Source organism: Curtobacterium sp. USHLN213 (assembly GCF_037144815.1).
Taxonomy (GTDB): Bacteria; Actinomycetota; Actinomycetes; order Actinomycetales; family Microbacteriaceae; genus Curtobacterium.
The window spans coordinates 171,267-286,609 of record NZ_JBBCYQ010000003.1 but is presented as its reverse complement, the minus strand read 5'-3'; the positions used below and the strand labels follow the sequence as shown (position 1 = coordinate 286,609).

Sequence of the window (115,343 nt, the reverse complement as noted above, 5' to 3'; positions counted from 1 at the left end):
GGCCCAGCCCGGGCTGTCGAGCGTCATCGCGGGGGCGACGAAGCCGGAGCAGATCCGGCAGAACGCCGAGGCCGGGACGGCGTGGGAGCCGTCCGAGGACGACCTCGCCGAGATGACGCTGGTCTTCGACGGCGCCTGAGCGGGCGCGCCGCCGGCGCACCGCGGACGCCGAGTCTCGGCTCGGCGGACAGTTTCGTGGCCGATCGGCCGCGGAACTGTCCGCGGGGCCGAGTCTCGCCTCGCAGCGGCGGGCGGACGGGCGGGCGGGCGGGTGCGGGGCGGGGGGCCCCCCCCCCCCCCGCCCCCCCCGGCCCCGCTGGGGGTCGCGACCTACATGTCGCGGTACCGCTCCGCGGACGCGAGCGCCTCGCGCAGCTCCGCCGCGGTCAGCCGCGGGCCGTACCCGGGGGTGTCGCGCTGGATGCGCCAGCCCTCGGCGAGGGGCCCGGCGTCCACGACGTCGAACCCGAACTGGTCGATGAGGTCCGACACGACCCGCTTGGCCTCGGCGTCGTCCCCGGCCACCACGAGCGCGCGACGGTCCGGGGTGCCCGCAGCGGAGGCGTGGCCGGTGAGGTCCGCGGCGCCGATGTGGTTGAACGCCTTCACGACCCGGGCGCCGGGGAGGTGGTCCTGCAGGAGCTCCGCGGTCGTGGTGGTCTCGGAGTCGAGCGCCTCGATGCGGCCGTCGCGCTGCGGGTAGTAGTTGTTCGTGTCGATCACGACCTTGCCCCCGAGGGGGCCGGCCGGGATGGTCTCGATCGCGGCGAGCGGGGTCGTGACGACGACGATCTCGCCAGCGGCCGCCGCCTCGTCGCGGGTCGCGGCACGGGCACCCGCGCCGAGCTCCGCGACCAGGTCCGTGAGGGTCTCGGGGCCGCGGGAGTTCGCGATCACCACCTCGTGTCCGTTCCGCACCGCCAGCCGTGCGAGCTGGGATCCGATGTTGCCTGCGCCGATGATGCCGATTGTCGTCATGGTGTCCGACCAACGCCCGACCCCGACCTGCCCATTCCCGACGGCCTGACCGCCTGCCGCCCGCACCGCCGCCGAGGGTGCATGATGGCGGCATGGACCACGAGTTCCGCGACGAAGCCGACCAGGACCGCTACGCGATGTACGTCGGCGGCGAACTCGTGAGCGTCCTCGACTACCGCGAGAACGGCGACGCGATCGCGTTCCCGCACACGTACACGGTGCCGAAGCACCGCGGGCACGGGTACGCCGCCGAGCTCGTCGACTTCGCGGTCGCCGACGTCGAGGCGAACTCCACCAGGCGCATCGTCCCGATGTGCTGGTTCGTCGGCAAGTGGTTCGACGAGCACCCCGAGAAGGCAGACCTGCTCAGCCGCGGCGCTGCGGACTGAGCCGAACCGGAAGGCCCCGCCCATGCCGACGATCACCCCGTTCCTCTGGTACGACGACCAGGCCGAGCAGGCGGCGGAGCACTACGTGTCGCTCTTCCCCGACAGCAGCATCGACAGCGTGAGCAAGACCCCGGACGGGCAGACCCTCGTCGTCGAGTTCACGCTCCTCGGCAAGCCCTACCGTGCGATGAACGGCGGTCCGGGGCACGAACACACCGACGCGGTCTCGTTCCAGGTCGACGTCGACGACCAGGAGGAGCTCGACCGCATCTGGGACGCCCTGCTCGCCGACGGTGGCCGTCCGAGCCGGTGCGGGTGGCTCTTCGACCGCTGGGGTGTGGCGTGGCAGGTCACCCCGTCGATGATGGGCGACCTGATGACCGGCTCGGGCGACCCCGAGGCCAACGCCCGCGTCTTCGAGGCCATGATGCAGATGGTCAAGCTCGACATCCCCGCCCTGCGGGCCGCCGCGGCGGGTCACTGAGCCGACGCGATCCGTACCCGCCGGTATGGTGGCGGGACCGAACACCGCCGGCAGGTCCCGGCGCAGACAGGCTGGAGTCCGTCCGATGAGCGAACCGAGGCCCGATGTCCGCAACAGCGACATCGGACGCGCGTACACGGAACTCGCCCGCATCACCCGCCGCGCGAGCATCCGGGCACGCGGCTCGGAGGCGATCCTCAGCGTCGTCGACCAGTCCCTCGTCGACTTCGTCGTCCAGCACGAGGGCTGCATGGCGATCGACATCGCCCGGTACCTGCGGCTGAACCGCTCCACGATCTCGCGGCAGCTGTCCGGGCTGCTGGCGGCCGGGCTCATCCGGACGGTCGACGGCGGGACCGGCAACGCCAAGCCCCTCGTGGCCACCGACGCCGGCCGTGCTGCACTCGAACGCTCCGTGCAGCTGCACCGCGACGCGCTCGACGAACGGCTCGCGAGCTGGTCGGACGACGACATCGCGCTCCTCGCTGGGCTCCTCGAACGGCTCGGCGCCGCGGACGAGGCGGGGCTGCCGATGCCCGGACGCACCACGCCGTGACGACCTCGTTCGTCCTGCTCTCGGACACCCACCTGCCGAAGCGGGCGAAGGACCTGCCGGCCGGGCTCTGGGCGGACATCGACGCCGCGGACCTCGTGGTGCACGCCGGCGACTGGGTGGACCTCGCGACGCTCGACGCCGTCCAGGCCCGGTCGGCGCGGTTCGAGGGCGTCCGTGGCAACAACGACGGCCCCGAGTTCGACGACCGCCTGCCGCTCGAGGCCCGCTTCGCCGTCGAGGACCTGCGCGTCGCCCTGGTGCACGAGACGGGTGCCGCGGCGGGCCGTGAGCGTCGCATGACGGCCGCGTACCCGGACGTCGACGTGCTCGTCTTCGGCCACTCGCACATCCCGTGGGACACGGTCGCGCCGTCGGGGCTGCGGCTGCTCAACCCGGGTTCGCCGACGGACCGGCGCCGCCAGCCGGACCACACGTGGATGCGCGGTGCGGTCGACGGCCGCGACCTGTCGGTCGAGCTGGTGCGGCTGCCTCCCGCGACCCGCTGACGGCCTGGAGGCGCGGGTCGGCCCCGCACCGCGCCTCCCGTCCGCGACGCCCCGCGTCCCTGGCCGCGCTGCTGCCCGCCCCGCGCGACGCGTCCGGCCCGGCCGCGCGGCCTGCCCGCCCCCGCCCGCGAAAGCGACAGGGTGCCGTCGAATCGTGACGGCACCCTGTCGCTTCCGCGCCAGGGACCGCGGCGCTCAGCGAGAGCGTGTCGCTTCGGCGGCACGCTCCGGGGTCGCCTCCGGGCCCATGACGACGTCGGAGACCGTGGTCGGCATCCGGAAGAACGCGAGCTCCCACGCGGTCGACGCGCGGAACGCGCGCGTCATCGCTCCGCGCTCGGCCGGTGCCGCCGCCGCGGCGAGCCGCTCGACCCGGGCGGTCGCGTCCGCGGAGGCCTCGGCGAACCCCGGGTCGCCGTACGCGCCGATCCAGTCCGCGAACGGGTGGTCCGACCCGACCGCGCCGATCTGCGTCCCGACCCACGCGTACACGCGGAAGCACGGCAGCACCGCCGCGGCGAGGACCCCGACGGACCCGGAGTCGGCAGCGGCCTGCAGGTGGGCGAGGTAGCCGGCGCAGACGGGGTGGACGGGGTCCTCGGCGTGCGTGCCGGCGAGGCGTCGGTGGTGCAGGTCGCGGGCCTCGTCGGCACAGCCCTGGGCCGACGCCTGCCAGAACGCGGCCTCGGCCCCGGTCGTCCACGAGCCGAGCAGCGCCAGGTGCCGCTCGTACGCGCGGAGGTAGTGGACGTCCTGCGCCAGGTACGCGGCGAACACCTCGGGGTCGAGCGTCCCGGCGCGCATCCCGGCGAGGAAGTCGCTCGCGATCGTCTCGTGCAGGACCTCGGCGACGTCGTCCCACCAGCGGTCGGTCCACCTCGGCTCCGGCCGCTCCGCACGCACGAGCGCGCCGTGGTCGACCGGACCGTTCCCGGTGCCGACGTGCAGGGCGTCGGCGCCGCGGAGGGCCGCGGTCAGCCAGCGCTTCGCCGTGCCGACGGCCAGTTCCCAGTCGCCGTCGCGGGCCGCGAGCGTCGCGATCGCACTCGACAGCGAGCACCCGGTGCCGTGCGTGTTCGTCGTCCGGACGCGTGGCGCGCTGAACGTCCGGAGCACCCCGGCGGGCCCGACGAGCACGTCGTCCGAGGTGTCGCCGTCGTCGTGGCCGCCCTTCGCGAGCACGAGCACGTCCCAGGTGCGGGCGATCGTGAGCGCCCGGTCCTCCGCGCTGTCCGGGGCCCGTCCGTCCAGGGTGGCCAGCTCGGCGAGCACCGCGAGTTCCGCCCGGTTCGGCGTCACGAGGTCGGCGAGGCCGAGCAGCGTCGTCATCGCCCGCGAGGCGTCCTCGTCGAGCAACCGGTCCCCGCTCGTCGCGACCATCACGGGGTCGACCACCACGACCGGCGGGCGGTGCTCGCGGAGCCACCCGGTCACGACCCGCACGACCTCGGCGGTGCCGAGCATCCCGACCTTCACGGCGTCGACCACGACGTCGTCCGAGACCGCGTCGAGCTGCTCGCGCAGGAAGGCGGCGTCCGGCACGTGCACCGAGCGCACCCCGTGCGTGTTCTGCGCGACGAGCGCGGTCACCACGCCCATGCCGTAGCCGTCGTGCGCGGCGATGGCCTTGAGATCCGCCTGCATCCCCGCCCCACCCGTCGGGTCGGTCCCGGCGATGCTCAGGACGCGCGGGATGCTCATGCGTCCGCCCCGTGGTGCGTCGCGTCGGCCAGGAGGAACGGATCGCCACCACCCGACGGCCCCGCCTCCGCCCCGTGGTCGGGTCCAGGGCCCCACGCGGACACGAACGCCGCCGCGGCGGACCCGGGGTCGGCCGCCGCGCAGATGCCCGAGACGACCGCCACGCCCGCGGCACCGGCTGCCCGGAGCGGCAGGACGTCGTCGAGCGTCACCCCACCGATCGCCACGCACGGCACGTCCGTCGCGCGTGCGAGCCGGCCGAACCCGTCGTGGCCCAGGGCCGGCGGGTGGTCCGCCTTCGTCGCGGTCGGGTGCACCACGCCGACCCCGAGCAGGTCGACCGTGCCGCGGGGGAGTGCGGCGACGGTGGCGAGGTGCTCCGGGGTGTTCGCGGTCAGCCCGACGTGCGCGTCCGGTCCGAGCAGGGCGCGGGCAGCGGTGACGGGGACGTCGGACTGGCCGAGGTGCACGCCCGCGACCCGGTGTCCGGCGTGCCGAGCGGCCAGGGCGACGTCCAACCGGTCGTCGACCACCACGGTCGCCCGGTCACCCACGGCGTCGGCCACCGCGGCGGTCAGCGCCAGCAGGTCACGGGCCGAGGCGTCCTTGTCGCGCACCTGCACGATCCGCACCCCGCCGTGCACCGCGGCACGGACGACCCCGAGCACGCCGATGCCGTGCCGGTCCGACAGTGCCGGGTCGGTCACGAGGTACACGCCGAACCCACCGGCGCTCACGCGGCCACCGCCGGGGACTCCACGGTGATGCGCGCCGTGCGCACGACGTCGTCCGGCGAGAGCGACGCCAGGCGGTCGAGGAACAGCGGCTGGAACGTGCCCGGTCCGCCGGCTTCGCGCGCGGCGAGCTCGGCCGCGATCGTGTGCACCGCGGTCGCGGCGACGGCGGCCGCCCCCGGGTCCTCGGGGGAGACGGCGGTGAACGCGGCGACGACGGCACCGAGCGCGCAGCCGCCGCCGGTGATCCGCGTGAGCAGCTCCGTGCCGTTCGCGACCCGCACCGCGCCGATGCCGGGCGCGACCAGCAGGTCGACCGGACCCGACACGGCCACCGCGGCCACGCGCCTGGCGGCCACCGCGTCGACCGCGGCCGCTCGCGCGTCGTCGGTGCCGACCGTGCTGTCGACGCCACGACCACCGGCCGAGGCGCCGAGCACCGCGAGCACCTCGGAGGCGTTGCCCCGCAGCACCGTCGGACCGAGTGCCAGCAGGTCCCGGGCGAGGGCCGTCCGCACCGGCAGGGAGCCGACGGCGACCGGGTCGAGCACCCAGGGCGTGCCGGCGTCGACCGCTGCCGAGGCGGCTTCGAGCGACGCGGCCCGGGGTTCGGCGTGCGGCGTGCCGGTGTTCACCAGCAGGGCGTCGGCGACCCGGGCGAACGGCCCGGCCTCGGTCACGACGTCGACCATCGCGGCCGAGGCGCCGAGCGCGAGCAGCACGTTCGCGGTGACGTTCTGCACCACGGTGTTCGTGATGCAGTGCACCAGGGGACTCCGGGCGCGGACGGCCTCGAGGAGTTCGGCGGTCCGACGGGCCCAGTCGGGGGCGGGCGCAGCAGTGTGCATGGACGATCCCTTCGCGAGTACGAGCTCGAGCAGGTTCGACGGGTGTGATCTCAGCCGCTGGTTGCGGCACCCCGTGTCTCGACCGACACCGTACACGAGCGGCTCCGACGTCTCCGGTCACATGACGGGTCCCGTGTGACAGGGTTGACGGGTGCCAGACACCACGCCTCCCGGGCCGCCTCCCGGCCCCCGCGACCCCGGCGACGCCTGGGCGGTCGGCCCCGACGGCACCAAGGCCTGGGGTCGGTTCGGCGCGGCCGGACTCCTCGTCGACGACGGCTCCGGGCGCGTGCTCCTGCAGCACCGCGTCGAGTGGAGCCACCACGGCGGCACCTGGGGGATCCCGGGCGGAGCCCGCCACCTCGGCGAGGACGCCGTGACCGGGGCGCTCCGCGAGTCGGCGGAGGAAGCCGGCGTGCCCGAGGACGGCGTGGACCTCCGGCACACCGCCGTGCTGGACCTCGGGTTCTGGACGTACACGACGGTGGTGGGGCGCGCCTCCAGGGCCTTCGAACCGGTGATCGCGGACCGCGAGAGCCTCGAACTGGCCTGGGTGCCCGTCGGTGACGTCGAGGACCTGCCCCTGCACCCCGGGTTCGGGGCGTCGTGGCCGGCGCTGCGGGCACGGATCGAGACGACACCGCACGTCGTGGTGGACGCGGCGAACGTGGTCGGCAGTGTGCCGGACGGGTGGTGGAAGGACCGGGCGGGGGCTGCGTCGCGGCTGCTCGGGTCGGTGGGGGCGCTCGCCGCGGCGGGTGTGTCGGCAGAGGTGCTCGCGCTGCCGTTCGACCGGTGGTGGCCGCGGTGGACCGTGGTGCTCGAGGGTGCCGCGCGGGACGCTGTGGGCGCGGACGAGCCGGTGTCCGTCGTGCGTGCGCCGGGGTCGGGTGACGACGCGATCGTCGAGGCTGCCCGGGCCGCGGTGGACGCCGGGCACACGCCGGTCGTCGTGGTGACCGCCGACCGCGAGCTCCGGGCCCGCGTCGAGGAGCTCGGCGCCGCGGTGCACGGGCCGGCCTGGCTGCGCGACCAGTTCTGACCGCGCGGTCCCAGCTACGCGGGGATGTGCTTCCGCGACGACACCAGGATCGCCACCCACGACAGCACGCCGAGCCCGACGACCACCCACAGGATCGTCGGCACCGCCACGACGTTCGCCACCGCGGCGATGACCGCCGGCGCCAGGAACCCGGCGTACGCCGCCGCGTAGAACACCCCGGTGAGTCCGGCCAGGTCGCGTGTCCCCGCGATCCGCTGGACCTCGAGCAGGCTCGACACGAGCGCCAGCCCGATGCCGAGGCCGATCACGACGTTCGCCACGAGCCCGATCGCCACGGACTGCAGCTGGACCGCCACGACGACCACGGCGATGCCCGCGGTCATGAGCGCCACGGCGGTCAGCAGTCCGCGTGCCGACAGGAGCGAGGTGACCCGCCCGGCGAGGGGCTGCACGGCACTCGACACCCCGAGGGCGACGACGGTGGCGGCGGTGGCGAACACGAGCCCCCACGTGCCGGTCGCCCCGGCGAGCTTGGTCGGCAGGTACCCGTACCCGATCGCTGCGGACCCGAAGATCCACGGCGCGGCGACGAGCACGACCCGGGTGAACCGGCGGTGCCCGGCGCTCGGTACGGCGAGCTGCTTCCACCAGGGTCCGGGCAGACCGCCGGAGCGACTCGTCTCCGGCGTGCGCCAGACGATCACGGCGAAGGGGACGGCGACGCAGATGTGCACGAGGAAGGGCAGGACCTCGGGGATCGGCCCCCACTGGGCGATGAGCCCGGCGACGAGGGCACCCGACGCCGACCCGAGGGTGAACGCCAGTGACGCCCGGCGTGCACCGGACCCGGCGTCGGCCGACGGGTCGAAGCGTCCCTGCGAGAGCTCCTTCACCCAGCTGTTGCCGACCGCCATCGCGATCCCGACGGTGACCCCGGAGAACAGGCGTCCGGCCATGAGGAACCCCGCGCCGAGCGGGCCGAACGCCAGCAGTCCGCTGCCGACGACGGCCGAGACGATCCCGGCGAGCATGAGCGGGCGGCGGCCGTGCCGGTCGGACAGGGACCCGGCGACGAGGAGTGCCGGCGCGAGCCCGAGCACGTACACGCCGAGGAAGACGTTCACGAGCAGCGACGAGTAGTGCGCGCGCTCCTCGTACATGAGCAGCAGGGGCGAGAATTGGTTCCCGCCCCACGAGCACACGAACACCGCACCCCAGACGGCGACCCACGGCAGGACGCGGGCGTTCGGGACCGCGAGCGAGCCGGTGGTCGGGACGCTGCCGGTGGTGGCGCTCACAGGGCGCCCCGGTGCGACGCGACGTGGGCGCGGAGGACCTCGGCGTAGCGGAGGGCGTCGCCGGCCTCGAGCGCGGCGGCCAGTGCCCGGTGGTCCTCGAGGGACGCCTGCAACTGGGACGGCTGCAGCCGCATCAGGTGGTGCCGCAGCCGCTGCTGCCGGTCGCGGAGGGTCCGGGCGAACATGACGGCGATCGCGTTCCGCGACGCGCCGATGACGGCACCGTGGAACTCCGCGTCGACCTCGATGAACCGGTCGACGTCGCCGGTCGCGACCGCCTGCTCCTGTTCCGCGAGCATCGCCTGGAGGAACGGGGTGACGTCCGCCACGCGCCCGTCGGTGACGACGCGGGTCGCCGCGGTCGACTCGATCGCCTCCCGCATCTCGAGCACGTCGGCCGCCTCGCTCGGGGACATCGGCCGGACGACGGCACCCTTCCGGGACTCGAGGGTGAGCAGGTCCTCGGCGGCGAGACGCAGGAACGCCTCGTGCACGGGCGTCCGCGACACGCCGATCTCCTGGCAGAGCGCGTTCTCGCTGACCGCCGTGCCGCCGGGCAGGTCGCCGCGGATGATCGCGCGCTTCACGTGGTCGTAGGCCCGGTCGGACGCTGCCTGGGCGGTGGTGTTCGTGCTCGGGGTGCTCACGGTCGACGATCCTACCCCTTGCATGCAACGGTGCATGCGGTCGTGTCACGCGCTGTTCACACGTGGACCGCGACACCGGGGCGCACGGGCGGATACGCTGGGCCACCACGTCAACGGAGACGTACAACAGGAGGTTCCGATGGAGCGGATCACCAGGGCCGACGATCGCGTGCACCGCCCGGCAGGGCCGTGGACGCCGACCGTGCACCGGCTGCTCGCCCACCTGCACGAACAGGGGTTCGTCGCAGCACCGGAACCGATCGAGCTCGGGCACACGCTCGAGACCGTCTCGTTCGTCCCCGGCGAAGCGGGGGAGTACCCGTGGACGGCCGACGTCGCGAGCGAGGCCGCCCTCGTCACGACCGCCCGGCTGCTGCGGCACTACCACGACGCCGCCGCCACCTTCACGCGCGACGACGACCGCGACGTCTGGTCCCAGGCGGAGCGGTACCCCGCCGAGACGATCGTGCACGGCGACTTCGCGCCGTACAACTGCGTCTACGACGGCATCGCCGCGGTCGGGCTCATCGACTTCGACACCGCGCACCCCGGGCCGCGGGTCTGGGACGTGGCCAGTGCCGTGTACCGGTTCGCGCCGTTCACCACCGGCGTCGTCGAGGGGTCGACCGCGCCGTCGCTCGACGAACGGCTCGACCGCGCCGCCGAGTTCTGCCGCGCCTACGAGCTGGACGCCCGGTCGCGCGAGGTCCTCGCCGAGACGATCCTCGGCTCCCTCGTCGCGTTGGTCACGACCATGGAGACCGAGGCGGCGGCCGGGAACCCGAAGTTCGTCAGCGACCTGCAGCACGGGCACGCCGACCTCTACCGGGCCGACGTGGCGTACATCGAGCAGCACGCCGACGAGATCACCGCGGCCGTCGCCTGACCGCGACGGCGATGCTGGTGCCATGACGACCACACCGGCCCAGCTGCGCGCGATGCGCCTCGCCGCCCAGGGGATCGCCGTGCCCGGGCTCGGGCCGAGCGCGGTGGTGGAACGCATGCTCGCCGTCCAGGGGCAGGACCTCGGGCAGGTCACCTGGGCCATCGGCGTCCGCGCTCCCGGGTCCACGCGCGACGACGTCCGCGCCGCGTTCGACCGCGGCGAGGTCGTCCGTTCGTGGCCGATGCGCGGCACCCTGCACGCGATGCGCCCCGACGACCTCCGACTGCTGCTCTCCCTCACCGCCGATCGGACGATCCGCTCCATCGCCCGGCGTGCGACCGAGCTCGGCATCGACGACGACGTCCTCCGCACCGCCCGGGACGCCACGGCCGACGCACTGTCCGGCGGCCGGTCACTCGTGCGCGACGACCTGTTCGACGTCTACCGAGCCGCCGGCATCGACCCGACGCGAGGGTTGGGGTACCACGTGCTGCTCCGCCTCGCGCTCGAGGGGATGGTCGCCTGGGGGCCCACCGCCCGCGTCGGCCAGGGGCTCGTGCTCCTCGACGAGTGGGCACCGGCGACGGCCGACCTGCCCGACCGCGACGAGGCCCTGCGGCGGGTGCTGATCGGTCACCTGCGCGGGAGGGGCCCGGTGACCGAGGCCGACACCGCCTCGTGGACGAAGTTGCCGCTCGGCGACGTCCGGCGTGCCCGATCAGTGGCCGGCGACGCCGTGGAGGACCTCGGCGACGGACTCCTCGCCCTCGCCGACCGACCCGACCCCGGGGGCGTGCCGACCGGGCACCTCCTGCCCGGGTTCGACGAGTACCTCCTCGGGTACGCCGACCGCTCCGTCCAGCTCGACCCCGTGCACGCCGACCGGGTCGTCCCCGGTGCCAACGGCATGTTCCTGCCGATGGCCGTCGTGCGGGGTCGGGTCGTCGGGACCTGGAGCCGCACCGAGCGCACCCGCGACGTCCGGGTCACCGTCACGCCCTTCGAGCCGCTCGACGCCGGTGCGGTCCGCGCCCTCGAGGCCGCCGCCGACCGGTACGGATCGTTCCTCGCGGCCCCCGTCTCCTTCGCCGTCGCCTGACCATCCCGGTCCCGCACGCCGTCCGCGACACCGCACCGGTCGATCGACAGGTGCCTCGTCGCAGACCCGGCGCCGACGTACCGGACCCGACCCGCGCCTCCAGGCAGCACCCAGCAGCCACGCGGCGGACTCCGACGCTCCCTCGGGTAATGTCGCAGGGCCATGACCGACAGCCCGGCCGACGCCACCCCGTACGAAGTCCTCGGCGTCCGAGCGACCGCCGACGACGACGAACTCCGCCGCGCCTACCGCCGCGCCGCCCGCGAGTCCCACCCCGACCTCGGCGGCGACGCCCGCCGCTTCCGCCAGGTCCAGATCGCCTGGGAACGCATCGGCACCCCCGCCGCACGCCGCGCCTACGACGCGGGATCCCAGCGCGGCAGCCAGCAGAGCGCGTCCGGCCCGTCCGGTTCCTCCGCCTGGAGGAGCGACACCGGCCGCGACGCCTACGCACCCCCGGCAGCGCGTCGCGATGCACGTCCGCGGGCCCGGTCCCACGGACATCCCGGCGGGCGATCGCGCGAGGTCTTCCTGCAGGCCGAGCGCGAGTGGGTCGGCCTCGGGGACCCCATCGAGGACCCCTACGACCCCACGCTCATCCGCTCCGCTCCCCGGCACATCCGACGGCTGCTGGCCGAGGCGCTCGCCGAGGAGGCGACCGCGTCGATCGTCTCCGAGATGGGCATCGGCGTGACGGTCTGGCACGACCTCGACGCGGGGGCCGAGGGCAAGCTCGACCACGCGGTCCTCACCCCGAGCGGCCTGTGGGCCGTCGAGTCGATCGACTGGGGCGCCCCGGTCCGCGTCGAGCACGGCGAGATCACGGGGGAGACCCTGGCACCGGGGGAGCGCCCCGTGAAGGAACTCGTCCGGGCCGCCCGCGCCGTGCAGAAGCAGACCCGGGTGCGCTTCACCGGCCGGCTGCTCGTGGTGCCGGACTCCGCGGTGGACGAGGACGTGCAGGTCGTCGGCTCCCCCCGGAAACCCACGGCGCTCGTCGTCCGCCGCAGTGCGCTCGGGCAGGTACTGGGTGGCGTGTGGTCGCCCGAGGGGAGCGTCGACGTGTTCGAGGTCCGCGACCGTCTGCAGCAGACCGTCCGCTTCGTCTGATGGCGTTGGCGGGACGGCGGGGTCAGTAGCCGCGGAGCTTCTCGAGGTCGCGGCGCTCCCGCTTGCTCGGGCGTCCGGCGCCGCGGTCGCGCATCGGGACGAAGCCGGCCTCCTCCTTGGGGAGCCGCGGCGGGGTCTTGTCCTCGAAGTGCTTCGCGGCCTCGGGTGCGCTCGTCCGCTTGAGGATGATCCCCGTGACGACGACGATCCGGTCGAACCCGTTCTGCCGGACCCGGACCTCGTCCCCGGGGCCGATCGGCTGCGCGGGCTTCGCACGCTCCCCGTTCACCCGGACGTGGCCGGCCTTGCACGCGGCGGTCGCGGCGGAGCGGGTCTTCGTGATCCGCACCGCCCAGATCCAGCTGTCCACGCGTGCCTTGGCCATCCCCACACTCTAGGCGCGCCCTACGCTGGGGGCGTGGAGGGCACCGGTCAGGACGCGATCGCCCGGGCTCTGGCGCTCGGGGTCCTCCGGGACGCTGCGGTCGGGGACCGCGTGGTCGTGCGGGCGCACCACGGCGGGGGAGCGCAGGACGCGCTCGGGGTCATCGTCGCCCGGACCGCGTCGTCCGTGACGATCGACACCCGCCGGGGCCCGGTCGAGGTGGCGCTCGCCGACGTCGTCGCCGCGAAGCCGGTCCCGCCGCCGCCCGCGCCACGCCCGCGCCGCCCCTGAGTCCGCCGGTCCGACCCCGCGCGCACCGGAAGCGCGCGCCCCCGGCGAGCCGCCACCGCCCCCGCACCGGCCCCGACGTAGCCTCGTGCCATGGCCGTCCCCGTCCCACTCGGCACCGAGGACCGCACCGCCCGCCTGACCCTCCGCCGCCCCGACGCGTGGCGCCGTGAGGACTCGGCACAGGCGGACCTGCGCGTCACCGGCGACGACGTCGTGCTCACCGTCCGATCCCGTCCGAGCGACCGGACCGTCGCGGAGGAGCACACGAGTCTGCTCGAACGCCTCCCCGGTTCGGTCGAGGGGCTCCGACTCATCGGCTCCGACCCGTGGACGACCGCGGGAGCGCCGGCGCGCCTCGTCGAGTACGTCCGGCCCGACGAGGGCGGCGACGTCGCGGGAGCGCACCTGCTCTTCGTCACCGGGCGGCACCGCGTCGACCTCACCATCGAGCGGCCCCTCGCCCGGATGCTCGCCACCGACGACCTCGTGTTCGCCGTGCTCGACAGCGTCCGCGCCACCGAACCGGCGCCGTCGCGGGTGCAGCGCGACCTCGAGGCACTGCCCGAGCCCGCACCGGCCGCCGACCTCGAGGGCACCCACCTCGGCTCCGAGGCCCTCGCCACCCTGCGCTCGCTCGCCGGCCGTCGCTGGAACCCCACGCTCCTCCGCACGCCCGCCGGCCGCGAGCTCATCGAGTCCGGCCTGGTCGGCCGGCTCGGCACCCTGCCCGAGTCGACGCAGGCGCTCCTCGCACCGTGGGAGGGCGATGCCCAGCCCGTCACCCTGGAACAGCGGCTGCCCGACGGGCGCGCCACGCGCCTCCAGGCCTGGTCGGAGACCATCGTGGACGGGACGGACGAGGCGGGCGCGGTGATCGCGCAGCTGCCGGTCGAGCGCGTGGTCGCGCTCGTTGCCGGGAGGCTCGGCATCGGTCCGGCGTGGACCTTCCCGTTCCGCACGGGGTCGCTCCGGGCGGACCTGCTCGGGCGTCGGACCTCCGGGGCGGACGCCGCCCCCGACCTGCCGACGGCGATCGCCGAGGCGGCCCCGCGGCTCGCGCGCTTCTGGGCGGCTCCGTGGACGGTGTCGTCGCTGCGGCGGCCCGGCAAGCCGAAGCCGATCGTCGTCGTGCACGCGGCGGGGCAGGGCTTCGCGCGTGTCGGACGCACGGACGCCGGGGAGACCGTCTTCACGACGGACTCCCCGGCGAACGTGTACCGGTCGGTGGTGCGGGCGCTGCTCGGCTGAGCCGTTCTCTGCTAGGCCGCGGGGCCGGCGGTCAGGGTGACCGTGACGGTCTTCGCGGCACCGGTGCTGTCGGTGTACCCGACCGTCACCTTGTCCCCGACCGAGTGCGACTGGATCGCCGAGGTGAGCGCGTCCGAGCTCGCCACGGCCGTGCCGTCGATGCTCGTGATCGTGTCGCCGGCGGCGAGACCGGCCGACGCGGCGCCGGAGCCCTCGACCGTGCCGGCGACCGCGACGCCGCCCGTCGAAGCCGTCCCGCTGACCTCGACCCCGAGGAACGCCGGCAGTCCGATGGTGATCGTCGACGACGACTCGCCCGCGAGGATCTTGTCCGCGATCGACTTCGCCGTGGTGATCGGGATCGCGTACCCGGTGACGTCCGCCGTGCCCGAGGACGCCGCGGTGGCCATGCCGACGACCTCGCCCTCGCTGTCGAGCACCGGACCGCCCGAGTCGCCCGAGACGATGTCCGCCGCGACCTCGATGAGTCCCTGCAGCGACTCGGTGCCCGTGCCCGACTCGCTCTGCACCTGGATGTCCTGGTCGGTCGCGGTCACGGTGCCCTCGGCGGCGACGAGGTTGCCGGTGCCCTCGGCGTTGCCGACGTCGGTCACGGTGTCGCCGGTGCTCGGCTCGCCGTCGTCGTCGAGCGTCACCGTGGACAGGCCCGACGCGCCCTCGAGCTTGAGGACCGCGACGTCGTGGGTGGCATCCGTCCCGACGACGTCGGCCTTGTACTCCTTGCCGGTCGTCTCGTCGGTGACCGTGATGCTCGTCGCGCCCTGGATGACGTGGTTGTTCGTGAGGATCGTGCCGTTCGAGGTGAGGATCATGCCCGTGCCGGCCGCCTGCGACGACTCGTCGTAGTTGAGGACGGTGTTGATCGTCACGACGCCCTTCTTCTGGGCGCTCGTCGCCGCGGTCGCCGCGGACTCGGTGCTCGTGCCGCTGCCGCCGTCGCTCGACCCGCTGCCGGTGCCGTCGCCCGGCACCGTGAAGCCGTTCGTGCCGCTGCCGTCGGAGCCGGTGCCGGAACCCGATCCGGTGTCCGGCAGCGTCGTGCCCTGCGACTGGCTCGAGGTGGTGGTCGTGTGCTGCGAGGACAGGCCGAGCGCGGTCCCGCCCGCCGCACCGACGATCGCCAGGGCCGCGATGCCGGAGCCGATCATCAAGCCCAGTCGCCGGGGCCGCTTCGTGCCGTGGTTCGCTGCGGCGGCGCCGTGCACCCAGCCGTGCTGGAACCCGGGGAGCGACGGGCTGCCGATGAGGAACGGGCCGCGGCCGTCCGGGGTGTAGCCGTAGGGGCCGGAGCCGTCGGGCCCGTAGAGGAACGGGCCGCTGCCGTCGAACGCGTAGGCCGAGCGGAGGGTCGACGGGTCGGCGTGCGGTGCCTCCCACGTCGCCCCGGCCTGCGGCTGCGCGGCGTCGGTGCGGGCGGTGCCGTTCTCGTCGGCGGCGGGGTTCGGGGTCTCGTTCATCAGTGCTCTCCGGTCGTCCCTCGGCTGCCCGGTCGGGCGTCGATGGGTACGAGTACAGGCCCGGTTCCCATGACGAGCCTATGAACGGACCCTGCGGCTGCTCACGGCTTGCTCGGGGGTCGCCGTACGACGTCGTCCGTTAGGGTTGCCTTACTTCCCATGCGTTCGCCGTCGCCCACCCCTCCTGCGCCCAGCTCCGTGTCCCGCCTCGTCGGCGCCACCGTGCTGGCGGTGGTCGTCCTCGTCGTGGCGGTGGCGCTCTCGGTGGCCTTCGGCTCCCGTCCGATCCCGCTCGGCACCGTGCTCGACACCGTCCTGCACCCCGGACGGAACGACGAGATCGGCCTGATCGTGCTCGGCAACCGCGTGCCCCGCACCGTCGTCGGACTCCTCGCCGGGTCCGCGCTCGGGGTCGCCGGCGCCGTCATGCAGGGCGTCACCCGGAACCCGCTCGCCGATCCGAGCGTCCTCGGCATCAACTCCGGGGCCGCGCTCGCGGTCGTCGCCGGGATCGCGCTGTTCGGCGTCAGCGGCACCGCCGCGTACCTGCCGTTCGCCTTCCTCGGGGCCGCCCTCGCCGCGCTCCTCGTGTACGGCATCGCCGCCGTCGCCCGTCGGGGGCTGTCGCCCGTCGGACTCGCCCTGTCCGGGGCCGTCGTCGCCGCTGCACTGTCCTCGATCACCACGGCGGTGCTCGTGACGAGCCAGAGCCTCCTCGACCAGCTGCGCTTCTGGCAGGTCGGAGCGCTGGCCGGCAAGGACCTCGGCACCGCCGGCGTGATCACGGTCCCGGTGCTCGTCGGACTCGTCATCGCCTTCGCCCTCGGCCGGTCGCTCAACACGCTCGCGCTCGGTGACGAGCTCGCCGCGTCGCTCGGGCAGCGCGTCGTGCTCGTGCGCGCCGTCGGGGGAGTCGTCACCGTGCTCCTCGCCGGGTCGGCCGTCGCGGCGGCCGGACCGATCGCGTTCATCGGGCTCGCCGTGCCGCACGCCGTCCGTCGGTTGAGCGGGCCGGACCACCGGTGGACGATCCTGCTGTCGGCCATCGTCGCGCCGGCGCTGCTGCTCGTCGCCGACGTGATCGGCCGCGTCGTGGCGTACCCGGGGGAGCTGCAGGTCGGGATCGTCACGGCACTCATCGGCGCGCCGGTGTTCATCTGGCTCGTGCGGTCGCGGGCGGTGAAGGGCCTGTGACCGCCGTGCGCCGCGAGTGGCTCGTGCTCGGTGCCGTCCTCGTCCTGCTCGTCGCCCTCGTGCTCGTCGGGCTCGGCGTCGGCGAGATCCCGCTCTCGCCCGTGCAGGTCGCGAGCGCGCTCGTCGGGCACGGCGACACCGTCTCGGACTTCGTGATCGGGCAGCTCCGTGGCCCACGGGTCGCCGGCGCGATCCTCGTGGGGGCGTCGCTCGGCGTGGCCGGGGGCATCGTGCAGAGCGTCGTCCGGAACCCCATCGCGAGTCCGGACGTCATCGGCATCACCTCGGGCGCGAGCGCCTCGGGCCTGACCGCCATCGTCCTGTTCGGCGCGAGCGGCGGGACCCTGTTCTCGGTGGTGCTCGTCGGTGCGGTCCTCGTCTCCCTCGTCATCGCCGGACTCGCGTGGCGTCGGGGGATCACCGGCAACCGGGTCGTCCTCGTGGGCATCGGCGTCGCGGCGATCTGCCTGAGCATCACCGGGTGGATGCTCACGAGCGGCACGGTCACCCAGGCCGGCACCGCGCTGCTCTGGCTCTCCGGCAGCCTGAACGCCGTCGACCGGAACCTCGTCGGGGTCCTCGCCGTCGTCTTCGTCGTGTTCACGGCACTCGCCCTCCTGCAGTCCTCGCGGCTCACCGTGCTGACCCTCGGCGACGAGGTGGCCTCGGCGCTCGGGCTCCGGCCGAACCGCGCGAAGGTGCTGCTCTTGCTGACCGCCGTGTGCCTGACCGCCGCCGCCGTGGCCACCGCGGGACCGGTGTCCTTCGTCGCGCTGATGGCGGCCCCCATCGCCCGGAGGCTCGTCGGGGGCGGACGGGTCGCCCTCGGGTCGACCGCCGCCGTCGGTGCCGCGATCACGCTGGCGAGCGACCTCATCGCGCAGTTCGCGATCCCGGGGAACGCGCTGCCCGTCGGTGTGGTGACCGGGGTCATCGGGGCGCCCTACCTGCTGTGGCTGCTCGCGCGCGGGCGCTGACGCATCCGTGTTCCCGGTACGTTCGCTGTACGCGTTCTGCCGAGTTGTCCCCAGCCCCGTTCGGGGCTCCCGTTCGGCCGCTCGTTTCCGATACGCTGGTGCGCCAAGAGGAGGAGGTCCACGATGCCAGAACCAGTGGTCCCGCAGCCGGACGGTCAGAAGACCCCTGAGCAGCGGCTGGTCGACACCACACTGACCTTCAGCATGGACATGGGGGCGGCGCTCACTGCCGAGTCCGGTGTGTCCGCCGAAGAACGTGAAGCGATCAACGCGCTGCCCTCCGGGTCGGCGCTGCTCGTGGTCCGTCGCGGGCCGAACGTCGGTGCGCGGTTCCTCCTCGACTCGGACGTCACCACGGCGGGGCGCCACCCCGACGCCGACATCTTCCTCGACGACGTCACCGTGTCGCGCAAGCACGCGCAGTTCCTCCGCCACGGCACGAGCTTCAGCGTGAAGGACAACGGGTCGCTCAACGGCACGTACTTCGACGGCGTCCGCATCGACGAAGCACTCCTCACCGACGGGTCCGAAGTGCAGGTCGGCAAGTTCCGCCTGACCTTCTACGCCTCCCGGGTCGACCTGGCGCGCCTGGCGACCGCGTAGTGGCCGCACGGTCCGCCGCGGCCCGGGCGGGGTCCGCGGTCCCGGACCTGCTCACGATCGGGCAGGTCCTCGCACGCCTCAAGCCGGAGTTCCCGGACCTGTCGAGCTCGAAGCTCCGGTTCCTCGAAGAGCGCGAGCTCGTCACCCCGATCCGTACCGCGAGCGGCTACCGGAAGTTCTCGGCGGCCGACGTCGAGCGGCTCCGGATCGTGCTCGGGCTGCAGCGCGACCACTACCTCCCGCTCAAGGTCATCAAGGACTACCTGGCCGACCTCGACGCCGGGCGTGAACCGGTCCTCCCCGGGGGCGGCGACGCGCCGAAGCCGTCCATCCTCGGGCGTGAGCGGCGCTACACCCGCGACGAGACGGTCCGGGCTGCCGGTGCCTCGCCGATGCTCCTCGCCGACGCGGTCTCGGCGTCGCTGCTGCCCGCTGCCGACACGTACGGCGACGACGGGGTCTCGGTGCTCAAGGCCCTCGTCGAACTCCAGCGCACCGGGATCGAACCGCGGCACCTCCGCACGATGCGCAGCGTCGCCGAGCGCGAGGTCGGGCTCATCGAGTCCGCGCTCATGCCGGTGTCCCGCCGCGGTGACGCCACGTCCCGGGCGAAGGCGACCGAGCTCGCGCGCGAGATCGCCGGCCACCTCGAGGTGATCCGGTCGAACCTCATCCGCACGGCGATCGGGCGTCTCGACGCATGACGCGCGTCGTGGCTCGTCCCTCGTCGACCGCTGGTGCGCGTCGGTGGGTGGGGCGTATCCTCGACACGCCGGACGCGCCGAGTCGGATGTCCCGCGCCGGAGCGGTCCGAGTCGCTACCGTGGACCTCGGAACAACTCTCAACCCGTCATTGAACGTTCAGTTGGGAGCTCGATCGTCGTGGAAGGCAGCCTGATGAGTGGGAACGACACCCCCGGCACCGAGTCGGAGATGACCCGGTACGACCTCGGGCTGCTCTTCACCGACGGTCTGCCCGAGCACGACGAGCAGAACGGGTACCGCGGTACCGTCGCTGCTCGTGCTGCCGGCATCTCCTACCGCCAGCTCGACTACTGGGCCCGCACCGAGCTCGTCGAGCCGACGATCCGCGGGGCCGCGGGCTCCGGGTCGCAGCGGCTGTACGGCTTCCGCGACATCCTCGTGCTCAAGCTCGTGAAGCGCCTGCTCGACACGGGCATCTCCCTCCAGCAGATCCGCACCGCCGTGAACCAGCTGCGCGAGTCCGGCGTCTCGGACCTGGCGCAGACGACGCTCATGTCGGACGGTGCCTCGGTGTACCTCTGCACCTCCGACGACGAGGTCATCGACCTGGTCTCGCGGGGTCAGGGCGTGTTCGGCATCGCGGTGGGCAAGGTCCTGCGCGAGGTCGAGTCCTCGCTGGTCGAACTCGACGCGACGCCGGCGGCCGACCCCGACGACGAGCTCGCCGCCCGCCGGGCTTCCCGCGCGTCCTAGTCCCGCGCGGCGCCGAGCGGGCGAAATACGTCACGCTCGGCGACGCACAGCGGCCGTTCGTGCCCACTCGGCGAGCGGTCCACGGCGTGTTCTGCCCGTTCGGCGGACGGCTGGCCCCATGTCCGTCCGCACGAGGCCTGCCGGGGAACGTCACTCGGCGGACGGCCCGCAGCGTGTTCCGCCCGTTCGGCGGAGGTCCGGCGGCGTGTTCCGCCCGTTCGATGGACGTGCCCGCGGCGTGTTCCGCCCGTGCGGCGGACGGCCCGCGGCGTGTTCCGCCCACGCGGTGCGTGCCGGAGGTGTGCGGCGGGGCGGAGGCGAGCCGTGCCTCCTGGCAGTCGACGGAGGGATGAATCGACGCGCCGTGCGCGACCCACCGGAGCCGAGCTGCGGGTTCGCCGGCGAGCGGTCGGGACACGCCGCGTGCCCGACGCCGAGCGGTCGAGAACGGCCGGTCCGGCCGCCCGAGCATGACGGAAAAGGCCCGCTCGGCGAAGCCGAACGGGCCCACGCCCCACGCCCCACGCCAGCGGGCGCGACGCGCCCTAGGCCGCGCCGCCCTCGGCGTACGGGCCGATCTTGCCCGTGCGCATGATGCGCTCGAGCAGCTGATCGAAGTTCTTCGCCATCTCCTGCGCCGACTCACCCGGCCACACGTGCAGGGGCTTCGCCGCACCCTGCGCCTGCTGCAGCGAGGTCCGCTCGGGCAGCTGCGGCGAGAGCACGAGCGGGCCGAACATGTCGCGGAGCTCCTTGATGCGGAACTGGTGCTCGAGCGACTGCACGCGGGCCCGGTTCACGATGATGCCGAGCGGCTGCAGGCGGGGGGAGAGCCCGCGACGGATCTCCTCGATCGCGCGGAGGGCACGGTCGGCAGCGGCCACCGAGAAGAGTCCGGGCTCGGTGACGACGGTCACGCGGTCGGACGCTGCCCAGGCGGTGCGGGTGAGGGCGTTCAGCGACGGCGCGCAGTCGATGAGGACGAGGTCGTAGTCCTGCTCGACGTTGGCGAGTGCCTCTTCGAGCTTCCAGATGTCACGGATGGACGGGTGCGGCCCGTCGAAGTTGATGGCCGAGGGCGATCCGACCATGACGTCGATCTTGCCCTGGGAGCCCTTCGTCCACCCCGAGGGGGCGATCGCCTGACGGACGATCTTCTCCTTCGGGTTCTCGAGGACGTCCGCCACGTTGAGGTGGCCGGAGATGTTGATGTCGAGGCCGGTCGAGACGTCCGACTGCGGGTCGAGATCCACCACCAGCGTGCGCAGTCCCTTGGCGAACGCGGCCGAAGTCAGGCCGAGCGTCACCGTCGTCTTGCCGACACCACCCTTGAGGGAGCTCACGCTGAGTACATGCACGGTGAGCAACGTTACCGCCAGTAGGGTTGTCTCACCTCAACCCGGGCTGAAAGGGACCTCGTGTTCAGCAAGATCCTGGTCGCCAATCGTGGCGAGATCGCCATCCGTGCCTTCCGGGCCGCGTACGAGCTGGGGGCGAAGACCGTCGCCGTCTACCCGTACGAGGACCGCAACTCCCTGCACCGCCTCAAGGCGGACGAGGCCTACCTGATCGGGGAGCGCGGACATCCCGTCCGTGCCTACCTGGACGTCTCCGAGATCGTGCGTGTCGCACGTGAGTCGGGTGCCGACGCGATCTACCCGGGCTACGGCTTCCTGTCCGAGAACCCGGAGCTCGCCGCCGCTGCCGCCGCCGCGGGCATCACGTTCATCGGCCCGGGCGAGCACGTGCTCGAGATGGCGGGCAACAAGGTCACCGCGAAGGAACACGCGGTCGCGGCCGGTGTCCCGGTCCTCGCGAGCACCCCGGCGAGCCGCGACATCGAGGAACTCCTCGCCGGCGCGGACGCCATCGGGTTCCCGGTGTTCGCGAAGGCCGTCGCCGGTGGCGGCGGCCGTGGCATGCGCCGGGTGGAGACGAAGCCCGAGCTGCGTGCGGCCCTCGAAGAGGCGATGCGCGAGGCCGACAGCGCCTTCGGCGACCCGACGATGTTCCTCGAGCAGGCCGTCATCCGTCCGCGCCACATCGAGGTGCAGATCCTCGCCGACGCCACCGGCACGGACGCGGGCACGATCCACCTCTTCGAGCGCGACTGCTCGGTCCAGCGCCGGAACCAGAAGGTCGTCGAGATCGCGCCGGCGCCGAACCTCGACCCGGCGATCGCGCAGGCGCTGCACCGCGACGCCGTCGCCTTCGCCCGGTCGATCGGGTACGTGAACGCCGGCACGGTGGAGTTCCTGCTCGACACCGAGGGCGAGCGTGCGGGCCAGCACGTCTTCATCGAGATGAACCCGCGCATCCAGGTCGAGCACACCGTCACCGAAGAGGTCACGGACGTCGACCTCGTCCAGTCGCAGATGCGCATCGCCGCCGGACAGACCCTCGGCGACCTCGGCCTGTCGCAGGACAGCGTCCGCGTGCACGGCGCCGCCCTGCAGACACGCATCACCACCGAGGACCCGACGCAGGGCTTCCGCCCGGACACGGGTCGCATCACGACCTACCGCAGCCCGGGTGGCGCGGGCGTGCGCCTCGACGGCGGCACGGTCGCCACCGGCGCGCAGATCAGCCCGCACTTCGACTCGATGCTCGCGAAGATGACCTGCCGCGGGCGGGACTTCCCGGCGGCGGTGGCCCGGGCGAAGCGCGCCCTCGCGGAGTTCCGCATCCGCGGCGTCTCCACGAACATCCCGTTCCTGCAGGCCGTGCTCGAGGACCCCGACTTCGACCGCGGCGACATCTCGACGAAGTTCATCGAGGAGCGCCCGCAGCTGTTCGGCGGCCACGTCTCGAAGGACCGCGGCACGAAGGTGCTGAACTGGCTCGCCGACGTGACGGTGAACAAGCCGAACGGCGAGCGTCGCCCGCAGACCGTCGAGCCGAGCGAGAAGCTGCCGACGATCGACCTCGGCGCCCCGGTCCCCGAGGGGCAGCGCGACCGCCTCCGCCTGCTGGGTCCGGCCGAGTGGGCGAAGGCGCTCCGCGGCCAGACCGAGCTCGCCGTCACCGAGACGACGATGCGCGACGCCCACCAGTCGCTCCTCGCGACCCGTGTGCGCACGAAGGACCTCGTCGCGGTCGCTCCGTACGTCGCCCGACTCACGCCGCAGCTGCTCAGCGTCGAGGCCTGGGGCGGTGCCACCTACGACGTGGCGCTCCGCTTCCTCGGCGAGGACCCGTGGGAGCGGCTCGCCTCGCTGCGCGAGGCGATGCCGAACATCCCGATCCAGATGCTGCTCCGCGGACGCAACACCGTCGGCTACACGCCGTACCCGACCGAGGTGACGGACGCGTTCGTGGCCGAGGCGGCCGCGACGGGTGTCGACGTGTTCCGCGTGTTCGACGCGCTCAACGACGTCAGCCAGTTGCGTCCGGCCCTGGAGGCGGTGCTCGCCACCGACACGGCCGTCGCCGAAGCGGCGCTCTGCTACACCGCCGACCTCCTCGACCCGTCCGAGGACCTCTACACGCTCGACTACTACCTCCGCCTCGCGGAGCAGATGGTCGAGGCCGGTGCGCACGTCATCGGCATCAAGGACATGGCCGGCCTGCTCCGCGCCGGCGCGGCCGAGCGGCTCGTCACCGCCCTGCGTGCGCGCTTCGACCAGCCGGTGCACGTGCACACGCACGACACCGCGGGCGGTCAGCTCGCGACGCTCCTCGCCGCGGCCCGTGCCGGTGCCGACGCGGTGGACGTCGCCGCCGCGCCGATGGCCGGCACGACCAGCCAGCCGAGCATGTCCGCGCTCGTCGCCGCCCTGGCGCACACCGAGCGCGACACGGGGCTCTCCCTCGACGCCGTCGGCGACCTCGAGCCGTACTGGGAAGCCGTGCGTCGTGCGTACGCGCCGTTCGAGTCGGGCCTGCCGGGTCCGACGGGCCGCGTGTACAAGCACGAGATCCCCGGCGGTCAGCTGTCGAACCTCCGCCAGCAGGCGATCGCGCTCGGGCTCGGCGACCGCTTCGAGCAGGTCGAGGACTGGTACGCCGAGGCGAACCGGATCCTCGGCCGCCCCACGAAGGTCACGCCGTCGTCGAAGGTCGTCGGGGACCTCGCGCTGCAGCTGGCCGCGGTGGACGCCGACCCGGTCGACTTCGAGCAGAACCCGCAGAAGTACGACATCCCGGACTCCGTCGTCGGCTTCATGGCCGGCGAACTCGGCGACCTCCCCGGTGGCTGGCCCGAGCCCTTCCGGTCGAAGGTCCTCGCGGGCCGCGACGTCCGGCTCGAGATCACGCCGGTGCCGGACGCCGAGCGCGCACACCTGGACACCCCCGGTCCCGAACGGCGACAGGCCCTCAACCGCCTGCTCTTCCCGCAGCCGACGCAGCAGTTCGAGCGCGTCCGCGAGCAGTACGGCGACCTGTCCGTCGTCCCGACCGTCGACTACCTGTACGGCCTGCGCCCCGAGCAGGAGCACGTCGTGCCGCTCGGCAAGGGCGTCGACCTGTTCGTCGGGCTCGAGGCGATCGGCGAGGCCGACGCGCGCGGCGTCCGCACGGTCATGGCGACGATGAACGGGCAGCTCCGCCCGGTGTACGTCCGCGACCGCTCGATCGAGGTCGAGACCAAGGCCGCCGAGCAGGCGGACAAGACCGACCCGAAGCACGTCGCGGCACCGTTCTCCGGTGTCGTGACGCTCAAGGTCGCCGTCGGTGACGTCGTCGAGGCCGGACAGGCCGTGGCGAGCATCGAGGCGATGAAGATGGAAGCGGCCATCACGGCACCCGTCGCGGGGACCGTCGGCCGACTCGCGATCCCGGTGACCCAGCAGGTGGACGCCGGCGACCTCCTGGTGGTGCTGCAGTAAATTGACCGTCCGTCCCATCCGCCTGTTCGGCGACCCCGTCCTCCGGTCCCCGGCCGACCCGATCCGTCCAGACGCGCTCGGCAGCGCGGGCATCCGCGACCTCGTGCAGGACCTGGTCGACACCGTCAAGGAGCCCGGCCGCGCCGGCGTCGCCGCTCCCCAGATCGGTGTCGGTCTGCGCGCCTTCTCGTACAACGTCGACGGCGAGGTCGGCTACGTGCTCAACCCCGAGATCGTCGAGGTGTCGGGGGAGCCGGAGCTCATGGACGAGGGCTGTCTCTCCGTCCCCGGCCTGTCGTACCCCACGCGCCGGTACCCGTACGCGAAGGTCCGCGGGGTCGACGTCGACGGGGCCGAGGTCGTGCTCGAGGGCACCGGGCTCATGGCCGAGGCGCTCCAGCACGAGGTGGACCACCTCGACGGCACCGTGTACGTGATGACGCTCGACCCGGAGATCCGCCGCCAGGCGCTCCGCGACATCCGCGCGCAGGACTGGTTCCACTAGTCCTCCGAAGTGCCCACCCTCGGTCGGGCGGCACCCTGACTCGGGGGTGAGGTGCGTGCGCACTCCTGGGTACGGTGACCGCGTCGACCAGGGGAGCACCATGACACAGGGACCAGCCCGCCGCGCCGTCGTCGCCGTCCTCGGCGTCCTCGGCGTCGCCGCGGCCACCGCCGTCGGCCCGGCCACCACCGCGCCGGCCGAAGCCGCCACCGCCGCGAGCGTGCCGACCTACACCGAGTCGCCCGACTACGCCACCGAGACCTTCGGCGACCCCTGGGACTACAGCAACACCGCCGACCAGAACACCGACCGCGTCGGCTACGGCCGCTACTCGATCAGCAAGGGCCACCTGATCGGCACCCTCGAGCGCTCCACCTACTTCTCCCCGGTCGAGACCATGCCCGGCACGCTGCCCTACGGCCGCGACGGCGCCCTCCACCCGATCGACACGAAGCGCTACACGCACCTCTCCGTCTCGATGGACCAGCCGTACGCTGGCCGGCAGATCGCGATCAGCTGGTTCACCTGCGCAGCACGATCGCTCAGCTGCATGGGCGGCGTGACGGCGAAGGTCGAGAAGGGGAACCACGTCGTCGACGTCGACCTCACCGGCAAGTCCGTCATGGGCGGGCACGTCCCCTGGACCGGTTCGAAGCCGACGCTGCTCCGCGTGCAGCCGATCGTCGTCCACACCGGCGAGAGCCCGAGCGGGAAGGTCAGCATCGACTGGACCCGGCTCCACGGCGGGTCCGCCCCGCAGGACGCCCTGCCGGCGGGCGACTACGGCACCTTCCGGGTCGTCGCCCGACCGATCGCGGTCGTGGACAGCCCGAACCCCGACCAGGGCAAGGACCTCGCCGCCGTCCAGCGCGGGCGCTCCTGGGTCCTGACGAACGGCGTCGCCGGGCGCGGCGTCACGCTGAAGAACGCCCGGTTCCGCAGCTGGAGCTCCGTCGGCCTCACCGCGCAGAACGCCGGCCCGATCGTGCGCGACCCCGAGGTCGTCTTCCCGGTGTCGGCCTTCGACGGCAAGCAGTACCACTGGCTGTCCTGGTCGATGTCGTACGACGGCGCCTACGACCTCCGCAACGCCCCCGGCGGCGGGAAGATGGCGCGCCTGGTGTGGTCGGTGCGCGGCGCGAAGGGCCTGCAGGTCAGCAACGACGTCCTGACCTTCTCCGGCGCCAACGCCACCCCGGTCGGCCCGAACGAGTCGGGCGAGAACCGCATCGACCTCGCGGCGACGAACCCCCTCGACGAGACGATGCCGAAGGGCAGCCCCGGGTGGAAGCAGGTCGTCGCGAGCCTCCGCTGGGACCCGAACGAGGACCGCGGTGCCGCCGTCTGGCACCTCAAGTCGTTCCACCTCCGCGCGGACCCGGCAGCCAACGGGTGGACGCGCATCGGCTTCCACGACGCCGCCTGGACCGCCGGGACGACCGCGAAGGTCACCGTGACGCGCGACGGCACGACGACGAAGCGCGTGCTGGTGGACGGCGTGGCCGTGGCGAAGGGTGCGAACAGCGTGCCGTTCGTGCTCGGCACGCTGCCGGCGGGGAGCTACCACGCGACCGTCACGCTCCGGCACCCGGACGGCTCGACCGCGACGAGCACCTCCGCGGCGCCCGTCCGGATGTCGGCGGCCCCGGTGGGCGCCCACGACCCGCGCGGGCACGACCAGGCACCGGCGGCCACCGCGACGGGGGTCACGGTCGCGGGCTGGGCCTACGACCCGGACACGACCCGGCCGCTGACGATCCGCGTCGCCGAGGCCGGGCGGGTCCTCGCGACCGGCACGACCGGCCTCACCCGGAACGACGTCCGGAAGGTGCACCCGGACGCGCCGATCGGCTCCGGCTACCGCTTCGCGGTCCCGCTGGCGAGCGGGTCGCACACCCTCTGCACGACCGCCGTCGGCGCCGGCTCGGGCATGCCCGAGACCGACCTCGGATGCCGGACCGTCCGCGTTCCGTGAACGCCGTGGTGACACCCCAACGTGGGATTGTCGCTTTGTCCTGACGAAGAGGTACCGTATCGCCGTCGGCTTCCCACCGACACCGTTTCCCACACCCCCAGGACATCCCCATGACCGCACAGAACGACGAGCTCAGCTCGCACCGCACCCGCACCAACCGTCGCCCCACCGAGGTCCAGGTCACGACCTCCTCGACGGCCGTCCTCGACGCCCCGGAGACGCAGCAACCGCAGGAGCGCTGAGCGCGCGGGCGGACGCGACCACGGGTCGCGCCCCGCGCGCAGGGTGACGCACAGGAGGCGGGGGGGGGGGGGGGGGGGCGCGGCCCCCCCCCCCCCCCCCCCCCCCCCGCCTCCTGGCACGCGTCGCGGACCTAGCCCCGGCGGCGGCGACCCTCGACGACGGGCGTCGCGATGGTCTGCACCTTCGACCCCGAGTAGATGTGCTCGACGTCGGCGGCGAAGTCCTTCAGGACGACCGCGCGCTTGATCGTCAGCTTCGGCGTGAGGTGCCCCGATGCCTCGGTGAGGTCGGTGTCGAGCACCGTGAACGACCGGACCGACTCGGCACGTGAGACGCGCTGGTTGGCGGCGTCGATCGCCTCCTGCACGGCCTGGTGGACCCGCTCGTCGTAGGCGGCCTCGTGCGCGGTGAGCGCCGGGGTGATCCCGCGCGTCTCGCACCAGCCGGCGAGCATGTCCCGGTCGAGCGTGACGAGGGCGGCGACGAAGGGCTTGCCCTCGCCGACGACGACGACCTGTCCGATGAGCGGGTGCTCGCGGATGCCGTCCTCGAGCGGTGCCGGTGCGACGTTCTTGCCGCTGGCGGTGACGATGAGCTCCTTGGCGCGGCCGGTCACGGTGAGGACGCCGTCGGTGTCGAGCCGGCCGAGGTCGCCGGTCCGGAACCAGCCGTCGACGAGCGCCTTCGCGGTGGCCTCGTCGTTCCGCCAGTAGCGGTCGAAGACGTCGACGCCGCGGATGAGGATCTCGTCGTCCTCGGCGATCCGGATCTCGACGCCCGGGAGCGCGCGGCCGACACTGCCGATCCGGAGCTCCCCGGCGCGGTTCACGGTCGCGGGAGCGGTCGTCTCGGTGAGGCCGTACCCCTCGAGGATGAGCACCCCGATCGACCGGAAGAAGTGCGACAGCCGCGGGGAGAGCGGTGCCGAGCCGCTCACGGCGTAGCGGACGCGGCCGCCCATCGCGTCGCGGAGCTTGGCGTAGACGAGCCGGTCGAAGAGCTTGAACCGGAGGGCGAGCCCGAGCGGGACCTTCCCGCTCGCGAGGGCCTCGGAGTGCGCGACCGCGGTCTTCGCTGCGGCGCGGAAGATCCGACCCTTGCCCCCGAGGTCGGCCTTCTGCTCGGCGGAGTTGTAGATCTTCTCGAACACGCGCGGGACGGCGAGCAGGAACGACGGCTTGAACGTCGACACCGCGTGCATGAGGTCCTTCGTGTCCGGCTCGTGGCCGACGAGGACGCCCGCGGAGACGGACATCACCGCGATGAACCGGGCGAAGACGTGGGCCATCGGGATGAACAGCAGCGTCGAGGCGTCGTCGGCGACGACCTCGGGCATCGCCTCCGACGCGCCCTCCACGGTCGCGGTGAAGTTGTCGTGCCGGAGCACGCAGCCCTTCGGCCGGCCCGTCGTCCCCGAGGTGTAGATGATCGTGGCGTCGTCGTGGCCGTGCACGTCGACGGTGCGGGCGTCGAGCTCGGCGTCGGTGACGTCCTCGCCGAGGCGGACGAGGTCGTCGAGCCCGCCGCCGTCGATCGTCCAGTGCTGGCCGAGGTGCGGCAGGTCCGGTGCGATCGACGCGACACGGCGGGCGTGCTCCTCCTGCTCGACGACGATCGCGACGGCCTCGGAGTCGGAGAGGATCCAGCGCACCTGGTCGGGGGAGCTGGTCTCGTAGACCGGGATCGACACGAGGCCGGCGGTCCACACGGCGAAGTCGACGAGCGTCCACTCGAGGCGGGTGCGCGACAGGATCGCCACGTGCGCGCCGGGCTCGAGGCCTGCGGCGACGAAGCCCTTCGCGATCCCGCGGACCCGACGTTCGACGTCGGCCGCGCTGATCGGGGTCCAGGTGTCGCCGCGGCGCTCGGCGAGGATCGGACGGTCCGGTGTCGCCCGCGCCCGCTCGGAGAGCAGTCGGGCAGCCGAGCCGTGGTCGGGTGCGGTGATCGGTGTTGGGTGCCGCTGATCGTTCACGGTGACTCCCTTGTCGGCCGGTTCGATTCGAGTGCGCCTCATCGTCGAGGCGACACCGCCAGCATAGGGCGCGGTGTCGAGCGTTCCGTGTGGACGCAGGGAACCGGTAGGCTCGTTCCTCGTGCACGCCATCGGAATCGACATCGGGGGCACCAAGATCGCGGGAGCGGTCGTCACGGAACTGGGCGAGATCGTCGCCGAGGACCGGGTGGCCACCAACGCTGCGGACCCGGACGCCATGCTCGACGACGTGGTCGCGATGGTCTCGCGACTGCGCGCCGCGAACGAGGTCAGCGCGGTGGGCGTCGCCGCGCCGGGCTTCATCGACGCCTCGCAGTCGATCGTCTACTACACGCCGAACATCCGGTGGCGGAACGAGCCGCTGCGCCAGAAGCTGCAGCAGCGCATCGGTGACCTGCACATCACCGTCGACAACGACGCCAACGCGGCGGGCTGGGCGGAGTTCCGCTTCGGTGCCGGACGGCTCGTGTCCGACATGACCATGCTGACGATCGGGACCGGCGTCGGCGGTGCGATCGTCACCGAAGACCGCCTCTTCCGCGGGGGCTTCGGCACCGGTGGCGAGATCGGCCACCTCCGGATCGTGCCGAACGGCCTCCCGTGCGGCTGCGGCGCCCGCGGCTGCATCGAGCAGTACGGCTCCGGTCGTGCCCTGCAGCGCATGGCGAACGACGTCGCGGACGCCGGCGGCATCGGTTCCGCCCTCGCCGACGCGCGTGCGGCCAACGGCGGCGAGCTCGACGGGCACATCGTCGGCGACCTGATCCTGGCCGACGACCCGGGGGCCCTCGCGGCCCTGCGGCGGCTCGGTCGGCACCTCGGCGAGGCCTGCGCCTCGCTGTCCGCCGTGCTCGACCCGCAGCTCTTCGTCTTCGGCGGCGGCGTCGCGAGTGCGGGGGACCGGCTGCTCGACCCGATCAAGCAGGCCTACCTCAACAACCTGCCGGCCCGGGGCTACCACCCGGAGCCGGACTTCGTGATCGCCGAGCTCGTCAACGACGCCGGTGTCGTCGGCGCGGCCGACCTCGCTCGGATCCACGCCCGCACGGCGTAGGGTCGCACCACCCCACCGTCTCGGAGTCGACGATGACCTACTGGCTGCTGAAGAACTTCCTGCTCGGGCCGCTCATCCTCACGCTCTTCCGGCCGTGGGTCGTCGGTCGTGAGCACGTCCCCGCGAAGGGGCCGGTGATCTTCGCGTCCAACCACATCTCGTTCATCGACTCGGTGATCCTGCCCGCCGTGCTCGACCGCCGGCTGTCGTTCCTGGCGAAGAGCGACTACTTCACCGGTCGCGGGCTCAAGGGTTGGGCGACGAAGACGTTCTTCAACGCCATCGGCCAGCTCCCCATCGACCGCTCCGGCGGCAAGGCGTCCGAGGCGTCGCTCCGGACCGGCCTGCAGGTCCTCGCCCGGGGTGAGCAGCTCGGCATCTACCCCGAGGGCACCCGCAGCCCGGACGGCAAGCTCTACCGGGGCCGCACCGGCATCGCCCGCATGATCCTCGAGGGGCGCGTCACCGTCGTCCCGGTCGCCATGGTCGGCACGCGCGAGGTGCAGCAGATCGGGCAGCGCTTCCCGAAGTTCAAGCGCGTGGGCGTCGTCTTCGGCAAGCCCCTCGACTTCTCCCGCTTCGAGGGCTTCGAGACCGACCGCTTCATCCTCCGCAGCGTCACCGACGAGGTCATGCACGAGCTCGCCGGGCTGAGCCGCCAGGAGTACGTCGACGTCTACGCGACGAGTGTCAAGGAGCGTGCGAGCACGGCGCGCGAGCAGGTCCTCCGCGGCAAGGTCACGCGGAATGGGCGGGGCACCTCGGCACGTTAGGATTCGATGGTTCCGGCATCCGCCCGGACGGCCATCCCTTCGAGAGGTACCACCCTTGTTCGAGTCGACCGACTTCGTCGCCCTGCAGGATCCGGACGTGATCGAGGGCCTCGACTATTGGCGGACGCTCCCGATCAAGCAGCAGCCCACGTGGCCGGACGCCAGCGCGGCCGAGGCCGCCTCGGCCGAGATCGCCACGCTGCCCCCGCTCGTCTTCGCGGGCGAGGTCGACAAGCTGCGTGAACGGCTCGCGTCGGCGGCCCAGGGCAAGGCGTTCCTGCTGCAGGGCGGCGACTGCGCCGAGACGTTCGCCGGCGCCACGGCGGACTCGATCCGCGACCGTGTGAAGACCATCCTCCAGATGGCCGTCGTGCTCACCTACGGTGCGTCGATGCCCGTCATCAAGATGGGCCGCATGGCCGGGCAGTTCGCCAAGCCGCGCTCGAGCGACTTCGAGACCCGCGGCGACGTCACGCTGCCCGCCTACCGCGGCGACATCGTGAACGGCTACGACTTCACCCCGGAGAGCCGCCAGGCCGACCCCCGACGCCTCGTGCAGGGCTATCACACCGCTGCGTCGACCCTGAACCTCGTCCGTGCCTTCACGCAGGGCGGGTTCGCCGACCTGCGCCAGGTGCACTCGTGGAACAAGGGCTTCGCGTCGAACCCGGCGAACGCCCGGTACGAGCACCTCGCGAAGGAGATCGACCGCGCGATCCGCTTCATGGACGCCTGCGGTGCGGACTTCGACGAGCTGAAGCACGTCGAGTTCTACGCCTCGCACGAGGGGCTGCTCATGGACTACGAGCGCCCGATGACCCGGATCGACTCGCGGTCCGGGCTCGCCTACGACACCTCCGGACACTTCATCTGGATCGGTGAGCGCACCCGCGACCTGGACGGCGCCCACGTGGACTTCCTGTCCCGCGTGCGGAACCCGATCGGCGTCAAGCTCGGCCCGACGACCTCGGTCGACGACATGAAGGCCCTGGTCGACAAGCTCGACCCGAACCGCGAGCCGGGGCGCCTCACGTTCATCACCCGCATGGGCGCCGGCAAGATCCGCGACGAGCTGCCGAAGCTGCTCGAGGCGATCAAGGGCATGGACGCCAACCCGCTGTGGGTGACGGACCCGATGCACGGCAACGGCCTGACGACGCCGACCGGGTACAAGACCCGTCGGTTCGACGACGTCGTGGACGAGGTCCTCGGCTTCTTCGAGGCCCACCGCGAGGTCGGCACGTACCCGGGCGGCATGCACGTCGAGCTCACCGGTGACGACGTCACGGAGTGCCTGGGCGGCTCGGAGCAGATCGACGAGGCCACCCTCGCGACCCGCTACGAGTCCCTGTGCGACCCGCGGCTGAACCACATGCAGTCGCTCGAGCTCGCGTTCCTGGTCGCCGAGGAGCTCGGCGCCCACCCGCACGTGCGCGCGTAGCGCGTAGCGCGCCAGCGATTCGCGAGAGCGACAGGGTCCTGCGGGGTCTCCGAGGGACCCTGTCGCCTTAGCGGCACGGGCTGCGTCGCGATGCGCACGTCCGTCGCTTTCGCGCCGTGGTCGCCATGACCGTGGGACGGGAGGCGCGGTGTCAGTCCGCACCGCGCCTCCCGTCCGTCGCGCGCTCGTGACCCCGTCGTGCGGGCCCAGTCTCGCCGCGCCGCCGGCGGTCGCGGTGTGCGAAAGCGACAGGGTCCCGCGGAACCTCCGCGGGACCCTGTCGCCTCAGCGGCACGGGCTGCGTCGCGATGCGCACGTCCGTCGCTTTCGCGCAGTGGTCGCCACGACCGTGGGACGGGAGGCGCGGTGCCAGCCCGCACCGCCCCTCCCGTCCGTCACGCGCTTGCGGCCTGGCCCGAGACTCGGCCCGGCGGACAGTTCGGGCCGCGCGAGGGCGCGGAACTGTCCGCGGGGCCGAGACTCGCCGCCGCGCGGTGCGCCTACTGCTTGTAGGCGAGCGTGATCGTGTCGCCGCGGTGCACGGTCGTACCCGCCGCCGGGTCGGTGGACTCGACGGGGAGCGAGGCCTTCCAGTCGTAGAAGCCGCACAGGATGTTCGTGCAGTCCGGCACCGAGACCTTCAGCCCGAGCGCGTCGAGCGTCGAGGTGGCGTCGTTGATCGTCTTCCCGTGCACATCGGGCAGCGTGATGGGCGCCGGACCCTTGGACACGACGACGTCGATCGCGGAGCCGCGTACGACGGGGTCGTCCTGGGCCTTCGCGGACATGATCTGCCCCTCGGGCACGTCGTCGCTGAACTGGCCGTCCTGCGAGCCGAGCGTGAGCCCCACCGTGTCGAGCGTCGCCGTGGCGTCGCTCACGGACTTGCCGACCACGTCCGGGACCGCGCCGAGGGAGACCGTGAGCGTCACCGGGCCGCGTTCGCCGTAGGTCTCGACCGTCGAGAGGTCGATCGTCTCGCCGTCGGTGCCGAGACCCGTCGCGGCGATGACGGTGTCCTTCGGGGCGTCGGCGGAGAACTGGTACTGGTCGTCCTGCAGCTGGAAGTCGTCGTCGAGCGCCGCGGTGACGGTGGAGAGCGGCTGCCCGACGATGGCCGGCAGGGCGATCATCTTCGGGCCGTTCGACACGACGATCTGCACCGAGGTGCCCTTGCGGACCTCGCGCTCGGCGGCGGGCTTGGTCGTGGAGACCTGGCCCTTCGCGACGACGGCGTCGAAGCGGGTCGCGGTCGACGACGCCGTGTGGAGGCCCTGCGCCTCGAGGAGCTGTCGTGCCTGCGAGACGGACTTGCCCGTGACCTCGGGGATGCGGACGTTGCCCCACGGCCCGGGTCCGAGCGCCCAGCCGATCGAGCCACCGATCGCCATGAGCACGAGGACGACGACGAGGATGATCCACCCGCGCTTGCGGCGCTTGGTCGACTTGTCGGCGAGTCGCTGTCCGGCGGGGGAGAGCGCCCCCGGCTGCGACCCGGTCCGTCGGGGCCCCGGGGCGTTCCGGCCCGCGCGACCACCGGGCTGCTGTCCGGACGAGCGCTGGGCCGGTTCGAGGATGGTGGTGGCGTCGCCCGAGTCCGCCGAGGTCGGCGTCGCGGACCCGGCGGGGATGATCGCGGTCGCGTTCTCGGGCCGCAGCACGGCGGTGCGGTACTGACCGGTGGCACGCTGCTGGTCGCCCGACATGTGGTCGAGCATCTCGCGGGCGTCGCGCGGCCGGTCGTCCGGGTTGCGGGCGGTGGACCAGGCGACGAGGTCGTCGAGCTCCGGCGGGACCCCGGCGACGGCGGCGCTCGGCGCGGGGACGGAGTCGTTGGCGTGCTGGTAGGCGATCTGCATCGGCTGCTCGCCCTTGTAGGGCTGCTCGCCGGTGAGCATCTCGTAGAGCATGATGCCGAGCGCGTAGATGTCGCTGCGGGAGTCGGCGGCGCCGCGTGTGACGAGCTCGGGGGAGAGGTACGCGATCGTCCCGAGCAGGGCCGCCCCGGTCGCGGTGTTCGCCGTGGTCGCGCGGGCGAGACCGAAGTCGCCGAGCTTGATGCGGCCGTCGTCGGCGAGCAAGACGTTCTCGGGCTTGAGGTCGCGGTGGACGATGCCGGCGCGGTGGGCCGAGGCGAGCCCGGCGAGGACGGCCCGGAGGATGTCGGTCGCCTGCTCCGGCGTCAGTGCGTGGTGTTCCTGCAGGAGGTCGCGGAGCGTGATGCCCGGGATGTACTCCATGACGATGTACGCCGTGTCGTCCTCGGCGCCCTGGTCGTACACGCCGACGAGGTTCGGGTGGGAGAGCCGGGCGGCGGACCGGGCCTCTTGGATGAAGCGCTCCCGGAAGGCCTGGTCGTCCGCCAGGTGGCCGTGCATGATCTTGATCGCGACGCGTCGCTCGAGCCGCACGTCGGTCGCCAGGTACACGGTCGCCATGCCCCCGCGCGCGATGCGGGAGCGTACGCGGTACCGGTGATCGATCATGCGACCGATCATCGGATCCGTGGCGGCGTTGGTGGTCATCGGCGGCATTCTACGAATCGGGACTGCACGGACCCGCACTGACGCTCCGGTCGTGACCGAATCTCGATCTTGCGGATGACTCGGTTCCGCCGAGCGGCCAGGCGCGCGAGCGCGCGTGACGGCCCGACGGACGGGCGTGCGAGCGCGCGCGACGGCCCGGCGGCCAGGCTCAGAGCGACGCCAGCAGGCTCTGCGCGGTCTTCTCCCACTGCGCGTACGCCTTCGGGTACGCCGACACCTGCACGGCCTGCGCCGCGGTCGTGACGTTCATCGACGACCAGCCGGCGATGTCGAGCAGCCCGCGGGTGTGCCCGGGGTTGCCCGTGAAGAACCGCTTCGCCGCCGTCGCCGGGTCCTGCAGGGCCGCAGCGGACCCCCAGCCCTGGCTCGGCCGCTGCTGGAACAGCCCGACCGAGTCGCGGTCCCCGTGGGAGAGGTTGCGCAGGCTCGACTCCTGCATCGCCGCGGCGAGGGCGATGACGATCCCGTGGTCGGACACCCCGAGGGAGCGGCCGACCGCCACGATCGTCGCCGCGTTGCCCCGCTGCTCGGCGGAGAGCGAGGGGCCCGACGACGGCAGGACGAGCGTCTTGCCGGCGTAGATCGTGCTCGTGTAGGTGAGCCCGTTCGCCGAGAGGAGCGCCGAGACCGTCACGCCGTGCGAGGCCGCGATCGAGGCGATGGTGTCACCCGTCCCGATCTTCACGCTGCCGGCCCGGGCCGACGACGCACTGCCGGAGGTGGAGGCCGGAGCGGACGCGACCGCCGCCACCGGCGCTGCCGTCGCACCCGCGGTCGGCACCCGCAGCGTCTGCCCGGGGTAGATCACCGAGCGCTGGGAGAGCTTGTTCGCACTGAGGAGCGCCGTGGTCGACACACCGACGCGCGAGGCGATGCCGGACACCGTGTCGCCCTGCTTGACGTGGTAGCTGCCCGTGGCCGAGGTCGTCGCCGACGCCGTGCTGACCGCCGGCGTCGAGGAGAGGTGCAGCGTCTGCCCGGGGTGGATGATCGTGTTCCAGCCGAGGCCGTTGCGCACGAGGACCTCCTGCGCGGACAGGCCGTAGCGGGCGGCGATGCCCGACACGGTGTCGCCCTGACGGACGGTGTAGTTCGTGGGCACAGCCGTGGTGGGCGCCTTCGTCGAGACGGCGGCGACCGTGGTCACGGTGGTCTGCGACGGACGGGCGACCGCGGTCTCGAAGACCGGTCGATCGGTCACCGTGTGGTCCTCGTCGACGTGCCGCTTGTTGCGGTTGTCGTCGTCGTGGCGCGGTTCGGCGTGGGCGACCGGGCCGGTGAGTCCGGCGGTCACCGCGATCGTCCCCGCGAGGACGATGGGCATGGTCGCGAACCGGGCGGATCGTGCGCGCCGGGCGTCTTCGTCTGCAGCGTTGTCCACGGTGTCTCCTGTTCGAGCGGTGAGCCGGTGCACGTGCGTGCGCACTCACAGGTGTTCCCACGCTGGCATGGCGTGATTCCCAAGTCAACCAGAGAGTCGGATGTTGCGTGTGTGACGAATGTGACGAACGAGTCGGTGTGACGCCCCGTCCCACTCTGGCAACATGGGGCCTGTGAGTGCTGCACCCATCGACGACACGACCCTTTCCGAGCGATGGCTGACCGTCCCCGACCTCGTGGACCTGCTCGGGGTGAGCCCCGGACGCGTCCACCGGCTCTTCGAGCAGAAGACGCTGCTGGCCGCGCGCATCGACGGCGTCCTGCGTGTGCCGAGCGAGTTCCTCGACGACACCGAGCCCCTGCCGGAGCTCCGCGGGACGCTCATCGTCCTCTCCGACAACGGGTTCACCGACGACGAGGCCGTGCGCTGGATGCTCTCCGTCGACGACGCGATGGGCACCTCGCCGATCGCCGCGCTGCGCGCCGGCCGCAAGGCCGAGGTGCGGCGCATCGCCCAGTCGCTGCTCTAGCGGTTCCCACGTCGGGTCCAGGAGGCGCGGTGCCAGCCCGCACCGTGCCTCCTGGCATGCAGGTGGGGGCGTCTACGCGGAGCGGCGGCTGACCGTGTCGGCCAGCGCGACGAGCTGCTCGCGCGCCGACGGCGTCAGCGGTGCCGCCTCGATCGCGGCCTTCGCGCGCTGCACGTGCCGCTCGATCGACCGCTCGACGGCGGCGACCGCACCGGACTCGGTGAGCGTCGCGCGGAGCATCTGGACCTGCGCCTCGTCGAGGTCCGGGTCGCCCAGGAGCTCGTCGAGCAACTGGCGCGGGCCACTCGGCAACGCCTTGCGGGCCGAGGCGATGAGGACGGTGCGCTTGCCCTCGCGCAGGTCGTCGCCGGCGGGCTTGCCGGTGACCTCGGGGTCGCCGAAGACGCCGAGCATGTCGTCGCGGAGCTGGTACGCCACGCCGAGGGGGAGGCCGAACGCCCGGAGCCCCTCGAGCTGCGCGTCCGATGCCCCGGCCACGAGGGCACCGATCACGAGCGGGGCCTCGATCGAGTACTTCGCGGACTTGAAGACGATGACGCGCTGGGCCCGGACGAGGTGCTCGTCCTCGTCGATGGTCGGCCAGGCGGTCTCCTCGTGCACGTCGAGGTACTGCCCCGCCGTGACGTCGAGGCGCATGGTGTGGAACTCCTGGCGGACGATGCGGCCCCGCGCGGGGTCGAGCAGGGCGAGCCCCTCGTCGAAGACCGAGTCGCTCAGGGAGAGCAGGAGGTCGCCGAGCAGCAGCGCCGAGTTCGTGCCGTAGAGCGCCCGGTCGCCGACCCAGCCCGACTCCTCGTGCAGGGACTCGAACCGGCGGTGCGCTGCAGGACGCCCGCGACGGGTGTCCGAGCGGTCCATGATGTCGTCGTGGACGAGCGCCGCGGCGTGGAAGATCTCGAGCGCGGCCGCGACCGTGACGATCGCCTCGGCCGTGGTCTGCCGGGACCCCTCGCCGAGCGGGTCGAACGAGCCCGACCGCCCCGCGACGGACTGCCAGCCCCAGTAGCAGAACAGGGCCCGGAACCGCTTGCCCCCGGAGAGCAGATCCCGCGCGTACTGGTCGAACGGAGCCAGGTCCGGACTGATCGCTGCGAGCCGTTCCCGTTGGTCGTCCAGCGCTCGATCGATCCGCGCCGACACGAGGTCCACTAATCGCGTACTCTCAGCCACACTCCCTACCCTAGTGGAGCGGTCGAGTCGTAGACTCGGTCCACCTCAACCACGCGTCGATCCCAGGAACAGAGGGAACAAAGATGCCACTCTCGGAGCAAGAGCAGCGCCTCCTCGAAGAGATGGAGCGCAGCCTCTACCAGAATGACTCCGACTTCGTCGCGCGTGTCACGCGTCGCCAGGGTCGTCCGACGTACACGTCGATCACGCTCGGGGTGCTCGGAGCACTCGCAGGCGTCGCCATCGTCATCGTCGGATTGGTCATGCGCCAGCCGCTCATCGGGATCCTCGGCTTCGTCGTGATGCTGGCCGGAGTCCTCTTCGCGCTGCGTCCAGGTATGCGAGCCCCCAAGGCGAAGGCGCCTCGGGCCGGCAAGCCGTCGACGGGCGGAGCCTCGCGGCCGAGTCAGGGCGGCGGCGGGTCCTTCATGGACCGGATGAACGACCGCTGGGACAAGCGGAACGACAACCAGGGCTAGCGGCCCTCCACACTCCTCCACGGGGTCGGTCCTTCGGGGCCGGCCCCGTTTCGTGCGTCCGGGGGCGGCCGGGGTGGGTCGGGGTGAGCGGGCGCCGCGCCGACTGTGCGGAACACGCCGCGACCCGTTCGGCGACCGGGCGAAATCGGTCCCGCTCGAGCCCGCGCGGCGGCCGATCGTGCCCGCTCGACGGTCTGCGCGCGGCGGGTCGTGATCGCTCGGCGACCGGGCGAAATACGTCCCGCTCTAGCCCGCGCGGCGGCCGATCGTGACCGCTCGGTGACCGGGCGAAACACGTCCCGCTCGAGGCTGCGCGGCGGCCGATCGTGCCCGCTCGGTGGTCCGCGCGCGGCGGGTCGTGACCGCTCGGCGACCGGGCGAAATGGGTCCCGCTCGAGGCCGCGCGGCGGCCGATCGCGCCCGCTCGGCGGTCCGCGCGCGGCGGGTCGTGACCGCTCGCGGGAGACCGCGCGTGCCATCGGACGGGAGGCGCGGGTCGGCGCCGCACCGCGCCTCCCGTCCCGCAGGTGCCTGCTGAACGGGCGCAACACGCCGTCGGCAGGTCGCCGAGCGGGCGCGAAACGGCCCGCTCGGCGCGGCCGAGCGACCGATTCCGCCCGCTCGGCAACCGGCACGACCCGCGCGAGCCGCGCGAGCCGCCGCCGCGCCGCGGGAGCGCGCCCCGGAGCTGTGGAAGTCCTCCACTTCCCTCCACGTGCTCCACATCCCTCCACCGGGTCCTCGATCCCCGTAGAACCGGGCCTCTCCGCGCCCAGGGACGCCAGAACTGAGCCTCCATCGACCCCAAAACAGGGCACGACGGCGATTTCGGGAATGATTTCCGCGCCATGGGGAGGGGAGTGGAGTAAAGTGGGGGACACAACGGTCCGGTGGAGCGGAGGGGAGGCCCGACGTGCTGCTCGGTACCCATGCCCCGAAGCTCGACGAGAAGGGTCGCGTGATCCTCCCCGCCAAGTTCCGGGACGAACTGTCCGGGGGCCTCGTGATGACCCGCGGGCAGGAGCGCTGCGTCGTCGTCTTCAGCGCGGACACGTTCGAGCAACTGCACGAGCGCATCCGCACCGCACCGATGACCTCGAAGCGCACCCGGGACTACATGCGCCTGTTCCTCTCCGGAGCGAGCGCAGAGCAGCCCGACAAGCAGAACCGCGTCACCATCCCGCAGAACCTCCGCGAGTACGCGGGGCTCGAGCGGGACCTGACGGTCATCGGCTCCGGTGACCGTGCCGAGATCTGGTCGACCCCCGCGTGGGAGGCCTACTACGCAGAAGTCGAAGAGGGCTTCGCCGACAACGACGAGGAGGTGATCCCGGGGATCTTCTGATCCGTGGATCGGGACTCCCAGCCGTGCATCCCTGACACCCCTTCCCCGGTGTCAGGTCGCATGGATGGGGATCCGGACCCGCGGCCCGGAGGACGAGGGGCTGCACATGGCCGAGAACGAGACAGGCGCACAGCGCTTCCCTCACACCCCGGTGATGCTCGAGCGCATCGTCGACCTCTTCACGCCCACCCTCGAGGGGCCGGGCAAGGTCGTGGTCGACGCGACGCTCGGCATGGGCGGTCACTCCGAGGGGCTGCTCGAGCGCTTCCCGGAGCTGACGCTCATCGGCCTCGACCGCGACACCGACGCGCTCGGCATCGCGGGGGAGCGGCTCGCCCGCTTCGGTGACCGCGTCCGCCTGGTGCACACGGTCTACGACGGCATCGTCGACGCGATCGAGGGCGAGGGCTTCGACGAGGTCGACGGCGTCCTGTTCGACCTCGGCGTCAGCTCCCTGCAGCTCGACCGGGCCGAACGCGGCTTCGCGTACAGCCAGGACGCGCCGCTCGACATGCGGATGGACCGGACCGAGGGGCAGACCGCCGCCGACGTCCTCGCCACCTACGACGAGGGCGAGCTGCGCCGGATCTTCCAGCGCTACGGCGAGGAGAAGCTCGCCGGTCGCTACGCCCGGGCGATCGTCGAGCGGCGGGCGACCGCCCCGTTCGAGATGTCCGGTGACCTCGTGCAGGTCCTGCACGACGCGACCCCGGTGGCCGTCCAGCGCCAGGGACACCCCGCGAAGCGCGTGTTCCAGGCGCTGCGCATCGAGGTGAACGCCGAACTGAGCGTCCTCGAACGGGCGATCCCGGCAGCGCTCGACGCCATCGCGGTCGGTGGCCGCATCGTCGTCGAGTCGTACCAGTCGCTCGAGGACCGCATCGTCAAGCGGGCGCTGACCGCACGGACGAAGTCGAGCGCACCCGCCGGCCTGCCGGTCGAACTGCCCGAGCACCGGCCGACGTACGAACTGGTCGTCAAGGGCGCCGAGCTGGCCGACGAGGCCGAACGCGCCGCCAACCCACGAGCAACCCCCGTGCGCCTGCGCGCGGCCGAGCGGATCCGGAAGTGACATGAGCACGAACCTCGCACTCGTCGACCCCGCCGTCGTCCCGTCCCGCGCCCCGCGTCCGACGCGGCAGAACCGGCCGGAGCTCGTCGAGGTCACCCCGACGAAGGCCCAGCGCCGTGCCCGCCCGCGCATCGCGTACGCCGTGGTGGCGGTGGCCGCCCTCGGCATCCTGCTCCTCGCGCAGCTCGGCATCAGCATGGTGCTCAGCCAGGGCGCGTACACGCTGAACTCCCTCAGCGCGGAGCAGACGAACCTCTCCCGCACGCAGCAGTCGCTGTCCGAGGAGCTGCGGGTCCTCGACTCGCCGCAGAACCTGGCCCGCAACGCGCAGGCACTCGGCATGATCGCGAACTCGACGCCGGTGTACCTCGACCCGAAGACCGGCCGGGTGTACGGCACGCCGACCCCGGCGGTCGCGGACCAGGCCACGGCGGCGACCTCGAACCAGGTCCCGAACTCGCTGCTGGACGAGGTGCCGCTCGCCGCGAAGCAGGGCGACACCTCCACCAGCAAGGAGAGCGGGCCCACGGCGGGCAGCGACGCCGCCGCGGCGGACGCTGGGAAGACCGCAGGCGCCAGCGCGTCGGCCGGGGCTTCCTCGACGGCCGACGTAGAGTCCGACCCGAACCAGCTCCAGGCCCCGTCCACCCGGTGACCTGCGGGCCGGGGGCCCTGCCGCACGACCGCTCCACCCCGGGAAGGACCGCACCGCGTGACGAAGACGATCCGCAGCCGACGACTCCGCTACAGCGTCGTGATGATCGCCGTGATCGCCCTCGTGGCGGTCTTCGTGATCCGCCTCGTCGACATCCAGGTGGTCCAGGCCGCCGCGCTCAACGAGCTGTCGAAGGAGAAGCGGAGCATCCCCGTCACGATCTACGGCACCCGCGGGTCGATCGTGGACCGCAACGGGACCGAGCTCGCCGACAGCGTCACCCGGTACAACATCACGACCGCGCCACGCCTGGTCAAGAAGTTCGAGGGCAAGCTCGGCGGCACGCGGGTGAAGGACGTCTCGGTCGACCAGGCACTGACGGCACTGGCGAAGGCGTCGGGCGGTGACGTCGCCACCATGCAGAAGAACATCGCGGCCAACCCGCGGTCCGACTTCGCCTACCTCGTCAAGGGCCTCGACGTGAAGCACTACGAGGCGGTGACCGCGCTCGACATCCCATGGATCTACAAGGAGCAGCAGGCGTCACGGGTGTACCCGACGGGTGCGACGGCCGGCAACATCACCGGCTTCATGGGCACCGACGGCGCCCAGGCCGGCCTCGAGTACGCCTACGACAAGTGCCTGGCCGGGTCGAACGGCTCCGAGACGTACGAGCGCGGGTCCGACGGTGTACAGCTCCCGGGCAGCACCGTGACCACGAAGGAAGCCAAGGACGGCGGGACCGTCGAGACCACGATCGACGGCGACCTGCAGTACATGGCCGAGCAGACGATCGCGTCCGCGGCGAAGTCCCTGCAGGCCGAGTCGGCGACGGCGACCGTCACGAGCGTGAAGACCGGCGAACTCCTGGCCGTCGCGGACTACCCGACGGTCGACCCGAACAACGTCGACGGCACGACCGACAAGGGTGCGTTCGGCTCCCGGGCCCTCACGGCCACGTACGAGCCCGGGTCCACGATCAAGGCCGCCATCGCTGCCGCCCTCATCGACCAGGGCAAGTCGAGTCCGACCGACCAGGCCGTCGTGCCGTACACGCGCTCGTTCCCGTGGGGCGGGTCGATCCACGACTCCGAGTTCCACGACACCGAGAACCTCACGCTCACGGGCATCCTGCAGAACTCCTCGAACGTCGGGATCACCGAGCTCGGGGAACGCCTGACTGCCCAGCAGCGGTACGACTACATGCAGAAGTTCGGCCTGTTCGAGCCCGAGTCGGCGATCGACTACCCGGGCCAGCCGTCGATGGACTACGGCACGAGCCCGAACTGGGACCAGCAGACGAACATCAACTCGATGTTCGGTCAGGGCATCTCGACGACCGCGATCCAGGTCGCGAGCATCTTCCAGACCCTGGCGAACGACGGCGTCCGGATCCCGCTGCACCTCGTCAAGGGCTGCGAGACCGCCGACGGCAAGACGATCGACGCGCCCGACGTGCAGCCGACGCGCGTCGTGTCCGCGAACGCCGCGACGCAGGTCACGGACATGCTGCAGAGCGTGGTCACCGGCGGCACCCTCGTGGGGATGAAGCCGATCTCCGGCTACAACATCGCCGCGAAGACCGGTACCGCCGAGGTCGCCGAGGGGTCGAAGGGCTACGGCGGCCAGCGCATCACCTCGGTGGCCGGAATGGCACCCGCCGAGGACCCCCAGTATGTTGTCACGGTGACGTTCACGAAGCCGCAGGCCAACAAGTGGTCCAGCGGAGCGGCTCCGGCGTTCCGAACTCTCATGTCCCAGGTGCTCGAGAAGTACCGAGTAGCCCCCTCCACGACGCCGGCGAAGACCTACCCGACCACGTGGTGAGGAAGAAGGAGCACTTGTCCGCACGGATCCCCCCGGTCCTCCGACCCGAACACCCGACCCCGAGGGCCGTGGCCGAACTCGCGAACGCGTTCGGTCTGCGAGTCGTCGGCTCGGTCGACGCCGTCGAGACGACCGGCGTCACCCTGAGCGCCGCCGAGGTGCAGCCGGGTGACCTCTTCGTCGGCGTGCACGGTGCGAACCGGCACGGCGCGGAGTTCTCCGCCGAGGCCGCCGAGCGCGGCGCGGTCGCGGTCCTGACCGACGACGCCGGCGTGGAGCACGCCCAGGCGGCCGGTCTGCCGGTGCTCGTCGTCGACGACCCCCGTGCGGCCCTCGGCGACGTGTCGGCGTGGGTGTACCGCACCCACCCGGACGAGGCCACCGACCTGCCGCAGCTGTTCGCCGTCACCGGCACGAACGGCAAGACGAGCACGTCCTACATCCTCGAGGGGATCCTCAAGCAGCTCGGCCTCGTCACGGGCCTCAGCTCCACCGCCGAGCGGCACATCGGCACGCTCAGCGTCACGAGCCGCCTCACCACGCCCGAGGCGAGCGAGATGCACGCCCTGCTCGCCCGGATGCGCGAGAGCGAGGTCCGCGCGGTCGCCGTCGAGGTGAGCGCCCAGGCCCTCAGCCGCCACCGCGTCGACGGCATCGTCTTCGACGTCGCGGCGTTCACGAACCTGTCGCACGACCACCTCGACGACTACGCCGACATGGAGGAGTACTACCAGGCGAAGCTCCCGCTGTTCCAGCCCGAACACGCCCGTCGCGGTGTCGTCTCGCTGGACACGGACTGGGGCCACCGCGTGGTGCAGGACTCCCGGATCCCGGTCACGACCATCACGGTCCACCCCGACGTCGAGGCCGAGTGGCACGTCGACATCGTCGAGGCGCACGCCGCCTACACGGAGTTCCGCCTGACCGGTCCCGAGGGCCGTGCGCTCACCACCCGTGTGCCGCTGATCGGCTGGCACATGGCCGCGAACGCCGCGCTGGCGATCGTGATGCTGGTCGAGGGCGGGTTCGAGCTCGGTGCCATCGCGCACGCGCTCGAGACGAACCACCGCCGCTACCCGGACGAGGACGAGCGCGAGCAGCGCGGCGAGCGGACGAGCGCCATCGAGTGCTACCTGCCCGGCCGGACCGAGCGCGTCTCGGGCGACCGCGGCCCGAGCGTCTACGTCGACTTCGGCCACAGCGCCGACGCCTTCGAGAACACCCTCGCGGCCGTCCGGCAGTTCACCCCCGGCAAGGTCCTCATGCTCTTCGGCGCCGACGGCGACCGCGACAAGACCAAGCGCGGCGACATGGCTCGCGTGGCGGCTGCGGGGAGCGACATCCTCGTCGTCACCGACCACCACCCGCGCTTCGAGGACGCTGCGTCGATCCGGAAGACCCTCGTCGACGCCGCGCGCGAGGCGTTCCCCGAGCACGAGCTCCACGAGGTCAGCCCGCCCGAGGCCGCGATCCGCACCGCAGTGAGCCTCGTCGGCGAGGGGGACTCGATCCTCTGGGCCGGCCCCGGCCACCAGGACTACCGCGACATCCAGGGCGTCCGCACGCCGTACTCGGCACGCGACGAAGCCCGCCAGGCCCTCCGCGAGGCCGGTTGGGAACCGAACTCCGGCCCCACCGAGGAACTCCGATGATCGCCATGACCCTCGCCGAGATCGCGACAGCGGTCGACGGCGAGCTGATCCCGGGTGCCCAGGCGACCGACGTCGCCGACCAGGGCGACCTGGTCGTCGACGGCACCGTCGAGACCGACTCCCGCCTCGTGACGCCGGGCAGCGTGTTCTTCGCGCTCCCGGGCGAGGTCACCGACGGGCGACGCTTCGTCCCCGCGGCGACCGAGGCCGGCGCCGCACTCGTCATCACGCCCGAGCGCGTCGAGACCACGGCACCGCAGATCGTGGTGACGGACGGCTACGACGCCCTCGCCGCACTCGCGCACGAGGTCGTCACGCGCGTCCGGATGGCGACCGCCGACCGCGTCGACGCCGACGGACGCCCGGCGCCGCTCAAGGTCGTCGGGATCACCGGCTCGAACGGCAAGACGAGCACGAAGAACATGCTCCGCACGATCCTCGAGCAGCACGGCGAGACCGTCGCGCCGCAGGGGTCGTTCAACAACCACGTCGGTGCGCCGATCTCGATGCTCCGCATCACCGAGGACACCCGGTACCTGGTCGTCGAGATGGGCGCGAGCGGCATCGGCCACATCGCCAAGCTCGTCGCGATCGCCGAGCCGGACGTCGGCGTCGTCCTCAAGGTCGGCCTCGCGCACGCCGGCGAGTTCGGCGGGATCGAGGCGACCCAGCGCGCCAAGTCCGAGATGGTCACTGACCTGCCCCGGAGCGCGACCGCGCTCCTCAACGTCGACGACGACCGTGTCGCGTCGATGCGCGACCTGACGGCCGCCCACGTCGTCGGCTTCGGCACGTCCGACGACGCCGACTACCGCATCACCGGCATCGAGACGGACCGCAACGGCACCCGTTTCACGCTCACCGCGCCTCCCGTCCGCCAGGAAGGCGACCCGTCTGCGGACGGACGGCCAGGAGGCACGGATCGCGTCGGCGTGCAGCTCGCGATCCTGGGTGAGCACCACGCCATGAACGCATCAGCCGCGCTCACGGTCGCCCACCTGTGGGGCGTCCCGCTCGCCGCCGGCGCCGCCGCGCTCGCATCGATGACGCGCGCCGAGCGCTGGCGCATGGAGCTCCTCCCCGGCGGCCCCGACGGCGTCACCGTGATCAACGACGCCTACAACGCGTCGCCCGACTCGACCGCAGCGGCGCTGCGGACCCTGGCGCAGATCGTGCGCCCGGGGGAGCGGACCGTCGCCGTGCTCGGCGAGATGGCCGAGCTCGGCGAGTTCTCGACGGAGGAGCACGACCGCATCGGTCGGCTCGTCGTCCGTCTCGGCATCGGACAGCTCGTGGTCGTCGGCCGCGGCGCGATGCCCATCCACCAGGCCGCCACCCTCGAGGGATCGTGGGACGGCGAGTCCGTGTTCATCGAGGACGTCGACGACGCCGTCCACTCACTGCAGGACATGCTCCGCCCCGGCGACGTCGTCCTCGTCAAGTCCTCGAAGTCCGCCGAACTGCGATTCCTCGGCGACCGCCTCGGAGGTGTCACCGAATGATCGCCCTCCTGATCGCCGGCGCCGTGTCGCTGGTGTTCACACTGCTGCTCACGCCGCTGTTCATCAAGCTGTTCCACCGCCTCGGCTGGGGACAGTTCATCCGCGACGACGGCCCGCAGTCGCACCACACGAAGCGCGGCACGGCGACGATGGGCGGCATCGTCCTCATCATCGGCGCGGTGCTCGGCTACTTCGTCGGACACCTGGTCGGCCGTGACTCGGTCACGCTGTCCGGCCTGCTCGTCCTGTTCCTCATGGTCGGCCTCGGGTTCGTCGGGTTCATCGACGACTTCCTCAAGGTCCGTCGTCAGCGCAGTCTCGGGCTCGGCGGCTGGGCGAAGGTCCTCGGGCAGGTCATCGTCGGCGTCATCTTCGCGACCGTGGCGCTCGTCGTCCCGTCCGGCAACGGCAAGCCGCCGGCGTCGACGATGGTGTCGGCCATCCGGGACATCCCGTGGCTCGACTTCATGGCGCTCGGCACCGTGATCGGCACCGTGCTGTTCCTGGCGTGGATCGTCCTGCTGACGGTCTCGACGTCGAACGGCGTGAACGTGGCGGACGGGCTCGACGGCCTCGCGACCGGCTCGAGCATCCTGGCCATCGGCTCGTACGTGATCATCGGCTTCTGGCAGTCGAACCAGATCTGCGGCGGTGCCCGGCTCGACGCCAGCACCGAGCACGCCTGCTACACCGTGACCAACCCGCTGGACCTCGCGGTCGTGGCCGCGGCGGTCTGCGGTGGCCTGATCGGCTTCCTCTGGTACAACACGTCGCCGGCGCAGATCTTCCTCGGCGACACCGGGTCGCTCGGTCTCGGTGGCGCGCTGGCCGGCCTGGCGATCCTCAGCCGCACGGAGCTCCTGCTCATCCTCATCGGCGGCCTGTTCTTCATCGTCACCGGTTCGGTCATCCTGCAGCGGGCGTACTTCAAGATCACGCACGGCAAGCGCATCTTCCGGATGAGCCCGCTGCACCACCACTTCGAGCTGAAGGGGTGGGCCGAGGTGACCGTCGTCGTCCGGTTCTGGATCATCGCGGGACTCTGCGTCGCCGCGGGTGTCGGACTCTTCTACCTCGAATGGATCGCACGAGTTGGTTGACGCCGTGTCCTCGTCCCGCCTGGAGTCCCTGGACAGCTGGTACGCCGAGGGCTGGAAGGGGCTGAACGTCGCCGTGCTCGGCCTCGGGGCCACCGGGTTCTCGGTCGCCGACACCCTGGTCGAACTCGGCAGCGCGGTGACGGTCTACTCGACCGACGCCCCGTCGGACAGCGTGGAGCTGCTCGACGTGATCGGTGCGCAGTTCGTGCAGGTGCCCCTCGACTCGGTCCCCGCCGCCCTCGAGACCCAGGCGCCGGACGTCGTCGTCGTGTCGCCGGGCCTGCCGCCGCACAACGCGACCGTGCAGTGGGCCGTGGCGAACAGCGTCGTGTGGGGGGACATCGAGCTCGCCTGGCGTGTCCGCGACAAGGTCGTGCGCGGCCCCATCGCTGCGCCCTGGGTGACCATCACGGGCACGAACGGGAAGACCACCACGACGCAGCTCGCGACCGCGATGTTCGAGGCCGGCGGGCTCCGCGCGGTGGCCTGCGGCAACATCGGCGTGCCCGTCCTCGACGTCGTGCGCGACCCGGACGGCTACGACGTCCTCGTCGTCGAACTCTCCAGCCACCAGCTGCACTACATGCCGACGACCGGCGACGGTGCCGTGGTGCCCCTCGCCAGCGCCTGCCTGAACATCGCGGACGACCACCTCGAGTGGCACGGCTCCGCCGAGGCCTACCGGGCCGCGAAGGCCAAGGTCTACGAGCGCACGGTCCTCGCCTGCGTGTACAACACCACGGACGACGTCACCCGGCACATGGTCGAGGACGCCGACGTCGTCGAGGGGTGCCGTGCCGTGGGCTTCGGCCCGGGGATCCCCGCGCCCGGCGACGTCGGGGTGGTCGAGGACGTCCTCTGCGACCGGGCCTTCACCGACGACCGACGGAACAGCGCGCTCGAGCTCGCGACCGTCGCCGACCTCGAGGCCGCCGGGCTCGCCAGCCCGCACATGACGATGAACGTCCTCGCCGCGGCCGCACTCGCCCGTGCGGCCTCCGTGCAGCCGAGCGCGATCCGCACCGCCGTGCAGGGCTTCCGCGCCGACCACCACCGCACCGAGCTGGTGGCCTCCGCCGAGGGCGTCACCTGGGTGGACGACTCCAAGGCGACGAACCCGCACGCGGCCACGGCATCGCTCGCGGCGTTCGACAAGGTGGTGTGGATCGTCGGTGGCCTGTTCAAGGGCGTCGACATCGACGGACTCGTCGAGCGCTTCGGGCCGGACGTCCGTGGCGTCGTCGTGATCGGGACCGATCGCGGCCCCGTGCTCGAGGCATTCGCGCGACACGCGCCCGGGGTGCCGGTGCTGCAGGTCGAGGCAGCGGACACTGATCAGGTCATGCCCGAGGCGGTCCGGCATGCCGCATCGGTCGCGAGGCCGGGCGACACGGTCCTCCTCGCCCCGGCTGCGGCGTCGTTCGACCAGTTCGGCTCCTACGCGGACCGGGGGCGTCGATTCGCGGCGGCGGTCCACGAGCACCTGGGAGGAAACGCCGATGGCGACGACGGATCTCCCGAGCGGCCGTAGCGGCGGAGCGGCCCCCGGCCGACCGCACGCACCCGCACGCCGCCACAACGGGGCGGTCGTCGCCGTCAAGAACGTCTTCGTCGCCGAGTCGAGCACCTTCTACACGATCCTGGGCGTCACGCTCTTCCTCGTCGTCTTCGGCGTCGTCATGGTGCTGTCCTCGTCGAGCGTGGAGCAGTACGCCGCAACGCACGACTTCTTCGGCGCGGCCTCCCGCCAGGGCCTCTACGCCGTGCTCGGCGTCCCGCTCATGCTCATCGCCTCCCGCCTGCCCGCACGGTTCTGGCGGAAGTGGGCGATGTGGATCGTCGGCGTCGGCCTCGTCGTGCAGGCGCTCGTCGTCCTGACCCCGCTCGGCTACTCGATCCAGGGCAACCGGAACTGGATCCGCCTCGGCTCGTTCACCGCGCAGCCGTCCGAGATCCTCAAGCTCGCGCTCGTGCTGGGCATCGGCGCGATCATGTACGTCAAGCGGGAGAAGCTCGACGACTGGAAAGAGGTCTTCATCCCGATCGGCATCGCGTCGCTCGGGTCGATCGGCCTCGTCCTCGTCGGCGGCGACCAGGGCACCGCGATGATCATGCTCATCCTGGTGTTCGGCGCACTCTACGTCGGCGGCGCCCGGGCGAAGCACCTGCTCGTCGGGGTGCTCGGCCTGGCCGTGCTGCTGCCGTTCGTCACGATGGCGTCGAGTTCCCGGTCGCACCGCATCAGTGCCTGGCTCTCCGGCTGCACCGACACGAGCCAGTACCAGGACCTCTGCTGGCAGCCGACCCACGGCATGTGGGCGCTGGCCTCCGGCGGCGTCTTCGGGGTGGGCCTCGGCAACTCGAAGGCGAAGTGGTCGTGGCTCCCCGAAGCCGACAACGACTACATCTTCGCGATCATCGGCGAGGAGCTCGGGCTCGTCGGCGCCGTCGTCGTGCTCGCCCTGTTCGTGGTCCTGGCGGTCGGCATGATCAAGATCATCCGGCAGTCGAACGACCCCTTCGTGAAGACCGTCACCGGTGGCGTGCTCGCGTGGATCATCGGCCAGGCGCTCGTCAACATCGCCGTGGTCCTCGGCCTCCTGCCGGTCCTCGGCGTGCCCCTCCCACTCATCTCGGCCGGTGGCTCCGCGCTGATCATGACCCTCGTCGCCATCGGCGTCGTCCTGTCCTTCGCGCGCGACCTCCCGGGCAAGAGCGACCTCCCGGGCAGGACCAGCGTCGGCCGCACCACCACGAACGGAACCCTCCGGTGAACACGTACCTCTTCGCGGGCGGCGGCACCGCCGGCCACGTCAACCCGCTGCTCGCGGTCGCCGACCGGCTGACCGAGCGCGAGCCCGACGCCGAGGTCCTCGTCCTCGGCACCGCAGAGGGCCTCGAGTCCCGGCTCGTCCCGATGCGCGGCTACGAGCTGCTGACGATCCCGCGCCTGCCGTTCCCGCGCAAGCCGAACGCCGCCGCCCTCCGCTTCCCCGGCGGGTTCCTGGGCGCCGTCCGTCGGGTCGAGCAGATCATCCGCGACCGCGAGGTCGACGTCGTCCTCGGCGTCGGGGGCTACGCGGCCGCACCGGCGTACATCGCCGCACGCCGTACCGGCACCCCGATCGTCGTGCACGAGCAGAACGCCAAGCCCGGCCTGGCGAACCGCCTGGCAGCGTTCCTCACCGACCACGTGGGCGTGACCTTCTCGAACACCCGTCTCCGCCACGGCCGGGTCGTCGGCATGCCGCTCCGGCGCGAGATCGAGTCGCTCGACCGTCGCGCGAGCCGCGCCGAGGGGCTCGCCGAGTTCGGCCTCGACCCCGCCCGACCGGTCCTGCTGGTCACGGGCGGGTCCTCCGGCGCGCGGAGCATCAACCGCACCGTGAACCGGAGCGCCGCGACGATCGTCGGTGCCGGCTGGCAGGTCCTGCACGTCGTCGGCGGGAAGTCCGACATCGGCCCGAGCGACCTCGACGGCTACCACGTGCTGCCCTACTGCGACCGGATGGACCTGGCGTACGCCGCGAGCGACTTCGTGGTCTCGCGTGCCGGCGCCGGCATGGTCTGCGAGCTGACCGCCGTCGGGCTGCCGAGCGTCCTCGTGCCGTACCCTGTCGGCAACGGCGAGCAGCGGCACAACGCGAAGGACGTCGTCGACGCCGGGGGAGCGGTCCTCGTGGCCGACGCGGAATTCGATGAGGACTGGGTGACGTTCCAGCTGCTGAACACCCTGCAGGACCGGGCCCGCATCGCCGACATGACCGTCCGTGCCGGCAGCGTCGGACACCGCGACGGCGCCGACCGCATGACGGACCTCGTCCTCGACGCCGCGAAGCGCGCGACCGACGCGCAGCACGGCACGCACGACAGCACCACGGAGGAACGATGACCATCAAGCCGGACCTGACGCAGCCGATCCCCGACGACCTCGGCACGGTCCACTTCGTCGGCATCGGCGGCTCCGGCATGAGCGGCATCGCCCGGCTCTTCCTCGCCGCCGGCCACCGCGTGACCGGCAGCGACTCGCGCGAGACCGCCACCACGGGCACCATGCGCGACCTCGGCGCCGAGGTGCACATCGGCCACGACGCCGCGAACGTCGGCGACGCGGACACCATCGTCGTCACGAGCGCGCTCTGGCCGGACAACCCGGAACTCCTCGAGGCCCAGCGGCGCGGCCTGCCGGTCCTGCACCGGTCGCAGGCCCTCGCCGCCCTCATCGCCGAGCACCGCCTCGTCGCGGTCGCCGGCGCGCACGGCAAGACCACCTCGACCGGCATGATCGTCACCGCGCTCGTCGAGCTCGGGCTGGACCCGAGCTTCGTGAACGGCGGGGTCATCCAGTCCCTCGGCACGAGCTCGGCGCCCGGCTCGAGCGACCTGTTCGTCGTCGAGGCCGACGAGTCCGACGGCTCGTTCCTGCTCTACGACGTCGCGGTCGCCCTCATCACGAACGTCGACGCCGACCACCTCGACCACTACGGCAGCGAGGAGGCCTTCACCGAGGCCTTCGTCGAGTTCGCCGCGAAGGCGAGCGAGCGCGTCGTGATCTCGAGCGACGACGCCGGCGCGAAGGCGGTCACGGCCGGGATCCGCGCCCGCGAGGACGCGCCCGAGATCGTCACCTTCGGCGAGGCCGTCGACGCCGACGTCCGGATCGAGGGGATCACCGAGTCCGCCGGGGTCGAGGTCGACTTCCGCGCCGCGGGCGAGGCGCACCACCTGACGCTCCGGGTCCCGGGCCGCCACAACGCGATCAACGCCGTCGGCGCCTTCGCCGTCCTGACCGGACTCGGCGTCGCCGCCGCGGACGCGATCCGTGGCATCGAGGCCTTCGGCGGGACCCAGCGACGCTTCGAGCTGCACGGCGTCGAGCGCGGCGTCTCGGTCTACGACGACTACGCGCACCACCCGACCGAGGTGGCGGCGGCGCTCAAGGCCGCACGGAACGTCGTGGGCGACGGCCGGATCATCGCGATCCACCAGCCGCACCTGTACTCGCGGACGCGCCTCATGGCCGGTGACTTCGCCAAGGTCTACGAGGAGCTCGCCGACCACACCGTCGTCCTCGACGTCTACGGCGCCCGCGAGGACCCGGAGCCCGGCGTCACCGGCGCCCTCGTGCAGGAGCGCTTCGCCGACCAGTCCCGCGTCGAGTTCCTGCCCGACTGGGACGAGGCCTCGGCGCGCGCGGCCGCGGTCGCGCGCGACGGCGACATCATCATGACCCTGAGCTGCGGCGACGTGTACCGCATCATCCCGCAGGTGCTCAGCGCCCTCCACGACGACGGGGCGCTGTCCCGGTGAAGCGTCCCGAGGGGTTCGACGAGCGGCCGGCCCGTCCGGACGCACCTGCCGACGGCGCGGGCGCGCCCCGGCAGCGTCGTGCCCCGCTGATCCCGCGGCGTCCGTCCCGCGAGCCCGCGCCGGTGGTCCAGGAGGCGCGGCTCGAGCCCGCCACCGAGGAACCGGTCGTCGAGACGGCCGACCCCACCGCCGCCGACACGTCGAACGGCTCGGCTCGCGACCGCGCCGGTGCCCTCGCCGGCGCCGCCGGCCGTCGCCTCGGCGCCGGACTGTCGTCCGTCGCCGGCCGGCTGCGCGAGTACACGCCCGACGAGGACCACCACGACCCCGAGGCCGAGCGCCTCGCCCGGGAGCGGCAGGAGACCGAGCGCCGCGACGCCGAGCGGCTCGCCCACCTCACCGACCTGCACGGCCCGGGCGAGGACGGCCACGAGCGCCCGATCGGCGCCGGCGTCCGCGCTGCCGAGACCGCGCGGGAGGCCCGGGTGGCCAAGCGCCGTCGTCGCCTCCTCGAGCGCGCCGAGGTCCGCCGCTTCACCCGACGCAGCCGGCACCGCCGCGCCGCCTGGATCACCGCCGCGAGCATCGTCCTCGTGTTCGGGATCTCGATCCTCGTCGCGGTGTTCTCGCCGTTGATGGCGCTCCAGACCATCGAGGTCAAGGGGACGAACCGCGTCGACGAGACCCAGCTCCGCCAGGCGCTCTCCGACCAGATCGGCACCCCGCTCGCCCGGCTCGACTTCGACGCCATCAAGAAGGACATCGCCGGCTTCCCGCTCATCGAGAGCTACGTGACGGAGGAAGCGCCGCCGCACACCCTCGTGGTCACGGTGACCGAGCGCACCCCGGTCGTCGCGGTGCGGTCGGGGAAGTCCTTCGACCTGGTCGACCCTGCAGGCATCGTCGTGCAGTCGTCGCCGAAGCAGCCCGCGAACATGCCCGTCGCCGACATCGGCAACGCGAAGCTCGGCTCGTCGGAGTTCCGCACGATGACCGAGGTCGTGCTCGCGCTCCCGTCGACCGTCCGTCAGCAGGTGACGAGCGTGAAGGGCTCGACCGCCGACGACGTCACGCTCACCCTCAAGGACGGCTCGAGCGTCGTCTGGGGGAACCCGGAGCAGTCCGACGCGAAGGCAGCGCTGCTCGCGGCCCTCGTGAAGGACCACGCGGCGCGGAACCCCGGCGTCGTCGTCGAGTACGACGTCAGTGCTCCGGACAACGGCATCATCCGCGCGAAGAAGTAGCGGAAGTCGTCGCGGAATCGCGCGACACGCGGCGTGGCGGGGCGACAGTGCCCGGAGCGCACCCGTAGCGTCGAAGCCAGCACCACATCTACCAGCAATGCCCCTGAACTTCAAGTAGAGGTTGAGGGTTCGACCGGAGGCCTGACTGACGTGACCACGAACCACAACTACCTCGCCGTCATCAAGGTCGTCGGCGTCGGCGGCGGCGGCGTGAACGCCGTCAACCGGATGATCGAGCTCGGCCTCCGCGGGGTGGAGTTCATCGCGATCAACACCGACGCACAGGCGCTGCTCCTGAGCGACGCCGACGTGAAGCTCGACGTGGGCCGCGAGATCACCCGCGGCCTCGGCGCCGGAGCGGACCCCGAGGTCGGCCGTCGTGCCGCCGAGGACCACGCCGAGGAGATCGAAGAGGCCCTCGCCGGTGCCGACATGGTCTTCGTCACCGCCGGTGAAGGTGGTGGGACCGGCACGGGTGGTGCGCCCGTGGTCGCCCGCATCGCGAAGTCGATCGGTGCGCTCACCATCGGCGTCGTCACGAAGCCGTTCAGCTTCGAGGGCAAGCGTCGTCAGTCGCAGGCCGAGAACGGTGTCGCCGGCCTCAAGGACGAGGTCGACACGCTCATCGTCGTGCCGAACGACCGCCTGCTCGAGATCAGCGACCGCGGCATCTCGATGGTCGAGGCGTTCGCCACGGCCGACCAGGTGCTCCTCGCCGGCGTCCAGGGCATCACCGACCTCATCACCACGCCCGGCCTGATCAACCTCGACTTCGCCGACGTGAAGTCCGTGATGCAGGGTGCGGGTTCCGCGCTCATGGGCATCGGTTCCTCGCGGGGTGCCGACCGGGCGATCAAGGCGGCCGAACTGGCCGTCGCGAGCCCGCTGCTCGAGGCCTCGATCGACGGTGCGCACGGCGTGCTGCTCTCGATCCAGGGTGGTTCGAACCTCGGCATCTTCGAGATCAACGACGCGGCCCGTCTCGTGCAGGAGGCCGTCCACCCCGAGGCGAACATCATCTTCGGTGCCGTCATCGACGACACGCTCGGCGACGAGGTCCGCGTGACCGTCATCGCCGCGGGCTTCGACGGCGGCGAGCCCACCTCGCAGCAGAAGGAGCGCCGCTCCAGCTGGGTCGACCCCGAGGCCGGCGCGACCGTGCCCGTGGCGTCCGCCGGTGCGACCGGCGCGATCGAGGACTCGTCCTCGTCCGCCCCGTCGTGGGCGTCGCAGGAGCACGAGGCGCCCGCGCAGCGTGCCGCCGACCCGGCGTTCGACGACGATGACGACGAGCTCGACGTCCCCGACTTCCTGAAGTAACGAGCGTTGCCAGACGACCCGCGCCTCCCGTCCCCGTCAGCAGACGACGGACTGGAGGCGCGTCTCGCGTCCGTCAGGAGCGGCATCTCCGACGCGGCGCGCGCCGCAGGGCGCTCGGCCGACGAGCTCACGCTCGTCGTCGTCACGAAGTTCCACCCGGCGTCGCTCGTCCGCGACCTCGCCGCGCTCGGCGTGACCGACGTGGGGGAGAACCGGCACCAGGAGGCGCAGGCGAAGGCCGCCGAGCTCGCCGACCTCCCGCTGACCTGGCACTTCGTCGGACAGCTGCAGTCGAAGAAGGCCCGGCAGGTCCGGCGGTACGCGCACGTCGTGCAGTCGCTCGACCGCGAGTCCGTGGTGGACGCGTTCGCGCCGACCGAGGCCGAACCGGAGCCGCCGGTGATCGACGGGTTCGTGCAGGTCAACCTGACCGACGACCCCGGCCGCGGTGGCGTGCGACCCGACGCCGTCGAGGCCATGGTGTCGCGGGTGCTCGCCACTGGCACGATCCAGCTCCGTGGGGTGATGGCCGTCGCACCGCTCGACGAGGAGCCGCGCGCGGCCTTCGCCCGGCTCCGTGGGATCTCCGAGCGCGTGGTGTCCCTCGCCCCCGCCGCGACGGACATCTCGGCCGGGATGAGCGGTGACTACGCCGACGCCGTGCTCGAGGGCGCGACACACCTGCGGATCGGGACCGCAATCACGGGAAATCGGCCGGTCGCGCCCTAGCCTCGTTGCAAGGGCATCCACGAGCACCGACCTCCGGAGGAACCATGGCCAACCCGCTGAAGAAGACGATGGTCTACCTGGGCCTCGCCGACGAGGAACTCGAGTACGAGGACGAGCAGCCGCAGCAGCAGACCGCGCGGCAGCAGTCCGCTCCGGCCCCTGCCCCCGCGCCCGCTCCGGTCGCCGACGAGACCCCCGCGCCTGCCGCGGCACCGGTGGCGCCCGTCGCCGCCGAGCCCAAGGCGCACACCCACCAGCGCGGCGCCCAGGTCACCCCGCTCCGCCGCTCGCACACGTCCGCACAGAAGGCAGCACCGGTCCAGGAAATGAACGAGATCCTCACCGTCCACCCCCGCGAGTACAAGGACGCCCAGTCCATCGCCGAGAGCTTCCGCGACGGCATCCCCGTCATCATCAACCTCTCGCAGATGACCGAGGCCGACGCCCGCCGCATGATCGACTTCGCCTCCGGGCTGTCGCTCGGCCTCTACGGCAAGATCGAGCGCGTCACCAACAAGGTGTTCCTGCTGTCGCCGGCGCACGTCGCGGTGAGCGGTGAGGCGCCTGAGGTAGAGTCCGACATCGAGGCGTCCTTCTTCGCCCAGTCCTGAGTCCCTCAGGCCCACCCGCCCCGTGCGGCTCGTCGTATGACGGTCCGCACCCGAGCTGAGCGAGCCCCATCGTGACCGCGATCCTCACGATCCTGTACTACCTCCTCCTGCTGTACATCCTCGTGCTGTGGGGGCGGTTCGTCCTCGACATCGTCCAGCAGTTCAACCGGTCCTGGCGGCCGCGCGGAGCACTCCTCGTCGTCGCCGACGTGGTCTACACCGTGACGGACCCGCCGATCCGGGCGGTCCGCCGGGTCCTCCCGCCGATGCGCATGGGCCCCGTGGCACTCGACTTCGGCTGGACGATCGTGCTCCTCCTGGCGATCATCATCCGGTTCGTGATCGCCCTGCTCATCCCCGTGTTCGCCAACTAAGAGGACACGACACGCGCCACGCCCAGTGCGTGGTCACGGTTCACGGCCGCCATCGGTGTACGGTGGTCGGGATCCGATGCTCGCCCCGGCGTGGCATCCGCACCGTTCGGCGCGACTGGTAGATTCGGTCGCACCGAGACGGTTCCACACGTTCAGCAGTTCTATTGAGGTGACGGCAATGGCTTTGACGCCGGAAGACGTAGTCAACAAGCGGTTCCAGCCGACGAAGTTCCGCGAGGGCTACGACCAGGACGAGGTCGACGACTTCCTCGACGAGGTCGTCGTCGAGCTCCGTCGCCTGACGGCCGAGAACGACGAGCTCCGCCAGCGCCTGCAGACGGCCGAGTCCGCGCCGAAGCCGGCCGAGGCCGAGCAGTCCGCTCCGACCCCCGAGCCCGAGCCGGAGCCTGCCCCCGTGGCAGCCGCGCCGGAGCCCGCTCCGGTCGCCGCCGCCGCGCCGGCCACCACGGTCCCGGCCGACGAGGACACCGAGGGCACCACGAACCTCCTGACGCTCGCCCGTCGTCTCCACGAGGAGCACGTCCGCGAAGGCGTCGAGAAGCGCGACGCGCTCATCGCCGAGGGCACCGCGCAGGCCGCCCGCCTCGTCTCCGAGGCCGAGGCCAAGCAGCGCCAGATCATCGCAGACACCGAGAACACGAACCGCCAGCGTGTCGCGGTGCTCGAGCAGGAGCAGCGCCAGCTCGAGGGCAAGATCGACGAGCTCCGCACGTTCGAGCGCGACTACCGTGCACAGCTCAAGAGCTACATCCAGGGTCAGCTCAACGAGCTGGACGGCTCGGGCACCGAGCAGTCCGGGCTCACCCCGGCGCCGGCATCGGCGCAGGGCTTCGGCAACTGACGTTGTCGCGACCAGCATCACGAGCGAAGGTCAGTGTCCGCGCGATCGCGGCACTGGCCTTCGCCGCTGTCGTCGTGGTGGCGCTCGACCAGGGCGTGAAGGCGCTCGTCGTCGCCAACCTGCCGTACGGCACCGTCGTCCCGGTCCTCGGGAACGCCCTGCAGCTGCTCTACGTCCGGAACCCCGGTGCCGCGTTCTCGTTCGCGGTGAACATGACGTGGGTGTTCTCGATCGTCTCGACGGCCGTCGTGGTCGCGATCATCGTGTTCGCCCGGCGGATCCGGTCGATGTGGTGGGCACTCGTGCTCGGCATGCTCCTCGGTGGGGCGCTCGGCAACCTGCTCGACCGGCTCTTCCGCGAGCCCGGCTTCGGTCGCGGCCACGTGGTGGACTTCATCTCGACCCCGTGGATGATGCCCGCGATCTACAACATCGCCGACTCGTTCATCTGCATCAGCATGGTGGTCTTCGTCCTGCTGGTGATCCTCGGGGTGAACCTCGACGGCACCCGTGCCCTCTCCGCGAAGCAGCAGCGCGCGGTGGACGCGGCGCGTGCGCAGTCGGACGCCTCCGCGGCGGACGAGCACCGCGCCTCCCGGCCCCTGGTCGAGGACCCGCGCGCGCCGCGTGACGGGCGGGACACCCTCGGACACGACGCGACGTGACCGAGAGCCGTTCCCTGCCGGTCCCGGACGGGCTCGCCGGTGAGCGTGTCGACGCCGCCATCGCGAAGCTCCTCGGGTTCAGCCGTTCCTTCGCGGCCGAGGTCGTCTCGGCCGGCGGCGTGACCGTCGACGGGGTCACGGTGGACAAGTCCGACCGGTTGCACGCCGACTCCTGGCTGCAGGTCGAGTGGACGCCGAAGGAAGACCCCCGGATCATCCCGGTCGAGGTCCCCGGCATGACGGTCGTGCACGACGACGACGACATCGTCGTGGTGGACAAGCCGGTCGGCGTCGCCGCACACCCCTCGCCCGGCTGGGACGGGCCGACGGTCCCCGGTGGCCTCGCCGCGGCCGGCTTCACGATCGCGACCTCCGGTGCCGCCGAACGCGCGGGCATCGTGCACCGGCTGGACGTCGGCACCTCGGGGCTGATGGTCGTGGCGAAGACCGAGCTGGCGTACACGCACCTCAAGCGCGCGTTCAAGGAGCGCACGGTCGAGAAGGTCTACCACGCGCTCGCGCAGGGCCACCCCGACCCGACCTCCGGCACGATCGACGCGCCCATCGGTCGACACCCCTCGAGCGACTGGAAGTTCGCGGTCACGGCCGACGGCAAGCCGAGCGTGACGCACTACGAGACCCTCGAGGCGTTCCGCTCCGCGACCCTGCTCGAGGTGCACCTCGAGACCGGTCGGACGCACCAGATCCGGGTGCACATGGCGGCGACCCGGCACCCGCTCGTGGGCGACACGATGTACGGGGCCGACCCGGTGCTCGCCGAGGAGCTCGGGCTCACGCGGCAGTGGCTCGACGCCGTCCGGCTCGGGTTCGAGCACCCGCGCACGGGGTCGTGGGTGTCGTACTCGGCGGAGTACCCCGACGACCTGCAGCGGGCGCTGGACCGCATCCGCGCCGCGTAGGCCGCGCGCCCCGAGCGGGCACGTTCCGTCCCGCTCGGCGCGCCCAGGCGGCCGATCCCGCCCGCTCGGCGCCGCGCGCGCGGCGTGTCCCTCCCTCTCGCGCGCACGGCGGGCGCGTCCGGCCGAGGTCGCACGAAGTGCCGCTCTCGGCGCTGCGGAGCGGCACTTCGTGCGCTCTCGGCTGGACGCGCGCGGCGTGTTGCGCGCCCTCGGCGCCGCGCCCCGCGCGTGCCGCGACCCCCTGACGGACGGGAGGCGCGGGTCGGGCCCGCACCGCGCCTCCCGTCCGCCTCGACGCGCCCGGCCAAGCCCGCCGAGATCGCGAAATCGGTCGCTCTCGGCGCTGCGGAGCGGCACTTCGTGCGCTCTCGGCGGGACGCGCGCGGCGTGTTGCGCGCCCTCGGCGGCGTGCCCCGCCCGTGGCGCGACGCCCTGACGGACGGGAGGCGCGGGTCGGGCCCGCACCGCGCCTCCCGTCCGGCGGAGCCCGCGCCCGGGTTTGTCCCCGGTCGCGGTTAGGCTGTTCCCAGACCGCAGCAGCTCCCGCGAACCGGAGGTTCCGTGTCGGATTCCGACTCCTTCGTCCACCTGCACGTGCACAGTGAGTACTCGATGCTCGACGGCGCCGCCAGGCTCGGCGACCTCGTGGCCGAGACCGCCGCGCAGGGCATGCCCGCCGTTGCCGTGACCGACCACGGCAACATGTTCGGTGCGTTCGAGTTCTGGAAGGCCGCCAAGGCCGGCGGCGTCAAGCCGATCATCGGGACCGAGGCGTACATCACGCCGCGCACCCACCGGACCGACAAGACTCGTGTGCGCTGGGGTGACGGCGGCGGCGACGACGTGTCCGGCTCCGGCGCGTACACGCACATGACGATGTTCGCCGAGAACACGACGGGCATGCACAACCTGTTCCGGCTCTCGAGCAAGGCGTCGATCGAGGGGTACTACTTCAAGCCCCGCATGGACATCGAGCTGCTCGAGGAGTACCACGAGGGCATCATCGCCACGACGGGCTGCCCCTCGGGGGAGATCCAGACCCGGCTGCGGCTCGGCCAGTACGACGAAGCCGTCAAGGCCGCGGCGGACTACCGCGACATCTTCGGCAAGGAGAACTACTTCGCCGAGGTCATGGACCACGGGCTCGAGATCGAACGTCGGATCATGAGCGACCTGATCCGGCTGGCGAAGGACCTCGACATCCCGCTGGTCGGCACGAACGACCTGCACTACACGCACTCGCACGACGCCAAGTCGCACGCGGCCCTGCTGTGCGTGCAGTCCGGCTCGACCCTGAACGACCCGAACCGCTTCAAGTTCGACGCCGACGAGTTCTACCTGAAGACCCCGCAGCAGATGCGGCACCTCTTCCGCGACAACCCCGAGGCCTGCGACAACACGCTGCTCATCGCCGAGCGGTGCAACGTCGAGTTCGACACCGCGGCCAACTACATGCCGAAGTTCCCCGTGCCCGAGGGGGAGACCGAGCACTCGTGGTTCGAGAAAGAGGTGGCGAAGGGCCTCGAGTACCGGTACCCCGACGGCATCACGCGCGAGGTCCAGGAACGCGCCGACTACGAGGTCGGCATCATCAACCAGATGGGCTTCCCGGGGTACTTCCTCGTGGTCGCCGACTTCATCAACTGGTCGAAGAACAACGGCATCCGCGTCGGTCCCGGCCGTGGTTCCGGTGCCGGCTCGATGGTGGCGTACGCGATGCGCATCACCGACCTCGACCCGATCCGGCACGGCCTGATCTTCGAGCGCTTCCTCAACCCGGATCGCGTCTCGATGCCCGACTTCGACGTCGACTTCGACGACCGGCGCCGCGGTGAGGCGATCAAGTACGTCACCGAGAAGTACGGGTCGGCGCGTGTCGCGCAGATCGTCACGTACGGCACGATCAAGGCGAAGCAGGCGCTCAAGGACTCCTCGCGCGTGCTGGGCTTCCCGTTCGGGATGGGCGAGAAGCTCACCAAGGCGATGCCGCCGCCCGTGATGGGCAAGGACATCCCGCTCACCGGGATCTTCGACAAGGACCACCCGCGCTACAAGGAAGCCGTGGACGTCCGCACGGTCGTCGAGACCGATCCCGAGGCGAAGACGGTGTTCGACACCGCCCTCGGGCTCGAGGGCTTGAAGCGCCAGTGGGGCGTGCACGCCGCCGGTGTCATCATGTCGAGCGACCCGCTGATCGACATCATCCCCGTGATGAAGCGCGAGCAGGACGGCCAGATCGTCACGCAGTTCGACTACCCGGCAGCGGAGTCGCTCGGCCTGATCAAGATGGACTTCCTGGGGCTCCGCAACCTCACGATCATCAGTGACGCCCTCGACAACATCAAGACGAACCGTGGGATCGAGCTCGACCTCGAGAACATGGGGCTCGAGGACCCCGAGGCGTACGCGCTCCTGCAGCGTGGCGACACCCTCGGTGTGTTCCAGCTCGACGGCGGACCGATGCGTGGGCTGCTGCGCCTCATGAAGCCCGACAACTTCGAGGACATCTCCGCGCTCATCGCCCTGTACCGTCCGGGCCCCATGGGTGCGAACTCGCACACGAACTACGCGCTCCGCAAGAACGGCGAGCAGCCGATCACGCCGATCCACCCGGAGCTCGAAGAGCCCCTGCAGGACATCATCGGCACGACCTACGGCCTGATCATCTACCAGGAGCAGGTCATGGCCATCGCGCAGAAGGTCGCCGGGTTCTCCCTCGGCCAAGCGGACATCCTCCGCCGCGCGATGGGCAAGAAGAAGAAGTCCGAGCTGGACAAGCAGTACGCCGGCTTCGAGAAGGGCATGCAGGACAACGGCTACTCGGCCGCTGCCATCAAGACCCTCTGGGACATCCTGCTGCCGTTCTCCGACTACGCGTTCAACAAGGCGCACTCGGCGGCGTACGGCGTGGTGTCCTTCTGGACCGCGTACCTCAAGGCGCACTACCCGGCCGAGTACATGGCGGCACTGCTGACGAGCGTCGGCGACGCCCGCGACAAGCTCGCGCTGTACCTCAACGAGTGCCGCCGGATGGGCATCAAGGTCATGCCGCCGGACGTCAACGAGTCGATCGGCTTCTTCGCCGCCGTCGGCGAGGACATCCGCTTCGGCATGGGCGCGATCCGCAACGTCGGCTTCAACGTCGTCGACGACATCGTCCAGGCCCGCACCGAGAAGGGCGCGTTCGAGTCCTTCCACGACTTCCTCCGCAAGATCCCCATCTCGTCGGCGAACAAGCGCACGGTCGAGTCGCTCATCAAGGCCGGTGCGTTCGACGAGTTCGGCGATTCCCGGCGGGCGCTCGTCGAGATCCACGAGGGCGCCGTCGAAGGTGCGGTGAAGGTCAAGCGCGACGAGGCCCACGGCAACGTCGGGTTCGACTTCGACTCGCTCTTCGCCGAGGTCGCCGAGGAACAGCCGTCGGCCGCCGTCGTGTCCCAGGTGCCCGACCGTCCGGAGTGGTCCAAGCGCGACAAGCTCGCGTTCGAACGGGACATGCTCGGCCTGTACGTCTCCGACCACCCGCTCGCCGGGCTCGAGATCGAGCTGGCGAAGCACCAGTCGATCACCATCGCCGACCTCATCGCGGCCGACGACTCGGTCGAGGGCGAGACGGTCACCGTCGCGGGGCTCCTGACGAGCGTGCAGCACCGGGTGGCGAAGTCCAGCGGCAACCCGTACGGCATCGTCGACATCGAGGACTTCGGCGGCCAGATCGGCGTGATGTTCCTGGGCAAGACCTACCAGGAGTTCGGGCCGTCGCTCGTCGCCGACTCGATCGTGGTCCTGCGCGGTCGTGTCAACGTGCGCGACGACGGCAAGGCCCTGCACGCGGTGAGCATGTTCCAGCCGAACGTCGGCGACGCCATGGGGTCCGGCCCGCTCACGCTGAGCCTGCCCGAGCGGCAGGCGACGACCACGACGGTGACCGAACTCGCCGCCGTCCTCGGTCGGCACAGCGGCGAGACCGAGGTCCGGTTGAAGCTCATCAAGGACGACGTCGCCCGCACGTTCGAGCTGCCGTTCCCGGTGAACCTGACGCCCGACCTCTTCGGCGAGCTGAAGAGCCTGCTCGGGCCGCGCTGCCTGGTCTGACGATGGCCGGGCACCGCATCTTCGGCACGCCGTTCGCGGCGGTGTACCCGCACTACCTCGCGAAGGTGGAGCGCAAGGGGCACACCAAGGCCGAGCTCGACGCGGTGATCGAGTGGCTCACGGGGTTCGACGACGCCGCGCTCGAGCAGCACCTCGCCGACGAGACCACATTCGAGGACTTCTTCGCGGCCGCGCACCTCCATCCGAACGCACCGCTCATCACCGGCGTGATCTGCGGCGTCCGGATCGAGGAACTCGACGACCCGCTCATGCGGCAGATCCGGTACCTGGACAAGCTCGTCGACGAGGTCGCGAATGGCCGTCCGATGTCGAAGGTGCTCCGGACCGCGTGAACACCGTGGCGGGCGGTCCGGACGCCGGCACCCTGCGTGCCTTCGGCGTGGGCGACCAGCGGCTCGAACGGCTCGCGGGCGGGCGCGGGCTGACCTGGCGCGCCGGCGAGGTCGTCCTCCGACCGCACGACGGCGCGACGGTGACGGACTGGCGGGCGGGCGTCCTCGCCGAGCTGGCGCACACCTCGACGTTCCGCACACCTCGACCCGTCCGGACGGTCGACGGACCCTGGCGCGCCGGCGCGTGGGAGGCCTGGGAGTGGCTGCCCGGCCGCGCCGACGAGACCCGGGTCGCCGACGTCATCCGCGTCGGGAACGCCTTCCACCGAGCGATCGCACACCTCGATCGCCCCGCGTTCCTCGCCCCGTCCGCGCCGCGCCCCGAGGACCCGTGGGGCCGCGCCGACCGGATGGCCTGGGGAGCAGCGCGCCTGCCGGACGACCCCACGCTCGACCGCCTCGCCGCGGCCTTCCGGCCCGTCCGAGCACGGTCGCAGCTCGTCCACGGCGACCTGCTCGGCAACGTCCTCTTCGCCGATGCCGCCGATGCCGCCGTCCCCGTCGTCCCCGCCGTCATCGACTGGCCGCCGTCCTGGCGACCCGCCGGGTTCGGTGCGGCCGTCGCCGCGATCGACGCAGTGTGCTGGCACGGCGTCCCGGTCGCGCAGCTCGACGCGCTCGGTGCCGACGTCGCGGAGTGGGACCAGCTGCTCGTCCGCGCGCTCGCGTTCCGCATCGCGACGCTCCACCTGCTCGGCGCCTGGGACGCGGCAGCCGCCGCTCGACACCGCCCCGTCGTCGACGCGCTCGCCTGACGACGCGGGCCCCGGGCCCCGTCAGCGCGGGCCAGGAGGCGCGGTGCCGGTCCGCCACCGACCTCCCGTCCGCGCTCGGTAGGCTTGACCACCTGATGATGCAGCGAATCGACCTCCGTGGCGGCCTCCCCGCCCGTGCCGAACTCCTCCGACTCATGCCGCGCGCCGCCGGTGACGTCTCGCACGCGGTGGACGCCGCCCGCGAGCTCGTCGACGCCGTCCGCGAGCACGGGGCGTCGGCGCTGCACGACCAGGCCGAACGGTTCGACGGGGGAGCGCCCGAGCACGTGCGGGTCCCCGCTGCCGAGATCGCCGCGGCCGTCGCCGGCCTCACGCCCGAGCTCCGGGAAGCGCTCGACGAGGCCATCCGCCGGGTCCGGGCAGCGAGTGCGGCGCAGGTGCCCGCCGCGTCCGTGACCACCCTGGCCGACGGCGCCGAGGTGCGCCAGCGCTGGCAGCCGATGCGCCGGGTGGGCCTCTACGTGCCCGGTGGCAAGGCGGTGTACCCGTCGAGCGTCGTCATGAACGTCGTCCCCGCCCAGGTCGCCGGCGTGCGGTCGATCGCGCTCGTGTCGCCCCCGCAGCGCGACCACGGGGGAGCGGTGCACCCGACGATCCTCGCGGCGGCCGGCCTGCTCGGCATCGACGAGGTCTACGCCATGGGCGGCGCCGGAGCCGTCGGTGCGCTGGCGTACGGCGTCCCGTCGATCGGCCTCGAGCCCGTCGACCTCGTCACCGGTCCCGGCAACAACTACGTCGCAGCGGCCAAGCGCCTCGTGCGCGGTGTCGTCGGCATCGACGCCGAGGCCGGCGCGACGGAGATCCTCGTGATCGCCGACGACACCGCGGACCCCGGGTACGTGGCCGCCGACCTCATCAGCCAGGCCGAGCACGACGAGCAGGCCGGCAGCGTGCTGGTGACGACGTCGGCGGCGTTCGCCGACGCGGTGGAGGCGGCCATCCCGGAACGTGCTGCGCGTGTCGGGACCGCGTCGCGCCTCCAGGTCGCCCTGGACGGACCGCAGTCCGCGATCGTGTTCGTGGACTCGCTCGCCGACGCGGCGACCGTGAGCAATGCCTACGGGCCGGAGCACCTCGAGATCCAGACCGTCGACGACGACGCGGTCCTCGCCGACATCGACGCCGCGGGCGCGGTGTTCGTCGGGCCGAGCACGCCGGTCAGCCTCGGCGACTACCTGGCCGGGTCGAACCACGTCCTGCCGACCGGCGGGCAGGCGCGCTTCGGCTCCGGACTGTCCGCGTCGACGTTCCTCCGCCCGCAGCAGGTCATCCGCTACTCGCCCGGGGCCCTCGCCGAGGTCGCGCCGCACATCGTCGCCCTCGCGACCGAGGAGCAGCTCCCCGCGCACGGCGCCGCCGTGACGGAGCGCACGAACCGGTAGCCTGGGGTCGACATGTTCTGCCCCTTCTGCCGCCACCCGGACTCCCGCGTCGTCGACTCCCGGACGAGCGACGACGGAACCTCCATCCGTCGCCGTCGTCAGTGCCCGAACTGCGGCCGCCGTTTCTCGACCACCGAGACCGCTTCGCTCAACGTGGTGAAGCGCAACGGGGTGACCGAGCCGTTCAGCCGCGACAAGATCGTGTCCGGCGTGCGCAAGGCCTGCCAGGGACGCCCGGTGACCGACGGCGACCTGGCGATCCTCGCGCAGCGCGTCGAGGAGACCGTGCGGTCCTCGGGGTCGAGCCAGATCGACGCGAACGACATCGGGCTCGCGATCCTCGCGCCGCTCCGCGAACTCGACGAGGTCGCCTACCTCCGGTTCGCCAGCGTCTACCAGGCCTTCGACTCGCTCGAGGACTTCGAGGACGCCATCGGCCAGCTCCGCCGCGACCACCACGGCGCGGCCGACCCGGTCGCCGGCTCGTCCCCGGCCGGGGCCGGCGCGTGAGCGGCATCGCGGAACGGATCGTCCGCGGCGGGTACTCCGTCGTGTTCCGCTCGGTGTTCGCCAACATGGACCCCGAGCGCGCGCACCACATCGCGTTCGCGGTGATCAAGTGGCTGCCGCACGTGCCCGTCGTCGGACGGCTCGTCGAGCGCTACTCGCGGCCCTCCGCCGCCGACGGCGTGACGACGATGGGGATCCACTTCCCGTCCCGCTTCGGCCTGGCCGCCGGGTTCGACAAGGACGCCCGGGGGATCGCCGGTCTCGGTGTCCTCGGGTTCGGGCACGTCGAGGTCGGCACCATCACCGCCAAGCCGCAGCCCGGCAACGAGCGCCCGCGGCTCTTCCGGCTCATCCCCGACCGCGCCCTCATCAACCGCATGGGCTTCAACAACCACGGTGCCGCCGCAGCAGCACGTCGGTTGGAGCGTGCCCGCCGCAACCCCGGGCGGCCCGTCATCGGCGTGAACATCGGCAAGAGCCGGGTCGTCGCCGTCGAGGACGCCGTCGACGACTACCTCGAGTCGACGCGCAGGCTCGCGCCGTTCGCGGACTACCTCGCGGTCAACGTCAGCTCGCCGAACACGCCCGGGCTGCGCGGTCTGCAGGAGCTCGACCAGCTCCGACCGCTGCTCACCGCCGTGCGCGACGCCGCCGGCAAGGTGCCGGTGCTGGTGAAGATCGCGCCGGACCTCACCGACGAGCAGATCGACGCGATCGCCGGGCTCGCCGTCTCCCTCGGGCTGGCCGGTGTCATCGCGAACAACACCACGATCTCCCGCTCGGGACTCCGCACGCCGGCGGCGGACGTCGAGGCGATGGGCGCCGGGGGACTCTCCGGGGCACCGGTCGCGGCTCGGTCGCTCGAGGTCCTGCGGCGGGTCCGGGCCGCGGTGCCGTCGGACTTCTGCGTGATCGCGGTCGGCGGCGTCACGACCGAGCAGGACGTGCAGGACCGCATCGACGCTGGGGCGACCCTGGTGCAGGGCTACACGGCGTTCCTCTACGAGGGGCCGACCTGGGCGACGCGCATCAACCGGCTCCGGCGGCGGCGGTTGGGGCGCGCGGCGCGCTGACGTCGCGTGCGCGCGTCGCTGAGCGGGCGCGCTGGCGTCGCGTGCGCGTCGCCGGGCGAGCGCGCTGGCGTCGCGTGCGCGTCGCCGAGCGGGCGAAATACGTCACGCTCGACGTGTCGTGGCGGCGCGTTCTGCCCGCTCGGCGAGTCGTACGCGGCGAGTCGTGACCGGTCGCGGTCGCGCGTCCGGGGCCGGGTGTCCGTCGTCGGGTCCGGGTGTCCGTCGTCGAGGTCGCACGACACGCCGCGTGTGCTGTGGCGAGGACGCGCAATGCGCCGCCGCGTGCGCCGCGGAGCGGCACTTCTCGCGACCTCGCCGAAGTGCGCCGGGCGGGTCGCATGGCCGCGTCGAGCACCTGACGGACGGGAGGCGCGGGTCGGGGCCGCACCGCGCCTCCCGTCCGGTGGGCGGTCGGCGCGTGCCCCGGCAGGTGGTCGGCAGGCCGGCGAGTGGGCGCGACGCGCCGCTCGCGTTCGGCGAGCGGGCGGAATGTGCCGTGCGGCGCCCGCGAGTGTGACGGATACTGCCCGCTCGGCGGGGCCGGCGGGGGCCGGAGGGGACGACGGGGGACGCCGGCGGCCGGCGCCGCGCGCCGGGAACGACGCAGCGCCGCCCGGCGGACCGGACGGCGCTGCGATGGGGAGCGATCAGACGGTGGGGTACTGCCCGCGCCTGACCTGCGGCTTCGGCAGGCGCAGGAAGCGCAGCTGCCACGCCCGCGTGAGGATGTAGAGGAACGTCCCGCGCTGCATCGAGCCGAACTTGGCCGTCAGCTTCTTGCGGAACGACAGCCAGAGCACGATGCAGTCGAGCACGAAGAGCGCCACGAACGCCCACACGAGCAGCAGCGAATACGACGCGATCACGGTCTGCGACGCGGCGAACCCGACGATGAGGAACAGCACGAGCACCGGCATCATGATCTCGCCGACGTTCCAGCGGGCGTCGATCCAGTCGCGCACGAACTTGCGCTGCTCGCCCTTGTCCTTCGCGGGGAGGTAGCGCTCCTCGCCGTTGGCCATGCCGACGCGGGCCTTCTCACGCTCGTTCGTGAGCCGTGCACGAGCCGCCTTCTTGTCCTCGGCGGAGCCGCCGACGATGGGACGGCGGTTCGCCGCCTCGCGCTCGCGACGGGTCGGCGTCGGACGGCCCTTCCCCTGTTCGAGGAGCTCGGCCTCGGACGGGTTGACGGTCGTGTTGGTCTTGGGGGCTGCCTTCGCCACGATGCGTTCCTGACTGCGGTCTGCGTGCTGGATCGTCCTCTAGATTACGGGACATGACCGACACCGACCAGCACGCCGCCGCCACCGACCCCGCACTCCTCGACGCCCTCCGCGAACACGTGCAGGGTTCGCTGCCCTCGACGATCGCCGACCTGTCCGACCTGGTGCGGATCCCGTCGGTGTCGTGGTCGGCGTTCGACGAGTCGAACGTGCTCGCGAGCGCCCGTGCCGTGGCGGACCTGGCCCGGAGCACCGGCGTCTTCGCGGACGACCAGGTCGAGATCATCCGGTCGGCGATCAGTGACGACGACCCGCTCGAGCTCGGTCAGCCCGCGGTCCTGGCGGTCCGCCCGGCCCGCAACGGCAAGCCGACCGTGATGCTCTACGCCCACCACGACGTCCAGCCGCAGGGCGACGACGCGCTCTGGGAGACCCCGCCCTTCGAGCCGACGCTGCGTGGCGACCGCGTGTACGGCCGCGGTGCCTCGGACGACAAGGCCGGCGTGATGACCCACATCGCGTCGCTCCGGGCGCTGCACGCGCAGTTCGGGGACGACCTGGAGCTCGGCGTCGTCCTGTTCATCGAGGGCGAGGAGGAGTTCGGCTCGCGGTCGTTCCGCACGTTCCTCCGCGAGCAGCAGGAGCACCTCGCCGCCGACGTCATCGTCGTCGCGGACAGCGACAACTGGTCGACCGAGGTCCCGTCGATCACCGTCTCCCTGCGCGGCAACGTCACCTTCAAGCTGACCCTGACGACCCTCGAGCACGCGAGCCACAGCGGCATGTTCGGGGGAGCGGCGCCGGACGCCATGATCCCGATGGTCCGCTTGCTCGCCTCGCTGCACGACGACGACGGCGCCGTCGCGGTCGAGGGCCTCTCCTCGTACGAGGCCGACGTGCCCGAGCGCACCGAGGAGCAGCTCGCCGCCGATGCGGCACTGCTCCCGGGGGTGCGTCCGGTCGGCCGTGGCGACGTGCTGTCGCGGATGTGGTTCCAGCCGTCGATCACCGTGACGGGCATGGACGTCCCGAGCGTCGCGAACGCGTCGAACACCCTGCTGCCGACGGTCTCCGCCCGGGTCTCGGTGCGGGTCGCGCCGGGGCAGGCCGCGACGGACGCGTACGCCGCGGTCGAGCGGCACCTGCGGGCGCACGTGCCGTTCGGCGCCCGGATGGAGATCAGCGAGCCGGACGCCGGCGACGGGTTCCTCGTGGACACCGCCGGTTGGGCCGTCCAGGAAGCGCGGACCGCGATGGCCGAGGGCTGGGGCGAGTCGCCCGTCGAGCAGGGCATCGGCGGCTCGATCCCGTTCGTCTCGGACCTCGCCGCCCAGTTCCCGGAGGCGCAGATCCTCGTGACCGGCGTCGAGGACCCGGACACCCGGGCGCACAGCCCGAACGAGTCGCAGCACCTCGGCGTCCTGCACCGCGCCATCGCATCGGAGACGATCCTGCTCGCGCGTCTCGCGACTCGCGGCTGACGGTGCTTACAATCGGTCCAAGCGCGGTGAACGACACCGCACGGAGGGAGACGCGCGGATGAGCGACACCATCACCGACCACGCACCGACGACCGAGGCGCCGTCGCACGGCGTCCTGCTCAGCGACGCGGCCGCGGCGAAGGTGGCGAGCCTCCTCGAACAGGAAGGCCGCGACGACCTCCGCCTGCGCCTCGCCGTCCAGCCCGGCGGGTGCTCCGGCCTGATCTACCAGCTCTACTTCGACGAGCGCCTGCTCGACGGCGACGCCACGGCCGAGTTCGGCGACGGCGTCGAGGTCGTCGTCGACAAGATGAGCGTCCCGTACCTCGACGGCGCCTCGATCGACTTCGAGGACACCATCCAGAAGCAGGGCTTCACGATCGACAACCCCAACGCGCAGGGCAGCTGCGCGTGCGGTGACAGCTTCCACTGATCTCCGTCGACCCGACACGAGCGGGGAGTGACCGACACGGTCGCTCCCCGCTCGTTCGTTCCCGGGCGTGGCATCCCGCACGACCAGGGAAAACCCACCCGGACGGAGTGCGGATCGCGGCCCGAGGTGTGTCGCGTGTGCGCGAGCGGTCCCGAGCTGCGAGTAAGCTAGGAGTGTTCCAACCAAGCTGGGAGCGAGCCATGCGCGACCTTCACGTCGCGGCCTGCTCCGGTTTCACGTTCTTCCGAGAGGTAACAGTGCGTTCGAATCGCCGTATACGTTGGGCGGCCGTCCCGGTGGCCGTCGGTCTGGTCATCGCACTGGCTGGTTGCACGCAGCAGCAGCTGAACGGATGGCTCCCCGGCACGGAGGAGACGAAGGACGTCACCAACCACACGAGCCGCATCGTCGGCCTGTGGACCACCAGCTGGGTCGTGCTGCTCGCGGTCGGTCTGATCGTGTGGGGCCTCATCATCTGGGCAGCGATCGTCTACCGCCGCCGCAAGGGCCAGACCGGCCTGCCGGTGCAGATGCGCTACAACATGCCGCTCGAGATCTTCTACACGATCGTGCCGCTGATCCTCGTGCTCGGCTTCTTCGCCTTCACCGCCAAGGACCAGGCCGCGATCGAGCAGCCGTTCAAGAACGCCGACGCGACGATCCACGTCTACGGCAAGCGCTGGGCGTGGGACTTCAACTACATCAACGAGGACGACAAGTCCAAGAGCGTCTACTACCAGGGCATCCAGGCCCAGGAAGAAGAGAACGCCAACGGCGCGGTCGACGAGTCGCAGCTCCCGACCCTCTACCTGCCCAAGGGCAAGAAGGTCCACATCGAGCTCTCGTCCCGCGACGTCGACCACTCGTTCTGGATCATCGACTTCCTCTACAAGAAGGACATGCTCCCGGGCAAGACGAACGACGAGTACTTCATCCCGCAGAAGCTCGGTACCTACCAGGGCAAGTGCGCGGAGCTGTGCGGTGAGTACCACTCGCTCATGCTCTTCCAGGTGAAGGTCGTCACCCCGGCCGAGTACCAGAAGTACCTCGACTCGCTCGAGGAGCAGGGCAAGGTCGGTCTGCTCGGCAACGAGTACAACACCAACACGAACGAACCCAACGACAAGACGCCCGTCACGGCGTCGAGCGACAACAAGTAGGGGCTCCGTCAGATGACCACGTCACTCGTCGGCCAGCCGGCTGCAGGGACCACGACACTGGACTTCCAGGCGTCGAAGGTCGGCCGGAAGGGCAACATCATCGTCCGGTGGATCACCTCCACGGACCACAAGACCATCGGGTACATGTACCTGATCGCCTCGTTCATCTTCTTCCTGCTCGCGGGTGTGATGGCGCTCGTCATCCGTGCCCAGCTCTTCGAGCCCGGCCTGCACGTGGTCGCGACGAAGGAGCAGTACAACCAGCTCTTCACGATGCACGGCACGATCATGCTGCTGATGTTCGCGACCCCGCTCTTCTCGGGCTTCGCGAACGCGATCATGCCGCTGCAGATCGGTGCGCCGGACGTCGCCTTCCCGCGTCTGAACGGGTTCGCCTTCTGGCTCTACCTGTTCGGCTCGCTCATCGCCGTCGGTGGCTTCCTCACCCCGCAGGGCGCCGCGTCGTTCGGGTGGTTCGCCTACGCGCCACTGAGTGACACGACGTTCACACCAGGGCTCGGTGGCACCCTCTGGGTCTTCGGCCTCGGCATGACCGGTTTCTCGACGATCCTCGGTGCGGTGAACTTCATCACCACGATCATCACGATGCGTGCCCCGGGTCTGACCATGTTCCGCATGTCGATCTTCACGTGGAACACCCTCGTGACCGCGCTGCTCGTGCTGATGGCCTTCCCGGTCCTCGCCGCCGCGCTGTTCGGCCTCGGTCTCGACCGCGTGTTCAATGCGCAGATCTTCAACCCGGCGAACGGCGGAGCCCTGCTCTGGCAGCACCTCTTCTGGTTCTTCGGTCACCCCGAGGTGTACATCATCGCGCTGCCGTTCTTCGGCATCGTCTCCGAGGTCTTCCCGGTGTTCAGCCGCAAGCCGATCTTCGGGTACAAGACCCTCGTCTACGCGACCATCGCCATCGCGGCCCTCTCGGTCACGGTGTGGGCGCACCACATGTACGTCACCGGTGGCGTCCTGCTCCCGTGGTTCTCGCTCATGACGATGCTCATCGCGGTCCCGACCGGCGTGAAGATCTTCAACTGGGTCGGCACGATGTGGCGCGGTTCGGTCACGTTCGAGACGCCACTGCTCTGGGCCGTCGGCTTCCTCATCACCTTCACGTTCGGTGGTCTCACCGGTGTGATCCTGGCGTCGCCGCCGCTCGACTTCCACGTGTCCGACTCGTACTTCGTCGTCGCGCACTTCCACTACGTGGTCTTCGGAACCGTCGTGTTCGCGATGTTCTCCGGCTTCTACTTCTGGTGGCCGAAGTGGACGGGCAAGATGCTCAACGAGCGTCTCGGCAAGATCCACTTCTGGCTCCTGTTCATCGGCTTCCACACGACGTTCCTCATCCAGCACTGGCTGGGCGTCATCGGCATGCCGCGTCGCTACGCGACCTACCTGCCGAACGACGGGTTCACCTGGATGAACCAGCTGTCGACGATCGGCTCGATGATCCTCGCGATCTCGTTCCTCCCGTTCATCTTCAATGTCTACGTGACCGCCCGGAACGCGCCGAAGGTCGCCGTGAACGACCCGTGGGGCTACGGCCGCTCGCTCGAGTGGGCGACCAGCTGCCCGCCGCCGCGGCACAACTTCACGTCGATCCCGCGCATCCGTTCGGAGTCGCCGGCGTTCGACCTCAACCACCCCGAAGCGGGTGTGCCGATCGGTGTGGGTCCGGCCAAGGACGCCCCCGACGCTCCGACCTACGACGCCGCGAAGGGCGAGGTGAAGTAAGGCGATGCGCGCCAACACCAACCTGTTCTGGATCCTCTTCGGGTTCTTCATCCTCGCGGACGCCGCGTACACCATCTGGTCGCTGCTCTACTACGGTCACCCGGAGTGGGTCGGCACGGTGGCCATCGGCCTCACCGGGATCATGTCCGCGTTCATCGCGTTCTACCTCGGCAAGGTCATGTCCTCCCAGGGCGGGGTCCTCCCCGAGGACCGCCCCGACGCCAACATCGAGGACGGCGACGCCGAGCTCGGGCACTTCAGCCCGTGGTCGTGGTGGCCCATCCTGCTCGCGGGTGCCACGGCGCTCTGCTTCCTCGGTGTCGCAGCCGGGCTGTGGATCGTCCCGATCGGGCTCGCCTGCGTGGCGATCACCCTCGTCGGCTGGGTCTACGAGTACTACCGCGGCAACTTCGGTCACTGACCTGGACCTCCAGCGCACCTGACTTCGGGCGGCACCACACCGGTGCCGCCCGAAGTGCGTCCAGCACCACACCGGAACCGCAGCACGACCTCCGGAACGCAGGCACACCAACGAACCTGCTCGTCCGGGAATCAACCGGTCCGCCCACGGCTTGGCCTCAAGCGGACCACCCCCACCACAGCGAAAGGAGTCACCTCCGGTGACCGACAAGCGCACTCTCATCATCTTCGGCGCGACGGGCGACCTCGCCTCCCGCCTGCTGCTGCCGGGCCTCGGCACATTCCTGCAGAGCGGTCGAGCGGTGCCCGTCCAGCTCATCGGCACGGGCCGCAGCGCCCGCAGCGAGGAGCAGTGGAAGGACGTCGTCACGAAGTCCTTCGCGTCGCAGGACGTGAAGGGCCCGGAGGTCGACGCCACCCTCGCGTCGACGCAGTTCATCCAGGGTGACCCGACCGACCCCGAGCACCTCAAGGCGCTGTTCGCCGCGGCCGACGCCGACGCCGAGCCGATCCTCTACTTCGCGCTCCCGCCGCAGATCGCCTCCGACATCTGCGAGGCGCTCCAGCAGGTCGAGCTGCCCGAGGGCACGACCCTCGCGTTCGAGAAGCCCTTCGGCACGGACGTCGCCAGCGCGAAGGCCCTCAACGAGACGGTCCTCAAGCTCGTCCCCGAGGAGCGCGTGCACCGCACCGACCACTTCCTCGGTCGCACCACGGTCCTGAACATCATCGGTCTGCGCTTCGCGAACCGCCTGTTCGAGCCGATCTGGAACGCCGACAACATCGAGAAGGTCGACATCTTCTACGACGAGACCCTCGGTCTCGAGAACCGCGCCCAGTACTACGACGAGGCCGGTGCGATGGTCGACATGATCCAGTCGCACCTTCTGCAGATCCTCGGCATCGTGACGATGGACGCCCCGGCGGACATCGACGCGGTCGAGTTCCGCTCGTCCCTGGCCCGGGTGCTCCGTTCGACCGAGCTCAAGGGCGGCGACCCGAAGATCGCGTCGCGTCGTGCGGTCTACACGGCCGGCACCATCGACGGCAAGGAACTGCCGTCGTACCAGGACGAGGACGGCGTCGACAAGTCGCGCGGCACCGAGACGCTCGCCGAGATCTCGGTCGAGGTGGACACCGCCCGCTGGAAGGGGGTGCCGTTCACGCTCCGTTCCGGCAAGGCACTCGGCAACAGCCGCAAGGAGGTGCTGATCACCTTCAAGCCCGTGACGCGCCTGCCCTCCGGCCTGTCCGGTCGGCCGAAGACGGACACGCTCCGCATCGTGCTCAACCCCGACGAGATCGAGCTGACGGTGTCGGCCAACGGCGGCGGCAACCCGTTCGAGATGGGCCAGGTCACCCTGTCGTCCTCCTTCGCGGACGGCGAGCTCACCCCCTACGGCGAGGTCCTCAACGGGATCTTCCACGACGACCCGTTGCTGTCGATCCGCGGTGACGTGGCCGAGCGCTGCTGGGAGATCGTCGAGCCGGTCGTCGACGCCTGGAAGGCGGACGAGGTCCCGCTCGAGGAGTACCGCGCGGGGTCGCGCGGCCCGGCGGACTGGGAGTCCTCGTCCTGACGGACGTGACGGTGACGCCCTGATCGGGCGGTGACGACGGACGGGAGGCGCGGTGCCAGCTGGCACCGTGCCTCCCGTCCGTCTGCGGTCACGACCACCGCGTCAGGCGGGTGTGCCGGCCCGCTCGCCCTCTCCGGTCCACGACCGGGTGCCGCCGTCGTGCACGGCGAGCCGCGTCCGGTGGCCGGCCGCCGTGCCGCGCGCCCGCGCGATCGCGTCCGCGGCGGACACGAGCGTGAGGTGCGACAGCGCCTGCGGAGTGTTCCCGATGTGGTGGCCGGTCGCGACGTCGATCTCCTCGGAGAGCATGCCGACGTCGTTCGCGTAGCCGACGAGCACGTCCATCAGCCGCTCGGCGTCCTCGACGCGCCCGGAGGCGGCGTACTGCTCGACGAGCCAGAAGGAGCACGCGAGGAACGGGTGCTCGCTGCCGGAGAGCCCGTCGAAGCCGGACGAGGTGCGGTACCGGAGCACGAGGCCGTCGTCGCCGGTCCGGAGGTCCTGCTCGATCGCGGCGACGGTCCCGGTCATCCGCGGGTCACCGGGCTTCACGTAGCCGATCTGCGGCAGGACGAGCAGGCTGGCGTCGACCTCGTCGGTGTCGTAGTGCTGGCGGTAGCTGCCGCGCTCGGCGTTCCACCCGTGCTCCTCGATCTCGGCGCGCACCTCGGCGCGGAGGGTCCGCCAGCGGTCGACGGGGCCCTCGAGGCCGAACTCCTCGACGGCTGCGACGCCGCGGTCGAACGCCGCCCAGATCATCGCGCGCGAGTGCGTGAAGTGTCGACGGGGCCCGCGCATCTCCCAGATGCCGTTGTCGGGCTCCTGCCAGTGCTCCTCGACGTACCCGAGCAGGGCGCGCTGGAGTGCCCACGAGTCGGCGTTCTCCTCGACGCCGAGCTCGCGGGCGTCGTGGAGCGCGGCGAGGACCTCGCCGAAGACGTCCCCCTGGTACTGCGTGTAGGCGCCGTTGCCGATCCGGACCGGCGTGGAGCCCGCGTACCCGGGCAGGTTCGGCAGCTCGCGTTCGGGGAGTTCGCGCTCCCCGGCGATGCCGTACATGATCTGCACGTCGGCGGGGTCGCCGGCGATTGCGCGGAGGAGCCAGCCGCGCCAGTGCATCGCCTCGTCGCGGTACCCGTGCGCGATGAGGGACGCGAGGGCGAGCGAGGCGTCGCGGAGCCAGACGTAGCGGTAGTCCCAGTTGCGTTCGCCGCCGGGGTCCTCGGGCAGGCTGGTCGTCGCGGCCGCCACGACACCGCCGGTCTCGGCGTGGGTCATCGCACGGAGCAGGAGGAGCGACCGGCGGGCCGCCTCGGCGTACCGGCCCTCGGTCCGGGCGGTGGCCATCCAGTCCCGCCACCAGCGCACGGTGCGGTGCAGGGCCTCGTCGACGTCGAGGGGCTCCGGCGGCTCGCGGTGCGACGGGTACCAGGTGAGGACGGTGTCGAGCACGTCGCCGTCGTGCACGGTGGTGGTGGCGGTGTGCCGGTGGTCATCGGCGCGGAAGCGGACGCCGCGGACGATCACGGACCCGGGTCCCGCCGTGGCCAGCAGTGCCGGGTCCTCGTCGCCGCCGATCTGCCGGACCCAGGGGAGTGCGAGGGCGTAGTCGAACCGGATGCGCAGCGTCTGTCGGAGCTCCACGCTGCCGCGGAGCCCGCGCACCCGCCGGACGATCGTCGCCCGGTGCGCACCGATCGGCATGAACTCGGTGACCTCGACCACGCCGGTGCTCGTCGTCCACACGGTCGCGAGCACGAGCGTGTCGTGGTCGTACCGGCGGGTCGCGGTCGCGTCCGGGTCCGTGGGTCGGAGGGTCCAGTGCCCGTGGTCCTCGGTGCCGAGGATCGAGGCGAAGGTCGACGGGCTGTCGAAGCGGGGCAGGCACGCCCAGTCGACGGTGCCGTCGCGCCCGACGAGCGCGGCGGTGTAGGTGTCGCCGATCAGCGCGTGGTCCTCGATGCGGTTGGTCGGTGTGTCAGCCGGGCTCATGGGCCGATCCAACCACCGCCGCCTCGGGAGGCCGGGGTGGTTGCTGAGGGATGGCTCAGGCCGGGTCGTCCGGGTCGGCGCGGGTGATGCCGACCCGTGCCAGCTCGGACCACATGCCGGCGCCGTCCGGGGCGTAGACCCAGGGGGCCGAGGACTCGCGCGAGCGTTCCTGGGCGCGGGACCGCCCACCGGCGAGGACGGCCTCGCTCGTGGAGAGCTGGCGGATGGCGACGCCCGCGACGTTCTCGGGGTGGGCCCGAGCGAACTCGCCGTAGAGGGACTCGTCGTGCTGCCCGTCGTCGCCGACGAGGAGCCACTGCACGTGCGGGAAGTCCTGGGCGAGTCGTTCGAGGTTCTGCTGCTTGTGGAGTTGGCCGCTGCGGAAGAACCGGTCGTGCGTGGGACCCCAGTCGGTGAGCAGCAGGGTGCCGGAGGGGTAGAGGTTCCGGCTGAGGAAGCGCTGCAGCGTCGGCGCGACGTTCCAGGCGCCGGTGGAGAGGTAGACCGTCGGGGCGCCGGGGTGCTGCGCGAGGACGCGTTCGTACAGCACCGACATGCCCGGGACGGGTCGGCGCCCGTGCTCCGTGAGCACGAAGGAGTTCCAGGCCGCGAGCATCGGGCGGGGGAGCGAGGTCACCATGACGGTGTCGTCGATGTCCGACAGCAGTCCGAACCGCGTGTCCGGGTGCACGATGAAGACGTCGGCCTCGACGTCGCGCATGCCCCCGGCGGACAGCTTGATGGTGCGCCAGCCCGGCTCGAGGTCGATCGGCACGATGGTGTCGACCACGCCGCCGCGGTCGGACTGCACCACGTGCGAGGTCCCGCCGGCGGTGATCGTGACCTCGGCGTCGTCGACCGCGACGCTCGTGAAGCTCCGCCAGCCGCGCACGCCGTAGAAAGAGGCGTCGGATGCGAGACCCCGACGTGTGAGGAGCACCCGGCAGAGGACGCGGACCCACCCGGGTGCGCCGTAGCCGGTGTACGGGATGACGGTCGGCACCAGCCCCCGGCGGCGCGCCCGGTGCTCGCGGAACTCCTGGACGGCGTCCTCGATGCGGGCCGCCCGGTGGAGGATCGGCTCGGCCAACGACGGCTCGTGGGGCGTCGGGTCGGGCATCGCCCCATCATTCCACGTCCGACCTGGCACACGTACGACCTCACACGTGTACTGGGAGAGTCGCAGCGATATTCCAGCCGGTCTCTGCGACAGTTGTGACCGTCACACCCACATGAGTCGCGCTGTCGGCGCAAGAGGAGAACACGTGCTCGTCACCGAGGTATCGAACGCACTGCCGGGGGGATCATCACTGCTCAGGAACGAGCCGGTCCAAGCCCGCAGTTCGGCGCGCCTCGCCGGCCTCCTCGACGCCGCGGCCGCGGTGATCGACGAGATCGGGTTCGAGCGCCTGACCACCGCGATGGTGGCCGAGCGGGCGGGGGCGTCCATCGGCACCGTCTACCGCTACTTCCCGGACCGCATCGCCGTGGTCGAGGCACTCGCGATCCGGAGCACCCAGCGCCTGGCCGAGCGGTTCATCACCGCCCTCGACACCAGCGAGGCGACGACCTGGCAGGCCGCCTGCGACGCGCTCATCGACGTCACCGCCGAGATGTACCGCACCGAGCCGGGCTTCCGGGCGATCCGCTTCGGCGACGCGGCGGACACCGGCACGGGCGACGCCGAGGACCGGATGGCGGCACTGGGGAGCGCCGTCGCCCACATCATGCACGAGCGGTTCGGCGTGCCGACGGGGGAGCGCATCGAGCGGACCTGGGTGGTCCTCGCCGAGTCGTCGCACGCCGTCCTCGCGCGGGCGCACCGTGACCCGGCGAACCCCGAGACCGCACTGATCGAGGAGTACCGGGCGATGAGCCGCGGGCACCTCGAAGCGGTGATCGCCGCCTCCTGACACGCCGAGCGGCAATCCGACGACGCCCGTCCTCCGAACAGGAGAGACGGGCGTCGTCGCGTCCGGACGCTGCGCACGCGCTGTCCGGGACACGACACACGCCGTCACGGCTGAACGGGTGTCACACCCGACGGGTACTCTCACTCGGAGTCGGGCTACCTCCGAACAGAAGGGCACCCATGATCGAGTTCCGCTCGGTGCGCAAGACCTACCCGGACGGCACCAACGCGGTCGACGACTTCAGCCTCGTCATCCCCTCGAGGACCACGACGGTCTTCGTCGGGTCGAGCGGCTGCGGCAAGACCACGCTGCTCCGGATGATCAACCGCATGGTCGACCCCAGCGCAGGTGCCGTCGAGATCGACGGGGAGGACGTCGCGGGCGTCGACCCGGTCAAGCTCCGCCGCAGCATCGGCTACGTGATGCAGAACGCCGGGCTGCTGCCGCACCGCAAGGTCGTCGACAACATCGCCACGGTGCCGCTGCTGACCGGGGTCCCGAAGGCCGACGCGCGCCAGCGTGCCCTCGAACTCATGGACACGGTCGGGCTCGACCGTGCCTTCGCGAACCGGTATCCCTCGCAGCTCTCCGGCGGACAGCAGCAGCGCGTCGGCGTCGCCCGCGGACTCGCGGTCGACCCGAACATCCTGCTCATGGACGAGCCCTTCGGTGCCGTCGACCCGCTCGTGCGGAACGACCTGCAGGACGAGCTCATCCGGCTGCAGCGCGAGCTCGGCAAGACCGTGGTCTTCGTCACGCACGACATCGACGAGGCCTTCAAGCTCGGCGACCAGGTCGTCATCCTCAAGAAGGGCGGCGAGATCGCCCAGCTCGGCACCCCCGCCGAGATCCTCGCCGAGCCCGCCGACGACTTCGTCGCGAACTTCATCGGCGCCGGTCGCGGCCGCCGTGCGCTCCGCGTCGAGCAGACGCCGACGGGGCCGATCGTCGTCGACGGTGAAGGACGTGCCGCCGGTGTGCTCACCGGTCCGGTGCAGGTCGTGGACGCGGCCGAGGCAGTGCCGCAGGACCAGCGGGGCGACGCGTGAACTGGGTCCTCGGCAACACGGACACGATCAGCGACAACCTGATCGCGCACGTCTGGCTGGCGATCCCGCCGATCGTCATCAGCTTCCTGCTGTCCGTCCCGATCGGCCTGCTCGTATCGCGCCTGCGGAAGCGCAACGGCGTGGCCCGGGGGACGGCCTCGACGATCGTCGTCGTCGCGAGCCTCTTCTACACGATCCCGGCGCTGCCCCTCTTCCTGGTGCTGCCCGCGATCATCGGCACGAGCACCCTCGACCCGGTGAACGTCGTGATCGCGATGACCATCTTCGGCGTGGCCCTGATGGCCCGGTCCGCCGCCGACGCCATCGACGCGGTCGACCAGGACGTCGTGGGGGCGTCCGAGGCGCTCGGGTACTCGCCCGCACAGCGGTTCTTCAAGGTGGAGCTGCCGCTCGCCGGTCCGGTCCTCCTCGCGGGCATCCGGGTGGTGTCGGTGTCCACGATCAGCCTCATCACGGTCGGCGCGCTCATCGGTGTGCCGAACCTCGGGTTCCTGCTCACCGACGGCCTCAAGCGCGGCATCAGCGCCGAGATCCTCACGGGCATCGTCCTGACCATCGTGCTCGCGCTCGTGTTCGACGCGCTGCTCGTGGCCGTGGGTCGGCTCGCGATGCCGTGGACACGGGGGAGCGGCCGCAACGCCCGTGCCGTCCGACGCCGCGCCGCTGACGACGTCCGAGCGAACGAGGTCTCCGCATGAACCTCTTCGCCCAGGGCATCGCCTGGATCTTCGACCCGGCGAACAACGTCGGTTCCGACGCCGTCGGCGTCCGGCTCTGGGAGCACGTGTGGATCACGTTGCTCACGGTCGCCATCGCCGTCGCGATCGCCGTGCCGGTCGGCCTGCTGATCGGGCACACCGGCAAGGGACGCTCGATCGCAGTGGGCGTCTCCGGCGGCATCCGTGCGCTGCCGACCCTCGGCGTCCTGACGCTGCTCGCACTCTCGATCGGCCTCGGACTCGGGGCGCCGCTCATCGCACTCGTCATCCTCGCGATCCCGTCGGTGCTCGCCGGCGCGTACTCCGGCGTCGAGGCGATCGACCGCGTCGTGATCGACGCCGCCAAGGCGCAGGGCATGACCGGGTGGCAGATCCTCGGCAAGGTCGAGATCCCGCTCGCCCTGCCGCTCATCGTCGGCGGCATCCGTGCCGCCGTGCTGCAGGTCGTCGCCACCGCGACCCTCGTCGGCTACATCAACGCCGGCGGACTCGGCGGCTACGCCTTCTCCGGCATCGCCAACTCGGACTACGCGGAGGTGCTCGGCGGTTCCCTCCTGGTGATCGCCCTCGCCATCGCGTTCGAGATCGTCTTCGCCGCGCTGCAGCGGCTCGCCGTCCCCGCGGGTGTCTCCGCCGGGTCGGCGCGTCTGTCGCGTCGGAGCACCCGCAGCTCAGCACCACGAGCATCAACCCCTGTGGAAGGAACCCACCCGTGATCACAGCAACGACCCGGCGTCTCGCCGCGACGATCGCCGTCGCGTCCGCGGCCGCCATCGCCCTCGCGGGCTGCTCGTCGAGCGACCCGCTCTCCTCCGGCTCCGGCGGTGGGGACTCCAAGACCATCGTCGTCGGCTCGCAGGCGTACCCGTCGAACGAGATCATCGCCGAGCTCTACGCGCAGGAGCTCGAGCACGAGGGCTTCACCGTCACCAAGAAGCTCAACATCGGTCAGCGCAAGGCGTACTGGCCCGAGGTCGCGAAGGGGAGCATCAACGTCTTCCCGGAGTACAACGGCAACCTGCTCAACTACCTCCTGCAGGAGGACGGCAAGTCCACCACGACCGAGACGACGACGGACGGCATCAACACCGCGCTGAAGTCGGCCCTGCCGTCGGACGTCAAGGCGCTGCCGTCGGCCGACGCCTCGGACGCCGACACCTACACGGTGACCCAGGCGACGGCGGACAAGTACGGCTTGAAGTCCATCGCCGACCTCTCGAAGATCGGCGGGACGATCTCGATCGCCGCCAACCCGGAGTTCGCCACCGCCGCCTACGGTCCGAAGGGCCTCAAGGAGAAGTACGGCATCACCGGCGAGGTCAACCAGCAGAACGACTCCGGTGGCCCGCTCACGATCAAGGCGATCCAGGACGGTGACTCGCAGGTCGCGGACATCTACTCCGCCAGCGCCTCGATCAAGACCGAGAAGCTCGTCACGCTCGAGGACCCGGAGCACCTCGTGCCGGCGAACAACGTGACCCCGATCGTGTCGAAGGACCTCGACTCGAAGGCCGCGGACGCCATCGAGAAGGTGAACAAGCTCCTCACGACCGACGCGCTCATCGAGCTCAACCGTCAGAACTCGGTCGACCAGAAGTCGGCGGCCTCGGTCGCCAAGGCGTTCCTGCAGGACAACGACCTGCTGTAGCACTCGATCAGTACAAAACGACAGGTGTCGGGCAACTGCCCGGCACCTGTCGTCGTTCCTGGATCAGGTACCCGCACCGTTGTTCCGCACGGTTGTGCCGTGCAATCCCGCTGCACATCCGTGCACTGAGGGTTCTACAACTTGTCGAACCATGTGTCCGCGAGGTAACGTGTTCGTGTCCCAACGGTTGTGACAGCAGAAGTTCCCCTCCACAGGAAGCAACTGACGTGCACCAACAGCGCGCGGCGAACCGGCTCGGAAACGCCGCATGAACGACATCCTCGATCCGCTCCTCCTGTCGCGGTGGCAGTTCGGTCTGACGACGATCTACCACTTCCTCTTCGTCCCGTTGACGATCGGCATGGCCGTCGTCGTGGCCGTGTTCCAGACGGCCTGGTACCGGACGGGGCGCGCGCACTACCTCCAGCTGACCCGGTTCTTCGGGCGCATCTTCCTCATCAACTTTGCGATGGGCGTCGTGACGGGGATCGTGCAGGAGTTCCAGTTCGGCATGAACTGGTCGAACTACTCCCGGTTCGTCGGTGACGTGTTCGGCGCCCCGCTCGCGCTCGAGGGCATCCTCGCGTTCTTCTTCGAGGCGGCGTTCATCGGCATCTGGATCTTCGGGTGGGACCGCCTGCCGAAGGGCCTGCACCTCGCGAGCATCTGGTGCGTCAGCGCCGGCACGATCATGTCGGCGTACTTCATCATCGCCGCGAACGCGTTCATGCAGCACCCGGTCGGCTTCTCCATGAACGAGGCCAAGGGTCGTGCGGAGCTCACGGACATCTGGGCCGTGCTCGGCAACAAGGTCGCGCTGGCCGCCTTCCCGCACACCCTCTTCGCGTGCTTCATGGTCGCCGCCGCGGTGATCATCTCGGTCGCTGCGTACCACCTGGCGCGCAACCAGAACCTCGAGACGATGATGCCGGCGCTGAAGTTCGGCATGTGGACGATGCTGGCCGCGGGGGCGCTCACGGTGCTCACCGGCGACCAGCTCGGCCTCACGATGGTCGACACCCAGCCGATGAAGATGGCCGCTGCCGAGGCGCTGTACAACACCGCCACCGGCAAGGACGCCTCGTTCTCGATCTTCACGCTCGGCACCCCGGACGGCGTGCACGAGCTGTTCTCGATCCGTGTGCCGTACCTGCTCTCGTTCCTGTCGACGCACACCTTCAACGGCACGGTCGAGGGCATCAACGACCTGCAGGCGCAGTACTCGCAGGTCTACGGCCCCGGCGACTACAAGCCGATCATCTGGGTGACCTACTGGTCGTTCCGCTGGATGATCGCGCTCGGTGTCGGCGCGGTGCTGGTCTCGCTCGTCGGGCTCTGGCTGACCCGCAAGGGACGGTTCCCGACCCAGCGGTGGGTCTGGCGCATCGCCACCTGGACCGTCCCGCTGCCGATGGCCGCGATGATCGTCGGCTGGATCTTCACCGAGATGGGCCGCCAGCCGTGGCTCGTGTTCGGGTTGCTCAAGACGAGTGACGGCGTCTCGCCGAACGTCACCGGGGTCGAGGTCCTCATCTCGCTCATCGTCTTCACGCTCATCTACGGCTCCCTGGCGGTGGTCGAGTTCCGGCTCATCAAGAAGGTCGCGCAAGAGGGCCCCGCCGCCCCGGCGGAGGTCGACGAGGAGACCGGCGAGGTCAAGCACGAAGTGACGGTCTACTGATGGATCTCCCCGTTCTCTGGTTCGCGATCGTCGGCGTCTTCTTCGTCGGCTACTTCGTCCTCGACGGCTTCGACTTCGGTGTCGGCATGTCCCTGCCGTTCCTCGGCAAGGACGACACCGACCGTCGGGTCCTGATCAACACGATCGGCCCGGTGTGGGACCTCAACGAGACCTGGGTCATCGTCGCGGGCGCCTGCCTGTTCGCGGCGTTCCCCGAGTGGTACGCCACGATGTTCTCCGGGTTCTACCTGGCGCTCCTGCTCATCCTCGCGGCGCTCATCGCCCGCGGCGTCTCGTTCGAGTACCGGCACCAGAACAAGCACCTCGAGTGGAAGCGCCGGTTCGACCTCATGATCATCGTCGGCAGCGCGGTGCCGTCGTTCCTCTGGGGCGTCGCGTTCGGCAACGTGGTCCGGGGCATCCCGATGGACGCCGGCCACAACTACACCGGCACGGTGTTCGACCTGCTCAACCCCTTCGCGCTGCTCACCGGCGTGGCGACGCTGCTGGTGTTCTTCACGCACGGCGTCGTCTTCGTCGCCCTGAAGACCGAGGGTGAGATCCGTGCGCGTGCGAAGCGCCTCGCGACCCGGGCGGGCGTGCTGACGATCGTCGTCGGCGCAGCGTTCCTGGTCTGGATGGCTTTCGTGCGGTCCACCCCGACGTCGATCGTCCTGTCCGTCGTCGCCGCGCTCGCCCTGGTCCTCGCGGTGCTCTGCAACGCCTGGGGCAAGGAGGGCCGGGCGTTCACGCTCATGGCGGTCACCATCGCCGCGATCGTCCTGGCGATGTTCACCGCGATCTTCCCGGACGTCATGCCCGCGACGAACGACCCGGCGAACAGCCTGAACGTCTACAACGCCTCGAGCGGCTCGTACACGCTCACGGTGATGAGCTGGGTGGCACTGATCTTCGTGCCCCTCGTGTTCGCCTACCAGGCGTGGACGTACTGGATCTTCCGCAAGCGCGTGTCCCGGGCCCACGTGACCCAGGCCGCGCACTAGGCGGCGACGGTGAAGCCGCTCGACCCGCGCCTGCTGCGGCTGTCGCGGACGGCCCGTGGCTTCATCGTCGCGGCCGCCGGTACCGGTGTCCTCCGCACGCTCGCGACCATCGCGATCGCGTGGGGGATCGCCGCGGCGGTGACCCTCGGCGTGGACGCCGTCCGTGACGGCAGCGTCCCGGACGCGTTCACCCCGGCGCTCGCGCTCCTCGGCGCGGCGTTCGTCGTCCGGGCCGTGGCCGCCTGGGCCACCGACGACCTCGCCGCACGTGCAGCGGCGAAGGTGAAGAGCGAGCTGCGCGCGACCGTCCTGGCCCGGGCGGCCGAGCGCGGACCGTCGTGGCTCGCCGAGCGCTCGAGTGCGGCCTTCGCGACCACGCTCGGCCCCGGGCTCGACGCCCTCGACGCCTACTTCGGCCGGTACCTGCCGCAGCTGGCCCTCACCGCGATCGCCACGCCGATGCTCGTCGTCGCGATCGGGCTCGGCGACCTGACCAGCGGCCTGATCGTGCTCTGCGCCCTTCCGGTGATCCCGGTGTTCATGATCCTCATCGGCCTCGCGACGCAGGCGCTCCAGCGGAAGCAGTCGGACGCGCTCGCGAAGCTCGGCGGTGCCTTCACCGAGGCGGTCGAGGGGCTGGCGACGCTCAAGGTCTTCGGCCGTGCGCGGCGCCAGGTCGGACGCATCGGCACCGTCACCGACGAGTACCGTCGTGGCACCGTCGGGGTCCTGCGGCTGTCGTTCGTGAGCGGGTTCGCGCTCGAGCTCGCCGCGAGCCTGTCCGTCGCGCTCGTCGCGGTGTCGATCGGCATCCGACTCGTCGACGGCTCGCTCGGGCTCGGCGCCGCGATGTTCGTGCTCGTCCTCGCTCCGGAGGCCTTCGCCCCGATCCGCCAGGTCGGCGCCGACTTCCACGCGGCACAGGACGGCGTCGAGGCCTCGACCGCCGTGCTCGACGTCCTCGACGACACCACGGCGCCCGCGGCACGTCCCGGAGCCGTCCCCGCCGCAGACCACCTGGCGCTGGACCGACTCGCCGTGCGCCGTCCCGACGTCGTGATCGGTCCGCTCGACCTCCGCGCCCGACCGGGCACGGTCGTCGTCCTGGCCGGACCGAGCGGCTCCGGCAAGTCCAGTCTCATCGCTGCGGTCCGCGGTGCCCTGCCCCACGACGGCACGGTCACAGTGCCGGGCCCCGACGGCAGCACGGTCGCCGAGCGCACGACCTGGACCGACCAGCGCCCACGACTCGTCCGCGGCACGATCGCCGAGAACGTCGCGCTCAGCGCGACCCCCGACGAGCCAGCGGTCCGCACCGCCCTGGGCGAGGCGGGGCTGGGACTCGACCCGCGCCTCCAGGTCGGTTCCGGCGGCAGCGGCCTGTCCGGCGGCCAGGCACAGCGCGTCGCGGTGGCGCGCGCCCTCTACCGCGCGCGGCGGACGGGGACGCAGCTCGTGCTGCTCGACGAGCCGACCTCCGCGCTGGACGCAGACGCCGAAGCACACGTCGTCCGCACGCTCCGCCGCCTCGCCGACGACGGGGCCGTCGTCGTGGTCGCGAGTCACCGGCCCGCGGTCGTCGCGGCGGCGGACGTCCGCGTCGACGTGCGGCCGGACGGCGCGGTCGCGGTCACCCGTGTCGACGGGCGACCGGGTGGCGCGGTCGCGGTCACCAGCACGGACGGGGTGCGGGCATGACCCGGGAGGCGCGGCCCGCCTCCGTCCTGCGGCTCGCGATGCCGCACGGGGCCGGTTGGGCGAAGGCGGTCACGGCCGGTGCGCTCAGCGCGGTCTGCGCCGTGGCGCTCCTCGCCGCGAGCGGGTACCTCATCACCCGTGCGGCCGAGCACCCGCCGATCCTCTACCTGACGCTCGTGATGGTGGGTGTCCGCGCGTTCGCGCTCGGCCGTGCGGCGCTCCGGTACGTGGACCGCCTCGCCGGACACGACGCCTCGTTCCGGCAGCTCGCGGTCGTGCGCACCGAGATGTACCGCCGACTGTCGTCGATCGCTCCGGCGGGACTCGGCTCCACCGGTCGCGGCGACCTCCTCACGCGGCTCGTCACCGACACCGACCGGCTGCAGGACCTGCCCATCCGCGTCGTCGGTCCGCTCGTGTCCGCCGGCGTGGCCGCGCTGCTCTCCGTCGTCGCGGTCGCGTTCGTGTCGGTGCCGGCGGCGCTCGTGCTGCTCGTCGCCCTCGCCGTGGCCGCGCTGCTCGGGTCGGTCGTCACCCTCTCGATCGCACGGCGCTCCGACGAGCAGACGGCCGCGGAACGCGGGCACGTCGCCGACCTCGTGCTCGACACCGTGCGGACGCTCGACGTCTTCGCCGCCTACGGAACGCTCGACGAACGGCTCGACCACATCGCCCGGCTCGACGCCCGGGTGACCGCGGCCGTGCGGCGCCGGGGGACGGTCGAGTCACTCGTCGGGGCCCTGGTCGGCCTCGTCGGCGGTGGCGCGGTCATCGGGATCCTGGCCGTCGGCGCCCCCGCGGTCGTCACCGGCGCGCTCGACGGACCGCTCTGGGCCCTCGCCGTGTTCGTGCCGCTCGCCCTGTTCGAGGTCGTCGGCGGGGTCCCGCTCGCGGTGCTGACGCTGCGCCGGGTCCGAGCCGCGGCCGACCGGGTGGAGCGGGTCGTCCCGGCGGAGGTGCCGGCCGGCATCGTCCCGGAGGCGGACGCGGACGCCGATCCCGCCTCGCTCGTGGTCGACGGTCCCGTCGCCGTCTCGCTCCGCGACGTGTCGGTGCGCTGGCCCGGTGCCGCGGCGGCCGCCGTCGACCGGGTGTCGTTGGACCTCCGACCCGGCGAGGTCGTCGTGCTCGAGGGACCGAGCGGCGCGGGCAAGTCGACGCTCGTGGACGCGCTCGTCCGGTTCGTCGACCACGAGGGCTCGTACACGCTCGACGGGGTCGAGGCGAAGGACATGCACCCCGACGCCGTCCGCGCCCGCGTCGGGCTGATCGAGCAGGACCCGTTCGTGTTCGACCAGTCCGTGCGGCAGAACCTGCTGTTCGCCCGCGACACCGCGACCGACGAGGACCTGCTCGCCGTGCTCGACCGGGTCGGGCTCGGGTCGTGGGTGCAGCGACGCGGTGGACTCGACGCGGGCGTGGGGGAGCGCGGTGCCTTGGTGTCCGGCGGGCAGGCGCACCGGCTCGCGCTCGCCCGGGCGCTCCTGCACGCGTTCCCGGTGCTCGTGCTCGACGAGCCGACGGCCGACATCGACCCCGACCTCGGCGACACCGTGCTGCGCGACCTCGTCGGGGCCGCGCGGCAGGACGGCAGGACGGTCGTCATCGTGTCGCACGTGCCGGTGGCGGCGGACCTCGTCGACCGGACGCTGCGGATGCGCGACGGGCGGCTCGCGGCGGTGTGAGCCGAGCACCTGCCGGCGGTGGGTCGACTCCGGTGCGGTGATCCGTTCCTCCAGGCTTATATCCTTGATGACCGGAGCGCGTCCGACGGACGTGATCCGTGCCTCCAGACTGAATGAGAGTTCCGTGACCACCGAGCCGTACCCCGAGGACCCGAACGCCTACGACTTCCGTCGTCTGCAGGAGAAGTGGCAGCCGCGCTGGGAGGAGCTCGGGCTCTTCACGACCGACCTCGACGACACGCGTCCGCGGAAGTACATCCTCGAGATGTTCCCGTACCCGTCCGGTGACCTGCACATGGGGCACGCCGAGAACTGGGCGCTCGGCGACTTCGTGGCGCGGTACTGGCGGCAGCAGGGTTTCAACGTGCTGCACCCGATCGGTTGGGACTCGTTCGGGCTGCCGGCCGAGAACGCGGCGATCAAGCGCGGGGTCGACCCGAAGGACTGGACCTACGCGAACATCGAGCAGCAGAAGGCGTCGTTCAAGCGCTACGCGCCGTCGTTCGACTGGACCACCGAGATCCACACCTCGGACCCCGAGTACTACAAGTGGAACCAGTGGCTGTTCCTGAAGATGTACGAGAAGGGGCTGGCCTACCGCAAGGACAGCTGGGTCAACTGGGACCCGGTGGACCAGACCGTCCTCGCGAATGAGCAGGTGCTGCCGGACGGCACCTCGGACCGCTCCGGTGCCGTCGTCGTCAAGAAGAAGCTGACGCAGTGGTACTTCAAGATCACCGAGTACGCGGACCGGCTGCTCGACGACCTCAACCAGCTCGAGGGCCGGTGGCCGGCGAAGGTCATCGCGCAGCAGCGGAACTGGATCGGCCGCTCGGTCGGCGCGGACGTCGACTTCGTGATCGAGGGCCGCGACGAGCCCGTCACGGTGTTCACCACGCGTCCGGACACGATCCACGGGGTGACGTTCCTCGTGGTGGCGCCGGATTCTGACCTGGCTGCTGCGCTGGTGGCTGACGCATCCGTGTCGGACGACGTCCGGGCTGCGTTCGACGCATACCTCGTCGCCACGCAGAAGACGTCGGAGATCGACCGGCAGAACGCCGACCGCCCGAAGACCGGTGTGCCGCTCGGTCGCTTCGCGATCCACCCGCTGACGGGGGAGCGCCTGCCGATCTGGGCCGCCGACTACGTGCTGGCCGACTACGGCCACGGCGCGGTCATGGCCGTCCCGGCGCACGACCAGCGCGACCTCGACTTCGCGCGGGCGTTCGACCTGCCGGTGAAGGTCGTCGTCGACACGAACGCCGCGGTGACCGGGGCGATCCCGGTGATCCCCGAGGGTGCCTCGCTCGAGGACCTGCCCGCGCTCGACCCGGTGTCGACGGGTGAGGCCCTGACCGGCACCGGTCGGATGATCAACTCCGGCCCGCTCGACGGCATGTCCAAGCAGCACGCGATCACCGCGGCGATCTCCCTGCTCGAGGAGCGCGGCACCGGCCGTGCAGCCAAGACCTACCGCCTGCGCGACTGGCTCATCTCGCGCCAGCGCTTCTGGGGCACCCCGATCCCGATCATCCACGGCGCCGACGGCACCGAGCACCCGGTGCCGATGGACCAGCTGCCCGTCCGGCTGCCCGACACCGAGGGGCTCGACCTCAAGCCGAAGGGCACCTCGCCGCTCGGTGGCGCGACCGACTGGGTGAACGTGCCGAACCCGGTGGACGGCACCCCCGCGCTCCGCGACACCGACACGATGGACACCTTCGTCGACTCGTCGTGGTACTTCCTGCGCTTCCTGGCGGCGAACGACGACACGCAGGCGTTCGACCCCGCCGTCGCACGCAAGTGGGCCCCGGTCGACCAGTACATCGGCGGCATCGAGCACGCGATCCTGCACCTGCTGTACGCGCGCTTCGTGACCAAGGTGCTGTTCGACCTCGGCTACCTCGACTTCACCGAGCCGTTCTCGGCGCTGCTCAACCAGGGCATGGTGCTGTCCGGCGGCTCGAAGATGTCGAAGTCGAAGGGTGGCGTCTCGCTCGGTGACGAGCTCGACGCGAACGGTGTCGACGCGATCCGCCTGGTGATGGGCTTCGCCGGGCCTCCAGAGGACGACATCAACTGGGAGGACGTCTCCCCGTCCGCCTCGGCTCGCTTCCTCGCCCGTGCCTACCGGCTGGCGCTCGACGTCACGTCGTCGCCGGACGTCGTGTGGGCGGACGGCGACCGGGCCCTGCGGCAGGTCACGCACCGGTTCCTGGCCGATGCGCCGGGCATGATGGAGTCGTTCAAGTTCAACGTCGTGATCGCGCGGCTCATGGACCTGGTGAACGTCACCCGCAAGGCGATCGACAACGGTCCGGGCGCGGCTGACCCCGCCGTCCGCGAGGCCGTCGAGACCATCGCGCTCGGCCTGAGCGTCTTCGCGCCGTACACCGGCGAGGAGATGTGGGAGAAGCTGGGCTACGAGGCCACCGTCGCCACGTACGGCTGGCGGAAGGCCGACCCGACGCTGCTCGTGCAGGAGTCGCTGACCGCGGTCGTGCAGGTCAACGGCAAGGTGCGGGACTCGTTCGAGGTGTCGAAGTCGATCGAGCCGTCGGAGCTGGAGGCGCTCGCTCGGGCGTCGGCGAACGTCCAGCGGTACATCGGGGACCGCGAGATCGTGAAGGTGATCGTGCGGGCGCCGAAGCTCGTGAACATCGCGATCAAGGGGTAGCGCGCCGTTCGTCCTCCACAGGTTGGGCGGGCGGACGGTCGTCCACCGATCGTCGTTGCGGGGTCCGGCCGGGTGGTCGGGCTCCGTAGCGTGCGGGCATGTCGTCTGGTGATGGTGGAGCCACGGGACCGTCCAGCGGGGCTGGGGCGGCGTCGGCGGGTGGGTCTGCGCGGTCGTGGGCCGCTGGGCTGGCGTTGTCGCCGCGGACGGCGGTCCTGCTGGCGGGGCTCGTCGTCCTGGTCGCCGGGGTCGTGGTGGCGGTCGGGTCGTGGTCGGGTTCGTCATCGTCTGCGAGCGGTGACGGCGACGGTCCGCTATCGGTGGCGGGTGCTCCGTCAGCGGTGCCGTCCCGTTCTCCGGGTGGGGGTCCTCCGTCTTCGTCGGCCGCCCCGCTCGTGGTCGTGCACGTCGTCGGGGCGGTGGCACGTCCGGGCATCGTGACGCTTCCCGGGGGCAGCCGTGTGTCCGACGCGGTCGAGCGGGCCGGGGGCGCTCGAGACGACGCGGACCTGGCTCGGCTGAACCTCGCGCGGGTGCCGGTGGACGGCGAGCGGTTGTACGTGCCGAAGGTGGGGGAGACGGACATCCCGGCAGCGCTCGACGGTTCGAGCGGGAGCGGCGGCGGCGGTGCTGGAGCCGGGTCGGATGGTGCCGGTGGTGGTGCCGGGTCTGCCGACGATGCCGTCGTCGACCTCAACACGGCCGATCAGACATTGCTCGAGACCCTGCCCGGGATCGGGCCGTCACTCGCGGGCCGGATCCTCGCGTGGCGCGACGAGCACGGACGGTTCGCCGCCGTCGAGGACCTGCTCGACGTCAGCGGCATCGGTGACGTCCGGTTCGCGGAGCTCCGCGACCGCGTGCGGGTCTGATCGGGGCCGGCGGTGGCGGTCGACCTCGCTCCCGGCGTGCGGGACCTGCGAGTGGCCGGTCCGGCGTCGGCCGCGTGGGTCTGCGCGGCGGTGCTGGTCGGGGTGCCCGGCAGCGCGGGGTGGTTCGGGCTCGTCGGCGCGGCCGTCGCGTGTGGCGGCATCGCATGGCTGGTGGTCGGCTGTCCGCGGCGGGCTCTCGGCGTCGTGGGGCTCGTGGTGGCGTCGGCCGCGTTCTGCACCACGGTGGCGGTCGCCGTGGTGGTCGGCGACGACCGGCGGAGCCCTGCCGTCCTCGACGGTGTCCGGACGGCCGCCGTCGAGGTCGTGCTCGACCGGGACCTCGCGGCTGGTGACCGGTCGGTCGTCGGCACCATGGTGCGCGCGGGGGACGTCGACGGACTGCGCGTGCCGGTGCGGGTCGTCCCCGCAGCGCAGGGCGCGCCCGAGACCGTCGCTGCAGGGAGTCGGGTGCACGGGGTGGCGACGCTCCAAGCGGACGAGCCGGGGAACACGACGTCGTTCGTGGCGTTCCTGCGCGGTGAGGTCCGGACCGAGCCGCCGACGGGACTCCTCGCGGCCACCGATCGGGCGCGCCGAGCGTTCGTGTCCGCGAGCGCGACCCTGCCGGAACCCGGCGCCTCGTTGTTGCGCGGTCTGGCGATCGGCGACCGGAGCGGACTCGACCCCGCGACCGAGGCAGCGATGGAGACCTCGGCGCTCACTCACCTGACCGCCGTGTCCGGCGCGAACTGCGCGGTGATCGTGGGACTCGTGGTCGTGCTGGGGCGGGTCGTCGGCCTCCCGCGAGCAGGTCGGGCGGTGGTGGCGATCGCGCTCCTGCTGGCGTTCGTGGTGCTGGTCCGTCCGGACCCCTCGATCGTGCGGGCGACGGTGATGGCGGTGGTCGTGCTCGTGGTGCACCTCGCGGGACGTCCGGTGCGCGGGGTCCCGCTGATCGCCCTCGCCGTGGTCGGGATGCTCGTCGTCGACCCCTGGTACGCCCGGTCGTTCGCATTCGCCCTGTCGGTGCTCGCGACGAGTGGGATCGTGGTCCTCGGTCCGCCGCTGACGGCGCTGTTCGCACGACGGATGTGGACGCCGGTGGCGGCAGCGCTCGCGATCCCCGTCGCGGCGCAGCTCGCCTGCTGGCCGGTCACGATCCCGTTGTCGGCCACGTTCCCGACCTACGCTGTCCCGGCGAACCTGCTGACCGAGCCGCTCGCGCCGATCGTCACGGTGGTCGGGCTCGCCGCGTGCCTGACCGCGCCGCTGTGGCCGTGGGGCGGTTCGGTGCTCGCCGCGGTGGCGTGGGCACCCGCCAGCGCGATCGGAGGCGTCGCGCACGGAGCGGCTGCGCTCCCGTACGCCGCCGCGCCCTGGCCAGCCGGCGTGCTCGGGGTGGTCGGCGCTGCCGTCGTGAGCGCCTCGGTCGCGGTGGCGGTCCTCGCGCCCCGAGCGGTCCGCTTCCGCCTGCTCCTCGCCGCGTGCACGGTCGCAGCGGTCGGGATCGTGGCCGTCGCCGTGCCACGACTCGTCGTGCGCGCGGGGCTGCCCGGCGACTGGGCCGTCGCCGCGTGCGACGTGGGACAGGGGGACGCGGTGCTCGTCCGCGGCGGGAGCGGCACCGCACTGGTGGACGTCGGCGACGATCCGGAGCGTCTCAGCGCCTGCCTGGACCTCCTCGGCGTCGATCGAGTCGACCTGCTCGTACTGACGCACTTCGACCGGGACCACGTCGGTGCGGTCGCGTCGGTCGCGGACCGTGTGACGACCGCGCTCGTCGGGCCGACGGGTCGGGCAGAGGACGAGCGCGTCCTCCGGTCGCTCGTCGACGCCGGCATCGACGTCCGCACGGCCGACGACACGACGTCGGGCACGCTCGGGCCGCTCCGGTGGCGGGTGGTGTGGCCGCGGTCGGGTGCGCGGGACGCCGGCAACGACGCGAGTCTGGTCCTCCGCACGGAACCCGGGCCGGGCTGCACGTCGTGTGTCGCCGGGCTGTTCCTCGGAGACCTGGGGGAGACCGCGCAGCGCCGGCTCCGCAGTGTCCTGGCGTCCCGGGCCGACACCGGAGCGCAGGCCCGGCCCGGGACCACGATCGAGGTCGTGAAGGTGGCGCACCACGGTTCGGCCGACCAGGACCCGGTGCTCTACCGCGAGACCGCGGCCGCGATGGGGCTCATCGGCGTCGGTGCGGACAACACGTACGGCCACCCGACCCGCTCGGCGCTGGACGTGCTTGAGGCCGCGGGCACCCGCGCGTACCGGACCGACCAGCAGGGGACCGTGGTCGTCGGACGGGACGGACCCGACGCCCTCCGGGTGTGGACGGAGCGTTCGGCGTCAGCGGTCGCCCGTAGGATCGAGGCATGGCCGCCAAGAAGCCCGTCCGCGCCGCAGCGAAGATCGACCAGGTGCCCTGGTCGGGCATCCGCCCTGCGCCGGTGGTGCTCGTCACGGGGCCCGAGACCTTCCTCGCCGAGCGAGCGAGCAGCGTCCTGCGTGACCTGCTCCTGGGCGAGGACCCCGCGCTCGAGGTGCACGACCTCGAAGCCGACCAGTACGCTCCCGGCCTCCTCGCCACCCTCGCGAGTCCGTCCCTGTTCGGCGAGCCCCGGTTGGTCCGGGTCACCAACGTCGAGAAGTGCACCGACGCGTTCATCACCGAGACCATCTCGTACCTCGGTGCCCCGGCGGACGACGTCACGCTCGTGCTGCGCCACGGTGGGGGAGTGCGCGGCAAGAAGCTGCTCGACACGATCCGCAGCGGTGTCGGCGGGGGCGTCGAGGTGCAGTGCGACGAGCTCAAGCGCGAGACCGACCGGATCGACTTCGTCACGGCGGAGTTCCGCGCTGCCCGACGGAAGATCGCGCCCTCGGCGGTGCGCACCCTCGTCGCGGCGTTCGCGGACGACCTGGCCGAGCTCGCGGCCGCGTGCCGGCAGCTCCTCGCGGACGAGGCAGCCGAGATCACGGACAAGGTGGTCGACAAGTACTACGGCGGCCGCGTCGAGACGAACGCGTTCAAGGTCGCCGACATCGCACTCGCCGGCCGTTCGGCTCCGGCGATCGTCGAGTTGCGGCACGCGCTCTCGACGGGCGAGGCTCCGGTGCCGATCGTGGCGGCGTTCGCGTCGAAGATCCGCACGATGGCGAAGGTCAGTGCCTTCCGCGGGCCGAGCGGTCAGGCCGCCTCGGCGCTCGGCATGGCGCCGTGGCAGGTGCAGCGGGCACAGCGTGACGTCGCGGGGTGGAGCGAGTCCGGGCTCGCGAACGCGATCATCAGCATCGCCGAGGCCGACACCGCGGTGAAGGGTGGCTCGCGCGACGCGCACTACGCGCTCGAGGTCATGGTCCGCACCATCGCCCGGCGCGGCGAGGCGCGCTGAGGCGAGCCGCGCCTCCTGAACTGCGCACGCGACGCGATTCGGACGGCACCGCACGCTCGTTGCGACGTACTGCGTGTCGATCGACACGCAGCATGTCGAAACGCGCGTGTCACGCCGCCAGGCGCCGCGCGCCGCCCGCCGCCCGCCGCGCGCCAGGCGCCCCGCGCCGCGCCCCGCGCCGCGCGCCGCGCCCCGCGCGCCCCGCGCACGCAAACAGGCCCCGCACCGAACGGTGCGGGGCCTGTTCGACCAGAAGGGTCAGTGCGTCAGAGCGACGCGACCTTCTTCGCGATGGCCGACTTGCGGTTCGCGGCCTGGTTCTTGTGGATGACGCCCTTGCTCACGGCCTTGTCGAGCTTCTTCGACGCGAGGGTCAGGGCCGCGACGGCCTTGTCCTTGTCGCCGGCGACGACGGCCTCGTTCGTGTGACGGATGACCGTCTTGAGCTCCGAACGGTAGGCCTTGTTGCGCTCCTGGGCCTTGAGGTTGGTCTTGATGCGCTTCATCTGCGACTTGATGTTCGCCATGCGTGTTGCTCCTTGATCGTCTCTACGGGTGGTCGCGACCGCTGGGTAGAGGGGCCCTTGGTCGCATCGCGTTCCACCCGTGGGCGGGGAACGCGGAAGCCAGCCACCAACATTACCAGGCCGGAGCGTCTGGACCAAAGCACCGAAACGCCGAAACCGTGCCGCAACAACCGTTCGCTACCGTGACGAGCATGCCATCGCTCGCGCCCCGCATCGAGACCGTCCCCGCCTCCGGCATCCGCCGGGTGTTCGAGCAAGCCGCCCGCATGCAGGCCGAGCAGACGGACCAGGCGACCGGCACGGACATCGCGATGCTCGTCATCGGCGAACCCGACGTGCCCGTCGCGGCGCACATCGGCGAGGCCGCCCGGCGCGCATGGACCGAGGACCGCACCGACTACACCCCGAACGGTGGCATCGCCCCGCTTCGGGAGGCCATCCGCGACAAGCTCCGCCGCGAGAACCGGATCGAGGTCGACGTCGAGCAGATCTGGATGACGATCGGCGCGACGCAGGCGCTCTTCCAGGCGATGACCCTCGTGCTGAGCCCCGGCGACGAGGTCCTCGTGCCGGACCCCGGCTACACGACCTTCACGATGAACGCCCACATCATCGGAGCGACGCCGGTGCCGTACCGGCTCGAGCCGCAGCACGGGTTCGAGCCCGACCTGCAGGCCCTCGAGGCGAGCATCACCGAGCGGACCCGCGCCCTCGTCGTGAACTCGCCGTCGAACCCGCTCGGCTCGGTGTTCGGCGAGCAGACCCTCCGCGACCTGCTCGCCCTGGCGAAGCGGCACGACCTCTGGGTGATCAGCGACGAGGTCTACGAGTACTTCACCTACGGCACGCGCCACGTCAGCCTGGCGAGCCTCGACGAGGACGACCGTGTCTTCACCGTCTTCTCGCTGAGCAAGACCTACGCGATGACGGGCGTCCGTGTCGGGTACCTCGTCACGCCGAAGGGGCTCGGCCCGACGATGCGGACGACCCAGGAGGCGATGATCAGCTGCGTCGCCGAACCCGACCAGTGGGCGGCCCTCGCGGCGATCGTGGGGGACCACTCCGCCGTGCAGGACGCCCGCGAGCACTACCGCGCCAACCTCGGCGTCGCGAAGGAGGTGCTCGACGCCGCTGGCATCCACTACCTCGACCCGCGGGGCGCCTTCTACCTGTGGATCGACATGTCCCACGCCTCGCAGGGCGACGTCGCGGAGTGGGCGCTCGGGTTCCTCCAGCGGGAGCGGGTCGCCGTGGCGCCCGGGAGCGCGTTCGGCCGGACCGGCGAGGGCTGGATCCGTGTCTGCCTCGCGGCGACGCCGGCGGACCTGCGCCGCGGACTGGGTGCGCTGCCGGCGCCGGAGCACGCCGTGGTCTGACCGGACGTGCGCGCCGCCGCCGCGCGGACGTGGGACAATCGTTCGACCGTCCGACCCACCCCGAGGAACCGTGAGCCCACAAGCATCCGCGCCGCTCGAGCCCGCCTCGACCCCGGCCGACGCGATCCGCAACTTCTGCATCATCGCGCACATCGACCACGGCAAGTCCACGCTGGCCGACCGCATGCTGCAGATCACCGGCATCGTCGAGGACCGCGCCATGCGTGCGCAGTACCTCGACCGCATGGACATCGAGCGCGAGCGCGGCATCACGATCAAGTCCCAGGCGGTGCGCATGCCGTGGGAGCTCGACGGGCAGACGTACGCCCTCAACATGATCGACACGCCCGGTCACGTGGACTTCTCGTACGAGGTGTCCCGGTCGCTCGCGGCGTGCGAGGGAGCGATCCTCCTGGTCGACGCGGCGCAGGGCATCGAGGCCCAGACGCTCGCCAACCTCTACCTGGCGCTCGAGAACGACCTCGAGATCATCCCGGTCCTCAACAAGATCGACCTGCCGGCGGCCGAGCCGGAGAAGTACGCGGCCGAGCTCGCCCAGCTCATCGGCGGCTCGCCGGACGACGTCCTGCGCGTGTCCGGCAAGACCGGCGTGGGCGTGGCCGAACTGCTCGACCGGGTCGTCGGCTCCGTGCCGGCCCCCGTGGGCGACGTGGACGCTCCGCCCCGCGCGATGATCTTCGACTCGGTCTACGACAGCTACCGCGGCGTCGTGACCTACGTGCGGATGGTGGACGGCACGATCCACCCGCGCGAGAAGGTCCAGATGATGTCGACCAAGTCGACGCACGAGATCCTCGAGATCGGCGTGTCCGCGCCCGAGCCGAAGCCGACGAAGGGCCTCTCCGTCGGCGAGGTCGGCTACCTCATCACCGGGGTGAAGGACGTCCGCCAGTCGAAGGTCGGCGACACGGTCACGACGGCGCAGAAGCCCGCGACCGAGGCGCTGGCCGGGTACACCGACCCGAAGCCGATGGTTTTCTCGGGCCTGTACCCGATCGACGGCTCCGACTACCCCGACCTCCGCGAGGCGCTCGACAAGCTCAAGCTGTCCGACGCCGCCCTCGTGTACGAGCCGGAGACGTCGGTGGCGCTCGGCTTCGGCTTCCGCTGCGGCTTCCTCGGCCTGCTCCACCTCGAGATCATCACCGAGCGCCTCAGCCGCGAGTTCGGGCTCGACCTCATCACCACGGCTCCGAGCGTGATCTACGAGGTCACGAACGAGGACAACACCGTGACCGAGGTCACGAACCCGTCCGAGTTCCCCGGCGGTCGCATCGTCGAGGTCCGCGAGCCGATGGTCCGTGCGGCCATCCTCGCGCCGAAGGACTACGTGGGCGCGATCATGGAGCTGTGCCAGTCGCGCCGCGGATCGCTGCTCGGCATGGAGTACCTCGGCGAGGACCGCGTCGAGATCCGGTACGAGATGCCCCTCGGCGAGATCGTCTTCGACTTCTTCGACCAGCTGAAGAGCAAGACCCAGGGTTACGCATCGCTCGACTACGAGCCCACGGGGGACCAGGCGGCCGACCTCGTGAAGGTCGACATCCTGCTCCAGGGCGAGCAGGTCGACGCGTTCAGCGCGATCGTGCACCGCGACAAGGCGTACGCCTACGGCACGCTGATGACCGAGCGCCTGCGCAAGCTCATCCCGCGCCAGCAGTTCGAGGTCCCGATCCAGGCCGCCATCGGCGCCCGGATCATCGCCCGCGAGAGCATCCGGGCGATGCGCAAGGACGTCCTCGCGAAGTGCTACGGCGGTGACATCACCCGCAAGCGCAAGCTCCTCGAGAAGCAGAAGGAGGGCAAGAAGCGCATGAAGATGGTGGGTCGCGTCGAGGTCCCGCAGGAAGCCTTCATCGCGGCGCTCTCCGGCGACGTCGAAGAGAAGAAGAAGTAGCGGAGCGCGTCAGACGCGGCGGGCGCGAGCCCGCAACGCTGCCAGGCCCAGTGCCGGGAGGCTCGCCGCGGCCAGTCCCGCGAGTGCGGTCCGCAGGATGACGAGTCCGGCAGCCGTGTCGTAGTCGGCCTGCGCCGCCGCGGCGAACCCGGCCACGACCGACCCGACCACCATCGCCAGCGTGCAGAACCCGAGCACGTAGGGCAGCCGGCGTGCCGAGTGTCGGCGCACCGCGAGCACGAGCGTCACCCCGAACAGGAGCACTCCCGCTCCGGCGCTGCATGCCCCGAACGCGGCGATGGCGTTCGCGGTGTCGAACACGTCGACGTCCCCCGGCGGCGTCGTGACGTACCGGGAGGGAGCGCCGAGGCCGGCCGTCGCCCACTCGACCGCGGCCCGTGCCGTCGCCGCCAGTCCGAACGCCGCGAGCGTCAGGACGGCGAACGCGGCCGTCGTGCGGTCGACGGACCGCGCGCGAGCGAGGGGGGAGCGGGGCACGCACCCACGATAGGGGCGTGTCGGACGGGTGTCGGGCCTCCAGTTCGGGGCGCGCGGAAAGCGGACCGCCGGTTGCGCACCCGAGGGCGACTCGGTTCGATCCGGGGGACGAGTCCCCAGTACAGTGGGCCGCATGAGTACCCGCGGGAGCTACCGGACCGCCCTGACGTACGGAGCCGTGGGTGCGACCCAGGCGCCGGACCTCATGACGTACCCGCCGGAGGGGTTCGCCCCGTCCGAGTCGCGCTCCCGGATCGGCCACGGCGACCAGCGCTTCGAGACCGCGGTGACCCAGGCCCTGACCTGGCAGATCCAGGAGCGCAGCGGGATCCGCGTGCACGTCGAGGAACAGCCCGACGACGACGAGGTCCGCTACAACCCGGTGACCTTCGACGAGGACGGCGTGCCGATCGCCCCGGCCTCGATCGGGACGCCCCGGGTGGAGAAGTTCGCCCCGGACGGCACGCCGCTCGTGACGGCGGGGACGAGCGCGACGCTGACGATGCACGCGTTCGGCCAGACGGTGCAGGCGCCGGTCCGGGTCGTCTCGATCATCGACGAGACCGACCGCAAGGGCTTCGCGTACGGCACGCTCGAGGGGCACCCGCTCTCGGGTGAGGAGTCCTTCGTCGTCGAACGGACCCCGGACGGCTCGGTGTGGTTGCAGATCCGGCAGTTCTCGCAGCCGTCGAGCCGGAAGTGGCAGTTCGTGGCCCCGTTGCTCCGTCGGCAGCAGCGGGTGATGGCGCAGAGGTACCTCGAAGCGCTCCGCGGCGACTAGGTCCGCTCGGCTAGGAGTCCTCGCCGACCGGGCGGAGCGGCGGCAGCGCCGCGATGGCGTCCTCGATCAGCGACGCGTCGTCGACGCAGTTCCGGGCGATCGTCACGGCACCCGTGGCGCGGAGCGCTTCGACGTCGAACACTCCGGTCGCCACCGCGAGGAACGGGATCCCGACGGCCTCGGCCGCCTCGCCGTCCCGCGGGGTGTCCCCGACGATGACGGCCCGGCTGCCCGCGAGGGCCTCGGCGGCACGCGCGGTCACCCCGCTGCGCTCGACCTCGGCATCGCCGAAGTACGAGTGCTCCCAGTCGAACGCGTCCACGTCGAACCCGGCGCCCTGCAGCTTCACGCGGGCGCGGTAGGGGGAGTTGCCGGTCAGCAGTCCGTTGCGCCAGCCGAGCTCGGCGAACCGTTGGACGAGGGCGATCGCGCCCGGCGCCGGGCTCCGGTGGTCGCCGGACACGTGCCGTTCCTCGGTCAGGTCGTGCAGGTGGCGGCTCACGGTGGGGATGAGCGAGTCGTCCAGGTCGTGGGCCCGGACGTGCTCGGCGATGAGCCCGGCGTCGGTGCGGCCGTGCTGGTGCCCGACGCGGAGGACGAGGTCGCGACCCACCGCCCGCTCGAGCGCGAGGTGGTAGAGGTTGCCCGGCGAGGAGGCGTTCATCACGAGGGTGCCGTCGATGTCCCACAGCACCGTGGTGGGGACGGGGTGGTGCTCCATGCCTCCATCATGACGGACAATGGAGTCCATGCCGAGTGCTCTCCCGATCGCCGATCCCGCACCAGCGGACGGGCTGCTCTCGCCCGCGGCCGGAGCCGGTGACGTCCCGTTCGGCGTCTACGTGCACGTGCCGTTCTGCCGCGTGCGGTGCGGCTACTGCGACTTCAACACCTACACGGCGTCCGAGCTCCGCGGGGTCCGGCGCGACGACTACGCCGGGCACGCCGTGCAGGAGATCCGCTTCGCGGCGGACGTCCTCGACCGCTCCGGCGTCCCGCGGCGACCGGTGTCGACGGTGTTCTTCGGCGGGGGGACGCCGACGATGCTGCCGGCGTCCGACCTCGTGATGATCCTGCGGGCGATCGACGACACCTGGGGCATCCTGCCCGGGGCCGAGGTCACGACCGAGGCGAACCCGGACTCCGTCGACGAGTCGTCCCTGGCGACGCTGCGCGCCGGTGGGTTCACCCGTGTGAGCTACGGCATGCAGTCCGCGGTGCCGCACGTGCTCGCGACGCTCGACCGGACGCACGACCCCGAGCGCGTGCCGCTCGTCGTGGACGCCGCGAAGCAGCAGGGGCTCGACGTCTCGCTCGACCTCATCTACTCGACGCCGGGCGAGTCCCTCGACGACTGGCGCACCTCGCTGGACGCGGCCCTGGCGTGTGCGCCCGACCACGTCTCGGCGTACTCGCTCATCGTCGAGGACGGCACCGCGATGGGCCGGATGGTCGCACGCGGCGAGCTGCCGGCGCCGGACGACGACCTCGCGGCGGACATGTACGAGCTGGCCGACCAGGTCCTCGGCGACGCCGGGTACTCCTGGTACGAGGTCTCGAACTGGTCCCGCGGCGACCACCACGCGAGCCGGCACAACCTGTCCTACTGGAAGGGCCACGACTGGTGGGGCGTCGGCCCGGGCGCGCACTCCGCGGTCGCCGGCACCCGCTGGTGGAACGTGAAGCACCCGGCCGCGTACGCGAACCGGGTGCTGCAGGGCGAGTCGCCCGCGGCCGGCCGCGAGACCCTCGACGACGAGACCCGGTACGTCGAGCGCGTGCTGCTCGCCGCGCGGGTCCGCGGTGAGCTGGCGACGAGCGAGCTGGGCCAGGAGGCACGGGGCCGGGTCGCCGGCCTCATCGCACGTGGTCTCGTGGACGGGTCGGCCGCGGTGCGGGGACGGATCGAGTTGACCCTGCGGGGTCGCCTGCTCGCGGACGCGGTGGTCCGCGAGCTGCTCGACTGAGCTACTGCTTGATGAACTCGATCGAGAGCGGGTAGCGGTAGAACTGCCCGCGGTTGGCGGCGACGGCGGCCATGATCCCGAAGATGATCGTCAGGATCCCGATCACCGGCAGGAGCACCGCGCCGATCAGCACGATGGTCAAGAGGCCCGCGGCGACGTAGGCGATCGCCATCGTGATGTGGAAGTTCAGTGCCACGCGCGTGTGCTCGCGGATGAAGCCGCCGCGATCGCGCAGGACGAGGTAGGCCACGAGCGGCGCGACGAAGTTGAAGAAGATCCCGCCGATGTGCGTGAGCGTGGCCCAGAGGCGCTGGTCCTCGGGCGACATGGGCTGGGGCGGCTGGTACCCGCCCGGGAACTGGGGGCCACCGGGCTGCTGTCCGTAGGTCATGGCGGAAGCGTACTGGCAGGCGTGTGGAGAAGTCCCGGTCCGTCGGTGGTCGGGCGTAGGATCAGCAGTCGACACGTCCGAGTGCCAGATCGAGTGGAAGGGGTCCGGGTGGTCAGCGAACGCAGCCTCGAGGTCCTCAAGGCCATCGTGCGGGACTACGTCGCGTCGCGCGAGCCGGTCGGTTCGAAGACGATCGTCGAGCGGCACGCCTTCGGGGTCAGCGCCGCCACGATCCGGAACGACATGGCCCAGCTCGAGGACGAGCAGCTCATCGCGGCACCGCACACCTCGTCCGGTCGCGTCCCCACCGACAAGGGGTACCGCGTCTTCGTCGACCACCTCGCCGGCGCGCGGCCGCTGTCCAGCGCCCAGCGGCACGCGATCGAGACGTTCCTCGGGGCGCCGAACGACCTCGACGAGGTCCTCGGCCGCACGGTCCGGCTGCTCAGCCAGCTCACGAACCAGGTCGCCCTCGTGCAGTACCCCTCGATGGTGCGCGCGCGTGTCCAGCACATCGAGCTCGTCCGCCTCGGCGACAACCGCCTGATGGTCGTGCTCATCACCGACACCGCCCGGGTCGAGCAGCGCGTCGTCGAGACCGACGTGGCGCTCGACGAGGGCTCGCTCACCGAACTCCGCACGGTGGTGAACGGCGCCAGCGTCGGACTGCTGCTGCAGGACGTCTCGACGGCGCTCCGCGCGGTGCCGCAGCAGATCCGCCCCGACGCCCAACCGCTCGCCGGGGTCGTCGTCGCGACCCTCATCGAGCAGGTCGCCGCCAACCGGCAGGACCGCCTGGTGATGGCCGGTGCGGCGAACCTCGCCAAGAGCGAGCAGGACTTCTCGGGCGGGCTCTTCCCCGTGCTCGAGGCGATCGAGGAACAGGTGACCCTGCTCCGCCTGTTCGGTGAGATGCAGATCGACGACGGCGTCGCGGCGCGCATCGGCGTGGAGAACGCCGAGTACGGGCTCGACGCGACGAGCATCGTCGCCGGCGGGTACCTGGCCGGCGGCGAACTCGCCCGGCTCGGCGTGCTCGGGCCGACCCGGATGGACTACGGCACGAACATGGCCGCCGTGCGCGCCGTCGCACGGTACCTGTCCAAACTCCTGGGTGAACATTGACCAGGTGCCCACGCGACTGAGCGAGCCGGTCCCGACGGGGCGACCCGCGCCTCCAGGCCCACCGACGACCACCAGAACCGCGGCGACCGCCGCACCCGACCGACCGAACCGAACCGACTGAGGGATACGTGGCAGACCACTACGACGTCCTCGGCGTCCAGAAGGACGCCTCCGATGCCGACATCAAGAAGGCGTACCGCCGTCTGGCGCGCGAACTGCACCCGGACGTGAACCCGAGCCCCGACGCGGCCGAGCGCTTCAAGGACGTGACGCACGCGTACGACGTGCTGAGCGACCCCGAGCAGCGCCGCCGGTACGACGCCGGGCCCCAGGCCGACAGCCCCTTCGGTGGCGGAGCCCGCGGGTTCAGCGACATCTTCGACGCGTTCTTCGGTGGCGGTGGCGGCGGCGGTCGTGGCAACGGCCCGCGCAGCCGTGCCGAGCGCGGGCAGGACGCCCTGCTCCGCATCGACGTCGACCTCGACGAGGTCGTCTTCGGTACCCACAAGGACGTCGAGGTCGACACCGCGGTGCTGTGCGAGACGTGCGGCGGTTCCTGCTGCGCGCCGGGCACGAGCCCGCAGACGTGCGACATCTGCGGCGGCACCGGCCACATCCAGCGCCAGGTCCGCTCGCTCCTCGGCAACGTCGTGACGAGCGCGCCCTGCGGTACCTGCCGCGGGTACGGCACCGTCATCCCGAACCCGTGCCCGACGTGCCAGGGCCAGGGACGCGTCCGCGCCCGCCGCACGGTGCCGGTGGACGTCCCCGCCGGCGTCGACTCCGGGCTCCGCCTGCAGATGCCCGGCCAGGGCGAGGTCGGCCCGGCCGGCGGCCCCTCCGGTGACCTCTACCTCGAGATCCGGGTGCGCCACCACGACGTGTTCAGCCGCGACGGGGACGACCTGCTCGCCACGCTCGAGGTCGCGATGACCGACGCCGTGCTCGGGACGACCACGACGATCGACGGGCTCGACGGCCCGGTCGAGCTCGAGGTCCGGCCGGGTGTGCAGAGCGCCGACGTCCTCGTGATCAAGGACCGCGGCATCACGAAGCTCCGGGGCAACGGTCGCGGCGACCTCCGGGTCGGTGTGCAGGTCGTGACGCCGACGAAGCTCTCGCACAAGGAACGGCAGCTCGTCGAGCAGCTCGCGAAGTCGCACAAGGCCGCGAAGCCGCAGCTCGCCCGCTTCCAGCAGGGCATGTTCGGCAAGCTCCGCGACCGGTTCTTCAACTTCTGATGGCATCGCTCTACCTCGTCGGGTCGCTCGACGGCGTCACGGTCGGCGACACCGTCCCGCTCGACGGGGCGGAGGGACGCCACGCCGTCACGGTCGCCCGGGTCCGGGTGGGGGAGACGCTGCGCCTGTCCGACGGTCGTGGCACCGTCGTGACCGGGGCCGTGACCGCGCTCGGGCGGGACACGCTCTCGTTGGCGGTGTCCACGGTCGCCGTCGACGGCGCACCCACACCGACGCTCACGCTCGTGCAGGCGCTCGCGAAGGGCGGCCGCGACGAGATGGCGGTGCAGGCGGCGACCGAGATCGGTGTCGACCGGATCGTGCCGTGGTCGGCGGCCCGCAGCGTTTCCCGCTGGGACGGCGCGAAGGTCGAGAAGGGCCGCGCACGCTGGACGGCGATCGCGCACGAGGCGTCGAAGCAGGCGATCCGTTCCCGGGTGCCCGTCGTCGACGCGCCGGTGACGACCGGGCAGCTCGCGGCTCCGGCTCCCGGAGCGGCCGACGGTGCTCGCGCCGTCCTCGTGCTGGACCCGGTCGGCGACGTCCGGCTCTCCGAGTGGGAACCGCCGAGCGACGTCGCCGAGATCGTGCTCGTCGTCGGACCCGAGGGCGGCATCGACGGCTCCGAGTTCGACCGGCTGGTGGCCGCGGGCGCCGTCCGGGTCCGCCTCGGCGACACGGTGCTCCGGACGTCCACCGCCGGCCCGGCCGCGCTCGCGGTCCTCCAGACGCGGCTCGGTCGCTGGTAGCGCCCGGATCGGGAAGGCGTGGCGTCGGTACCGCGTTCTACGATGGAGCCATGAGCACCAGCACGCCCAGCATCTTCTCCCGGATCATCGCGCGCGAGATCCCGGCGACCGTCGTCGCCGAGGACGACCGCGTGATCGCCATCGAGGACATCGCGCCGAAGGCACCCGTCCACGTGCTCGTCATCCCCAAGACCGAGCAGTACCGGAACGTCACCGAGCTCGCTGCCGGTGACCCGGACCTCCTCGCCCACCTGGTCGCCACCGCGCAGCGCATCGCCGACGAGCGCGCCGGCGGCCAGTACCGACTCGTCTTCAACACCGGCGAAGCCGCCGGTCAGACCGTGTTCCACGTGCACGCGCACGTACTCGCAGGTGAACTGCAGGAAGGCACCCTTGCCGGCTAACGAACCAGCACCCACCCCGGCCGACCCGACGGACGTCTCGGCCTCGATCCAGGTCGACGGCATCGCCATGGTGCAGCTGCTCGGCCCCCAGGACCGACTGCTCAAGACCGTCGAACGCCAGTACCCGGGCGTCCGCGTGCTCGTGCGTGGCAACGAGGTCACGCTGACCGGGCCCGAACGCGACGTCGCGCGCGCGCACGCCCTCGTCGACGAGCTCGTCGGCATGGTGAAGCGTGGACAGGACATCGGGCCGTCCGACATCCCCGTCTCCGCGAAGCTCCTCGACGAGGACCGCAAGCCGTCCGACACCTTCGGCACGCCGATCGTGTCGAGCCGCGGCAAGTCCGTGCGGCCGAAGACCGACGGGCAGCGGGCCTACGTCGACGCCATCGACGAGCACACGATCACCTTCGGCATCGGCCCCGCCGGTACCGGCAAGACGTACCTGGCGATGGCGAAGGCCGTCCAGGCGCTGCAGCGGCGCGAGGTCACCCGGATCATCCTGACGCGCCCCGCGGTCGAGGCCGGCGAGCGGCTCGGCTTCCTGCCGGGCACCCTCACCGACAAGATCGACCCGTACCTGCGCCCGCTCTACGACGCGCTCAACGAGATGATGGACCCCGAGCTGGTCCCGAAGCTCCTGGCCGCCGGCACGGTCGAGGTGGCCCCGCTGGCGTACATGCGCGGACGCACGCTGAACGACTCGTTCGTTGTCCTCGACGAGGCGCAGAACACGACGCCCGAGCAGATGAAGATGTTCCTGACGCGGCTCGGGTTCGGCTCGAAGATGGTCGTCACGGGTGACATCACCCAGGTCGACCTGCCGGGCAACCTGTCCGGGCTCCGGCTCGTCACGCGCATCCTCGGCGAGGTCGACGACATCCACTTCGCTCGCCTCGGCAGCGAGGACGTCGTCCGCCACACGCTCGTCGGGCGGATCGTGGACGCCTACACCGTCTACGACGAGGAACGCCTCGCCGAGCAGTCCGGGTACCGCCCGGGCGGCCGGGGCAGCGCCGCCACGCCGAACCCCGCCGGTGCGAACCGCGCCGAGCGACGGGGGCGTCCGCCGCAGGACCGCCAGCGCTCCCCGTACCCCCAGAACGACTCCCGAGGAGGGAACCGGTGAGCATCGAGCTCAACAACGAGTCCGGCGTCGAGGTCGACGAGGCAGCCATCCAGCGCCTCGCCGCCTTCGCGCTCGACGCGCTCCACGTCCACGCCGATGCGGAGCTCGCGATCGTGCTCGTCGACGAGGGCGCGATGGAGCAGCTGCACGTCCGGTGGATGGACGAACCCGGGCCGACCGACGTCCTGAGCTTCCCGATGGACGAACTCCGTCCGGGCACCGAGGACGAACCGACGCCCGCCGGGCTGCTCGGCGACATCGTGCTCTGCCCGCAGGTGGCCGAGGAACAGGCGAAGACCGCCGGGCACTCGAGCACCGACGAGATGCTCCTGCTGACCTGCCACGGCATCCTGCACCTGCTCGGGTTCGACCACGCCGAGCCGGACGAGAAGGCGGAGATGTTCGGGCTGCAGGGCGAGATCCTCACGGCCTTCGCCGCCCAGCGCCGCGGGCGGTGAGCTGATGCTGCTCGTCGTCGGCCTGCTGGCGGTGGCGTTCGTGCTGGTCGTCGTCGGTGGCCTGCTCGCCGCGTCCGACGCCGCGCTCTCCGTCCTGTCCCGCGCCGACCTCGACGAGATCGCGCGGGAGAGCAAGCACCGCCGCGCCATCGAGGCGGTCGGCGACGACGTCGGGGCGCACGTCAACGCGCTCAACTTCTTCCGGGTGCTCGCCGAGACCGCCGCCGCCGTGCTCGTCACGATCGCACTCGTGATGGTCTTCGACACGTGGTGGGTCGCGCTCATCGTGGCCGCCGCGATCATGACCGCGGTGTCGTTCGTCCTCGTCGGGTCCAGCCCGCGCAGCGTCGGTCGCGCGCACGCCGAACGGCTCATCGCGACCACGGGCGGGCTCGTCCGGGCCGTGCGCATCGTGCTCGGTCCGCTCGCCGGCCTGCTCGTGGCGATCGGCGACCGCGTCACGCCCGGGCGCGGGGGCAGTGCCTCGACGGTGTCGAGCGAGGAGCAGCTGCTGTCGCTCGTCGACGAGGCCACCGAGAGCAACGTCCTCGAGCAGGACGACCGCGAGCTCATCCACTCGGTCTTCGAGTTCAGCGACACCCTCGTGCGCGAGGTGATGGTGCCGCGCACCGACATGCTCACCGTCGACGGTTCGGACACCCTCGCGAGCGGCATGGAGCAGTTCCTCGCCGCGGGCGTCTCCCGCATGCCCGTCACCGGCAAGGGCAGCGACGACGTACTCGGGGTCCTCTACCTGCGCGACGTCGCCCGGGCCCTGTACGAGCGCCCGGGGTCCGGTACCAAGCGGGTCACGACGCTCCTGCGCCCGGCGGAGTTCGTGCCGGAGTCGAAGGCCGCCGACGACACCCTGCGCCACATGCAGGTCGCGAAGAACCACCTCGTGCTCGTCGTCGACGAGTACGGCGGCGTCGCCGGGCTCGTCACGATGGAAGACCTCATCGAGGAGCTCGTCGGCGACATCTCGGACGAGTACGACCGCGCCGTGGTCGACCGGGTCGAGGTCGAGCCGGGCGTCTGGCGGATCTCCGCCCGACTGCCGATCGACGACCTCGGCGACCTGTTCGGCATCGAGCTCGAGGACGACGACGTCGACACCGCCGGCGGGCTGCTCACCAAGGAGCTCGGCCACCTGGCGATCAGCGGTGACAGCGTCACCGTGTCCGGCGTCGTGCTCACGGCCGACCGGGTCGAGGGCAAGCGCCGCCACCTCATCACCGTGCTCGCCGAGCGCACGCCCGGACTCGCGGACGTCGAGGACGCCTTCGACGACGCAGAATCCACCACGACGGGAACCACGCACGCATGACCGACACCACGCCAGCCACCGCCGGACCGACCGAGCCGTACCGCGCCGGGTTCGTCTCGTTCGTGGGGCGCCCGAACGTCGGGAAGTCCACGCTGACGAACGCGCTCGTCGGCCAGAAGGTCGCGATCACCTCGTCGAAGCCGCAGACCACCCGCCGCGCCATCCGCGGGATCGTGCACCGACCGAACGGCCAGGTCATCATCGTCGACACCCCCGGCGTGCACCGACCGCGCACCCTGCTCGGCGAGCGGCTGAACGACCTCGTGCAGTCCACCCTCGGGGACGTCGACGTCATCGGGCTCTGCGTCCCGGCGAACGAGCCGATCGGCCCCGGCGACCGGTTCATCAACGACACGCTGGACCAGTACCCGCGTGCGAAGAAGGTCGCCATCGTCACGAAGATCGACCGGGCCGCCAAGGACAAGGTCGGGGAGCAACTGCTCGCGGTGTCGAAGCTGCGTGAGTGGGACGCCATCGTGCCGACCTCGGGCACGAGGGGACTGCAGCTCGAGGACCTGCTCGGCGTGATCACGTCGCTGCTGCCCGAGTCACCCCAGCTCTACGACGACGCCGCGGTGACCGAGGAGACCGACGAGGAGCGGATCGGCGAACTCATCCGCGAAGCCGCGCTCGAGGGCGTGCGCGACGAGCTGCCGCACTCGCTCGCCGTCGTGATCGAGGACGTCGTCGAGCCAGACGAGGACGACGAACCGGACGGCCCGCTGCGTATCTTCGCGAACCTCTTCGTCGAGCGGGACAGCCAGAAGGCGATCGTCATCGGCCGCAAGGGGGAGCGCCTCAAGGACGTCGGGTCGCGGGCCCGCACCGAGATCGAGGCGCTGCTCGGCGGCCGCCACGTGTACCTCAACATCCGGGTGAAGGTCGCGAAGGAGTGGCAGCGCGACCCGAAGCAGCTCGGGCGACTGGGCTTCTGACCCGACCGTCTGCTGACGTCAACCTGGAGGCGGACGCGCACCGCGCCTCCTGGACGTACCGTGGTGTGGTGTTCCGTCCCATGCTGCGCGCGCAGGTGATCACCGACGTCGTGATCGCGGTCCTGCTCGGCGCGCTCGTGCTCGTCGTGACCGCACGGGGGCTGGACTCGCCGTTCGCGCTCCTGACGGTCCTCGGCATGACGGCCGCGCTGGCGCTCCGGCGTCTGTCGCCGGGGCTCGCGCTCGGTGTGGCGTGGGTGTTCGCCGTCCTCGAGATGGTCACCCTGCAGATGCCCGACCTGTCGAACGCGTTCATCGCCGGGGTGGTCTACTCGACGAGCCGCTACGGCAGCCGGCGCGTCCGGCTGGCGGGCCTGGTGTCGTCGATCGTCGGTCCGGTGACGGCGGCCGTCTACCTCGGTCTCGACGACTACCGGCAGCGGCAGGGCATCGTGACGGCGACGACGCCCGAGCAGGAGTCGCTCAAGGTCGCGATCGCCTACTTCGCGATCGTGCTGCTGCTGCTCCTCCTGCCGTGGCTCGCCGGTCTCGTGCTCCGCACCCGGCGGTCGGCGAGCATGAGCCGAGAGGCCCAGCTCCTCGCCGAGCGCGACGCCGCACGGGCCGATCGGGCCGTCGCCGTGGAGCAGGAACGCGTCCGGATCGCCCGGGACATGCACGACATCGTCGCGCACTCGCTGGCGGTCGTGATCGCTCAGGCGGACGGCGCCCGGTACGCGCTGAAGGCGGATCCGGCGATCGCCGACGAAGCGCTCGGGACCATCTCGAGCACCGCGCGCCGTGCCCTCGGCGACGTGCGCGAACTGCTCGGTGCGTTGCGGCACGAGCAGGGCACCGCACCGACCCCGGAGATCGACGACATCGACCGGCTGATCGGCGAGATGCGTGGTGTCGGCCTCGACGTGCAGGTCGAGCGCGAGGGCGATTCGTCGGGCTTGCCGACCACGACACAGCTCGCCGTCTACCGGATCGTCCAGGAGAGCCTGACGAACGCGTGGAAGCACGGCGAGCCGAACACCCCGGTGCGCGCGAGCCTCACGTACCGCCCGGACACCGTCGAGATCACGGTCGTCAACCGGCGCGCCGACGACGGCACGCGCGGGCCCGGCACCGGACACGGGCTGGTCGGCATGCGCGAACGTGCCACCATGACCGGGGGGACGATGACCGCGGGACCGCGGGGCGACGACTTCGCGGTCGCGGTCCGGATGCCGTCCGTCCCCGCGAGCGGCCAGATGCCGCGCGGGCTCGTCCCGACCACACCCTCGACCCTCCAGGAGCGCACCGGCCGATGAACGACACCCCGATCCGCGTCGCGCTCGTCGACGACCAGGCCCTGTTCCGCACCGGCATCCGGATGCTCATCGACTCGCAGGCCGACCTGCAGTTCGTCGGCGAGGCCGGCGACGGTGCCGAGGGCGTGGAGCTCGTGCGGCGCGGGCGTCCCGACGTCGTGCTCATGGACGTCCGCATGCCGGTGATGGACGGCATCACCGCCACCGCCCGCATCGTCGAGGACAGCGGGACCGACGGCGCCAAGGTGCTCGTGCTCACCACGTTCGACTTCGACGAGGCCGCGGCGAAGGCCATCCGAGCCGGTGCCAGCGGCTTCGTGCTGAAGGACGCCGACCCGGAGTTCCTGCTCGCGGCGATCCGCACGGTGCACGCCGGGACCGCGGTGTTCGCGGCGTCGGCGACACGTGAGCTCCTCCGCCGCTACGAGGACACGAGCGAGCAGGCGGCCTCGGTGCCGGCCGCGTTCGCCGACCTGACGCCGCGCGAACGGGAGATCTTCGACCTGGCGGCGCGGGGCTTCAGCAACAGCGAGATCGCGCAGCACGAGTACGTGAGCGAGGCGACGGTGAAGACGCACATCTCGCGCGTCCTGACGAAGCTCGAGCTGCGGGACCGGGTGCGGCTCGTGGTGTTCGCGCACGAGCACGGTCTGGTCGCGAAGGCCGACTGACCGCGGCTGCGCGCTGCGGCTGCGCGCTGCGCGCTGACGGTCCGTCATCCGTCAGGATGACTTCTCCCCAGGCAGTGGAGCCGAGCGGACGATCCACAGGAGCCGATGGGCCGACGCGGGGCGTGCCTCCTGGCCGTCATCGTGGAGTCATGACCACGAGCAGCAGACCGATCATCCGTCTCGACCGCGTTTCGAAGCACTACGGCGATGCCGTGCGGCGGGTGACGGCGTTGGACGATGTGAGTGTCGACATCGGTGCGGGGGAGTTCACGGCGGTGATGGGGCCGTCGGGTTCGGGGAAGTCGACGTTGATGCACGTCGCGGCGGGGCTCGACCAGGTGTCGTCGGGTCGGATCTGGATCGACGGGGTGGACGTCACGGGGTTGGGTGACAGGGAGTTGACGGAGTTGCGGCGTCGTCGGTTGGGGTTCGTGTTCCAGTCGTTCAACCTGGTGCCGACGTTGGATGTGGCGGAGAACATCCGGTTGCCGTTCCTGTTGGGTGGGCACAAGGTGACTCGTGAGGAGTCGGCGTGGATCGATCGTCTCGTGGAGATGCTGGGGTTGGGGGATCGGTTGTCGCATCGTCCGCACCAGTTGTCGGGTGGGCAGCAGCAGCGGGTGGCGATCGCGCGGGCGTTGGCGTCGCGGCCGGCGGTGGTGGTCGCGGACGAGCCGACGGGGGCGTTGGATTCGCGGACGGGTCGTGATGTGTTGCAGATCTTGCGGGGTGCGGTGTCGGAGTGGGGGCAGAGCGTGGTGATGGTGACGCATGATCCGGTGGCTGCGGCGAATGCTGATCGGATCCTGTTCTTGGCGGATGGTCGTGTGGTGGGGGATCGTCCGGCGATGGATGCTGCGGCGATCTCGACCACGATGCTCGGGATGGAGACCGCAGCGTGAACGGCGTCCGCGCGTTCGCCCCGACCGTCCTCGTCGCGGCGCTCGGCACCACCTTCGGGTCGGCACTGGTCATCGCGCCGGGGATCGTCACCGAGGCCCTGGCGGCCTCCGGTCTCTCCGAGCTCGGCCCGGTGAAGGCGATCCTCTCGGTCGTCGGGTGGCTCTTCCTCGGCATCGCCCTCTACGTCGGTGCGATCGTCACGGCGAACACCTGCGCCACGCTCATCGCCGGGCAGACCCGCATCATCGCGCTGCAGCGGCTCGTCGGGGCGACCGGCGCCTCGTTGCGTGCACGGATCACCCGGACCGGCCTCGTCGTCGGGGTCCTCGGCGGTCTGATCGGGGCGGTCGTCGGCACGGGGCTCAGTGCGCTCTTCGTCGTCGTGCTGCGGGGCAACGGGTTCCTGCCGGACACCGCGTACACGATCGTGCCGTGGGAGCTCGTGCTCCCGGTCGTGGCGGTCGTCCTCGCGACCTGGGGTGCGTTCGCGGCCGGTTCGCGGCGGGTGCTCACCGTGACGCCGCTCGAGGCGCTCTCGTCGAGCGTCGAACCGAGTCACGACGACGTCCGCTCCGGGACCGCTCGGAAGGTCTGGGCGATCGTGCTCATGGCTGCGGGCGGCCTGCTCCTGCTCGTCGGGCTGCTCGCCAGCGGGCTCTCGCCCATCGCGGTCCTGCCGGCAGCGCTCGGGGGCTTCGTCTCCTTCGCCGGGGTGGCCGTCGGTGCGACGATCGTGATGCCGCCCGTGCTGCAGCTCATCGGACGCATCGGGGCCCGTGACCCCGTCGTCCTGCTCGCCGGCCGCAACGCCATGCGCGCACCCGGCCGGTCCGCACGGGCGACCATCGGGCTCGTCATCGGCGTCACCCTGCTCGTCACGTTCGCCGTGGCGCTCGGCATCATGCAGCACGTGCTCGGTGCCCAGCTGCAGGCCATGGACCAGGGGCAGATGACGAAGGAGATGCTCGAGGGGCA

Annotated in this window: 104 protein-coding genes, 1 pseudogene and 1 riboswitch (2 of these 106 cut by a window edge); of the genes and pseudogenes, 85 read left to right on the top strand and 20 right to left on the bottom strand. The window is 71.6% G+C overall.

The window, feature by feature from the left end:
* Positions 1-139 carry the final stretch of an aldo/keto reductase gene (locus tag WFH25_RS05925; RefSeq protein ID WP_070418616.1) on the top strand. 830 nt of this gene lie to the left of the window's left edge, so only the last 139 of its 969 coding nucleotides appear in the window; the start codon falls outside the window, past its left edge; it ends in the stop codon at positions 137-139.
* A 191-nt stretch (positions 140-330) separates the two neighbouring features.
* Here WFH25_RS05925 and WFH25_RS05920 read toward each other — a convergent pair whose 3' ends face one another.
* Complete coding sequence (locus WFH25_RS05920; protein ID WP_336697087.1) at positions 331-978, bottom strand: NADPH-dependent F420 reductase; 648 nt, start codon at positions 976-978, stop codon at positions 331-333.
* Between the two features lie 92 nt (positions 979-1,070).
* Here WFH25_RS05920 and WFH25_RS05915 point away from each other — a divergent pair, with 92 nt between their 5' ends.
* The 4 genes from WFH25_RS05915 to WFH25_RS05900 all read left to right on the top strand — a co-directional run bounded on the left by WFH25_RS05915 (position 1,071) and on the right by WFH25_RS05900 (position 2,913).
* Complete coding sequence (locus WFH25_RS05915) at positions 1,071-1,367, top strand: GNAT family N-acetyltransferase (RefSeq protein ID WP_070418618.1); 297 nt, start codon at positions 1,071-1,073, stop codon at positions 1,365-1,367.
* Positions 1,368-1,389: 22 nt separating this feature from the next.
* Positions 1,390-1,851: a VOC family protein gene (locus WFH25_RS05910; protein WP_070418619.1), complete on the top strand. Its 462-nt coding sequence runs from the start codon at positions 1,390-1,392 to the stop codon at positions 1,849-1,851.
* Positions 1,852-1,936: 85 nt separating this feature from the next.
* Positions 1,937-2,407, top strand: a complete 471-nt coding sequence (locus WFH25_RS05905) for a MarR family winged helix-turn-helix transcriptional regulator (protein WP_070418620.1) — start codon at positions 1,937-1,939, stop codon at positions 2,405-2,407.
* On the top strand, positions 2,404-2,913 hold the full coding sequence (locus tag WFH25_RS05900; RefSeq protein ID WP_071294965.1) for a metallophosphoesterase family protein: 510 nt from the start codon (positions 2,404-2,406) through the stop codon (positions 2,911-2,913). Before WFH25_RS05905 ends, WFH25_RS05900 begins: the two co-directional genes overlap by 4 nt.
* A gap of 195 nt (positions 2,914-3,108) precedes the next feature.
* Here the strand turns inward: WFH25_RS05900 and thiD are convergent, their stop codons facing one another.
* The 3 genes from thiD to thiM all read right to left on the bottom strand — a co-directional run bounded on the left by thiD (position 3,109) and on the right by thiM (position 6,196).
* The gene (gene thiD / locus WFH25_RS05895; protein WP_336697086.1) at positions 3,109-4,614 is read right to left on the bottom strand and encodes a bifunctional hydroxymethylpyrimidine kinase/phosphomethylpyrimidine kinase; all 1,506 of its coding nucleotides are present in this window, start codon (positions 4,612-4,614) and stop codon (positions 3,109-3,111) included.
* Entirely contained in the window at positions 4,611-5,351 is a 741-nt protein-coding gene (gene thiE / locus WFH25_RS05890; RefSeq protein ID WP_336697085.1) for a thiamine phosphate synthase, read from the bottom strand. The genes thiD and thiE overlap by 4 nt, the downstream gene beginning before the upstream one ends.
* Positions 5,348-6,196 (bottom strand): hydroxyethylthiazole kinase, encoded by an 849-nt coding sequence (gene thiM / locus WFH25_RS05885; RefSeq protein ID WP_336697084.1) that lies wholly within the window; start codon positions 6,194-6,196, stop codon positions 5,348-5,350. Before thiM ends, thiE begins: the two co-directional genes overlap by 4 nt.
* Positions 6,185-6,280: riboswitch (TPP riboswitch) on the bottom strand. Its footprint overlaps the gene before it by 12 nt.
* Before the next feature lie 67 nt (positions 6,281-6,347).
* Here thiM and WFH25_RS05880 point away from each other — a divergent pair.
* Complete coding sequence (locus tag WFH25_RS05880; RefSeq protein WP_071301853.1) at positions 6,348-7,238, top strand: NUDIX domain-containing protein; 891 nt, start codon at positions 6,348-6,350, stop codon at positions 7,236-7,238.
* 14 nt (positions 7,239-7,252) lie between these two features.
* Here the strand turns inward: WFH25_RS05880 and WFH25_RS05875 are convergent, their stop codons facing one another.
* Together WFH25_RS05875 and WFH25_RS05870 are read right to left on the bottom strand one after the other, a co-directional pair.
* Positions 7,253-8,497, bottom strand: coding sequence for an MFS transporter (locus WFH25_RS05875; protein ID WP_071294961.1), 1,245 nt, complete (start codon positions 8,495-8,497; stop codon positions 7,253-7,255).
* On the bottom strand, positions 8,494-9,144 hold the full coding sequence (locus WFH25_RS05870) for a GntR family transcriptional regulator (protein ID WP_336697083.1): 651 nt from the start codon (positions 9,142-9,144) through the stop codon (positions 8,494-8,496). The genes WFH25_RS05875 and WFH25_RS05870 overlap by 4 nt, the downstream gene beginning before the upstream one ends.
* Positions 9,145-9,283: 139 nt before the next feature.
* Here WFH25_RS05870 and WFH25_RS05865 point away from each other — a divergent pair, with 139 nt between their 5' ends.
* The 3 genes from WFH25_RS05865 (at position 9,284) to WFH25_RS05855 (ending at position 12,239) form a co-directional block, all read left to right on the top strand.
* Positions 9,284-10,030, top strand: a complete 747-nt coding sequence (locus WFH25_RS05865) for a phosphotransferase enzyme family protein (protein ID WP_070418627.1) — start codon at positions 9,284-9,286, stop codon at positions 10,028-10,030.
* Between the two features lie 22 nt (positions 10,031-10,052).
* Positions 10,053-11,129: a winged helix DNA-binding domain-containing protein gene (locus tag WFH25_RS05860; protein WP_336697082.1), complete on the top strand. Its 1,077-nt coding sequence runs from the start codon at positions 10,053-10,055 to the stop codon at positions 11,127-11,129.
* 162 nt (positions 11,130-11,291) lie between these two features.
* On the top strand, positions 11,292-12,239 hold the full coding sequence (locus WFH25_RS05855) for a J domain-containing protein (protein WP_070418629.1): 948 nt from the start codon (positions 11,292-11,294) through the stop codon (positions 12,237-12,239).
* 22 nt (positions 12,240-12,261) lie between these two features.
* On the opposite strand, the gene WFH25_RS05850 is transcribed toward WFH25_RS05855, so the two are convergent.
* Positions 12,262-12,624: an RNA-binding S4 domain-containing protein gene (locus WFH25_RS05850; protein WP_070418630.1), complete on the bottom strand. Its 363-nt coding sequence runs from the start codon at positions 12,622-12,624 to the stop codon at positions 12,262-12,264.
* A gap of 33 nt (positions 12,625-12,657) precedes the next feature.
* Between WFH25_RS05850 and WFH25_RS05845 the strand changes: the two genes are divergently transcribed.
* Both WFH25_RS05845 and WFH25_RS05840 read left to right on the top strand, forming a co-directional pair.
* Positions 12,658-12,915, top strand: coding sequence for a hypothetical protein (locus tag WFH25_RS05845; protein ID WP_217642532.1), 258 nt, complete (start codon positions 12,658-12,660; stop codon positions 12,913-12,915).
* Between the two features lie 90 nt (positions 12,916-13,005).
* Complete coding sequence (locus WFH25_RS05840; RefSeq protein ID WP_336697081.1) at positions 13,006-14,163, top strand: hypothetical protein; 1,158 nt, start codon at positions 13,006-13,008, stop codon at positions 14,161-14,163.
* A gap of 11 nt (positions 14,164-14,174) precedes the next feature.
* Here the strand turns inward: WFH25_RS05840 and WFH25_RS05835 are convergent, their stop codons facing one another.
* Positions 14,175-15,641 carry a S1C family serine protease gene (locus tag WFH25_RS05835; RefSeq protein ID WP_254790752.1) on the bottom strand — a complete coding sequence of 489 codons (1,467 nt, stop codon included), beginning with the start codon at positions 15,639-15,641 and terminating at the stop codon, positions 14,175-14,177.
* A 159-nt stretch (positions 15,642-15,800) separates the two neighbouring features.
* On the opposite strand from WFH25_RS05835, the gene WFH25_RS05830 reads away from it, so the two are divergent.
* From WFH25_RS05830 to WFH25_RS05810, 5 genes are all read left to right on the top strand, one after another.
* Positions 15,801-16,835 carry an iron chelate uptake ABC transporter family permease subunit gene (locus WFH25_RS05830; protein ID WP_139201873.1) on the top strand — a complete coding sequence of 345 codons (1,035 nt, stop codon included), beginning with the start codon at positions 15,801-15,803 and terminating at the stop codon, positions 16,833-16,835.
* Positions 16,832-17,812 (top strand): FecCD family ABC transporter permease, encoded by a 981-nt coding sequence (locus tag WFH25_RS05825; RefSeq protein WP_309886810.1) that lies wholly within the window; start codon positions 16,832-16,834, stop codon positions 17,810-17,812. Before WFH25_RS05830 ends, WFH25_RS05825 begins: the two co-directional genes overlap by 4 nt.
* Before the next feature lie 123 nt (positions 17,813-17,935).
* The gene (locus tag WFH25_RS05820; protein ID WP_071294956.1) at positions 17,936-18,415 is read left to right on the top strand and encodes an FHA domain-containing protein; all 480 of its coding nucleotides are present in this window, start codon (positions 17,936-17,938) and stop codon (positions 18,413-18,415) included.
* On the top strand, positions 18,415-19,119 hold the full coding sequence (gene ftsR / locus WFH25_RS05815) for a transcriptional regulator FtsR (RefSeq protein ID WP_070418634.1): 705 nt from the start codon (positions 18,415-18,417) through the stop codon (positions 19,117-19,119). The genes WFH25_RS05820 and ftsR overlap by 1 nt, the downstream gene beginning before the upstream one ends.
* 193 nt (positions 19,120-19,312) lie before the next feature.
* Positions 19,313-19,873 (top strand): MerR family transcriptional regulator, encoded by a 561-nt coding sequence (locus WFH25_RS05810; protein ID WP_070418635.1) that lies wholly within the window; start codon positions 19,313-19,315, stop codon positions 19,871-19,873.
* A 545-nt stretch (positions 19,874-20,418) separates the two neighbouring features.
* Here the strand turns inward: WFH25_RS05810 and WFH25_RS05805 are convergent.
* Entirely contained in the window at positions 20,419-21,231 is an 813-nt protein-coding gene (locus WFH25_RS05805) for a ParA family protein (RefSeq protein ID WP_070418636.1), read from the bottom strand.
* Between the two features lie 60 nt (positions 21,232-21,291).
* On the opposite strand from WFH25_RS05805, the gene WFH25_RS05800 reads away from it, so the two are divergent.
* The 4 genes from WFH25_RS05800 (at position 21,292) to WFH25_RS05785 (ending at position 27,424) form a co-directional block, all read left to right on the top strand.
* Positions 21,292-24,702 carry a pyruvate carboxylase gene (locus WFH25_RS05800; RefSeq protein WP_336697080.1) on the top strand — a complete coding sequence of 1,137 codons (3,411 nt, stop codon included), beginning with the start codon at positions 21,292-21,294 and terminating at the stop codon, positions 24,700-24,702.
* A 1-nt stretch (position 24,703) separates the two neighbouring features.
* Positions 24,704-25,207 (top strand): peptide deformylase, encoded by a 504-nt coding sequence (locus WFH25_RS05795; RefSeq protein WP_070418638.1) that lies wholly within the window; start codon positions 24,704-24,706, stop codon positions 25,205-25,207.
* 100 nt (positions 25,208-25,307) lie between these two features.
* Positions 25,308-27,182 carry a hypothetical protein gene (locus tag WFH25_RS05790; RefSeq protein WP_336697079.1) on the top strand — a complete coding sequence of 625 codons (1,875 nt, stop codon included), beginning with the start codon at positions 25,308-25,310 and terminating at the stop codon, positions 27,180-27,182.
* A 110-nt stretch (positions 27,183-27,292) separates the two neighbouring features.
* A complete protein-coding gene (locus WFH25_RS05785; RefSeq protein ID WP_258027649.1) occupies positions 27,293-27,424 on the top strand; it encodes a hypothetical protein in 132 nt (43 codons plus the stop codon).
* 131 nt (positions 27,425-27,555) lie between these two features.
* Here the strand turns inward: WFH25_RS05785 and WFH25_RS05780 are convergent, their stop codons facing one another.
* Positions 27,556-29,400: an AMP-dependent synthetase/ligase gene (locus WFH25_RS05780; protein ID WP_336697078.1), complete on the bottom strand. Its 1,845-nt coding sequence runs from the start codon at positions 29,398-29,400 to the stop codon at positions 27,556-27,558.
* Positions 29,401-29,521: 121 nt separating this feature from the next.
* On the opposite strand from WFH25_RS05780, the gene WFH25_RS05775 reads away from it, so the two are divergent.
* From WFH25_RS05775 to WFH25_RS05765, 3 genes are all read left to right on the top strand, one after another.
* Positions 29,522-30,475: an ROK family glucokinase gene (locus WFH25_RS05775; RefSeq protein WP_070418641.1), complete on the top strand. Its 954-nt coding sequence runs from the start codon at positions 29,522-29,524 to the stop codon at positions 30,473-30,475.
* Positions 30,476-30,507: 32 nt separating this feature from the next.
* Positions 30,508-31,248 carry a lysophospholipid acyltransferase family protein gene (locus tag WFH25_RS05770; RefSeq protein WP_070418642.1) on the top strand — a complete coding sequence of 247 codons (741 nt, stop codon included), beginning with the start codon at positions 30,508-30,510 and terminating at the stop codon, positions 31,246-31,248.
* Between the two features lie 97 nt (positions 31,249-31,345).
* On the top strand, positions 31,346-32,689 hold the full coding sequence (locus WFH25_RS05765; protein ID WP_092387865.1) for a class II 3-deoxy-7-phosphoheptulonate synthase: 1,344 nt from the start codon (positions 31,346-31,348) through the stop codon (positions 32,687-32,689).
* A gap of 500 nt (positions 32,690-33,189) precedes the next feature.
* On the opposite strand, the gene pknB is transcribed toward WFH25_RS05765, so the two are convergent.
* Both pknB and WFH25_RS05755 read right to left on the bottom strand, forming a co-directional pair.
* On the bottom strand, positions 33,190-35,214 hold the full coding sequence (gene pknB, locus WFH25_RS05760) for a Stk1 family PASTA domain-containing Ser/Thr kinase (RefSeq protein ID WP_336697077.1): 2,025 nt from the start codon (positions 35,212-35,214) through the stop codon (positions 33,190-33,192).
* A gap of 169 nt (positions 35,215-35,383) precedes the next feature.
* Positions 35,384-36,559: a LysM peptidoglycan-binding domain-containing protein gene (locus WFH25_RS05755; protein WP_442892402.1), complete on the bottom strand. Its 1,176-nt coding sequence runs from the start codon at positions 36,557-36,559 to the stop codon at positions 35,384-35,386.
* Between the two features lie 229 nt (positions 36,560-36,788).
* Here WFH25_RS05755 and WFH25_RS05750 point away from each other — a divergent pair, with 229 nt between their 5' ends.
* Complete coding sequence (locus WFH25_RS05750; RefSeq protein ID WP_336697075.1) at positions 36,789-37,145, top strand: Rv2175c family DNA-binding protein; 357 nt, start codon at positions 36,789-36,791, stop codon at positions 37,143-37,145.
* Between the two features lie 72 nt (positions 37,146-37,217).
* Here WFH25_RS05750 and WFH25_RS05745 read toward each other — a convergent pair whose 3' ends face one another.
* Positions 37,218-38,336 carry a polyprenyl synthetase family protein gene (locus tag WFH25_RS05745; protein WP_070418645.1) on the bottom strand — a complete coding sequence of 373 codons (1,119 nt, stop codon included), beginning with the start codon at positions 38,334-38,336 and terminating at the stop codon, positions 37,218-37,220.
* Between the two features lie 83 nt (positions 38,337-38,419).
* On the opposite strand from WFH25_RS05745, the gene WFH25_RS05740 reads away from it, so the two are divergent.
* From WFH25_RS05740 to WFH25_RS05615, 26 genes are all read left to right on the top strand, one after another.
* Positions 38,420-38,815, top strand: a complete 396-nt coding sequence (locus tag WFH25_RS05740) for a DUF3040 domain-containing protein (RefSeq protein ID WP_070418646.1) — start codon at positions 38,420-38,422, stop codon at positions 38,813-38,815.
* A 913-nt stretch (positions 38,816-39,728) separates the two neighbouring features.
* Positions 39,729-40,160, top strand: coding sequence for a division/cell wall cluster transcriptional repressor MraZ (mraZ, locus tag WFH25_RS05735; RefSeq protein ID WP_022906684.1), 432 nt, complete (start codon positions 39,729-39,731; stop codon positions 40,158-40,160).
* Between the two features lie 106 nt (positions 40,161-40,266).
* Positions 40,267-41,232, top strand: coding sequence for a 16S rRNA (cytosine(1402)-N(4))-methyltransferase RsmH (gene rsmH, locus WFH25_RS05730; protein ID WP_336697171.1), 966 nt, complete (start codon positions 40,267-40,269; stop codon positions 41,230-41,232).
* Position 41,233: 1 nt separating this feature from the next.
* Positions 41,234-41,887 carry a hypothetical protein gene (locus WFH25_RS05725; protein ID WP_070418648.1) on the top strand — a complete coding sequence of 218 codons (654 nt, stop codon included), beginning with the start codon at positions 41,234-41,236 and terminating at the stop codon, positions 41,885-41,887.
* 57 nt (positions 41,888-41,944) lie between these two features.
* A complete protein-coding gene (locus tag WFH25_RS05720) occupies positions 41,945-43,714 on the top strand; it encodes a peptidoglycan D,D-transpeptidase FtsI family protein (protein ID WP_083413723.1) in 1,770 nt (589 codons plus the stop codon).
* Positions 43,715-43,728: 14 nt separating this feature from the next.
* The gene (locus WFH25_RS05715) at positions 43,729-45,366 is read left to right on the top strand and encodes a Mur ligase family protein (RefSeq protein WP_309779271.1); all 1,638 of its coding nucleotides are present in this window, start codon (positions 43,729-43,731) and stop codon (positions 45,364-45,366) included.
* Complete coding sequence (locus tag WFH25_RS05710; protein WP_336697074.1) at positions 45,363-46,868, top strand: UDP-N-acetylmuramoyl-tripeptide--D-alanyl-D-alanine ligase; 1,506 nt, start codon at positions 45,363-45,365, stop codon at positions 46,866-46,868. The genes WFH25_RS05715 and WFH25_RS05710 overlap by 4 nt, the downstream gene beginning before the upstream one ends.
* Entirely contained in the window at positions 46,865-47,968 is a 1,104-nt protein-coding gene (gene mraY, locus WFH25_RS05705) for a phospho-N-acetylmuramoyl-pentapeptide-transferase (protein ID WP_071294947.1), read from the top strand. The genes WFH25_RS05710 and mraY overlap by 4 nt, the downstream gene beginning before the upstream one ends.
* 4 nt (positions 47,969-47,972) lie before the next feature.
* The gene (murD, locus tag WFH25_RS05700) at positions 47,973-49,499 is read left to right on the top strand and encodes a UDP-N-acetylmuramoyl-L-alanine--D-glutamate ligase (protein WP_336697073.1); all 1,527 of its coding nucleotides are present in this window, start codon (positions 47,973-47,975) and stop codon (positions 49,497-49,499) included.
* A complete protein-coding gene (ftsW, locus tag WFH25_RS05695) occupies positions 49,468-50,742 on the top strand; it encodes a putative lipid II flippase FtsW (RefSeq protein WP_336697072.1) in 1,275 nt (424 codons plus the stop codon). The genes murD and ftsW overlap by 32 nt, the downstream gene beginning before the upstream one ends.
* Complete coding sequence (gene murG, locus WFH25_RS05690; protein WP_336697071.1) at positions 50,739-51,860, top strand: undecaprenyldiphospho-muramoylpentapeptide beta-N-acetylglucosaminyltransferase; 1,122 nt, start codon at positions 50,739-50,741, stop codon at positions 51,858-51,860. Before ftsW ends, murG begins: the two co-directional genes overlap by 4 nt.
* Entirely contained in the window at positions 51,857-53,278 is a 1,422-nt protein-coding gene (gene murC, locus WFH25_RS05685) for a UDP-N-acetylmuramate--L-alanine ligase (protein WP_336697070.1), read from the top strand. Before murG ends, murC begins: the two co-directional genes overlap by 4 nt.
* Entirely contained in the window at positions 53,275-54,522 is a 1,248-nt protein-coding gene (locus tag WFH25_RS05680) for an FtsQ-type POTRA domain-containing protein (RefSeq protein ID WP_336697069.1), read from the top strand. Before murC ends, WFH25_RS05680 begins: the two co-directional genes overlap by 4 nt.
* Before the next feature lie 150 nt (positions 54,523-54,672).
* Positions 54,673-55,842, top strand: a complete 1,170-nt coding sequence (gene ftsZ / locus WFH25_RS05675) for a cell division protein FtsZ (RefSeq protein ID WP_070418655.1) — start codon at positions 54,673-54,675, stop codon at positions 55,840-55,842.
* 6 nt (positions 55,843-55,848) lie between these two features.
* Positions 55,849-56,571 carry a YggS family pyridoxal phosphate-dependent enzyme gene (locus tag WFH25_RS05670; protein WP_336697068.1) on the top strand — a complete coding sequence of 241 codons (723 nt, stop codon included), beginning with the start codon at positions 55,849-55,851 and terminating at the stop codon, positions 56,569-56,571.
* Between the two features lie 44 nt (positions 56,572-56,615).
* Positions 56,616-57,182, top strand: a complete 567-nt coding sequence (locus WFH25_RS05665) for a cell division protein SepF (protein WP_092387626.1) — start codon at positions 56,616-56,618, stop codon at positions 57,180-57,182.
* Positions 57,183-57,253: 71 nt separating this feature from the next.
* Positions 57,254-57,556, top strand: coding sequence for a YggT family protein (locus WFH25_RS05660; RefSeq protein WP_083295315.1), 303 nt, complete (start codon positions 57,254-57,256; stop codon positions 57,554-57,556).
* Positions 57,557-57,734: 178 nt separating this feature from the next.
* Positions 57,735-58,418: a DivIVA domain-containing protein gene (locus tag WFH25_RS05655; RefSeq protein ID WP_070418658.1), complete on the top strand. Its 684-nt coding sequence runs from the start codon at positions 57,735-57,737 to the stop codon at positions 58,416-58,418.
* Positions 58,419-58,420: 2 nt separating this feature from the next.
* The gene (gene lspA / locus WFH25_RS05650; RefSeq protein ID WP_336697067.1) at positions 58,421-59,083 is read left to right on the top strand and encodes a signal peptidase II; all 663 of its coding nucleotides are present in this window, start codon (positions 58,421-58,423) and stop codon (positions 59,081-59,083) included.
* Positions 59,080-60,003: an RluA family pseudouridine synthase gene (locus WFH25_RS05645; protein WP_336697066.1), complete on the top strand. Its 924-nt coding sequence runs from the start codon at positions 59,080-59,082 to the stop codon at positions 60,001-60,003. Before lspA ends, WFH25_RS05645 begins: the two co-directional genes overlap by 4 nt.
* Before the next feature lie 612 nt (positions 60,004-60,615).
* Complete coding sequence (gene dnaE, locus WFH25_RS05640; RefSeq protein ID WP_070419540.1) at positions 60,616-64,098, top strand: DNA polymerase III subunit alpha; 3,483 nt, start codon at positions 60,616-60,618, stop codon at positions 64,096-64,098.
* A gap of 2 nt (positions 64,099-64,100) precedes the next feature.
* Positions 64,101-64,451, top strand: a complete 351-nt coding sequence (locus tag WFH25_RS05635) for a DUF2200 domain-containing protein (RefSeq protein WP_336697065.1) — start codon at positions 64,101-64,103, stop codon at positions 64,449-64,451.
* Entirely contained in the window at positions 64,448-65,266 is an 819-nt protein-coding gene (locus WFH25_RS05630; protein WP_336697064.1) for a hypothetical protein, read from the top strand. Before WFH25_RS05635 ends, WFH25_RS05630 begins: the two co-directional genes overlap by 4 nt.
* Before the next feature lie 95 nt (positions 65,267-65,361).
* A complete protein-coding gene (hisD, locus tag WFH25_RS05625) occupies positions 65,362-66,669 on the top strand; it encodes a histidinol dehydrogenase (RefSeq protein ID WP_336697063.1) in 1,308 nt (435 codons plus the stop codon).
* Between the two features lie 12 nt (positions 66,670-66,681).
* Complete coding sequence (gene nrdR, locus WFH25_RS05620; protein WP_070418661.1) at positions 66,682-67,179, top strand: transcriptional regulator NrdR; 498 nt, start codon at positions 66,682-66,684, stop codon at positions 67,177-67,179.
* Positions 67,176-68,252 carry a quinone-dependent dihydroorotate dehydrogenase gene (locus WFH25_RS05615; protein WP_308061608.1) on the top strand — a complete coding sequence of 359 codons (1,077 nt, stop codon included), beginning with the start codon at positions 67,176-67,178 and terminating at the stop codon, positions 68,250-68,252. Before nrdR ends, WFH25_RS05615 begins: the two co-directional genes overlap by 4 nt.
* Before the next feature lie 647 nt (positions 68,253-68,899).
* Here the strand turns inward: WFH25_RS05615 and WFH25_RS05610 are convergent.
* Positions 68,900-69,475: a DUF3043 domain-containing protein gene (locus WFH25_RS05610; protein WP_071294805.1), complete on the bottom strand. Its 576-nt coding sequence runs from the start codon at positions 69,473-69,475 to the stop codon at positions 68,900-68,902.
* 53 nt (positions 69,476-69,528) lie between these two features.
* Between WFH25_RS05610 and WFH25_RS05605 the strand changes: the two genes are divergently transcribed.
* The 6 genes from WFH25_RS05605 to WFH25_RS05580 all read left to right on the top strand — a co-directional run bounded on the left by WFH25_RS05605 (position 69,529) and on the right by WFH25_RS05580 (position 76,301).
* Positions 69,529-70,956 carry a dipeptidase gene (locus WFH25_RS05605; protein WP_336697062.1) on the top strand — a complete coding sequence of 476 codons (1,428 nt, stop codon included), beginning with the start codon at positions 69,529-69,531 and terminating at the stop codon, positions 70,954-70,956.
* A gap of 58 nt (positions 70,957-71,014) precedes the next feature.
* Entirely contained in the window at positions 71,015-71,389 is a 375-nt protein-coding gene (locus tag WFH25_RS05600) for a HesB/IscA family protein (protein WP_092387612.1), read from the top strand.
* A gap of 257 nt (positions 71,390-71,646) precedes the next feature.
* Positions 71,647-72,549, top strand: coding sequence for an aa3-type cytochrome oxidase subunit II (gene ctaC, locus WFH25_RS05595; protein WP_336697170.1), 903 nt, complete (start codon positions 71,647-71,649; stop codon positions 72,547-72,549).
* 12 nt (positions 72,550-72,561) lie between these two features.
* Positions 72,562-74,301, top strand: a complete 1,740-nt coding sequence (ctaD, locus tag WFH25_RS05590) for an aa3-type cytochrome oxidase subunit I (RefSeq protein WP_229085289.1) — start codon at positions 72,562-72,564, stop codon at positions 74,299-74,301.
* A gap of 4 nt (positions 74,302-74,305) precedes the next feature.
* Positions 74,306-74,722 (top strand): cytochrome c oxidase subunit 4, encoded by a 417-nt coding sequence (locus WFH25_RS05585; protein WP_070418666.1) that lies wholly within the window; start codon positions 74,306-74,308, stop codon positions 74,720-74,722.
* Between the two features lie 199 nt (positions 74,723-74,921).
* A complete protein-coding gene (locus WFH25_RS05580) occupies positions 74,922-76,301 on the top strand; it encodes a glucose-6-phosphate dehydrogenase (RefSeq protein WP_070418667.1) in 1,380 nt (459 codons plus the stop codon).
* A 102-nt stretch (positions 76,302-76,403) separates the two neighbouring features.
* Here the strand turns inward: WFH25_RS05580 and WFH25_RS05575 are convergent, their stop codons facing one another.
* Both WFH25_RS05575 and WFH25_RS05570 read right to left on the bottom strand, forming a co-directional pair.
* Entirely contained in the window at positions 76,404-78,293 is a 1,890-nt protein-coding gene (locus WFH25_RS05575) for a glycoside hydrolase family 15 protein (RefSeq protein WP_071294808.1), read from the bottom strand.
* A 55-nt stretch (positions 78,294-78,348) separates the two neighbouring features.
* Complete coding sequence (locus WFH25_RS05570; RefSeq protein ID WP_071294809.1) at positions 78,349-79,413, bottom strand: App1 family protein; 1,065 nt, start codon at positions 79,411-79,413, stop codon at positions 78,349-78,351.
* Between the two features lie 145 nt (positions 79,414-79,558).
* On the opposite strand from WFH25_RS05570, the gene WFH25_RS05565 reads away from it, so the two are divergent.
* From WFH25_RS05565 to holA, 13 genes and pseudogenes are all read left to right on the top strand, one after another.
* Positions 79,559-80,206, top strand: a complete 648-nt coding sequence (locus tag WFH25_RS05565; protein ID WP_175496097.1) for a TetR/AcrR family transcriptional regulator — start codon at positions 79,559-79,561, stop codon at positions 80,204-80,206.
* Between the two features lie 179 nt (positions 80,207-80,385).
* Positions 80,386-81,255, top strand: coding sequence for an ABC transporter ATP-binding protein (locus tag WFH25_RS05560; RefSeq protein ID WP_092387602.1), 870 nt, complete (start codon positions 80,386-80,388; stop codon positions 81,253-81,255).
* Complete coding sequence (locus WFH25_RS05555) at positions 81,252-81,974, top strand: ABC transporter permease (protein WP_070418672.1); 723 nt, start codon at positions 81,252-81,254, stop codon at positions 81,972-81,974. Before WFH25_RS05560 ends, WFH25_RS05555 begins: the two co-directional genes overlap by 4 nt.
* A complete protein-coding gene (locus WFH25_RS05550; RefSeq protein WP_070418673.1) occupies positions 81,971-82,711 on the top strand; it encodes an ABC transporter permease in 741 nt (246 codons plus the stop codon). The genes WFH25_RS05555 and WFH25_RS05550 overlap by 4 nt, the downstream gene beginning before the upstream one ends.
* Positions 82,708-83,643: an ABC transporter substrate-binding protein gene (locus WFH25_RS05545; RefSeq protein ID WP_070418674.1), complete on the top strand. Its 936-nt coding sequence runs from the start codon at positions 82,708-82,710 to the stop codon at positions 83,641-83,643. The genes WFH25_RS05550 and WFH25_RS05545 overlap by 4 nt, the downstream gene beginning before the upstream one ends.
* A 268-nt stretch (positions 83,644-83,911) precedes the next feature.
* Positions 83,912-85,324, top strand: a complete 1,413-nt coding sequence (locus WFH25_RS05540) for a cytochrome ubiquinol oxidase subunit I (protein WP_070418675.1) — start codon at positions 83,912-83,914, stop codon at positions 85,322-85,324.
* Positions 85,324-86,328, top strand: a complete 1,005-nt coding sequence (gene cydB, locus WFH25_RS05535; RefSeq protein WP_071301876.1) for a cytochrome d ubiquinol oxidase subunit II — start codon at positions 85,324-85,326, stop codon at positions 86,326-86,328. Before WFH25_RS05540 ends, cydB begins: the two co-directional genes overlap by 1 nt.
* 9 nt (positions 86,329-86,337) lie before the next feature.
* Positions 86,338-88,026, top strand: a complete 1,689-nt coding sequence (cydD, locus tag WFH25_RS05530) for a thiol reductant ABC exporter subunit CydD (protein WP_336697061.1) — start codon at positions 86,338-86,340, stop codon at positions 88,024-88,026.
* Positions 88,023-89,711: a thiol reductant ABC exporter subunit CydC gene (cydC, locus tag WFH25_RS05525; protein WP_336697060.1), complete on the top strand. Its 1,689-nt coding sequence runs from the start codon at positions 88,023-88,025 to the stop codon at positions 89,709-89,711. Before cydD ends, cydC begins: the two co-directional genes overlap by 4 nt.
* Before the next feature lie 67 nt (positions 89,712-89,778).
* The gene (leuS, locus tag WFH25_RS05520; RefSeq protein ID WP_442892401.1) at positions 89,779-92,391 is read left to right on the top strand and encodes a leucine--tRNA ligase; all 2,613 of its coding nucleotides are present in this window, start codon (positions 89,779-89,781) and stop codon (positions 92,389-92,391) included.
* Positions 92,392-92,792: 401 nt separating this feature from the next.
* Positions 92,793-93,263, top strand: coding sequence for a ComEA family DNA-binding protein (locus WFH25_RS05515; protein ID WP_254790729.1), 471 nt, complete (start codon positions 92,793-92,795; stop codon positions 93,261-93,263).
* Between the two features lie 372 nt (positions 93,264-93,635).
* Positions 93,636-95,261 (top strand): annotated as a pseudogene (locus WFH25_RS19355) (ComEC/Rec2 family competence protein); the annotation flags it as partial.
* Between the two features lie 371 nt (positions 95,262-95,632).
* Positions 95,633-96,652: a DNA polymerase III subunit delta gene (holA, locus tag WFH25_RS05505; RefSeq protein ID WP_071294815.1), complete on the top strand. Its 1,020-nt coding sequence runs from the start codon at positions 95,633-95,635 to the stop codon at positions 96,650-96,652.
* 266 nt (positions 96,653-96,918) lie between these two features.
* On the opposite strand, the gene rpsT is transcribed toward holA, so the two are convergent.
* Positions 96,919-97,179: a 30S ribosomal protein S20 gene (rpsT, locus tag WFH25_RS05500; protein ID WP_070418682.1), complete on the bottom strand. Its 261-nt coding sequence runs from the start codon at positions 97,177-97,179 to the stop codon at positions 96,919-96,921.
* A gap of 191 nt (positions 97,180-97,370) precedes the next feature.
* On the opposite strand from rpsT, the gene WFH25_RS05495 reads away from it, so the two are divergent.
* On the top strand, positions 97,371-98,555 hold the full coding sequence (locus tag WFH25_RS05495; RefSeq protein ID WP_336697057.1) for a pyridoxal phosphate-dependent aminotransferase: 1,185 nt from the start codon (positions 97,371-97,373) through the stop codon (positions 98,553-98,555).
* 70 nt (positions 98,556-98,625) lie between these two features.
* Positions 98,626-100,473 (top strand): translation elongation factor 4, encoded by a 1,848-nt coding sequence (gene lepA, locus WFH25_RS05490; RefSeq protein ID WP_071294816.1) that lies wholly within the window; start codon positions 98,626-98,628, stop codon positions 100,471-100,473.
* 9 nt (positions 100,474-100,482) lie between these two features.
* On the opposite strand, the gene WFH25_RS05485 is transcribed toward lepA, so the two are convergent.
* On the bottom strand, positions 100,483-100,971 hold the full coding sequence (locus WFH25_RS05485) for a hypothetical protein (RefSeq protein WP_071294817.1): 489 nt from the start codon (positions 100,969-100,971) through the stop codon (positions 100,483-100,485).
* 133 nt (positions 100,972-101,104) lie between these two features.
* Here WFH25_RS05485 and WFH25_RS05480 point away from each other — a divergent pair, with 133 nt between their 5' ends.
* A complete protein-coding gene (locus tag WFH25_RS05480) occupies positions 101,105-101,752 on the top strand; it encodes a DUF1990 family protein (protein ID WP_336697056.1) in 648 nt (215 codons plus the stop codon).
* 10 nt (positions 101,753-101,762) lie between these two features.
* On the opposite strand, the gene WFH25_RS05475 is transcribed toward WFH25_RS05480, so the two are convergent.
* Positions 101,763-102,473, bottom strand: coding sequence for an HAD family hydrolase (locus WFH25_RS05475; protein ID WP_336697055.1), 711 nt, complete (start codon positions 102,471-102,473; stop codon positions 101,763-101,765).
* Between the two features lie 28 nt (positions 102,474-102,501).
* Here WFH25_RS05475 and hemW point away from each other — a divergent pair, with 28 nt between their 5' ends.
* Entirely contained in the window at positions 102,502-103,719 is a 1,218-nt protein-coding gene (gene hemW, locus WFH25_RS05470; protein ID WP_071294875.1) for a radical SAM family heme chaperone HemW, read from the top strand.
* A gap of 1 nt (position 103,720) precedes the next feature.
* Here hemW and WFH25_RS05465 read toward each other — a convergent pair whose 3' ends face one another.
* The gene (locus WFH25_RS05465; RefSeq protein ID WP_070418687.1) at positions 103,721-104,110 is read right to left on the bottom strand and encodes a DUF4870 domain-containing protein; all 390 of its coding nucleotides are present in this window, start codon (positions 104,108-104,110) and stop codon (positions 103,721-103,723) included.
* Between the two features lie 108 nt (positions 104,111-104,218).
* Between WFH25_RS05465 and hrcA the strand changes: the two genes are divergently transcribed.
* From hrcA to WFH25_RS05405, 12 genes are all read left to right on the top strand, one after another.
* A complete protein-coding gene (hrcA, locus tag WFH25_RS05460; RefSeq protein WP_071301979.1) occupies positions 104,219-105,235 on the top strand; it encodes a heat-inducible transcriptional repressor HrcA in 1,017 nt (338 codons plus the stop codon).
* Positions 105,236-105,363: 128 nt separating this feature from the next.
* Complete coding sequence (gene dnaJ, locus WFH25_RS05455) at positions 105,364-106,476, top strand: molecular chaperone DnaJ (protein WP_336697054.1); 1,113 nt, start codon at positions 105,364-105,366, stop codon at positions 106,474-106,476.
* Positions 106,476-107,225 carry a 16S rRNA (uracil(1498)-N(3))-methyltransferase gene (locus WFH25_RS05450; RefSeq protein WP_336697053.1) on the top strand — a complete coding sequence of 250 codons (750 nt, stop codon included), beginning with the start codon at positions 106,476-106,478 and terminating at the stop codon, positions 107,223-107,225. The genes dnaJ and WFH25_RS05450 overlap by 1 nt, the downstream gene beginning before the upstream one ends.
* Before the next feature lie 50 nt (positions 107,226-107,275).
* A complete protein-coding gene (locus WFH25_RS05445; RefSeq protein ID WP_070418691.1) occupies positions 107,276-107,629 on the top strand; it encodes a histidine triad nucleotide-binding protein in 354 nt (117 codons plus the stop codon).
* A complete protein-coding gene (locus WFH25_RS05440) occupies positions 107,619-108,758 on the top strand; it encodes a PhoH family protein (RefSeq protein WP_070418692.1) in 1,140 nt (379 codons plus the stop codon). Before WFH25_RS05445 ends, WFH25_RS05440 begins: the two co-directional genes overlap by 11 nt.
* Positions 108,755-109,216 (top strand): rRNA maturation RNase YbeY, encoded by a 462-nt coding sequence (gene ybeY / locus WFH25_RS05435; protein ID WP_079235757.1) that lies wholly within the window; start codon positions 108,755-108,757, stop codon positions 109,214-109,216. The genes WFH25_RS05440 and ybeY overlap by 4 nt, the downstream gene beginning before the upstream one ends.
* A 4-nt stretch (positions 109,217-109,220) precedes the next feature.
* Positions 109,221-110,543, top strand: coding sequence for a hemolysin family protein (locus WFH25_RS05430; RefSeq protein ID WP_336697052.1), 1,323 nt, complete (start codon positions 109,221-109,223; stop codon positions 110,541-110,543).
* Entirely contained in the window at positions 110,540-111,478 is a 939-nt protein-coding gene (gene era / locus WFH25_RS05425; protein ID WP_070418695.1) for a GTPase Era, read from the top strand. The genes WFH25_RS05430 and era overlap by 4 nt, the downstream gene beginning before the upstream one ends.
* Positions 111,479-111,546: 68 nt before the next feature.
* Positions 111,547-112,794 carry a sensor histidine kinase gene (locus WFH25_RS05420; protein WP_336697051.1) on the top strand — a complete coding sequence of 416 codons (1,248 nt, stop codon included), beginning with the start codon at positions 111,547-111,549 and terminating at the stop codon, positions 112,792-112,794.
* The gene (locus tag WFH25_RS05415) at positions 112,791-113,465 is read left to right on the top strand and encodes a response regulator (RefSeq protein WP_071294824.1); all 675 of its coding nucleotides are present in this window, start codon (positions 112,791-112,793) and stop codon (positions 113,463-113,465) included. Before WFH25_RS05420 ends, WFH25_RS05415 begins: the two co-directional genes overlap by 4 nt.
* A 149-nt stretch (positions 113,466-113,614) precedes the next feature.
* Positions 113,615-114,367 (top strand): ABC transporter ATP-binding protein, encoded by a 753-nt coding sequence (locus tag WFH25_RS05410; RefSeq protein WP_071294825.1) that lies wholly within the window; start codon positions 113,615-113,617, stop codon positions 114,365-114,367.
* Positions 114,364-115,343, top strand: the 5' portion of a protein-coding gene (locus WFH25_RS05405) for an ABC transporter permease (RefSeq protein WP_261647238.1). The gene runs 421 nt beyond the window's last position; only the first 980 of its 1,401 coding nucleotides appear in the window; its start codon is at positions 114,364-114,366; its stop codon lies beyond the right edge, outside the window. Before WFH25_RS05410 ends, WFH25_RS05405 begins: the two co-directional genes overlap by 4 nt.

Excerpts from the sequence above, each read along its gene's own strand:
- WFH25_RS05920 (WP_336697087.1), bottom strand. The coding sequence starts at position 978 with ATGACGACAATCGGCATCATCGGCGCAGGCAACATCGGATCCCAGCTC.
- WFH25_RS05915 (WP_070418618.1), top strand. The coding sequence starts at position 1,071 with ATGGACCACGAGTTCCGCGACGAAGCCGACCAGGACCGCTACGCGATG.
- WFH25_RS05910 (WP_070418619.1), top strand. The coding sequence starts at position 1,390 with ATGCCGACGATCACCCCGTTCCTCTGGTACGACGACCAGGCCGAGCAG.
- WFH25_RS05905 (WP_070418620.1), top strand. The coding sequence starts at position 1,937 with ATGAGCGAACCGAGGCCCGATGTCCGCAACAGCGACATCGGACGCGCG.
- thiD (WP_336697086.1), bottom strand. The coding sequence starts at position 4,614 with ATGAGCATCCCGCGCGTCCTGAGCATCGCCGGGACCGACCCGACGGGT.
- thiM (WP_336697084.1), bottom strand. The coding sequence starts at position 6,196 with ATGCACACTGCTGCGCCCGCCCCCGACTGGGCCCGTCGGACCGCCGAA.
- WFH25_RS05865 (WP_070418627.1), top strand. The coding sequence starts at position 9,284 with ATGGAGCGGATCACCAGGGCCGACGATCGCGTGCACCGCCCGGCAGGG.
- WFH25_RS05860 (WP_336697082.1), top strand. The coding sequence starts at position 10,053 with ATGACGACCACACCGGCCCAGCTGCGCGCGATGCGCCTCGCCGCCCAG.
- WFH25_RS05855 (WP_070418629.1), top strand. The coding sequence starts at position 11,292 with ATGACCGACAGCCCGGCCGACGCCACCCCGTACGAAGTCCTCGGCGTC.
- WFH25_RS05850 (WP_070418630.1), bottom strand. The coding sequence starts at position 12,624 with ATGGCCAAGGCACGCGTGGACAGCTGGATCTGGGCGGTGCGGATCACG.
- WFH25_RS05840 (WP_336697081.1), top strand. The coding sequence starts at position 13,006 with ATGGCCGTCCCCGTCCCACTCGGCACCGAGGACCGCACCGCCCGCCTG.
- WFH25_RS05835 (WP_254790752.1), bottom strand. The coding sequence starts at position 15,641 with ATGAACGAGACCCCGAACCCCGCCGCCGACGAGAACGGCACCGCCCGC.
- WFH25_RS05830 (WP_139201873.1), top strand. The coding sequence starts at position 15,801 with ATGCGTTCGCCGTCGCCCACCCCTCCTGCGCCCAGCTCCGTGTCCCGC.
- WFH25_RS05820 (WP_071294956.1), top strand. The coding sequence starts at position 17,936 with ATGCCAGAACCAGTGGTCCCGCAGCCGGACGGTCAGAAGACCCCTGAG.
- WFH25_RS05810 (WP_070418635.1), top strand. The coding sequence starts at position 19,313 with ATGAGTGGGAACGACACCCCCGGCACCGAGTCGGAGATGACCCGGTAC.
- WFH25_RS05790 (WP_336697079.1), top strand. The coding sequence starts at position 25,308 with ATGACACAGGGACCAGCCCGCCGCGCCGTCGTCGCCGTCCTCGGCGTC.
- WFH25_RS05785 (WP_258027649.1), top strand. The coding sequence starts at position 27,293 with ATGACCGCACAGAACGACGAGCTCAGCTCGCACCGCACCCGCACCAAC.
- WFH25_RS05770 (WP_070418642.1), top strand. The coding sequence starts at position 30,508 with ATGACCTACTGGCTGCTGAAGAACTTCCTGCTCGGGCCGCTCATCCTC.
- pknB (WP_336697077.1), bottom strand. The coding sequence starts at position 35,214 with ATGACCACCAACGCCGCCACGGATCCGATGATCGGTCGCATGATCGAT.
- WFH25_RS05755 (WP_442892402.1), bottom strand. The coding sequence starts at position 36,559 with ATGCCCATCGTCCTCGCGGGGACGATCGCGGTGACCGCCGGACTCACC.
- WFH25_RS05740 (WP_070418646.1), top strand. The coding sequence starts at position 38,420 with ATGCCACTCTCGGAGCAAGAGCAGCGCCTCCTCGAAGAGATGGAGCGC.
- rsmH (WP_336697171.1), top strand. The coding sequence starts at position 40,267 with ATGGCCGAGAACGAGACAGGCGCACAGCGCTTCCCTCACACCCCGGTG.
- WFH25_RS05725 (WP_070418648.1), top strand. The coding sequence starts at position 41,234 with ATGAGCACGAACCTCGCACTCGTCGACCCCGCCGTCGTCCCGTCCCGC.
- WFH25_RS05710 (WP_336697074.1), top strand. The coding sequence starts at position 45,363 with ATGATCGCCATGACCCTCGCCGAGATCGCGACAGCGGTCGACGGCGAG.
- mraY (WP_071294947.1), top strand. The coding sequence starts at position 46,865 with ATGATCGCCCTCCTGATCGCCGGCGCCGTGTCGCTGGTGTTCACACTG.
- ftsW (WP_336697072.1), top strand. The coding sequence starts at position 49,468 with ATGGCGACGACGGATCTCCCGAGCGGCCGTAGCGGCGGAGCGGCCCCC.
- murC (WP_336697070.1), top strand. The coding sequence starts at position 51,857 with ATGACCATCAAGCCGGACCTGACGCAGCCGATCCCCGACGACCTCGGC.
- WFH25_RS05665 (WP_092387626.1), top strand. The coding sequence starts at position 56,616 with ATGGCCAACCCGCTGAAGAAGACGATGGTCTACCTGGGCCTCGCCGAC.
- WFH25_RS05655 (WP_070418658.1), top strand. The coding sequence starts at position 57,735 with ATGGCTTTGACGCCGGAAGACGTAGTCAACAAGCGGTTCCAGCCGACG.
- dnaE (WP_070419540.1), top strand. The coding sequence starts at position 60,616 with ATGCTCGACGGCGCCGCCAGGCTCGGCGACCTCGTGGCCGAGACCGCC.
- WFH25_RS05635 (WP_336697065.1), top strand. The coding sequence starts at position 64,101 with ATGGCCGGGCACCGCATCTTCGGCACGCCGTTCGCGGCGGTGTACCCG.
- hisD (WP_336697063.1), top strand. The coding sequence starts at position 65,362 with ATGATGCAGCGAATCGACCTCCGTGGCGGCCTCCCCGCCCGTGCCGAA.
- nrdR (WP_070418661.1), top strand. The coding sequence starts at position 66,682 with ATGTTCTGCCCCTTCTGCCGCCACCCGGACTCCCGCGTCGTCGACTCC.
- WFH25_RS05605 (WP_336697062.1), top strand. The coding sequence starts at position 69,529 with ATGACCGACACCGACCAGCACGCCGCCGCCACCGACCCCGCACTCCTC.
- WFH25_RS05600 (WP_092387612.1), top strand. The coding sequence starts at position 71,015 with ATGAGCGACACCATCACCGACCACGCACCGACGACCGAGGCGCCGTCG.
- ctaD (WP_229085289.1), top strand. The coding sequence starts at position 72,562 with ATGACCACGTCACTCGTCGGCCAGCCGGCTGCAGGGACCACGACACTG.
- WFH25_RS05585 (WP_070418666.1), top strand. The coding sequence starts at position 74,306 with ATGCGCGCCAACACCAACCTGTTCTGGATCCTCTTCGGGTTCTTCATC.
- WFH25_RS05575 (WP_071294808.1), bottom strand. The coding sequence starts at position 78,293 with ATGAGCCCGGCTGACACACCGACCAACCGCATCGAGGACCACGCGCTG.
- WFH25_RS05570 (WP_071294809.1), bottom strand. The coding sequence starts at position 79,413 with ATGCCCGACCCGACGCCCCACGAGCCGTCGTTGGCCGAGCCGATCCTC.
- WFH25_RS05560 (WP_092387602.1), top strand. The coding sequence starts at position 80,386 with ATGATCGAGTTCCGCTCGGTGCGCAAGACCTACCCGGACGGCACCAAC.
- WFH25_RS05550 (WP_070418673.1), top strand. The coding sequence starts at position 81,971 with ATGAACCTCTTCGCCCAGGGCATCGCCTGGATCTTCGACCCGGCGAAC.
- WFH25_RS05540 (WP_070418675.1), top strand. The coding sequence starts at position 83,912 with ATGAACGACATCCTCGATCCGCTCCTCCTGTCGCGGTGGCAGTTCGGT.
- cydB (WP_071301876.1), top strand. The coding sequence starts at position 85,324 with ATGGATCTCCCCGTTCTCTGGTTCGCGATCGTCGGCGTCTTCTTCGTC.
- cydC (WP_336697060.1), top strand. The coding sequence starts at position 88,023 with ATGACCCGGGAGGCGCGGCCCGCCTCCGTCCTGCGGCTCGCGATGCCG.
- leuS (WP_442892401.1), top strand. The coding sequence starts at position 89,779 with ATGACCGGAGCGCGTCCGACGGACGTGATCCGTGCCTCCAGACTGAAT.
- holA (WP_071294815.1), top strand. The coding sequence starts at position 95,633 with ATGGCCGCCAAGAAGCCCGTCCGCGCCGCAGCGAAGATCGACCAGGTG.
- rpsT (WP_070418682.1), bottom strand. The coding sequence starts at position 97,179 with ATGGCGAACATCAAGTCGCAGATGAAGCGCATCAAGACCAACCTCAAG.
- WFH25_RS05495 (WP_336697057.1), top strand. The coding sequence starts at position 97,371 with ATGCCATCGCTCGCGCCCCGCATCGAGACCGTCCCCGCCTCCGGCATC.
- WFH25_RS05480 (WP_336697056.1), top strand. The coding sequence starts at position 101,105 with ATGAGTACCCGCGGGAGCTACCGGACCGCCCTGACGTACGGAGCCGTG.
- WFH25_RS05475 (WP_336697055.1), bottom strand. The coding sequence starts at position 102,473 with ATGGAGCACCACCCCGTCCCCACCACGGTGCTGTGGGACATCGACGGC.
- hemW (WP_071294875.1), top strand. The coding sequence starts at position 102,502 with ATGCCGAGTGCTCTCCCGATCGCCGATCCCGCACCAGCGGACGGGCTG.
- WFH25_RS05465 (WP_070418687.1), bottom strand. The coding sequence starts at position 104,110 with ATGACCTACGGACAGCAGCCCGGTGGCCCCCAGTTCCCGGGCGGGTAC.
- WFH25_RS05450 (WP_336697053.1), top strand. The coding sequence starts at position 106,476 with ATGGCATCGCTCTACCTCGTCGGGTCGCTCGACGGCGTCACGGTCGGC.
- WFH25_RS05445 (WP_070418691.1), top strand. The coding sequence starts at position 107,276 with ATGAGCACCAGCACGCCCAGCATCTTCTCCCGGATCATCGCGCGCGAG.
- WFH25_RS05430 (WP_336697052.1), top strand. The coding sequence starts at position 109,221 with ATGCTGCTCGTCGTCGGCCTGCTGGCGGTGGCGTTCGTGCTGGTCGTC.
- era (WP_070418695.1), top strand. The coding sequence starts at position 110,540 with ATGACCGACACCACGCCAGCCACCGCCGGACCGACCGAGCCGTACCGC.
- WFH25_RS05415 (WP_071294824.1), top strand. The coding sequence starts at position 112,791 with ATGAACGACACCCCGATCCGCGTCGCGCTCGTCGACGACCAGGCCCTG.
- WFH25_RS05410 (WP_071294825.1), top strand. The coding sequence starts at position 113,615 with ATGACCACGAGCAGCAGACCGATCATCCGTCTCGACCGCGTTTCGAAG.